The sequence below is a fragment of the Heliomicrobium undosum genome, from assembly GCF_009877425.1.
Lineage (GTDB): Bacteria > Bacillota > Desulfitobacteriia > Heliobacteriales > Heliobacteriaceae > Heliomicrobium > Heliomicrobium undosum.
Genome location: NZ_WXEY01000002.1, coordinates 230,135 through 341,554 on the forward strand (window position 1 = coordinate 230,135; position 111,420 = coordinate 341,554).

The following is a 111,420-nucleotide window of genomic DNA, read 5'->3' on the forward strand; positions in this document are numbered from 1 at the left end:
GGTGACGACATCTATGCCAGAGCGGACCACCTGGGAAACAGTGGGCTCGCCAAAAAAGCATCCGGAACCGTCACCATCCAGCAACGCCCCGCTGCCCAGATCTTCCACAACAGGGACGCCCCGCTCCTGCCCAAGACGGACTAGGTCCTCTCGCGCTGTCGATTCGGTAAAACCGATGATCCGGTAGTTGCTGGGGTGGACTTTCAACAGAAGCGCCGTCTGATCAGTAATGGCGCCTGCATAGTCGGAGATCCGGGTCTTGTTTGTCGTGCCCACCTCGACGAGCCGGGCGCCGCTTTGGAGCATCACGTCAGGGATGCGGAAAGAACCGCCGATCTCGATCATTTCGCCCCGCGAAAGGATGACCTCCCGGTCTCTGGCTAAGGCCGTAAGGACCAAGAGGACCGCAGCGGCGTTATTGTTGACGACAAGGGCCGCTTCGGCGCCGGTCAAGTGGCAGAGCAGGTCCCGCACATGGTCATAGCGCTCCCCCCGCTTGCCTGAGGCCAAATCGAGTTCCAGGTTCGAATAACCCGACGCGGCCCTTTGGATGGCGATCAAGGCCTCGTCGGCCAGGGGCGCGCGGCCGAGGTTCGTATGGAGAATCACGCCGGTGGCGTTGATCACTTGCTGGAGACGCGGTCGCTCCTGCGCCTCCAGCAAGGCCAGCGCCGCTCGACTGACGCGTTGCGGCGTGATATCGATCTGTTTGAGCGCTTCAAGTGATTTGACCCCCTGGATTTGTTGACGCAGATGATCGAGGGCGGTCTGAATGGCCGCTACCAGTCGCGCTTGTCCAATGGCATCCGATCTTTCCCGAAGTTCAGGCTGCGCCGCGACAAGATGGACGGCGGGGAGGCGCCGCAAATAGGCGAAGATTCCTGGTTCCTGGTTCATTGCATCCCTATCCTGTCAACTGACGAGTTCCACATCGATTCGCCTGGCCAGATCTCGCCCGATGGCAATTTCCTGTTTGTTTTTGCGGATGACGATGGGACCGGCGGGGATGATCTCCTGACAAACCACCTCAGCGCCCTCGGCGATGCCGAAGCGGATGGCTTGCGCACGGATCCTCTCGTCAGGAAGGGAACGGATGACGACCTGCTGGCCTCTTTTGACCCGGTCGAGGGAAAGTCGCATGGGATACAGCCCCCTGAATGCAAATGATTGTCAGTCCCATTGTACTCTCCCCTGATCGGCTTGGCAACAGGGTAAAAAACCTTCCCCGCACAGCGGCAGGGAAGGTTTTTGTACAGAACGTTTATTTTTGGTCCCCTTCCGGACGGGGAGCGCCAACGGGGCAGACATCGGCGCAGGCGCCGCAATCGATGCAATTGTCGGCATCAATGATGTACTTGTCAGGGCCTTCGCTGATGGCATTCGTCGGGCATTCGGGGGCGCAGGCGCCGCAGTTGACACAGTCGTCGTTGATGGTATGGGTCATTTAAGGCTCACCTCCATACCATAATTTGTCCAGAGGCGTTCCTTCCCTATACAACCGGTCTTACCCCGCCGCGCGACCACCGCCGGCGCCACCGAGCGGCCGTCCCAACATGGAGAGGATGACCTTCTCCAGTTCTTTGAAGTGTTCCAGCAGGCGGGCATATTCGTGGCGGTCCATTTCCTCTTCGACCAGTTCACGCAACAGCATGCGCAGTTGCAGATAGGCCCGCTCGGCGGCTTCTGGCGTCACCAGATCGCCGACAGAGGGCAGTACAGAGGTCGGAGTCACAGCCGCTGCTGCCGCCGGCGCCTCGGCTGGCTGTTCCGCCAGCAGGGGCACTTCCTCCAGCCAAGCGGGGATATGGGTCTTCCAACCCAACTGTTGCCGGATCAGACCGGAAAAATTTTTCATCGCCTCCGGCTCGCCGTGGGTGATAAAGAGGGTTTTCGGGGGCTTTTGAAAATGCGTTAGCCAGTTGATCAGGCCGCTCCGGTCGGCATGGCCGGAAAAGCCCGGCACATTGCGGATGTTGGCGCGGACGGTGATCTCCTCGCCATGAATGCGGACCTGCTTTTCCCCCTCCAGCAACCGCCGTCCCAGGGTGCCTTCCGCCTGGAAGCCGACAAAGAGCACCGTCGTCTCTTTGCGCCAGAGATTATGCTTGAGGTGGTGCTTGATCCGCCCCGCATCGGCCATCCCCGACCCAGCGATGATGATCGCCCGCCCTGGCAGACTGTTGAGAGCCATAGATTCCTCGGCCCGGCGGGAGTAGTGCAGGTTTGGCAGGGAAAAGACGCCGTTGTTGGCGGTGAAAAAGCCCTTGGCCTCGTCGTCGAAGTAGTACATATTTTTCATAAAGACTTCGGTGGCGGCGATAGCCAGGGGGCTGTCGATGTAGATGTCGATGTCTGGGACGAGCTTTTGCTGGAACAATTGGGCCAGTTCATAGAGTAGGTCCTGGGTGCGTTCGATGGCAAAGGATGGGATGAGCAGCTTGCCGCCCCGGTCATAGGTCTCCTGGATGACCTCCTGGAGCAGATCCAACCGGGACCGGCTCCGGTCGTGGTCGCGGTCGCCGTAGGTGGACTCGACGACGATGTAGTCGGCGTCGGTGATGGTCGTCGGCTCGTTGACGATGGGCAGGTTGGTGTTACCCAGGTCACCGGAAAAGACGATCTTGGCCTCCTTCCCCGCTTCGGTCACCCAGATCTCCAGGGAAGCCGAACCGAGGATATGGCCGGAATCTTGAAAACGCACCCGGATTTCCGGGGTCAACTGGATGGTCTCGCGGTAACCGGCAGGCCGGAAGTACTTCATCGTCTCGGCAGCGTCGCGGACGGTATAGATGGGCTGCAGCAATGCTTTTCCCGAACGGGAGGCTTTGCGGTTTTTCCGCTCCACCTCCATCTCTTGGATGTGGCCTGAATCGGGCAGCATGATGTTACAGAGGTCGATGGTCGGCGTGGTGGCCAGGATCTGGCCCTTAAAGCCCAGGCGGGCCAGTTTGGGCAGCAACCCTGAGTGGTCTGTATGGGCGTGGGTCAGGCAGACGAAGTCGATCTCAGCCGGGTTGAAGGGAAATTCGCCGTAGTTCCGCTCTTTTATCTCCTTGGGGCCCTGGTAGAGTCCGCAATCGACGAGGAGTTTGGTCTTCCCTGTGTCGATGAGGTAGCAGGAACCGGTGACCGTCTGGGCGGCTCCCAAAAAGCGGAGTTTCATCAGGCATCTTCCTTTCAGGACGCCTGCCGTTTCTTGCAGCGTTGGACAAAAGCCTCGATGCGGTCCAAGGCGGCCGTGAGATTGGCCATCGATGAGGCGTAGGAGACGCGAATAAACCCTTCCCCGCTGGCGCCGAAGGCGGTGCCGGGCACGACGGCCACCTTTTCCTCCGCCAGCAGTTGTTCGCAGAAATCATCGCTGGACAGACCGGTGGCGGTGATGCTGGGGAAGGCGTAGAAGGCGCCCCGCGGGTTGAAACAGGTCAACCCCATCTGGTTGAATCTCGCGACGACGAAACGGCGGCGCTGGTCGTATTGGTTGACCATGCGCGACTTTTCCAGATCCCCGTTGCGCAGCGCTTCGAGGGCGGCCATCTGGCCCATGATCGGCGCGCAGAGGATGGTATATTGGTGTATTTTCGTCATCTGGGCGACAAAATCCTTGTTCCCACAAACATATCCGATACGCCAACCCGTCATAGCGTGTGACTTGGACAGGCCGTTGATCAGCACGGTGCGATCGCGCATCCCGGGCAGGCCGGCAAAGCAGACGTGCTGGCCCTCATAGGTCAGTTCGGCGTAGATCTCGTCAGCCAGGACGATCAGGTCCCTCTCTTCAGCAAAGCGGGCGATGGCCTCCAGTTCCGGCCGGGTCATGATCGCGCCTGTCGGATTATTCGGATAACAGAGGATAAGCATCTTGGTGCGCGGCGACACCTTTTTCTCCAGTGCCTCAACGGTCAACTGGAAGTCGTCCTTCACATAGGTGGGGACAGCGACGGCCACGCCACCGGCCATGGTGACGGTTGGCGAGTAGGAGACATAGCTCGGCTCGGGGACGAGCACCTCATCGCCGGGGCAAAGCAGCGTCCGCATGGCCAGGTCGACGGCCTCGGAGGCGCCGACGGTGACCAGAACTTCCGAGAGGGGTTCATAATCGACCCCATAGGAACGCTGGATGAAGCGGGTAATTTCCTTCCGCAACTCCGGCGTGCCAAAGTTGGACGTGTACATGGTGTAACCCCGTTCGAGGGCGTAAAAACAGGATTCGCGCACATGCCAGGGGGTGACGAAGTCCGGTTCGCCCACACCAAGGGAGATAACGCCCTTCGTATTGGCCACCAGATCGAAAAAGCGGCGGATCCCCGAGGGCGGCAGTTCAAGGATTACCGGGTTGATGTAATCATTAAAGGGTTTCATCACGGACTCACCTGCAATCTGTTGTCTTCTGCTTTTTCGTCATAGATGACGCCGTCTTTCTTGTACCGCTTGAGGACGAAATGGGTCGCCGTCGACTGGACATGCTCCAAAACAGCCAATTTCTGGGCCACAAAAAGGGCTACTTCCTTCATCGTCCGCCCTTCAATCACGACAGAGAGGTCATAACCGCCGGACATGAGGAAGACGGACCGCACTTCCGGGTAGCGGTAGATGCGCTCAGCCACCTGGTCAAAGCCCAGATCCCGCTGGGGAACGACCTTCACGTCGATCATGGCGGTGACCGTGTCATCACCCAGTTTTTCCGGGTTGATCAGGGCCGGGTATTTGAGGATGAGGCGTTCATCTTCCATCTCGGCGATAGCGGCTTTTACGGCCTCCGCTTCCAGCCCCAACATGAGGGCGATCTGTTCGGGACTCCTCCGGCAGTCTTCCTGGAGGATGTCAAGGATTTGCTTTTTGGCCCCAGCTTCCATGGTACGTCACTCCTTTTTTCATTCGACAAAAAAAGGCCCTCGTCCACAAAAAGGGACGAAGGCCTGGCCTCGCGGTACCACCCTGGTTACCGGCAATAATACGCCGGTCCACTCAATTTCCCGATAACGGAGGAAGGCCGGCATCCCCTACCCCACCAGCATATTATGCCCGGCGGCTCAGGTTGCAGTTCAGGGGTGGCTTTCACCATTTCCGCCAGCCCGGCTTCCACCAACCCCGGTTCGCTGTCTGTGCGGATGAGACGGTTACTCTTCCCCATCATTACCATTAGAACTGTTATTCCAAATGTATTCGTATTTTACACCGTTCTGGCGACAGGGTCAAGAAAAAATCAGCGGATTCCCGTGCGCAGCAACGCCCGTTTCAACCGGCTGGGGCTGTGCATGTCTGTCGGTGGGATATAGGCCAATTTGAGGCCCAGTTGCCGGCAGACGAATTCAAGGCGGCTCGCCCGTTTCGGCTCGGGGGCGCAGCATACGGCAAGCCCCTTGGCGGGCACGTAGGCGGTGATGCCTGACAGGCCGGGCGGGCTGCCGGCGATCACCTCTATCTGTGGGTATATATCCTGCAAGGCGCGCATAACGATGATTTTACCAGATTCTTTTTCCTCCGGGTCTGTGGCTTTGGCGGCAGCCTTTGGCGACGCGGCGGCGCGCGGTTTCGATGGCGTTTGTCTTAGGGACGCGCCATCGGGCAAAGCTGCCAGGGCCGGGGCGGAGTAATCAACGGATGCGGCTTGCTCAGCTACTGCGCTGCAGAGCGCCGCGTAACTGGGCGTTGTGTCCTCTCCCGGCAACACCGGCGTCTCATCGCTCACGGCAACAGTCCCGCCGTTCCATTCTGTCTGCCGTCGAGCGATGCCGGCTTTCAGGTAGTCTTCGAGGGTGCGCTGGAATTCGCCGAAACTGCGCAAGACGGCCGGATGGGGAAGCTTTTGCTGCAGAAGCTGGCGCATGGTTGGTTCCACATATTCGCGCCTTCCCTCCACCAGCAATTCACAGAGCACCGCCAGTTGCGCCGTTAGCCGTGCGCCCTCCTCAAAGCGCTCCTCCCGGTAAGGGCCCACGAGCATGCTGACCTGGCTCGCTTCATCGATCAACTGGTCGAGCAAGCCGAGGATCTGTTGCTCCAATTTCCGCTGTTCCTGTATTTGCAAGACCGGTTCCTCCTCCCTGTCCAATCGGCCGTTCATATGTAAAATTTATGCAGGGGATATATAGTGTAGAACCGGTTCTACGACTGTCGACCGAGGCATACGATTATAGGGTATAGCTCGAAAGTGAAAGAGGTGGCCGTAATGCGAGAAGATCAAGTTCTGTACCGGATCGACAAGTATTTTCAAAACCGGAACATGTCCTTGGAAGATAAGCTCTTTTATGCGAAGTTGATTGCCACATTAGATCTGGAATCAGGTCATTACAACGCCGAGACGGAGAAACGGCGGTTGGAGCTTTTCTCCGCTCATGTCGATCGGTTGCGGGAAAAGCTGCGCAACCAGGCGGTGTGACCGGCATTACTTTTCAGTGAGAGAGTGAAAAATCAAACCGGGACGACAAAAAAACGATAAAATGCGCATTGAAAAGGGCTGACGTTCCACGTCAGCCCTCGCATTTTTCTCACTTTCGCCTTTTAAGCAGTTCTTCCGTCAATTTCACAGCCGAGACGGCATCCGGCGCATAGCCGTCAGCTCCAGCCGCCGCAGCGTATTCGGCGGTGACAACAGCGCCGCCTGCCATGGTCAGGCATTCGACCCCGCCCGCTTTGAGGGCGGCGATCGTGTGGTCGATCTCGGGCAGGGTCGTCGTCATCAAGGCGCAGAGGCCGACCACGTCGGCTTGTTGCGCCTGCGCCTCGGCGACAATCCGTTCAGCCGGCACGTCCTTGCCGAGGTCGATGACGGTGAAGCCGTTGTTCTCCAGCAGGGCCGCCACGATGTTTTTGCCCAGATCGTGAATGTCGCCTCGCACCGTCGCCAGGAGCACCCGCCCTTTGCTGACCATGTCCTGGCTGGGCAGTTCCGCCTTCAGGGTCTGAAAGGCGGCCCGCATCGTTTCAGCCGCCAGCATGACTTGAGGCAAGAAGCAACGCCCGCTGCCGTAGGCCTCGCCAATCTCGGTCATGGCGGATGTCAGCCCTCCCTCGGTGATGGCGATGGCCGTCAATCCTTCGGCCAATGCCTCACGGACGAGGGGGATTACGCTCTCTTTCTCCCCGGCTATGACAGATTTGCGGATGCGGGTGAGCACATCGCCTTCGGTCGCGGCGTTGCCCGCGACTTTCGCCGGTGAAGGCGCCGCCGCGGACTGGGCGTAACGGGTGCAGAAGCGCTGTCCCTGCTTGTCGTGGCCGAGCAATACTTGGGCGGCGTTCCAACAATCAGAGAGGGTTTCATCAAAGGGGTTCATGATTGGCGCGTCGAGGCCGGCGTCGAGGGCCAAGGCGCAGAAGGCGGCGTTGACGAGATTGCGGCGCGGCAGGCCGAAGGAGACATTGCTAAGGCCCATGACGGTCGGGAACCCGAAGGTTTTCCGGTAGCAGCGGAGCGTCTCCAGCGTTTCCTGAGCGGCGTTCGCGTCAGTGGCCACAGTCATGACGAGGGGATCAAGCAGAAGGTCCTGGCGCCGCAGACCGGCGGCCAGGGCGGCGTCGACGATCTGCTGGGCGATGGCCACGCGCTCCTGCGCCGTCTGGGGAACGCCGCCTGGCGCAATGGGCAGGCAGAGCACGGCGGCGCCGTATTTTTTGGCAAGCGGCAGGAATTCACGGAGCCGGTCCGGCTCGGCGCTCACCGAATTGATCAGAGCGCGGCCGGGATAGGCGCGGAGCCCCGCTTCCAAAGCGGCCCCATCGGTCGTATCAATGGCCAGGGGCGCATCGACGAGCAGGGACAGTTCCGTAATGGCTGTTTCCATCGCCTCGGCTTGGTTGATCCCGGGAACACCCATGTTCACATCGAGGATCCGGGCGCCGGCCCGGACCTGTTCGATGGCGTCCCGTTTCACCGTCAGCCAGCTTCCGCCTTTGATTTCGGCGGCCAGGGCCTTGCGGCCTGTAGGATTGATGCGCTCCCCGATGATCACCGGCGAAAAAGCCGGACCCAGAAAGACGGTGCGGCTGCGGCTCGTCAGCGCCGTCACCGGGACTTTTTCCGGACGGTCAGGGGCGGCGCCGCCGGGATAGGCGGCTTCCAGCGCAGCCTTGGCGGCGGCGATATGCTCCGGCGTGGTGCCGCAGCAACCGCCAAGATAAGTGGCGCCGGCGGCCGCCAGTTTGGGCGCCCAGGAAGCAAACTCTTCCGGGCTCATGGGAAAGACGGTGCACCCGTCGATCAGTTCAGGCATCCCGGCGTTGGGCTGGGCGCTGATGGGGAGGTTTGTGGCGCCGGCGATGGCTTCGATGACCGGCAGCAGTTGGGCCGGTCCCAGAGAGCAGTTGACGCCGATCACGTCAGCCCCCATGGCCTCCAACAGGTAGGCGGCTGTCGCCGGATCGGTGCCGGTGACGGTGCGCCCGTCAGCGCCAAAACTGAGTTGACAGATCACGGGGACCTTGGCCGCGGCTTTCGCCGCCAGCAGCGCGGCCCGCATCTCCTGGATGTCGATGATGGTCTCGATAAGGATATAATCTACGCCAGCCGCTGCGAGGGCGCTGATCTGTTCCGTATATACGTCCACAGCCACATCGAAGGGCAACTCGCCGAGCGGCGCGATCAGTTTTCCCGTCGGTCCCACAGAGCCGGCGACCTTGGTTTGCGGGCCGCAGGCGGCACGGGCGGCCCGGACGGCGGCATAACAGACGGCCTCGACCTGGTCGGCCATCCCGTAGTGGGCCAGTTTGAGCCGGGTGGCGCCGAAGGTGTTCGTTTCGATGATCTCGGCGCCCATCTCCACATAGCGCCGGTGGATGGCAGTCACCCGTTCCGGGTGTTCCAGGTTGAACCGTTCCGGGCAAGCGCCCGGCGGCAGACCTGCCGCTTGCAGCATGGTACCCATGGCGCCGTCAAAAAGCTTTATCATCCTATCACGATTCCTTTCTAGCGAGGCAGTCTTTCTTCGGGCAGGCGGCGCAACCTCTCTGACAGACGACACCGGTTCCCTTATCAGATGCAATCGACCCATTCCTGCGCGGAATCAAGCCGATGATGGCTGTGACTGATTTTTGCGGGTCGAGCATAAGTCCTTCCGTGACCGAGACGGGTAGTTTGCCGGCTTCCACGGCGGCAAGCAGGGCTGGCTGCACGGACAGCGGCCAATCCCCGTAGCCGGGACTGAAGCGCCAGGTGGCGCGGTATCCCCGGCGGGCGCCCTCTTCCTCTATGTAGCGATTCGCCTGATCGGCCACCGCCTCTACTGCGGCTGTGCCGGCAGCGTCGAGGAGCATCCCTTGGACATAGCGTCCGGCGGCAAAATGTTCCTCCACCGCCCGCTCAAGGGATTGGCCGATCGTTGCTGTCATGATGACGACCGATTCGGCGCCGGCGAGATGGGCGACAATATCCCGCCCTTCCAGGACGATGACGGGATCAGCGCCGATGGCGCTACGCTCCGGAACATAAGGAAGTGCTTTCCAGATCGCTTTTCCCTCGGCATAAAGAAGCCCCTCCTGACAGGCAGCGAGGAGCCGTTCTTCGGGAAATTGAGATTCCTCTCCAGACGTTCCGGCCATTCCGGCGTACCGGCGGGCCTCCTCCTTGTTGATAACGGTCAAGGGAAACCGGCAAAGGGACATCCGTCTCCCTCCAGCACTCCTATTCTGACTGCCATTATATCCTGCTTACATGCATTATGCAAAAAAAAATGGCGCTTGTGAGAAACAGTTCTAGTACAACCGTCGGCATCCGTTGATGCTGGATATCCGTAGAAAAAGCAAAAGGACGGGGATGCGCCCGCCCTATCTATGTGGCTTCACCTGTTTTGTTTTTTATATCATGGTTGGCGCTTTTCTACAAAGCGGGATAGCCGCCTCTAACTAAAGAGCAAGAATCGCTTGCGAAGCAGCCAGTACTCGACGATAAAGCCGATGATGGCGAGGACGATGATCGCGCCGATCAGGTAACGCAGCCAGGAGACCTTCTCTTCCAGAGCGGTGATCACCTGTTCCTTCTCTTCGGTAAACGTCTGCATCTGCCGTTTCTGTTCCTGCAGGTTCTCCACACGAGAGTCGATATTCATCTTGTCTTCGGCCAACTGGAAGGCGCTGCGCGACAATTCCAGGTTGCGCTGGCTGAGGTCTTTCACCCGCCTGTCATAAAGCCCTTCTTGGCTCACCTCGGCGCCGGGGAGCATGGCGTTCCATAAGACATCCCCCTCCGCTTGAGCCGGACGGCGGACTCCTGTCAATTGGGCCAAGGTGGTTGCCACGTCGACAGTGCCCGCAGGCGGCAGCGTGACGGCTGTTTTGAGCTTGGGGCCGCGCAGGAGCAGGGGCACCACGAGTTCCCGGTCGACCGATTTGTCGGTGCGATCGCTGCCGCGCGGGGCCAGCCCATGGTCAGCGGTGATGACGATCAGGGTGTCCTCATAGAGTCCGGCCTCTTTAATCGTGCGGATCCAGCGGGCGATCTGCTGATCGACCTCACTGATGGCGCGCAGGTGTCCCTGGCTGTAGGGGCCCTCTTTTTTTGACGCTCGCGCCGGATCGGAGAAGACCACCAGGGTGGCAAAGGGTTTATTGGCTTTCCACTGTTCAACGGCTTGGTCAGTGAGCGCTTTGGCGGCGCCGTCGCGAAGGAATACCTTTTGGCGAAAACCGGGCGCCAGCGGCTTCACATCTTCTTCTGCCGAGGCGACCAGCAAGGTTTGCTGCCCCTGGGCCTGCCAGACCTGAAAAATCGTCTCCGCCTGCAAGGGCTGGAGGGGTTTGAGCATGCCATGGCGAAGGGGCGTGGCGCCGGTGGCCAATGAGGCCAAAGCCGGCGGGTTGGCCGGTGGGTAGACGGCGACCGCCTGCTCTACTTTCACCGCTTCTTTGGACACATCATGAAAAGCTGGCGCATGAGTGTGAAGCAACGCGTCCATCCCCACACCAGACATGACCATGATGAGGACATGTTTGACCGGCCGCTGAGACTTGTCTTCCAGCGGGGGTGTTTCCGGGTCGGCCAAAGCAACGCCGGTATTCTGGAAGAACAGGAGCATGGACAACAACAGCACCATGTGACGCCACCGGTGGAACAGAGGCCTCATCGAACTCCCCCCTCACCCTTGTCCCGATTCTGCTGACATGTATATGGGCGTGGCGGCTGGACTATGAATGAAAAATGCCTGTCCGGAAGAAATCCTCCGGACAGGCATCGGTCGTCTCGGCAGCCTAGCATTGATGGGATGGAATCCCACGCTGACTTCTGGCAGGGTCAGAGGCGTTAAAAAGGACAGCCGCAGCCGCCGCCAGAGCAGGCCCCCGGTGTCGGCATGGGGCATCCGCCCGTTCCGCAGGGGGACGATGAACTGGACTTCCCGACAAAAAAGCCCGTCATCAGCGCTTTGGCGCCTTTTTGTCCGCATTCGGGGCAAGGGACTTCGCTCCGCTTATCGTAGGCCACCAACTCGGAAAACCGGTGACCGCAGTGGGTGCATTCGAAATCGTAGGTCGGCATCGTCTCTCCCTATCTCTCCTTTTTTTCTGGGGACATGTTAGTTTCCGATAAGAAATTACTCTTAAAGAACTACTCTGCCTTTTCCTCCGTCGTTTCAGCGGCCGGAGCCTCAGCAGGGGCCGGCTCGGCGTCGATGACAACCTCCTGTTTCGGTTGGATGCCCAGCTTCTCCTCAATGGCGGCGATGCGCGCCTCGAGGGCGTCAAATTCCTTGCGGGTGACGAAACCGAAGTCGTTGCGGAGACGGCCAAATTCGCTCTTGAACGTGTCGGAGACGACCTCGCGCTGTTCCTTGCTCTTTTCCAGCAGTTCTTCGATGATCTTGCTGGCTTCCTCTTTGCTCATCTCGCCTTTTTTCACCAATTCATCGACGATGACCTCAGCTCGTTCCTTGGTCAAGGTGACGGCGCCGAGGCCGGCCAGCAGTGCTTTGCGTACGATGTCCAACATGGGCAACACTCCTTTTATTCGTATTTTTCCAATGGAGCCATGGCGACACCGACGGTGCCCGGCCCCACATGAACCGCAATGACAGGACCAATGTCGCTGAACGTCGGCTTCGCTTCCGGGACCAGATCGACAATCTGCTCGCAGAATTCCTTGGCCGCCTCCGGGGCGTACACGTGCCCCACATCGAGGCGGAGCGGGCCTTCCTGGCGCCAGCGTTCGGCGATGAATTCAGCGACGCGCTGAAAAGCTTTCCGGCGGGTACGGATCTTCTCAAAGATCTCGATCCGGCCCTCTTGGAGCCAAAGGATCGGCTTGATTTGCAGCAACGATCCGATGAGCGACTGGGCGCCGCCGATGCGCCCGCCCTTATATAAATATTCCAAAGAATCGACGATCAAAAACAGGTTATGACGATCACGGACGCGACAAATCGCTTCGATTACCTTTTCCGGCGGCATTTCGGCGGCGATGGCGGCATGGGCGGCCTCCACCTGCAACTTCAGACCCATGCCTGCCGACAGGGAATCGACCACATGGATCGGAGCGCCCTCCAGACCGGCAGCCACGGCAGAGGCGGCCTGCCAGGTGCCGCTGAGGCCGGAAGAGATGTGCAACGAAATCACCGGCTCTCCTGCGGACGCGAGGACTTCGTACAGTTCAAGAAACCGGGCCGGCGGCGGCTGGGACGTGGTGGGCACTTTCGGCGCCTTGCGCAGGTACCCGGCAAAAGCCTCGCTGTCAATTTCGGTTTCGGGAAAAGAGCGATCTTCGGTGATCACCTGCAGGGATAAGACATGGGCCTGCAAGCGCCGGATCTCCTCGGATGTCAAGTAGGCTGTGCTGTCTGTGACCAGTTGGATGCGGGGCAAGGGGCGAAACACTCCCTCCCAAGAAATGTGACCAGCGCCAAAAGTGGTCGGAAAGTTCTCCAGGGCAAACAGCCATATTAGTCATAAAGGTTTGGTCAAGGGTGTAAGGAGGGATTGGGGTTGACCCTTCATCGATGGACTGCGGGTTTGTTCACCCAATTGATCCCACCGAATATCTCTGTGCTCATGGAGACGCGCACCGATCGTCTCGTCATCCAGGCGCCGACACACCGCATCGCCTTTCAGGAACCGCCGGTCCGTCTGTCAAATCCGGTCATCACCGTGATTCCCCGGGAGCCGGGCGGGCAGCGATTCCGGTATCGTTGCGGCATGTCGCCGGTGGCCGATGTCTCTGCCACTACCATCCATTATACCACTGAAGGGTGCCAATTTAACTTATTTTTGCAACGACCGTTGCATGTGCTGCACGGCCCTACCGTATCGGCCGGGGAATGGCGGACAAGCATTCCGATCCTGGGCAGTGACGCCTTGCAGGGGGCCATCGCCGCATGGACTATGGCGGTGCTGATCGGGCTTCCCCCTGATGAGGCGGCTAAAAAACTGTCCCTCATCAGGCCGCCGGAGGGGGAACGGCAGATGGTTCCCTTAGGCCCCCAGTCGTGCCATCTCCTCTGGGACCGAGGCCGTGACTGCGCAAGCATCAGCGAACTGTTGACAGCTGTCGCCTGCCATGATTTCGGCGCCATCCATGTGATGCTCCTGCCTCCCGACCCGGTAACAGCTGCAGAGTGGCTTGCCCTTCTCTCCGATTGGTATGATGCGCTCGGCGCGCCCGAGGTCCACATCCGTCTCCCCCGCTCGGTCCGCTTCGCCTTGCCCGATTGGACCATCCGGATCGACAACCCGCAGCGCTTCCTCATGGAAACCCTGTCCCGCTTGTCGCCGGAGGACCTGCTCCTCTGGGTAGGCCCGAAACCGCCCATTCCTCTGGGGGACATGGAGCCCCAGCAGACCGACCGGATCTTCGCGGGGTCTCCGACACTGAAGACCCTCGCCGGCGCTTTATCTCCGAATTATGTGTGAATCCTGAATAGGCATTCGCCCTTTGGGCAAACTAGTGATGCTCCGCTTTTTGGTGGATATATCTCTCCCTGCCAGCGCCATGCGCTGGATTTTTTTTAGAAAAAAACCGGGCGAAACCGGCCCGGCGGAATTGTCTGTTGTTTTTAATCAAATAGCTTTATACCGAAAAGGGGACTTTAATGAAACCGGTGCCGCTTTTTCCGGGATGTCAGTACCGAACCGATATACATCATGGTCGGAATCGCGACCGCATGAAAAGCAAACCATCCGGCGTGGCCGAACTCAAATCCGGTATCATGAACCAGCGTCTTATCCCGTTCCCACATGCCGTTCCCCCCCTTTCTCTTCCGCTCTACCTCTTAGTCTGGGACAGGGGGAACGAAATATCCCCGGAGAGGATTGGGAGGGGAACTACGAATAAAATCAAACCCGGAAAAGCAAAAAAGACGGCATAAACCGTCTTTCTCATCAAATGGTGCGGTCGAGAGGACTTGAACCTCCACAGCCTTGCGACCACTAGAACCTGAATCTAGCGCGTCTGCCAATTCCGCCACGACCGCCTATTGGTTCCCTCTCTTTGTTGTCGAGCGAGAACAATACGAATTATACCCAGGGTTGGCTCAGCCGTCAAGCCCCTTCTTTTTCTCCACCTGAAAATCGAGGAGCCGGAGGGTCGCTTCGTCGATGACACCGGTTTCGCTTAACTGGTGCTGTCGTTGGAAGTTGCGGACGGCTTTTTCCATCTCCGCCCCGAAACGCCCATCAGCCAAGCCCGGCGAAAACCCTTTCTCCTGCAGGCGGAATTGAATTCGGGCCACCTCTTGGCCGGTCATGCCGGTTTTATAGGCGCTGTTGGACAATTTGACCTTCTGCGAGTCGATGACACGGACGACGGTCCGCAAGGGGACCCATTCAAAGAGTTCCTCTACGTCGCGGTTGTGCATGCGAAAGCAGCCGCCGCTGACGCCTTTGCCGACCGACCAGGGTTTGTTGGTGCCGTGAATCCCGTAGATGCCCCAAGGGACGTTGAACCCCATCCAGCGGCTGCCGAAACCGTCGCCCCAGTGTTTCTGTTTGTCGACGATCCGCCATTCGCCGACGGGCGACGGGGTGGCCCTTTTTCCTGTCGCCACCGGGTAGGTCTTATAGACGTTCCCGTCGGTGAGAACAGAGAGGGTGTTTTTTTCCAGTTCGACGACAAGAGTGATGGCGCCTGCAGGCGCCGAGGGGGGCTTTTGCGGTTCCACCGGTTGGCTCGTCATCACCGGCGGCGCCAGCGCGAGCCAGGTCGAGGACGAAACGCAGCCGTCGGCCTTCAGCCTTTTTTGCCGCTGCATCTGCGTCACCGCATCCACCGTTTTCGTGTCGTACACGCCGTCGAGCGGTCCACTGTAATAGCCGAGTTCCTTTAACCGCTCCTGCAGTTCGGCCACATCACTGCCTTTCAGCGGCGGCGCCGCCGGGTAGAGCAGCCGGTCGAGGTCGGCACAGGCGGAGCCCAGCGATTCGGACAGGGTTTCCTCCGGTTCGCCCCCCAGCCGGAAGGCCGCCGAAGCCAGCAGGGCCAAGAGCAGCAGCGATAGTCCTCCCGCGATCCACCGCCAGCGGCGGTTTCGCAAATTAATGGTGAAAAACACAAAGCGCCCCCCCTAACACGGCATTATTAGCGCTCCTTCATTCATACTCCACTTTTCGCTACCGTATGATGGTGAGAGGCGATCAAAAAGGAGGAGTCAGCTTGGCCGCGCGGATGGTGGCGTCCAATGTGAAAAGACAGGCCCTATGGGTTGCCGGCTTGTTGCTCCTGCTCGCCTCCCTCGCCTGGGGGTGGCTTTATTGGCAGCAGCGGCAGATCGCCCAACTGCAATTCGTCTTGCAACTCGAAGAGACGCAGAAAACGACCGTCGCCACCGGACCGGAGTATGACAAATTGCGCCAGCGAATCCGCAAGGATATGGCCGAATCAGGCGTCGACTATGCTCTGTTTTTGGAGGACCTGAAGAGCGGCAGACAGTTCACTATCGAACCGGACAAAAACTTCCAGGCTGCCAGCGCCATCAAGGTGCCGCTGGTCCTCTTCCTCTATGCCTTAGCCCTTGACAAACGGATCGACCTGGATGAAACGATGACCCTCACCTCGGGCGACCTGGCGCCCAGTTCGGGTGGGCTCTGGAGCTACCGCCCCGGCCGGCAGTACACCCTTCGGCAACTGGCAAAGCACGTCATCGAGGACAGTGACAACACAGCCACCAACATGCTCATGCGCCGGGTCGGGCGGTCCAACTTCTACCTCTTCCTGCGACTTGCCGGCGCCCACACAGTGCCGGCTGGACCTGGAAAGGGCAATGTCACCTGCGCCCGTGACATGGCCCTCTACCTCAAAGGGATCTGGATTTTCCGGCAACTCAACCCTGACTACGGGGAGGAGATGTTCCAGTACCTGCTCCACAGCAAGATCGATGACCGTATCCCCGCTGGTGTTCCCGATCACATCAAGGTGGCCAACAAGATCGGATCGCAGATCGGCTTTTTCCATGACGCCGCCATCGTGATGCTCCCCAACCGCCCCTATGTGTTGGCCATCCTCTGCCATCATCCCAGCGAGACCGAGGCGAATGCGGCCATTGCCCGGATCTCCCGGATCATTTATGAGTTCCAGCAGTCCCAGCCAAAGGCTGTGCAAGCCATTTCTCCTTATGTTCCTTAGGCGTGTGTATGACTGACCGTAGAGAGAAAAGGGACATATGATGCATCAAAAGAACATTATGGGCAGAGAGGATAAAATTGCTTATGAGCAGGCTAGAGGGGGTGTCTTTATGAGCACCTATGGGCGTCCGTGCGGCGCCTGTTGGGAAAACGGCAGTCTGGTCGTGGCGCTCATCGTCATTGTGGCGCTCTTTGGCAGCCTCTGTTTCTTTACCTCCGGCGATAGGGCGCATTGATTCGGGTAGATGGAACAAACTATCGGCGGGAGGTGAACGCAGCAATGGCCAAGAACGCCGACAAGACCAAAACCAATTTGGGAACCACGGCGCCGCAAACGACCGCTACCACCGCTACCACCGCCGGCGGTATGAACCCTGCAGGGACGACCGCCGCTGGCACCACCGCCATGCCAAGAACGAACAAATAAAAACGTTGTCACCAAAAAAGCCAGCCCGATGGGCTGGCTTTTTCTGCAGATGACCTATTTTTTATTAGGATTCGCAGGTTCCGAGCGGATTTTCTCGGCTTCTCGCTAGCCTCCGAGTCGTACTATTGAACTCGGAGCGGACCGCTTGCTAGGCCGATTGTCTTTGACTAGACCGTTTTGCTTCGATTAGACCTCGGCAATCCAGCCGAAATCGTCGCTGCATTTCCCGTACTGCATGCCGGTGATGGCGTCAAAGAGCCGCGCCGACAGTTCGCCGGTCACGCCGCCGTTGATGGTGACTTCCCTTTCGCCGTGGCGAAGCAGACCGACAGGCGAGATGACGGCAGCCGTGCCGGTGCCGAATACCTCTTCCAGTCGTCCCTCGTCATAGGCCGCAAAGATCTCATCGACGGAGATAGCGCGTTCGGACACGGCGATCCCCCAGGAATTGAGGACCTGCAGCACCGAATCGCGGGTGACGCCGGAGAGGATGCTGCCGGACAGCGCCGGGGTCACCACTTTCCCGCCGATCTTGAAGAAGACGTTCATGGTGCCCACTTCTTCGATGTATTTTTTCTCAATCGGATCCAGCCAGAGCACCTGGGTGAAGCCCATCTTTTTCGCCTGTTCGCCGGCGTACAGACTGGCTGCGTAATTGGCTGGGGTCTTCACGTCGCCAAGCCCTTGTTTGGCCGCCCGGGTAAACTCATCGGTGATGTAAATCTTGACAGGGTTGAAGCCTTCCTTGTAGTAGGCGCCCACCGGAGAGAGGATGACCATGAACTTGTACGTATTCGACGGGCGCACACCCAGGTAGGGGTCGGTGGCGATGATGAAAGGCCGGATGTATAGCGCCGTCCCTTCGGCGCCGTAGACCCAGTCCCGTTCGATATCGACGAGGGTCTTGATGGCGTTGACGACGAAGGCCTCGTCGAAGGCAGGGATGCAGAGCTTCTGGATCGAGTAGGACATGCGGCGGATGTATCGTTCCGGGCGGAAGAGGACCACACGGTCGTCTTTGGTCCGGAAGGCCTTCATGCCTTCAAAGACGGCCTGCCCGTAGTGAAAGACCATGACCGAGGGATCAAAGAGCAGCGGACCATAAGGCATGATCTGGGCGTTGTGCCATCCCTGTTCGACCGAATAGTCCATGACAAACATGTGGTCCGTAAAAATCGTTCCAAAACCGAGCTTATCGGCTGCCGGTTTTTCTTTTCTGGCCGGCGCAAGGTTGATTTGAAGTTCCATCGACATAGCCACCCATCCTTCATTCTTTCCCGGAACAAATCCAGGTTCCATCCAAAGTTTCTTTAAAGAAAATGGTACAGGATCGCCGGGAACAGTGTCAATGTGTTGAGGAGGAATTCACATGGTCCGGTATGGGGTTCTTATCACCGAGGAAAACTTGCTTCGGGAGGTGACCTGATGAGACGGCAGATCACTGCGGCCATCCTGCTCTTTTTATACATGATCGCGTCCGGATGCACGCCGGAACGGCGACCGCCGGAGACGAACCAGACACAGCAGCAGAACAAGGGTGAGCAAGGCGAGAAAAAAGGCATGAATGTGGAAGACAAGGACGAGGAGACGGAGAAAAAGGGCGACGAGGGCGAGCAAGAAGGCGGGAAGAAGAAAAGTAAAGGCGGCGACGAGGAGAGCGAAGAGGGCGGCAGTAAGAAAGGCGGAGAAGAAGACAGCGAAGGCGGTAGCGGCGAGGAAGGCGGAGATGAGGGCGCCACAAAGAAAAAAGATACTGCTGGAAGCGACGAGAAAAAAGGCGGCAGTGACAAGAAAGAGGAAGAATAATCCTGATGCTGGTTACCTGAAAGCCTCTAATTATTTGATATGGAAACTTTTGGGTCAAAATACAGTGACTTGGCGCTCACCCCCTTGTACCTCGTGCTTTCTTTTGATAGGATCAAATTGCCCTTGGGCGCGAGACGGAGGAATCTCTTGGTCGGTTGCATGGCCAGGGGGTTTCTTCGTTTTTAATTCCTCTTTGTCAAAAGGATTTGTTAAAGGGAGGTGTTTCCCATCGGTCACCTAGGGATGAAAAAGGAAGAGGTTCTCCGTGCGCTCGCCAGCCGGTTGGACAAAAACCCCATTGGGGCACCCATGAACGAAACGCTGATGGAGATCCTACACACGATGTACACCCACAAGGAGGCGGAGATCGCCAGCCAGTTTCCGCAAGGCTTTACGACGGCGGAACGACTGGCGGAGCTGACGGGAATTGCACAGCCAGAACTGGTCGCCCATTTGAACAACATGGCCGACAAGGGTCTGGTCATGGACTTCCCCCGCAAAGGCCGGAGCATGTACGTCCTCTCCCCGCTCGTCATCGGATTCTTCGAGTACACCTTCATGCGGGTCACCGACAAACTGCCCCAGAAGGACCTGGCGGAACTCTTCGAACGTTACTTCCACGACAGGCGCGTCGCCGGCGAGTTCTTTGGCGCCGATACGAAGCTTTTTCACACCTGGGCTTATGAGAGTGTCATGCCTGACGAGGTGGAAACAGAGGTCCTCGACTATGAAAAAGCGTCGGCCATGATCCGTGATTCCGGCGGCGGCCTGTCCATGTGCTACTGCCGTCACGAAGCCGATCACCTGGGCAAGGCCTGCGACGCCCCCATCGATGATGTCTGCACGTCCCTGGGCGCTGCGGCCGAGTGGCTGATCCGGCGCGGCTTCGCCCGCCCGGCCAGCACAGACGAACTGCTGCGCGTCCTCGACCATACGGAGTCTCTGGGCCTCGTCCACCTGGCTGACAACGTGCAAAAAAACCCGGCCTACATCTGCCACTGCTGTGGCTGCTGCTGCGGCGTGTTGCGGACGATCAACGAACATAACATCGCCTCGGTCCATCCGAGCAATTTCATCCCCGCCATCGATGAACACCGCTGCACCGGTTGCGGCGCCTGCCTGAAGCGTTGCCATGTGCGGGCACTCTCCCTGATCGATCGTTCCACGGCCGGCGACGGCCGCTCTTGTCGGACCGCTGGTTTCGACGACGCAGGTGCTCTCCTATCGACAAACACAGGCGGTGGAAGGACCGGCGCCGCGATGACCGGAGCAGCCAAGGTTGGAGGCGCGAAGATTGCTTTCGTCTTGACGGACCGTTGCATCGGCTGCGGCGCCTGTGTCAAGGGCTGCCGGCCCCGCGCCATCTCCCTCGTCCGCCGCGGCGAACTGCATATCCCGCCGAAAGACAAAAAAGAGCAGATGCTGCGCATCGCTCAGGAAAAGGGGAAGGTTTAACCTCCTTTTTTTCAATTCCATTTCCTCATTTCACATCCTCATAGTTGTCCCTGTCCTCCCACATCTCATCAAATTGCCGTTTCCAAGCCTGGGCCATGATCGGATCGCGCACGACCAGGAGCACATCGTCATCGACGGCAACGGCTCTCTCGCTGAAGTCCAGCCCTGTCGCGACGGCGGATCCGTCGACAATGACCGTTTTTAGGTTCATGCTCCCCTTGTGCCGGTTCTGTTTGACGGGAATGCCGGCGCGCTTCAAGGTCTTGAGCGCCTCTGCCTCCGCTTTGCTCCGGATCTCCTGGCGGTCGCATAGGACTCTCACGACAGCGCCCCGTTTTTTTGCCTCTGTCAAGGTTTTGACGATTTCCGGCTTGTTGATGCGGGAGACAGGCGCCTCGATGGTCGATTTTGCCGATCCGATCAGGTTCTGCAACAACATCTCCGGGTGCTGCCTGGCGCGGGTGAAGGCCCAATCAACAACCGGCGGGACCGGGTTTTGCGACAGCGATGGCGCCGGGGGGGATGCGGTTTGAACGCCTCCGGCGCCACTGCCGTCTGCCGCCCTTCCATTCGCGACGGTTTGCGAACCGACCATAGCTGGCGCGCTCCGCTGAACCCCTTCATCGGCCTTTGTCCTTCCCCGGTTCTCCACCTCTTTTTCAATCGGCGCCGCGCAGGAAATGATCAGAAAAGCCAGCGCCAGCACAGTCGATAACCAGGTAAGCCGAAGCATGCCCACACCTCCGATGTTTTCCATTACATACCGATTATTCGGTGCGGACCGGCTTTTTCCTTTTTTTGGCAGTATGTTTTTAAGATAACAAAACTCTCCTGAAGGGCAGTCCGCAGGGTATGAGAAAAATAGCGTTTCAAAATAACTTTTTCTTGCCCCGTCGGGTCACAAGCGATGATGAAATGAAAATGGCTTTGGCATAAAAAAAGCCCGCCCCAAGGGCGAGCGTGACTATCTTCAGCGTTTCTTACTGGGGGTTCTACCAGCGCGGGCGCGGTTGGAAACAGTCGCGGCAATAGACAGGCTTATCGAGCCGGGGCTTAAAGGGGACTGTCGTCTCCTTGCCGCAACTGGAGCAGACGACGGGATACATCTCCCGATCAGAGTGATGGCTGCTCCCCTGATAGCCGCCACTGGTTGCCTTGCGAGCGGCGCGGCAGGCGTGGCAACGCCCGGGTTGGTTCGTGAAGCCTTTCTCGGCAAAGAAGGCTTGTTCGGAGGCGGAGAAGATAAACTCGACGCCGCACTCCTTGCAGGTCAAGACCTTGTCTTGATACATGAAAGAACCCTCCTACGCAAAGTTGCCCTGTAGGGATATCCGACCTACCTCCCTGCCAGCGGCATTCGAGAAGGGTCCCGCGATTCCATATCAGGGTCTATTACCAGTATACACTTGATTTTGTAAAAATCAAGTAAAATATGCCATGATAATCCTTGGCTTTTCCGAGAACCCTTTCATCTTTTCGCGCTCTTCCATTGACAGTTTCCGCTGAATCGGTTATATTAAGCGGTGTTTGAGCCGGCGTAGCTCAACCGGTAGAGCAACTGACTTGTAATCAGTAGGTTGCGGGTTCAAGTCCTGTCGCCGGCTCCACAACATATGCGGGTCAGCGGGATCACCAGGTGGAAGAGAGAACCAAAATGTAGTTACCTTTGTAGTTACGGAGGGGCATCTCTGGCGAAGCCATGGGATTGAAATGGTCCGGTACGCAATCGGAACCGACGGAAGCTTTGGGCTGACGGCGGTTTTTTGCGTTTGTGGGGTGATTTGATTTTAGATTTCAGGTCTAACGATTTAGCCTGCATTCCGTAGAAGAATCTAAGAGTCATGTGTCATAATAAAAAATCGCCCTCATAGGCTGTGTTAGTGACCTAAATAATTTACGGGGGCGACAAATTTGAAGAAGTTTTTCTGGCTTTTTATTTACGGACTAGTGGGTTTCCTATCAAGTCTATTGGCACTAGTTCAAATTACAAAATTAACACAAAGCTTTTCTTTTCATACGCTAATGGGCTTGATTGCTATGGTTACTACTGCAATTACGAGTATATCTTATTTTATTTTAACATGGAGAAAACCAAGAAATGAATTTAGTTTGAACAAAGATGATAAGGTTGAAAAAGCTGAAGTACAAAAAGTTGAAACAGAATAAACATTCTAAACTAGCTTCCACTACTTCCTTGGACTTAGCATTCCCTCCAACTTCCCTATCGCCTGTTTTTTGACGTCAGGCAAGACGTCGCTATAAGTATAGCGTAATTCTGATGCTTCCGTGTCCTAGCAGTTCCTGCACCGTCTTTGGATGTACGCCTAACTCCAATAGCCGGGTAGCGTAGGTATGGCGTAGAGAATGCAGGTTGGTCTTCGGCACTCTCGCCTTGTCCAACAGTCGATGAAACACGGTGGACAAATTCCTCTGGCTAATCATCTTACCAAGCCTCGTCGAAATGATGAGGTTTTTCTGATCGTACCTCTCCCCTGCTACTAACCGTTCGATACTTTGGACCGTCTATCCACGTCCGGGAAGTCCTTAATGTCGTTCTTCTGCCGGATCAGACTGGCAACCATTTCTGTGATCACTCGTTGGAGATGCTTGTTCATTGTTGGCTTACGTCCTTTCAGCGTCTATGTGTTTGGGTCGTTGTAACTATATCTCCAGGTGGATTTACTAGCAACTGGAAGTTCTGTCCGTGAGGGGGAAAAGAAAAACAGCCCGTTGGGGGACGGACTGTGTGGATGACGGCCGTACTTCACCCCCACAGAAAGCCCTGTGTGGCCTATAAAGCGTTTAGCTATATCGTTCATACCATAACGGGAATCACCTCGGACGTGGGCCATTACAGCGGCCTTATGTGGGATGTGGGGGTTTTTAGGTGATCATTTCAGTCAATTTATCATTTCCATGGCAATATAAAGGATATTTCTGTCGGGGAAAGAAAACTTCAATAACAACAAATTTGCTACGTCTGGAGATGGAGTACGTGAAAGTAATAGGTATTAACGGAAGTCCCCGGAGAAACGGGAATACGGCCATCTTAATTCAAACAATATTTGACGAACTAAATCAGCAAGGAATCGAAACCGAGCTAATCCAATTAGCCGATCATCCGATAAAAGGCTGTACTGCTTGCGGTGGTTGCATGATTCAAAAAAATAAAAGATGTGTCATGGACGACGACTTCTTCAACGATTGCCTAGAAAAAATGGTTACCGCAGATGGAATTATTCTTGGTTCCCCTGTTTATTCCGCCGGGGTTACGTCTCAAATAAAAGCTTTAATTGACAGAGCCAGCATCGTTTTGGCGAGCAACAGAGGTCTATTGAAATATAAGGTTGGTGCAGGTGTGACCGCTGTCCGACGCGGCGGAGCGATCAGTGCCGTTGATACGCTACATCATTTTCTACACAGCAAAGAGATGTTCCTCGTCGGTTCAACTTACTGGAACATGGTTTATGGGAGAGATATTGGTGACGTCGAGCAAGACCAAGAAGGTATGTCCAATATGAAGAATCTTGGTCGAAACATGGCGTGGCTTTTGAAAAAGATTCATGGCTAGAGGCAAATATCTACCTTTGTTACTGGAAGAAGAGTTCTTCTTTGTTTTCGTTAGGCTTAGGAATAATCAAGGAGGGAACTATGCAAGTTTCAAAACATGTTCACGCATTAAAAATTCCATTTAACATTACAATTGATTCGGGTAAAAAACTTGAACGCTTTGTTTATTGTTTTATTATTTTTGGGTCGAAAATTCACTTAGTAGACTCAGGTGTATCTTCTTCTGAAAAGTTAATTTTTGATTATATTCGTCAAAAGGGAAGAAACCCGGAAGACATAGCATCTTTAACCTTAACACATTCCCACCCAGATCACATTGGTGCAGCTAAATCTATAAGGGACTTTTCAGGATGTACAATCATTGCTCACGAGAATGAAAAGGACTGGATAGAGAACACCGAAAAACAATTTGCGGATCGTCCAGTACCCGGCTTTTCTTCCTTAGTGGGCGGTTCGGTACCCGTTGATAAAACCGTTGAACACGGCGAAGAAATAAATTTAGAAGAAGGGCTAAGATTACATGTTATTCATACACCTGGGCACTCAAGAGGATCAATCTCCATGTCGTTAGACTACGAAGATATCTTATTTTCTGGTGATGTTATACCGTTACCTGGGGATATGCCTATTTATGATGATCCGTTGGTTTTAATCGAATCTATTGAGAAATTACAGCGATTAAAAAATAGAAGTATTTTACTTTCGTCCTGGGATGAACCACGGGTAGGTAATTTAGTTGATACTATAATTTCAGATGGAATCAAGCACCTTCGACAATTACATAATTCAGTTATGGAAGTAGCAACTAATCAAAAGACTGTTGACTCACTTGAAATGTCTAAAATAGTCTTACACAGAGTTGGATTACCCACGGCAATGGCGAGCATTCCTCTTGTGGTTAGATCTTTAAGTTCCAGTATTAAGTATATATAGCTAGGAACTTTTTCACCTACCTCCTCACCCCCTCAACCCCTGTAGCCCACTGTAGTTCCCCCTCTACTACAAACGAAAATCGCCTGGCTACGCTGCCTCCCCCATCCGTGAACCTTGGCGGGAACCGCGTAATCCAGGCGATCTTTCATTACGTCCGGCCGTTCCGGCCGCCGATAATCTTGAACTTAACGTAACTTCACCCATCTCACAAACTTAACTTGACCGCACTTCCGGTATTTAACTGACTTGTAATCAGTAGGTTGCGGGTTCAAGTCCTGTCGCCGGCTCCATAACATATGCGGGTCAGCGGGATCAGACAACTACTTTGTGGTCATTCGTTGTAGAATTTCTTCTGTAGATGCGGGAATTATACCTTTTTCATCTGCATAATTTCGATCAACAATCAACTCCATTTTCGGTCCTATAAAGAGATACCGAACACCTTTGAATTGTGCATTAATTACTTTTGTTTCTTCCAAAAACTTTAGTACGTGGTTTGCAAACGTACGAGAGTCATTAGCCGAAACGGTAAAGCGTGCCATTATATAGTGTTGATTTATATCTTCCTTATAATTGGCGGGATATCGCTTGCTTTTCAAATTGCTTACGAAAGGAGTGATTTCGGGTTGAACCGTTATCATCTCGGCACTTTTAAACAGGTCCGGGTATTCCTTATTGAATTGGGCGGTATACAATTGTTCCAAGAAATTTTCTGTAATGTATGTCTTTTGAGACATATATAGCGTAAACTTAACATGATTTGAATTTTCGCCGACAACATAGAACGGTCCCTTAATATCGTATCCTTTATACTTCACTTGAAAATCACCATTCAGATAGCTGTATCGGTCATGTAAGCAATTTTCAATAACGGACTTGTCTTCTTGTAAATCTACATAATATTTCACCAAAGAAAGTCCGACGATTATCAAAAGAAGAATCACTGGATATAAAAATTTCTTCAAATAATAGCACCTCTTCCCTCTTAGTTATCATTTTAAGCGAATTCCATACATAGTTCTAACAAGGCATCGTTCCTCTTGGGCAAAAAGAGGTTAGTTATTTTCCATAATATAGACTATATCTTTAGTAATTGTTCCGTCTTGTTCGACATAATCGAGGTCATATGAATCTAATAAGGTGAATTCTCGATTATTGAGGATATGTAAGATTTCTTCCTTTGGATGGTAATACAAATATATCGGATTATCTCCACTAAAACTCGTTTTTTCAAAACCTTCTTTATTTCTATCCATAAAACTAATGTAAAATCTACCTTTAGTATTTAAGTGTTTTTTAATGATTGATAACATATCTAGAAAGTCCATTGTACAAATATATGGAAGGCCAAAACCAAAAATAATAACGTCATCATTTTAGTAATACTTAAGTTTTCAACACACGTACTCAATACCCTTTTTCAGCGAGATTGAATTTTCACAAATTTTTTTATTTACTTTTTAACCTCAACACCTCCAAAATAACCCCAAACCCATACCTCGACAGCCCCCACTCCCGACAGATATAGTCATCACCGTACTTCTTTCGCCACTTAGGGAGCAGTTGAACATGCTGTTTGTACTTCATCCGATCAAACACCTCGAAAGGTACTAATTGGCGCCAGTTCTATGCTGCTCGACGGTACGCCACTGGTGTACAGCCATTCGATTACGTTCTTCGGCGTAACTGCTGCCAATAGCTAACCGCCTTAAAATTTGTTATAATATTGAAAAATCGTTAACCGAAAGGCGGATACCCATGGATCCACTTATTGTAACTGTTTTGCTATTCGCAGTGGCCTTACCATTTTTACTTGCGTTCGTCGCATATAAAAGGTTCACTTCTCCTGAACAAGTCGCCAAAAGAAGGTATTCCAAATGGGAAATCTCTTTTCAAGAGTTGCAGCACATCCTGAAGAACTTGGAAGTGACCAAGGCTGTTTCTATGGAATAATCGGCGTCCATACTTATGTAGGTCTAAGATTCCTATGTCCTGCGTAAACTAGAGCATATTGCCCTGATCAGGAAAGACACTTCTTGTCTCTCGTCCGACCTTCATGAGGTTTGACGGATTACCTGAGCAGGCTAATCAACGAGGAGGTTGTGGATGTTTCAGGACAAAACACTAACTTGTAAAGAATGCAGTAGTGAGTTTGACTTTACCGCTTCTGAACAAGAATTTTTCGCAGAAAAGGGCTTCACTAACGAACCGGGACGTTGCCCCAAATGCCGAGCGGCTCGTAAAGCTCAGAACAACAACCGTAGCGATAATCGTGGTGGCTATCGGCAAGAACGAGAAATGTTTCCTGCCACCTGTTCCGGTTGCGGCAAGGAAACCACAGTACCCTTCCAACCGCGTGGCGATAAGCCCGTATACTGCCGGGACTGCTTCCAGCCCCAACCCCGCAATCGCTGGTAGTATTTTAGCTTTTAAGAAAGCTCGCCTCAAAACGGCGGGCTTTCTTGTAGTCCCACTGTCGTTCCCTTCACGACTACAAACGAAATCGCCTGGCCACATTGCACTGGGTAAAAACCTCATTGGAAACCGCGATAGCCAGAAATGCGGCTCGAGAGCGGAAAGTTCCGGCGCCTGTAATTCGTTCTATGAGTAAAAAGTTTCAATCACCTGAAGTAAACGAGGCAATGATTACATTCTAGAGTACGGGGAGATAAACGGTGACAGGTCGGCCTACGCCCGGCGAATCCTAGTCGATACATTCTAAGGAGGCTCTGATATGTTACAAGTCGTTAAGCAACTCAAGGCGATGATAAATGAATTAAAAAACAGTGAAGATGCAAGCAAAGATAATGAAAGAGGAAAAAAGATACGAAAAACCATATCCATATTGGAATCCACTATCGACGAGTTAGAATATCACGTGTAGTTTACCTGCTCCCAACCGGTGTAGTACGGAGGAATGAAAACAGCCCGTCGGGGTGACGGACTGTGTAGATGGCTGGTTTATTCCGCAGCTAGGGCATCTGCTTTTGTTACATGGACTGTGCCATAGGGGTGTTGAGGTGGAGCGTAGATAGAGTACAATTTAAGCGGTATATTTCCTGTGTTAATCAGATTGTGCCATTTGCCAGCAGGTATGATGAATGCGAAATCATCACGAACATATGCTTGAAAATCTAATCTTTCCTTTCTGTCACCCATTTGGATAAGTCCTTGACCTTCTTCAATACGTATGAATTGATCTGTATTGGGGTGAATTTCCAAGCCTATGTCATCGCCGACATTGATACTCATCAAGGTAAGCTGTAAATGGTTTCCTGTCCATAAAGCGATGCGGAAAGTATTGTTTTGCTTCGTCGCTTCTTCGATGTTTACAACAAAGGGTTCTTTTCCGTAGTCCCTTAAATTGATGGGCGGATAAGCTTTCGCTTCTTCAGCATAAGGAAGATACTGGACAGGATGCTGGTTCAGATAATAAGCAGGGTACATAGGTATGTTAGCGAAGTAAGGGCATTGATACGCATTTTTGCCATAATAACACATGTGATTCATTCCCCTCATAACCTTATGATACGATCATATGCTGTACGTTATGAGGATGTGATTCGCCGGACGCCTAAGGTCGTCATGACTTGAACCACGGGAATCATAAACATCAATTTCGTGAGAACCGCATTGTAGTGGCTCAGATACCAGGCCGGCGGCGCCATAAGGACCGCGCTGATAAGGATGATTACCGGACGCTGTTTCACTATCCCGTACCCCCAAAGCCCTAAGGAGCAGATGATGGCCGGCCAACCCAGGAAGATCATGGCGAGATAAGCATACATACTTCCTCTCCCCTTTCCGTCACGAGACTACGACTATTCGAACCGGCAAAAGCTTCGCGCTGACGCCGGTTTTTTACCTTCAAATGCCCATTTCCACTCAATTTGATTCTATCGTATAGTTTTGATACCCGGGTTCAAACGCATAGGAGATAGTAAAAAGGACAGTTTCCCCGGTCGCCTCTCTGACCAACGGGATGGAGAACTTGTTATCCTCTACCCACTGGATAAAGGGGGCCTCCTGAAAACGAAATGTATTATCGACATCCAATCCGACGTAAGAACCTCCGTGGTATTTCGAGAGAACCGTAACATTCGCTCTAGAGCTCTCGTCTGAAAAGGCCAGGATGACATCGCCGTTTTTTACGTTTACCACCCTGTCCACGATTTTGGCATCCGGTTCAGATTGGTACAATTTATTGACGATCTGGATCATTTCGATTTCTCTATCGATATTCGGTTGTAAATCACCGGCCAAGTAGTGGGTATTGTCTGAAATCAACGAGCGGTTGCCGCCCAAACCTACGGTGAGTGAACCATTCTCACCAGCATAGAAAGTAATCGAATAACGGCAACCGGTCGTGTATACAGGGACCCACCCACGCAGGTTATACCGGCGATAGGTCTGTAAGAAGTCGATGATTTCGTCTTGATGGGTAAGATCGGTCCTCGTTAACTCTTGTGAATCAAGAATCAATATCCTGGTGACGTCATGAAAGGGAACAGTACCCTTCTCCATTTGCGCGGCAAGTACCGAGTGATGCCCCGAATGCTCCCCCCATCGATCCCCCGGTTCGCAGCCAACGCTCAGCAAGCTGATCGCGGCAAGGGAAATTGTCAGAAAAGCCTTACGAAGGATGCCCATTACCTCCCCCCTATGAGGTTCTCAACAGGGATAAAGCGTTTACCGTCAAATTGATAAATGGTCAGCGTTGTTTTCGGTGTTTCTATTCGCCTGTCATCTTTCGCGGTAGAGGATGTTTGCCAGTAATACAAATGCCCTGTCATGGGATCCATACGAAAAGCGCCTGTTTTTTCGTAAACGGTGTCATCTGGCGCATAGACTTGTTCTTTCGTAGTACCTGTCCATGCCTCCACGAGCGCATCATTCTCGAAGTACACTAAATGTTCTTCTTCTATAGAAGCTCCTGTGCCGCCGGTTCTCGTTTTGATCCAATACAGCGTTTTGCCGTTACATTGAAGAGAATTCGCCAAATCCAGTCCGCCATCAATCCCTTTGTCAAAGTCCCAGTTTTCTACCTTCCAATCCTTTGCAGCTATCGACTTGAGCTTGTTCTCTTTTGTTTGTTTAAATACAATGAATTTGCCAATGTGGACGCCTCCATGAATCGCCACCAGAAGCTCCGGTCGCTCGTCCGAATCAATATTGAAGATTCGATAGGTTAACGAATAATGATCTTCGAGATATGTTCCATCGATACCCTCGCTTCGCAACAAATCTATTACCTGTTGCCGATCGATGCTATCGCTCTTCCCCGTGATGGCGTCTGCCGAGTCGGTTTGGCCGAATATAAAAAGAAAGGCGACGGTCAGTATTGAAATGATCTTTTTCATACACATAACCTCTTTTCAACAATCGAACACCCATACAGATGAAATACCCTTTGATAACGGTTTTGTCAGGGCAGTTGGGCAATCCTTCACAGTACTGACGCATAGGGTTGTCTCTGGGTTCCACTGAACAGGACGGCGGACATCGCGGTGTCGCTCATTTCCTTATGTTGGAATCAAAGAAAAGATCGCGGCTCTCCTGTCCCCTCCGTATTTCAAAGCCTTTTCGAAAAACGCTGATTCCTATGTCGAAATCCGGGGCAACCTGGACAACCTGAAGGAAACCCAACTAACGATGCATCTTTCCAGTGAGCTTGAAGGCGCCAACGGAATTGTATATTTCGAACTCCGGTACGATCAGACCGGTACCGTCGTCGATCACGTTGACATCCCCAAGCTTACGATCTCTAAGTAGCTTACTTGTGCCTTATCCATGCAGGTTACAATGAAACAGCCCGGCTATTGCCGAGCTGTTTTTTTCATGCCATCCCCTTCGTCACCCCGCCGCTTCCGACAGAATATACTGCTGTGGACCGAGCGCCTGCAGCACAGTAGGCTACGACAAAATCGGGTTGCCTGTCTATGTTCAATCATCAGCACCGTTGAGAGAGGAGGGATAAATGATGAGTCAACAGCTGTTTTCGGCATAATAAAAGTGCATAAAACGGCAACCGAAAAGTGCAGAACCGGGTTGCCGGAATAAAAAGGGCACTTGCCAACATCCAATCAACCCCTTACCTTCGATTTGTGCAGATCGGATGGAGGGGTAGGAAAGGATGTTACAAATGCCGCAGCAACAGTTTATCAAGTTTTTACGCGAACAGGAAGGGTGTTCGATTCAAGAAATCGCGGATCGGGTTCAAGTAAACTGGCGAACGGCAAAGAAATATGCTGACCGGGACAACTGGAACCCAACGATCAAGGCTCCTGTACATAAGCATCCCGTGATGGAACACTATGTGGAGATCATCGATACCTGGCTTATTGAGGACGAGAGACTGACCCGAAAACAACGGCATACCGCCGCCCGGATATACAACCGGCTGAAAAACGAGCACGGATTTACCGGAAGCGATCGCACAGTTCGCAACTATGTCAGCAAGCGCCGCAAGCAACTGCAACTGGAACGAGCGCAACGCTACGAGCGATTGGAGCACCCTGGGGGAGAGGCACAAGTCGATTTTGGAACCATCCAGGTGAGCCAGGACAATCAGTTGAAGGAATACAAGGTCCTCTTCGCCTCGTTCCCATACAGCAACGCCGCCTTTGCCTACCCGGTGCCCAAAGAGAACCAGGAATGCTTCCTCGAAGGCATGAAGCGGCTTTTTGAGCAGATGGGCGGTGTTCCCCGCCGGATTTGGTTCGATAACTTGTCGGCGGCGGTCGTGGCTGTGGAATCCCATGGGAAGCGACAATGCACCAACGCATTCTTGCGGTTCAGCGCCCACTACCGATTCGAGCCCGTGTTTTGCAATCCGGCCAGCGGCAACGAGAAAGGCCACGTAGAAAACAAGGTCGGTTATGGGCGCCGCAACTGGTGCGTCCCGCCGCCCGTCTTCGAGTCCCATGATGGGTTGGTCAAGGAACTGGCCGAACGGGCGCTGGCGGATCGGCAACGGAGTCACTACGCAAAAAGCATCTCTATCGAAAGCCTCTGGGAAGAGGAACAATCGAAGCTGCTTCGTCTGCCAGACGAGCCCTACGAGGTCTTCCGCCTCGAACAAGCCATGGTGAACAACTACGGCGAGGTTCGCTTTGAAGCCGCCACACTCCCGATTCCCCAAAGCCGGCCGGGGGACACCGTATGGCTGAAAATTTCTTGGGACACCATCGATGTGCTGGATTCTCTTCATCGACGGTTGGCGCAGTTTCCGCGCCCGTACATGCAAAAGTCGATAGAGATTGACTGGAAAGCGGTTCTGGATGGATTTAAACGCCGTCCCCGCGCGGTGACCCATTCCTATTTCGCCGGAATGATGCCCCCACCAGTAAGAGCGTTTCTGTCTGCTTCCGATCTCATCGAGCGAAAAAAGCATATCAGCAGCGTGCGCCAGTGGCTGGAGCGCTACACCCTTTGCGATATCGCCGCGGCATTGGGGGCCGAGGCCGCTGACTCCGAATCCCTGGACTCCCTTTCACCGGAACGGATAGAGCACCGACTCTATAAAAACCGACACCCGGAGTTTCGCCCCATCCCCTTTGCGGAGCCCTACACACCGGCAGAAATGATTGGCAGAGCTCCAGACTTGCAGGCCTATAACCGCCTGGCCGCTTTGGGGGGTGAAGCACGATGAACGAAGAACTCCAGCACCTGTGCCGAAGACTCCGGTTGGCTCATATTCCGGAGGCCTTGTCTACCGTTACCCCGAATACTGATTCCATGGACTTTCTCTTACAGATCCTGCGGGCGGAGACCATCGGGAGGTTGGATGCCAAACTCAAACGTCTCATCCACCAAGCTGGGTTCCCCCAACTGAAGACCTTGGAACATTACTCACCTTTCCGGGGAACTGTACGCCCGAAAAGCTGATGGGACTGGACTTTCTCTCCCGGAAAGAAAACGTGTTGATGCTTGGCGCCGTCGGAACCGGCAAAACGCACCTGTCGATCGCGCTGGGCATCGAGGCCTGCCGGCAGGGAAAACCGGTGAGATTTTACCGGGTGGCCGACTTGGTCAGCCTGCTCCAACAGAAGCACGCCGAGGGGCGGCTCCAGCGTTTCCGGCAAGAACTGATGAAGTGCGAATTACTCATTCTTGATGAGTTGGGCTACGTGCCCTTCCATCAAACCGGCGCCGAACTCCTCTTCCATGTCGTGGCCGATTGCTACGAACAGCAGAGCGTGATCGTCACGTCAAACTTGGAGTTTGGTCAATGGAACAGCATCTTTGGGGATACACGACTTACGGCAGCTCTCGTCGACAGGCTAGTCCATCATGCCCACATCCTGACCTTTGCCGGTGAGAGTTACCGCCTACGACATGCCCTAAGCACAAAGAAAAACTAGCCAAGATGTTGGCAAAGTGCCCCTGCACAAATCGGTTGCCGAACTCTGCATTTTTGTCTTGCCAAACACAACAGCAGCCGCCGCGTCGAACCACTGGGTTTTTTCCGCCCTATCCACCCTATTCATACTATCCACCCTATTACCCGCCGTACTACCCATCCTATCCGCCCTATTACCCGCCTTATCCGATTTTTCCGCGTCCGCCGATTTTTTATCCGCCCTATCCTCCCCGGCCGCCCTACCCATGGCCACGCCCCCCCTATGCGCCCTGGCCGCCCTACCGGCCCCGTTGATCGCTTCAGGATTGCTTCATTTTTTCAATATCCGCTTCGAATTCCTTCGCTAGGGCTTTCAATGTGTCGATCTCTTCTTCCAGAAGTTTGTATACCTCTACCGGCGTCTTAATGCCGGCCTCTTTGACCTCGTCGATAAAGTCTTGGATTCGTTTGGCTGTTTTTTCACAGGCGACGAGCGTTCCTGTCAATGCGGCCAGTTGGTCGGCTTCCCGCTCTTTTCGTATCTCCTGCTGACGGTTCAACAAGAATCCTTCACCACTTCCGTTCTTATTTTCCAGGAATATCATTCCCTTTTCTATTCCATTTAACGTATTTGTTCAAAAAAAATTTCATTTAAATCGCTCCAAAGCAAATGAGCCTATAGAAAAACCCAGACCGCCCCGGTCTGGGTATCTTTTTTTTCTTCTGTTATATCAGGGGCCTCATACAGCTGCCTGCTCTTTCTCACCGGCTGCCGATTGAAAAGCCTCGAGAACCGCTTGGGAAAGGATGGCGCGGACTTCCTGGGAAATGGGATGAGCGATGTCACGGTACTTGCCGTCCGGTGTTTTCCGGCTCGGCATGGCGACAAAGATCCCTTTCGGCGTTTCCACAACCTTGATGTCGTGAATGACAAATTCGTCGCCAATGGTGACAGAGACGATGGCTTTCACTGTGTTTTCCAGGTTCACTTTCCGGATCTTGACGTCCGTGATGTTCATCCTCGCACCCCCTAAAGCGTTTGTATAATCACAATTTTACAACATTTTTAGACAGAGTCAACATGCTTATGCTGATTTTTATCAATCTTTGTATAGATTTTGTGTTGGCTCGTCTACTGTTCTAGCGACATTTCTTCATCAGCCAAGGCGCTCTGATAGGTCCGGAGCACGGCCTCGGCAATCGTCGAGTTTGCCTGGGGCGAGACGGGCTGCGCGATGGGGGGCAGAGAGACATAGATCCCCCTCTCCCCTTCAACGACCTTGATGTCATGAATGACAAACATATCATCAATCGTCATGGATGCGACGGCTTTCATTTCGCTGTCATCGAAAAGCTTCCGGATCTGCACATCTGTGATTCTCATCGGCGCACACCTTCCTCTTTGTCTTTCGCCGGACCGGTGGGATGGCGCATTATGCTTGTATGTACTCCATTTTTTGAAAAGCGTTGATGACTGTCCGGGTCACGTACTCCCAGGCTTCTTTGTTGGTCGGATGGGCCGTGTAACGGATCCCCTCCGTGAAGGGCTTGCGTCGAGGCATCTCCACAGCCAGCCCCTCCGGCCCCTCGATTACCTTGATCCCATTGATGATCAATGCATCATCCAGTGTAATCGACGCGATCGCTTTGATTTTATCCAACTGTACTCGCGTGATTTGCACGTCCGTTATCTGCATTCGCTAACCCTCGCACCGTTTCTCCCATACAACAAATTGTAATTTCAATCGCATTTAATGTCAACAATAGGCTTCATTATTTACGGTTCATTGATTGAACAAATATTATACAACGGTGATGTCAGATAAACGAGCAAGGAACTGTTCAAAGTTAACATAACGTTAACGGGACTCTCTTGGAAAGGTTCTGTCATCAAGTTACAATGGTGACAAGATGCGCCAGTTAGACCGTTCCGCCCAAGACAAATCCTGGCGTGAGAGGAGAGTCTATATGGCTTCACGGGATTTGTTCTGGCTTCTCGTTCGCGATTACAGTGAATCAACCGGCTATAAGATCCTCGATTTCGGGTATGTGGAACTGGAAGTGAGACGGACGAGACACGACTACATACGCTTTGGGATGTTTACCGACGACCGGTTGATTGTGGTGAAGGCGGGTTGTTCCAATGAGGCGATGCAAAAGGCGCAAAGGGAACTGGTGATGGTGACGCGGTTCCATTAGTTCCATAGACAAGACCATAAAAAATGATAGATAGCTCTTACGGTTGCGTACTTACTCCCGTATGCCCGAAGCCGCCACCGCCGCGTTCCGTCTCATCCAGGCTTTCTTTCTCTTCCAGTTCCACCTGGTGGAAGACCGGTTGAAAAACCAGTTGGGCCACTCGATCCTTTTTCCGTATATCCACATGCTTGTCGCCAAGATTGATCAGGATGACGCCCACATCGCCGGTATAGTCGGCATCCACGGTGCCGGGGCTGTTCAGCAGGGTGATGCCATGCCGTAAAGCCAGCCCGCTGCGGGGTCGAACCTGGGCCTCCATCCCTTCCCCCATCTGGATGGCGATGCCTGTCCGGACCAGGATGCGCTCCCCAGGGAAGATCCGAATGGCCTCAAAATGATCGTAATAGGGATCGCCGGCGTTTTCCGGGAGAACGGCATCAAGCATATGCAGGTCAAATCCGCTAGCCAGTCTCGTCTGCCTTTCAGGAATCATCGCCTCGGGATGCAGTCGTTTTACTTGCACTTTCATGGAAAACGCCCTTTCTATATGAAAAATGGGAAGCGGTATGTATATAGTATTTTCGATTTCGACGCACTCAACGGTTCTTCCTTCTCGCTCACCCTGTCTTCCTCTTCACTCACGCCGTTCTTTCCTAAAGGCTAAAAAGGGCAACGCCAATTCCTCTTCCAGGATTTTGATCGTTTTGCGGATCGATGGCTGGGAGATATGTATTATGTGAGAGGCATCGATTCAATTCGTAAAAATGTTATTTGCATTTATGATATCATGGACTAGAATGTGATTAAAAGATCATATAACGATGCGACAAGGAATTGCTCAAACCAAGCAACCCATTGACATTACCAAGATAAGGAGCGACGCCGGTTATGAAACAGAAGGTGTTCATCTCGGGAAAAATTCCTGCCATCGCCTACGAAATGCTCTCTCAACCGTTCGATGTAACCATGCATGACGATCTTCGCCTCCTCTCAAAGGAGGAAATCCTTGAGGGGGTGAAAGACAAGGATGCCTTGCTCGCCCTCCTGTCGGATAATATTGACGCCGAAATCATCCGTGCGGCGCCAAACCTGAAGGTCATCGCCAACTACGGGGCCGGTTTCAACAATATTGATGTGGCCGCTGCGACGGCCCGCAGGATTCCCGTCACAAACACGCCTGCCGTCTCCACCGACGCGACGGCTGAACTGACCTGGGGTTTGATCCTGTCGATCGCCCGCCGGATCGTGGAAGGCGACAAAAATACGCGGGCAGGCCGCTTCACCGGCTGGGCGCCCCTCTACCATCTCGGCACGGAAGTGACGGGCAAGACGCTCGGCATCATCGGCATGGGCAACATCGGCAAGGCCGTCGCCAAGCGAGCCAAGGGTTTTGACATGAAGGTGATTTACTACACCAGGAATCGCCTCAGTCCTGAACTGGAAAGGGAATTCAACGCCGAATACCTGCCACTGGAAGATGTCCTCAAACAGTCCGATTTTCTGACCTTCCATGTCAGCTACAATCCCTCGATGCGTCACATGATCGGTGCTAGGGAGCTTCATATGATGAAACCGACGGCGTTCCTGATCAACGCCGCCCGGGGTCCGCTGGTCGAAGAATCTGCCCTGCTCGAAGCGCTTCGCAACAAAACCATCGCCGGTGCGGCCCTCGATGTCTATGAGTTTGAACCAAAAATCACGCCGGGTCTTGAACAATTGGACAATGTGGTGCTTTGCCCCCATCTGGGGAACGCCACCGTAGAAACACGCACCGCGATGGCCGAAATCGCTGCCAAAAACGTCATTGCCGTGTTGAAGGGTGATCGAGCGCTGACCCCTGTGAATCCACAGATCTATCTATAATGCTACACAGTAGAACGATATGCCGTTCCTCGGCTTTCTCTCCCTATCCTTCGTTAAACCTGGAGCATTTTGCCCCGGGTTCTTTTTTTGTTTGAATTTCCATTCGCTGTGTACTGTTGCTTATCCTACGGGAATGACATTATGAAATGACTAGATTCGCCGTGACGCGCCCAAGCCGTAGGACCTCGATAGCAACAGTCCGGCGAGGATCAGGTTAAAGACCGCAATAAACCCGTAATAACCGGGCATGTTCCACCACCAACCGAGGAACATCAGACACAGGCTGACGGTGAGCAGGCGGATGATCAGCCCTTTCAACCGGGGAAGCTCATTTGCGCTCTCACCACTTCCCTCCCCCATGGTCAGGGATGGCGGCGCCGCTTGCTCCACCAATACGTCCGGCTGCTTGAAAAGCGGCCAGATCTGGCGGACGAAAGGCCAGACAAGGATGGCAGCCAGCATGGCCAGCAGATAGGCCTGGCCAGGCCCGCCCGGCCAGATCACGGACAAGAACAGGTAGACGGGAAGTATGACCGCAAAGAGGCGCAAAATAAAGGATTGCATCAAAAAATCCCCTCCTGCCGGTAGCATTGCCTGCGGGAGGGGATTTTAACCAGTATTTACCGCCAGATCAATTCGACGCGGCCGTGGTCTGGAATGGGCGTGGCGTAGTCGGCGGGAAAACCGTTGACACGGATGTCCAGTTTGTTCTTACCCTCCGGAGGCGTAGGATCGAAGTTGATCATCGCCAGCAGTTCCGAGAGGATCAGGTCGGCTGAACGACCGGCCTTGACGACGATGTTATCTCCGTCGTTGACCTGTTCTTCCCCTGTAGCCGGCTGGTTATTGAGGGAGAAGGATGGCGCTTGTCCGGGAAAAGACCACTCGGCATCGTTGACGGTCACATGGATCGGTTGGCCTTCCCACTGCTTCAGGTCCACGATCTCCTTTAATTGCAACCCCGTCACCCTGGATGGGCGGATATCGATGTGATCGCCTGTTTTGACGGGGCTGTCCAGGCTGACCGCCCGTCCGTTTATCCGCGCCTCTGGCAGCGAAACAGGAACGAGTTTTTCGACGCCGTTGAGGACATAACGGATGGAATGGGCTGTCCGCAGCGCCTCCAGATCGCCGACGGCGTCAAGCACTTGGGCCAGCGTATCAAGGTGGAGGTAGCGGATCCGGGCGCCGTCTTCCAACGGGGTGTCCAAGGTGGCTTTTTTTCCATTCATGGTCACAGGGGGATCGATATGGACCGGCTGGCCGTTGATCACCAGATCAAGGGGCGTCAAGGTAGGCGCCAGGTCTCCGATCCGCCCGCCGCCGTCAGCGCCTTTGCGGGCCGCTTCAAAGCGGATCTGATCCCCAGCCCGGACGAAGCGGTCGAGTTTCGACGGTTCACCGTTGACGGTGATCCGGGCCGGTTCGCCAAGGGTTCCCCTGAGGATTTTTACCTGGCCGTTGACCTCCACTGTCATGGCGAGACCCGGCAGACCGTGAATATGCCGGAGGCTGACGCCGGCTGCCAGGAGGGCGTCACCGACGGTGCCCAACTGCATATTGAAGAGCCGCACCGGCTGATCGTTGACGGAGACCTCATAAAAGCCGAGGGTCTGGTGCTTGATCGAGGTGACGGCGATCCCGACAGGAGTGACGAATTCGGGGCCCTTCATGTTTTCCAGGTTGCCTGTCAGATCGCGGAGGCTTTCGCGGCCGCGGACGCCGACACGATCACGGGGCAGGCCGAGGGCCTGGGCCAACCGAGCCGGCAGCAACGGTGTCAGGGAACCGCCGCCAACAAGGATGACCGCTTGGGGCGGTTTGCCGTTGAGGGTGATGATCTTATCGGCGATTTGGCAGGCCAGGTGTTCCACCGTCGGCTCCAGCGAAGCCAGTACGTCACGGACGTTCAACTCCTGTTCGAAGCCGAGGACATCGCAGGCACAGACCTGCTTGCCTTCCAGGTCGGACACCTCCCGTCCCGGCGCGCTCTGCACCAGGGACTGCAGTTCCCGCTTAATCCGCTCGCCTTCTCCAAACTCGAGTAGGTATTTTTGGCAGATCTGTTCCGTGATTTCGTCGCCCGCGACAGGCACCATGTCATAGGCGATTACGGAACCGCCGGATGTGATGGCGATGTCAGAGGTCCCTGCGCCGATATCGACAAGGGTCAGGTTCAATTGGCGCATGTTTGGGGGGATGACCACATTGATGGCGGCGATCGGCTCCAAGGTAAGGCTTTTCATTTCCAGCCCTGCCCGCTGAAGCACGGAAAACATGGAATCGACGACCACCCGGGGCAGGAAGGTGCCGATGACCTCGATTTCCGCCGCTAACCCCCGCTGGCCGACCAGATTGCCGATGGGTTGACCTTCAAGATAATGGTTGACGACGCTGTAGCCGACACAGTGGTAGTCGCGAACGGCGTCGCCGCCGGCGCTCTTTAATTCCTTTTGGGCCTGTTGCAACGCCGCCAGTTCCAATCCGAGGATATCTTCCGGCGTATATTCCTGAAGGGACGTCGATTTGCGCCCGGCCCGGCCCCGCGATGTTTTCAGCGACCGTCCGGCCGCAGCGACAGAGACCTCTCTGAGGGGGTGCTCCAACTGCGATTCCAGGCGTTCCTTAATCCGGCGCACCACCTGGGTCACCTGAACGACATCATGGATCTGACCATCGAGCATGGCCCGCTGGCGATGTTCTTCCATGGCGGTATGTACGATTTCCAATCCATCTTCCGCCTCATGGGCGACGATCCCGACGACACTTCGTGTGCCGATGTCGAGGGCGAAGATAACCTGATCATGATCCGGCATGTCCAGTCCTCCTGCATGCGAAAATGCCGCAGGACCTCTTTCGACCCGGCGGCATGTTTTTCCTGCTGTCCAAAAAGAACCTGCCGCGCCTCCCACTTCCCTGACTGCGGCGTCAATCAGGGGCCGTCAAGCCGAGAGAAGTTCCAGAAACTCGTCTTTGCTGAGGCCGGCTTGTTGCAAGATGCCCATCAGGGTGCCTTTTTTCAGGTCTTTCTGGTTTCCCGGGACGGTAACGGCGAAAAGTTCTCCCGCTCCTGCCTTCACAAGCCGGAGGTGGCTCCCCTTTTGCCGGACCGGCGTGAACCCGTCGCGAGAAAGAACCCTGGCCACATCGAGGCCGGACACCGTAGGTAAGCGGCCGGACATCCCCAAAACAGCGTCACCTCCAGTTTCCCCTGGAGGCGCGGCAGGATTCGTCCTTATTATCTCCATTCGGTTCTTTTTTTAGCGGTTCCTCTTTTCCGCATTTTTCCCTTTTCCCGGATTTGCGTATAAAAGAGCGCCGCGGTGATACCCTAATGATGCAGCTTGCTGAAATACCGGTCAGAGAATCCATTATGTTGCAGGAGATGATGTGTCATTTGTACCCGTTGGTTCCTGCTTTCCCTGCTGGCTGCGGCGATCTTTGTCCACCCCGTTGCGGCGCAAGCCGCCCCAGGAACAGGCGAGAAGGAAGCCCCCTCTTTCGATGAGGTGCCCCTGAGAACGATGGCTCAGTTGGCCATGAACGGATACCGCCTGTCGGCCCCGATGGAGGTCGACGCCTCTGCTTATGACGCCTGTGTCCAATGCTGCGGGAAAAGTGACGGCATCACCAAAACAGGACAGAAAGCGATCCCCTGGTATACAGTGGCCGTCGACCCCGATGTGATCCCTTTGGGGACGAAAATCTATGTGCCCGGTTTTGGTCGGGTCTTTGAGGCCCAGGACATCGGCGGCAAGATCCGGGGGCGGCGCATGGACTTCTTCCTGCCCGACCATGAATCGGCCGTCAGTTTCGGCAGACGCCCCGTGCGCGTTTTTCTCCTGGCCGGTCCTGAGGCAAAACTCCCCGGGACTGCGAACGGGACAATGGTCTGGGCGCCGACGCGCAGCCAGCGCTAGTCTCCCTCTCTAATCTCCCTCTTGCGGGAACAGACTTCCGGGCGGCGTGATCCAATGAAAACCCTGCTTGTATTGTTCCTGCCAAAGGGCAACGTAGCGGCGGGCGTTCCCCTTGAACCGCTCCACCTCCTCGGATGTCAGGGTCCGTGCCACTTTAGCCGGGCTGCCGACGATCAGGCTGTACGGGGGGAACTCTTTGCCCGGCGGCACGAGGGCATGAGCGCCGACGACGGAGTGTTCGCCGATGACGGCGCCGTCGAGGAGAACGGCGCCCATGCCGATGAGGCAGTGATCACCCACGCGGGCGCTGTGTATGATAGCGCCATGACCGATGGTGACCCAATCGCCGATTTCGGTGGGATGAAAGGCGTCGGTGTGCAACACCGTGTTATCCTGGATGTTGGAATTCTCTCCGACGATGATCGGCTGGCCCACATCGCCACGGGCAACCACATGAAACCAGAGACTAGCGCCTTTTTTGACAATGACATCGCCGCCCACGATGGCGCTCGGAGCGATGAAACTGTCCGGGTCGATCTGTGGAACAAGCGAGCCTAGTCGAAAGATGGGCATCAGGTTCGACTCCTTTTTCAAAAAGGTCCGTGATTGGATCATTCCCGGCGGTTCCCTCATTATACCGGTCGTTCATAAGGGGATTTTAGAAAAAGCCCCATCGCCCTCCGGCCCCCCGGACCGTGGACGATGGGGCTTTTTCCTTGCCATTCTCAAGTCACTTGTTGGTGACCTTCGATTTGGCGCCGGCGAGGAGGACACCGATGAGGACAAAGGGCCAACCCATGTAAAATAGACCTTTATAATGCTGTTTCGCTTCTTTCCACTGACGGTCTACCGTTTTGTCGGCGCGCATCCAGTACCAAAAGGCGTACCCGAAACCGAGATAGACACCGACGATAGCGATGGCCGTCCAAATAGTATCAAATATGCTGCTGTCCACGCAAAATGCCCCCTATGCTACAGTTTCTGATAGAAGAAGGTGGCCGCCGTGCCAAAGCCCAGTTCCCTTGCCTGAAAAATCTGCTCTGTCGATCCGGTGAAGAGGATGCCCCCCTTGCGCAGGGCATTGTAAAATCGCTTGTAGAGGAGACTCTTTGTTTCTTCCGTGAAGTAGATGACCACATTGCGGCAGAGGATCAGGTCAAAGCCAGATTCGAAGTTATCCTTCAGCAGGTTCTGCTGCTGGAACCGGATATGGCGTTTCAGATCATCTCTTACCCTGTGGAAGCCGCTGCCCTGGGGCTCGAAGTATCTGGATACCATTTGCGGCGAGACGTTGGCCAGCGATTTGTCTGAATAGATGCCGATCTGGGCTTTGCGGAGCACCTCCGTGTCCAAGTCGCTGGCGAGTACCTTATTGCGCATGTCGCAGCGTGATTCCAGCAACGTCATGGCCAGGCTGTAGGGCTCTTCCCCGGTGGAACAGCCAGCCGACCAAACCTTCAAAACGGGGTTCTCCTTCAGCAGCATGGGTAGGATTTTTGTGGTTAAGATTTCCCACTGGCCGGGGTTGCGTAAAAATTCCGACACATTGATTGTAAGGTGATCGATGAACTTGCGGTACTGCTCGGCGTCGCGGTCGATCAGGGTGAAATAACTGAGCAGGTCATTGGCGCCTTGCGACCGCGCCAATGTCCGGATTCGTCGTTCCATCTGCGGGCGCTTGTAATTGGACAGATCCAATCCGCTTTTGGCATGTACCTTTTTGATAAAAATTTCGTATTCATCCCCAACAACGGTCACGGATTTGCCTCCTTATGAGAGTATCGTGCAAACCGTCTTATCACTTCGTTATACAACGGGAAGATTCCTGCTTTGTTGTAGATAAAGGGTCTGGGTCATGTATGAGCCATCGCTTCAACCTAGTCAGTTGGAGGAAAGCATAATACATAAAACGGGGGTTGTGTTTCAGATACCGCTTCCACAGACGCGTGGGCTCCATCAGCAGGCGAAAAAACCACTCCATTCCGAGCTGCTGCACCCATGGCGGCGCTTGGCGGAGTGTGCCGGCATGGAAATCAAAAGCGGCGCCTACCCCCACCATCACCGCAGGCAAGTGTCCTTTGCGACGCGCCATCCAGCGTTCCTGCTTAGGACACCCGAGGCCGACGAATAAAATGCGGGCGCCGGAAGCCGCTAATTCGGGAACATCAGAGAGATCCTGATCAAGGGTCGGCGAAAAAGGCGGCGAACTGGCATGGGCGATCAGCAACGAAGGGAATCGGCGGCGCATGTTCTCCATCAGGCGCTGAAGCGTTTCGGGAGAACTGCCGTAAAAGGCGACAGGGATCCGCTCTTGCTCGGCTGCCTGGCAAAGCGCTACGGTAAGATCGGGGCCATAGACCCGGCGCTGTCGGGAAAGCCCTTCCGCTTTCAGCATCCAGGCGAGTGGCATCCCATCAGGAACGACCAGATCGGCGCCGTGTAAGACATCCCGGTATGCCTTGTCATCAAAGGCTTCCATGATCATATGGACGGTGGCGGCGCATACATAGCGGGATTCCCCTTTTTCCGCCCAGTCGAGGATCTTCCGGACAGCCGGTTCAGCGTTGATACCATCGACGCGAATGCCTAGGATCGATCGCCACGGCGTAGCCAAGATTTTCAGCCTAGCCAGCGCATCCTGATAAATCGCCATCAAGGCGTGGTAATTCTTTTCTGCAGTAAACCGCTGCCGGTACTCATTATGGGCGGCGCTGCCCATCCGGCGAGCCAGTGCGCTGTCTTCAAGCAGGCGCTTCGTTTTTTCCGCCAGATCAGCCGCGTTCTCCGGCTCAACCAGAAATCCGGTAATGCCGTCGGCGACGATGTCAGGCAAATTCCCCAGGCGGGTCGCCACCACCGGCCTCCCGCAGGCGTAGGCTTCTACAACCGTCCGACCAAAGGTCTCGTGGCAGGTGGAAGGTACGATAACGAGCCGGCTTTTCTTCATCCTCTCCATCACCTGATCCAATGGCAAGACGCCGGTAAAGATGACGGGCAATCCGCGCGCAGCCTGTTCTAACGCAGTCCGGAGCGGACCGTCGCCGATGACGGTCAACGAGTGGTCGCCGCCGCGCCAGCCATCGAAATGACGCCAGGCTTCAATCAATATGCCCACGCCTTTTTCTTCCGACAGCCGTCCGACATACAGCGCCCCTTCCCCTTCTGTGATATCAGCCTCTTCCTGATCGCGTTTATCGACAAAATTCGGTTTCACATAGAGACGATCGGCCGGGATACCGCCGGCGACGAAGATTTGTCGCGAATGCTCTCCCATGACGATAAAGGCATCCACTGCCTCGCGCCAGAGGCGGCGACACCGGTGGACCTGCAGCATATGGGCCACTGCAGCGGATGCGAGGAAGGAATGGCGGTAACAGCGATGGATGACCCCCCTTACAGGCGACTTCCCAAGGCATCGCTCACAGCGTGCTCCCTTGCAGCGCAACACACCGTTGATACAAATAAGACGAAAGTTACGGAGGTGCTGCACCGTCGCCGCTCCAGCCTGCTGCGCGCCGATATGGATCGCCGGTGAAAAGAGGGGGAAAAAATTATGAACATGGACAATATCTGCCTTCCAGTCTTGAACGGCCTGCCGCACTTCCTGCACTGCATCTTCGTTCCAGGCAGACCGATAGAAGAGCCGGATCATTTGCCACCAACCATAGCCGTCGATCTCCCGGTTAGAACGTTCGAGCAACCGGACCTCATGACCGAATCGCCGCAGCAGTTCCACTTCGGCCCGGGTCGACTGATCCTCTCCTCCCGCTTCACGGTACTGATTGTGAATGACGAGAATGCGCATTCGTCGATGCCCCCCGTGAACAGAGGATACTCTCGAATGTCCTGTGGAACCGTTTGTGGGAAAAGGATTCGATGACGCGCCGGTATCCCTTTTCTCCCATCTGCAACCGTTTCTCAGGATCCTGCAAGAGTTCAATGATGGTATTCGCGATCGCTGGAACATCATCGGGATCGACGAGCAGTCCTGTCTCACCGTCCACAACAGCCTCCACACTTCCATCTACATTTCCTGCCACTGATGGTAACCGGTGAGCGGCGGCCTCTAGGTAGACGATGCCGAACCCTTCCCCTTTTGACGGCATAACAAAAATGTCGCAGGCGGCGTAGATTTTCGCCAGTTCCTCATCGGTCACAGCGCCGAGAAAGTGAACATGCTCCGCCACAGACACCTGCCTGGTCAGATCACCGAGGGGGTCGGCCAGAGGACCATTGCCAACGATGTAATAATGGGTGTCGGGAAAAAGACGCAGGATCGCCGGCAACGCCATGATCGTCTCCCTTTCTCCCTTATATCGACCAGACAGCCGTGTCACTGTCAGAAGGCGATGCTTCACTGCCGATTGGTTCACCTGGAACAGTTGGGGAAACCTTTCCCGGAGATCAAGTGGCTTGTCTGTAGGGAACTCCCGGAGTTCAAAGACGTTTTGCAACAGCGCGAAGCGGGACTCCGGGATGTCGTAGGCATCGACCATCTTTTCCGTGGTAAATCGGCTGACAGAGACAACCCGATCAACCAGCGCCACCAGCCGGCGAAACAGTGGCGATGGTCTCTGCCAGACCTCGGTCCCGTGAACAAAGAGCAGGATCTCCGCGTTCGGACAGAGGAGGCGGATCAAGGGATGCAACCAAGCGAAGAGGACATGCTGGACAAGGACCGCATCAGGTCGAAAAGACAGCAACGCGCCGGCAAAGCGCAGGAGAAACCGCAATTTATCAGAACGAAATCCCGCGTAGGTTACATGCCCGCCCAGGTCTGACGAGCAGTTGTCATCCCAGAGGGAGAACACCTGCGCCTGCACACCGTCCATCTCCGAGAGGGAACGGATGATCCGCTGATTGAACCGCTCCATACCACCCGTTCGGGAGTAGGCGCATAGGGTGATCATCAGCGCTTTCACAGCCGGTCCTCCCCAGATGTTTCTTCCGTCAGCGGTGTAGCCCTTACCAGAAGGTTCCGTGTCGGTATCTTCGGAGTCGCCTGCCCATCGGCTAAATAGATTAGGCGGTGCAGGGCAGTCAGGTACATCTCTCGCAATCTGCCCTGCCATGTGGCGGCGCTCCATGCAGGCCTCACTTCGATGGATTCCGGAGGGAAACCGGACGCGATCAACAGATCACAGACGCTTTTTTCGGTAAAACCCACCTCATGGGTCAAGTCATTGTAGCGGTGGTAGAGCCCTACCACGGAAGCCATGTTCGGTGTCTGAAAAATGACGCTCCCCGAGGGACGCAACCTATGCCGGACGGCCGTGATAAACCGGCAGAGTTCACTCTTTGGCAGGTGCTCCAACAGGTCGATACACACAATCATCTCCCAGCCCTGTTCCGGACCGGGATAATCAAACACTTGCAAAGCGTCATGACGGCAGACATGTCTGAGTCCCCGCTGGTGACAGATGTGCACGTTTTCGGACGACAGGTCAAAGGCGTACAGGTTCCGATACCCCTTGGATTGCAGGTATCTTTGGAATGTGCCTTCTCCGCATCCAATCTCCAGGATGGGGGCTCCTTTGTCTTGGGGAAGCCAACCCTCGACAGTCCTTGCAAAGGTTTTAAATATGAAAACTTCCGCATTCGGATCCAGCGTCTGTTCCCGCCTGAGCGTGCTGTGGTATTTGGCGATCACCTGTTCCGCCGTCGTCGGCAAGTGCTCTTTTTGCAACAGTGTTTACCCCCCGTCCCCTTCTCCCTTTCGATGCAATGCAAACTGTAAGGCCGACCAGATTCCTTGCACATTGGCTTCAAGGGAATAGCCGGCGACAATCCGTCGTGATCGCTCTTCCATAGCGAACCGTCTCGCATCATCGACAAACAACTCGTGGATGCGCGCAGCAAGGGCCTGCCAGTCACCGACCGGGTAAACGTAACCGTTCTCCCCCAGCCTCACCAGATCGGGGGCACAGCCCACACCGTCACTGGCGATGATCGGGAGGCCGAGATTCATAGCCTCGTTCACGACTAGTCCCCATGTTTCGCTGCTTGACGGCAATACGAGACAATCGCCGGCGGCGTATAAGGCCGGCAAATCACTCTGGTTCTTAAAGCCGGCAAAGCGCACACCTTCGAGCCGCTCACGGTGAACCATCTCCTCGCACTCAGATCGCAGAGGACCGTCCCCGATGACGAGCACCCCATACTGTTCCCGATCGGGAAGCCTGGAAAAAGCCTGGAGCAGATCACCTAACCGCTTGAGGGGAATCAACTTCCCGCAAAAAACGAGAATCCGTTGCGACGGCGAGAATCCCATTTGCGCTCGGATCTGTTCTCGCCCCGCCCTTGGATCCGGCAGGGTAAAGAAGCGGTTATCGACACAGTACGGGGTCCAAAACAGTCGCTCCCTAGGAATTCCATAGGCCTCGTAATAGCCGTATTGGGTTACTCCCACACAGCCAAAGGCGGCGATGTTCCGGTAGAAGGAATACCGGTGCCTGTCGGCGATCCACCGTTTTACTCCGCTTTTTTGAGGCGGTGTGTCGGCACGGTAGATGACAGGGATGCCGGCCCCGACAGCTGCGTCGAAGGCGTCGAGATATACCTTAAACTCCTTGCCAAGGAGCAGCAATGCATCGAATCCTCCACGCCGTATGGCCTCCTTTACGTCGGGACAACGGTACCGGAAACGCCAGTTCAGCCACGTCAAAGGCCGGTTTTTAAGAAAATGGTGGCGATAGCCCGATAACAAGTCCACATCCCATTGAACAGGCATATTAAAGCCCTTGTCAAAAACAGCCTCGGATGCGCCGCCTTTTGACGCGTAAAAGACCTCCACTTCCAACTGAGGGTGATCATTCAGCGCCCTCCATAGGGGCGCCAGGTATTGAATGGGATGGGAACTGACGATGCAAAGTCGAATCACGGCCATCGATACCCCTTATCCGTTCCGAAGCGGCCCCTTCCGTGAAGGGATGGCAGGCGAAACCGCACCAAGCGAGGAAAAACGCGTTGAAAAAAGTGGGTCCGGCAGTCACGCCAGCCAGAAAGAGACCGATCAACACCGCCGGCAACCAGGAACGATCCTGTCCTAACAGGAGGGCCTTTTTCAGACAGAGGAAGTAGAAAACCAAAAAAGCGCCTAAACCGGGAACGCCGCCGGCAAATAACAAATGAACGAGAAAATTGTGGCCATCATCGGTTTGCGCGTTTTCTATCTCTTGTTCCAGGCTGCCGGATATTTTTGCGCTCAAGACATACAGGCCTGATGTGGGTCCCTCGCCGAAAACAAGGTGTTCTGGCAAGGATTTAATAAATATTTTGGCAGCGTCCTTGCGCGCGCTCAATGAGCCAAGGCTGAAGACTTTGTTTTCCAGGGGATTGTCATAGGCTTCCGCTGAAAAAAAATTGTCATAGGTCCATCCGCTCAACAGGGTTAACGCCATGTAGACAGGGATGACCAGCATAACGACTCTGCCTCGCAGGGATCCTTTGGTCCACCGGAGGATCAAATAGATGGAAAAGGATAGCAGCAAAGAAATCCAAGGGGTTCGGGTCATCGCCAGCGCCAGTGAGAAAAGCAAAAACAGGCCGACAAGGCTGCGCAACCAGATTTGCTTGGGCCAATCAGTGATCATGAGAGAGATGATCGCCGCGACAAGGAAGTAGCCGTAGGAAAAATGATCGGCAAAAAAGGAATAGGGCCGCATGATTTCATTTGCAATATGGGCTCTCCACACATTGCCGGCTTGGATGGAAAAGGAATGAGAGTATTCCGCCCAAGCCAGGTCAATGGGACTTGGCCCGTAAAAAAACTGGTAGGCGCCGTAGGCGCCGGCGACAACACCGAGGCCTGTGATCATCTTCACAACCTGCTGCGCCGAAGTCCCGGCGGATCGGTAGGCGAAAAATAGCAATTGGGGTGGAAGAAAATAGAGAATGACGATAACCGCAAAGGCAGGGCGGTTGAATTCGTGAACGAGAACTCCGGCGATGTAGGTGAACAGGTAAAACAGAAAGGCTTTGTCTATCCGGTCAAGCTCTCCCCCGGCGATCCGTTCGGCCAACCCCCGCAAGCCCAGCACCAGAGTGGCCCCATGCCCAAAGGCCAAGGGAAGGTACTGGGCAAAACTGTCAGCAGGGTCGAATAAAAAAATCATTCGTTTCAATGTCTCAACGAAGACGAACATGACCAGGTATACAGGAAGCGCCGACCCAATGGGGCGAGTCAAAGCAACCCACAGCGCCACCAACGGCAGCACAGAGACGACGATGGCGCCCCCCCAACCGCTGGCAACAAATCCTGTCAATATGAGGCTGGCGAATAGGGTTGGCAGAAAGAGCCGGTAGTTGTTCATTCCGTTCGCTCCGCAACCTTTTCTTCGTTCAGAACCAGCAAAGCCTTGCGATAAAGTATGTACGTCATAAAAGCGGCTGTCAGGTATGTCATAACGATGCTGTAGGCCGCGCCTGCAACACCCCAGCGGGAAATCAAAAAGAGCGACGTCAACAACCCGGCCGCTGCCTGAAAGGCATTGGTGACAAAATGCAATTCCGGACGATGGATGGCGCGGAGGATTATCGAATAGGCGGCCGCTGCAGCCGTAATCACCGGAACGAAACCGACAACAGGGACCAGCCGGACGTATTCGGCGTAACGCCCTCTGTAGACGAGTCCCACCAGAAAGTCGCTGAAAGTCCATAAGAGTAACATATAGGCGATGCCTGCGGCGGTGAGCAGGAGCATCATTGAAAGGCCCTTGCTTCGCAGTTGCGCAAGCTTCCCTTCGCCAAAATCGCGAGATAAAGCAGGCAGCATCAGGGTGCTTGCGGCCGTGACCGTCTGCATCATGGGAAGGATGAAGTTCATCATGGCCTGCAGGGCGCCTGCCGCTTCGGCGCCTGCCCAAAATCCCAGCATCATCGTCTGCGCCTGCGATGAGCCGAAGGAAAGCAGTGAAGAACCAAGGATCCACCGGCCAAATATCCAGTTTTCTCGGAGAGTCGAATGCAAATCCGCCCATCCGATCATCCCCGTCGCCCGTCGCCGGCGATCCTTTTTCACGAGCAACAAGGACCCCGCTATCACCCCTGCGATCCCCATGATCAGGAAAGCCAAAGCCGGGGAAAGCAATTCGCACTCATGAAGGATGGTGACGGCTGTCAGAGAAAAGCCGGCGTACAGCATATTGCCGGCTACGGCATAGGCGATCTGCCCCGATATATACATTTGCCTGCGGTAAGTCCAGTAGTATAAGGTCATGGGCAGGGTAAGCCCAGCGGTGATGATTACCGGCAAGAGCGTATTCCCAGGCAAGGCGCGGTGAAAGAGAAAACCAATCGTCGCGACAAAAAAAGCGATGATCAGGGTGATCAGAAAATGCGCCCGCAACTGGAGGGAAAAATACTCGCCCAGGTGTTCCCTATGCCGGGATGGGCCGATGACACTCATCGGTTCGAGGATAAGCGCATTGTGGATGCCTGCCAAGAAAAGAAAAAGCGCAGAAGCCAACACGAAAGCGCCATAAAGGTCGGCGCTCAACCAACGAGCCAACAGGATGCCGAATAGAAAATTGCTCCCTGAAAATAACGCCTGCTCCAAAAGGGCCAAGGCGGCCCCTTTTGCCCACTCTCGTTTCACCGCGTTATCTTTCCATACTCCTCCTTTACGTGTTGGCTTCGAAAAAATTCGATGGTTGACCGCAACCCCTCATCGAGGCTAGTCTTCGGAGTCCAGTTGAGCCGTTCTTTCGCCAATTTGATGTCGGGTCGGCGTCTTTTCGGATCATCCTCCGGTCGTGGCTGGAACACGAAGCGGGAAGCGCTGCCGGTTAGCGCGCGAACCTGGGAAGCAAGTTCCAGGATGGTTGTTTCCGCCGGATTCCCCAGGTTGACGGGACCGGGAAAATCATCGGCGCCGTTCATCATCCGAACCATGCCTTCAATAAGGTCATCAATATAACAAAAGGAACGGGTCTGACTTCCGTCTCCATAGATCGTCATATCCCCGCCCGCGAGGGCTTGCACAATTAAATTGCTGATCACCCGTCCATCATCATTGTTCATCCGGGGGCCATAGGTGTTGAATATCCTCACTACCCGAATATTTACTCCCTTCTCTCGGCGGTAATCGAAAAACAGCGTCTCGGCGCAACGCTTACCTTCGTCATAGCAGGCCCGCCGTCCAATGGGATTGACGTTGCCGAGATAATCTTCTCTCTGAGGATGAACCTCTGGATCGCCATAAACCTCGCTTGTCGAGGCCAGCAAAATTTTCGCCTGCTTCCTGTTTGCCAGTTCCAAAAGATTCAATGCGCCAAGCACATTGGTTCGCAGTGTTTGGATCGGTCTGCGGCTGTAGTGCACCGGAGAGGCTGGACAAGCAAGGTCGTAAATTTCTTCCGCATCCAGTTCGAGGGGGAGTTCCACGTCGTGCTCGACGAGCGAAAACCGTGGATGGTTTAAGAGATGGTATACATTTTCCTTTCTGCCCGTATAGTAGTTGTCCAGACAAATCACGTCGTGCCCATCTCGAATCAAGGCATCACAGAGATGAGATCCGATGAATCCGGCGCCTCCGGCCACTAAGATTCGTTTTCTTCGCAAATTACCCATCCTTCCAAACCCGAGGAAGTCGGCAGTCGCTCCTTATCAGTACGCTCCATCTCCTTTAATCACAACAACTGCTGTTTTCAACAGAATCATCAAATCCAACCGGAGGGACCGATTTTGGACATACCATGCTTCCAGTTCAATCCGCTGAGTGAAATTGAGCTTGCTTCTTCCTGAGACCTGCCATAAACCAGTCATCCCCGGTTTCACTGTCAGCCCAAGTTGAAATAGTGAATTATCCTCCTGCCCCTCCCCCTCATACAGGGGGCGCGCTCTTGGTCCGACAAGGCTCATCTCACCTTTGAGCACATTGATAATCTGCGGGAGTTCATCAAGACTCGTTGTCCGCAAAAACCGACCTAATGGGGTTATTCGCGGATCACTTTTTAACTTAAAATGATTCTCCCACTCCGCCTTCATACGCGCATCATTGCTTAAGGCTTCCCTTAACACCTCTTCCGCGTTATGAACCATGGTGCGAAATTTAAAACACGGAAAGGTCCTTCCCCCTTGGGAGAGGCGTTTTTGAACGAAAAACACAGGTCCTGGAGAGGATATTCTTATCGCCACTGCAATCATCAGCATGATGGGAAGCACGATAATAAATATCACAGCGCCAACGATAAGGTCCAAGCAACGCACCATGAATTGCTCCCGATAAAAAATGGTATTTTTGCCGAGGGGGCTGCCGTTCACCCTTTATCCAATCACTCCTCGTAACCTCTTTTGGGGATGATTATTTGGACATAACCTACCCTATAGAATATATGCGCGGGTAAATGAATTTAGGAATAATTATGATATTCATTTGCGCTCATTTTTGGTGTAATTAGGACATAAAGAGCAAGCTTTCGACTTTTTTCTTAGAAAGGCTAGGTTTCTTTCTCTTTTTTCTTCATGATTTCCCCGGGAAATTCCAGCATGATGGCAAGAACTGAAGATAGGATCATGCCTATCAAAAAACCGAGCAACATGTTCTTCTTTTTGTTCGGTTTGAAGGGGGTTGTGGGAGTGATGGCAGGAGACGCCACCTTAACTGTTGTTTCTCCCTGATTGATGAAACGGGCGATCCGGATCTCCGTCACCTTCTCCATGAGCAGATTGCGCGTATTTGTGTGCCGTTCCACTTCCCGCTTTAAACGTTCATACTCCGTCTGCTTCGGCGCCATTTCTTCTTGGATGGTTGCCCATTTTTTTTCGATCTCTCCGATCGACGCAACCAGCGTTCTCAGTTCTGCCTTTTTTCCTGCCAGTTGGGACGCCTTTTGGGTCAATTCCGTTTTCAACATCGTGTACACCGGGTTGATTTCTTCCGTTACCCTGGGGACAACGGGATGATCGGTGCTTTGAAGGCTTCTGTGATCAGCACACTGGATCTTCTGTGGCGTTTCCTCAAGTTGCCTCTCCAATTCGATGATTTGCGCGCCAATTTGCTGCACTTCAATTTCCGCCTGTATTTTCGCATTTCCATATCGGGTCAGCAAATCGGTCAGGTTTTTTGCCTCCTGATCGAGCACATTCGAGTTTCTTGGCTGAGCGAGAAAATTGTTCAGGTCCTCCATGGCTTTCTGCAGCATTTTTTCCTCTTCATTGGCCTGCTGCTCCAACAGGTATCCCGATTTTGTCAGCTTCTGCAGGTTCATTTCTGTCATATATTCGGCAAATTCATTTCCGAGCGTATTGGCCAAGTCCCTGGCAAACTCCGGATCGGCGTCGACAGCCTTCACTTCTATCAGGTTGGTGTCCTTGATCATGGAAGCGGTCACCTGACTTTTCAGCCGCGTTGTGTCATGTTCTTTCAGTCGCATGCTGTCGATCACCCGTTGCAGCACCGTATCGGTTTGCACCTGGGCGACGTAGGATTGCATGGTAAACTCAGGCATCTTCGATGCCGAAGAGATGACCTCTTCCAGATTGAAATTAGCGGAAGATCCGATTTGCTTCGTATCGCCCGCCCTTAAGATGAGCAATACCAGTTTGGCCTCGTAGGCCGGAGAAAGAACAAAGAAACTAACCAGCGTCGTTATCACAAAGGACAAGGATGTGGTAAAAACGATCATCCACCTGTGCTTTTTTAAGGCCTCAAAGTATTGCCATAAGAAAAAACCCTCGTTGCGTGCCATGGAAGTTCCTCTTTCTTATGTACGCGAATTCTATTAATGACATTATATCGTCGCTGTCACAACAATTTCAATTAAATACAATCATTTCCCACGTCGAGATAAAAAAAAATCCTTGGCTATTGCCAAGGAAAGAACGCAGTGGCTCCGCTGCCGCACCTGCGTTGGAAAGATCATCCATTATAGTTTATGCAGGAGGGACGGCGGATTATGTCTCTTCTTTTGTTGTTTTTCCCGAGGTTCTCTCCCGGTGGCTGTGGGAATCCGTTCGCCGGGCAGTTCGGCTTGAAAGAGGTCATCTTCATATACTTCGATCATGTTCCTAGTATGCCCGGAGATCAGTCTTCCTATCGTTATCCGTTCCGGACGGCCGCTTGAGCCGCCGCCAGGCGGGCGATGGGCACCCGGTAGGGCGAGCAGGAGACGAAGTTGAGGCCGATGAGGTGGCAAAACTCAATGGATGACGGCTCACCGCCATGTTCGCCGCAGATGCCGACGAGCAGGTCGGGACGGGTGGCGCGTCCTTTTTCTACGGCAATCTTCATCAGACCGCCAACACCTTCCCGGTCAAGAACGACAAAGGGATTGTCGGCCAGGAGCTTCCGGTCCGTATAGATGCCGAGGAACTTCGATTCGGCGTCGTCGCGGGAAAAGCCGAAGGTGGTCTGGGTCAGGTCGTTGGTGCCGAAGGAGAAGAACTGGGCTTCTTTCGCAATCTGGTCGGCTGTCAGGGCTGCCCGGGGCACCTCGATCATGGTGCCGACGGTGTAGTGGAACTTGGTCCCCGTCTCAGTCATGACGGCAGCGGCTGTCTCTTCGACAACCTTGCGCAGGTAGGCCAGTTCTTTGACCTCGGCCACCAGCGGGATCTCGACCTCAGGCTCCACGTCAAACCCTTCATTGACCAGTTGAACCACGGCCTGGAAGATGGCTCGCGCCTGCATGGCGTAGATTTCGGGATAGGTGATCCCCAGGCGGCAGCCGCGATGGCCGAGCATGGGGTTGAACTCGTGGAGAGCCCTGACTTTCTTCATCAGTTGTTCTTTTTCATTGAGTTCGTCGAGCAGGGACTCTTTACTGTCTCCATCAGCTGTCTCGATGGCGCAGTTCAGGCGGGTCGTGTCGACAAGCAGGTCTTCTAGGTTCGGCAGGAACTCATGGAGGGGCGGGTCGAGCAGGCGGATGCAGACAGGGAAGCCGGCCATGGCCTTGAGGATGCCGTAGAAATCGCCCTGCTGCATCGGCAACAGCTTCGCCAGCGCCGCTTCGCGCTCATCGAGAGACTGGGCGAGGATCATCTCCTGCACGATGGGCAGCCGCTCCTGGGCCATGAACATGTGTTCCGTCCGGGTGAGGCCGATGCCGGCGGCGCCGAAGTTACGGGCCATTTCCGCTTCCTCCGGCTTGTCGGCGTTGGCGCGGACGCCGAGGGTGCGGAGCTCGTCGGCCCAGTCGAGAAGGACGCGGAACTCCTTCGTCAATTCCGGTTCGAGCATGGGAACGACCCCTTCGATGACGCGTCCAGTGGCGCCGTCGATGGAGATGATGTCGCCCTTGCGGTAGGTCTTGATCCCGCCGGCGGCGGTGGCGACGGCAAAGTCGCCGCGGTTGTAGTCGATGCGCAGGGCCTCGCAACCGCAGACACAGGGTTTGCCCATCTGGCGGGCTACGACGGCGGCGTGGGAGGTCATCCCGCCGCGGCTGGTCAGGATCCCCTGGGCCTGGACGATGCCATGGATGTCATCCGGTGTCGTCTCCATCCGGACCAGGATCACCTTTTCCCCCGCCTTACCGAGGGCTTCCGCCTCATCGGCGTCAAAGACGACCTTGCCCGAGGCAGCGCCGGGAGAGGCCGGCAAGCCGGTGGCAATCACGGTCAGTTTGGCTGACGGGTCGATGCGGCGGTGGAGCAGTTGGTCCAGGTGTTCCGGTTCGACGCGCAGGATCGCTTCTTCCTTGCTGATCAGGCCTTCCTGTACCATGTCAACGGCGATTTTGACGGCGGCGGCGGCGGTCCGTTTGCCGTTGCGGGTCTGCAGCATCCAGAGCTTGCCCCGTTCGATGGTGAACTCGATGTCCTGCATGTTGCGGTAGTGCCGCTCCAGGATCCCACAGATCTCGACGAACTGATCAAAACATTCGGGCAGTTCTTCCTGCATGCGCGAGATATGTAGCGGCGTGCGGATACCGGCAACGACGTCTTCGCCCTGGGCGTTGATCAGGTACTCGCCGTAAAGCGCCCTTTCCCCTGTCGAAGGGTTGCGGGTGAAAGCCACGCCGGTGCCACAGTCGTTGCCCATGTTGCCGAAGACCATGGCCTGCACGTTGACGGCTGTGCCGAGGTTGTCGGGGATCCGGTTGATCTGGCGGTAGACGCAGGCGCGGTCATTGTTCCAGGAGGAGAAGACGGCGCGGACAGCCCCTTCCAGTTGAGCCATGGGATCCTGCGGGAAGGTCTGGCCGGTTGTGCGCCGGACCATGGTCTTGTAGTCTTCGATCAGGGCGCTCAAGCTATCCACCGACAGTTCGTTGTCGAAGCGAACGCCTTGGCGTTCCCGGTAGTCTTCCAGGATATGTTCAAAATCGGCGTGTGAGGCGCCGAGAACGACGTCAGAGTACATCTGGATGAAGCGGCGATAGCAGTCGAGGGCGAAACGGTCGTTCTGGGTCTCCTGGGCAAGGCCTTTGACAGTCACATCATTGAGGCCCAGGTTCAGGATCGTGTCCATCATCCCGGGCATGGAGAAAACGGCGCCGGAACGGACGGAAACAAGCAGGGGGTTTTCGGCGTCGCCGAATTTCTTGTCCAGTTTGGCCTCCACTTCGGCCAGGGCGGACTTGACTTGTTCCATCAACCCTTCAGGAAAGTCTTTGCCAGCGTCGTAGTAGGCGTTGCAAGCCTCAGTGGTGATGGTGAGGCCCGGCGGAACAGGCAGACCGATGTTGGTCATCTCGGCCAGGTTGGCGCCTTTGCCGCCCAACAAGGATTTCATTTCCGCTTTGCCTTCCTCAAAGAGGTAGACCCATTTTTTAGACATTCCGTTCCCCCCGGTAATAATATTCCAACACGCGTGCGGCAGTCTCTTCCACCGCTTTGTTGGTGACGTTAATAATTGGACAGCCGACGCGTTTCATGATGCTTTCGGCGTAGTCCAGTTCCTGCAGGATCCGCTGGTGGCTCGCGTAGTCGGCATTGCCGGCCAGTCCAAGGGCGCGTAGCCGTTCTGTGCGGATGCCATTGAGCAGTTGCGGTGAGATCGTCAGGCCCACCACCTTGCGTCGCGGCAGTTGAAAGAGTTCTTCCGGCGGCGCCACCTCAGGAACGAGAGGCACGTTGGCCGCCTTGATCCGTTTATGGGCCAGATACATGCAGACAGGCGTCTTGGATGTGCGTGACACGCCAATCAGGATCATATCGGCGTGCAGGATGCCGCGGGGATCCTTGCCATCGTCATATTTCACGGCAAACTCGATAGCCTCGACTTTGCGGAAATACTGTTCATCCAGTTGGTGCAGCAATCCCGGTTTTTGGGCCGGTTTCAAATTGGTCAATTTCTGGAGCCGCTCGATCGTCGGCCCAAGCACATCGATCGTCGGGATCTGGCGCTCTTGGGCAAGGCGCAACAGCGTCTCGCGCTGTTCATCGATGACCAGCGTGTAGGCGATGATGCTGCGATGCCTGGCCGCCTCCTCGATGATTTCTTGGATGTGGCTCCGATCCAGCACGTAGGGCACTCGCTTGATCTCGAACCCCTGACCGTCAAACTGGCTGGCGGCGGCGCGAACGACAAATTCGGCAGTTTCACCGATGGAATCGGAGACTACGTAGATGACTGGTTTTCCACCATCCGCGCTAGCGATATGCTTCCCCTCCTCGCTTCCGAAGCGACGATCATCTGCTCCGGTTTACAATTCGTCGTTCCCAAGTTCTACAAAGAAGCGGGTGATGTTCGTTTTGGTCAGCCGTCCCACCACTTCCAACCGTTCCTGTCCATTGGGCTGGACAAAGGTGCGAACGACAGGCAGCGCGTCAATTTGATGGGTGATCAGCCGCTTGGCCGCGAGGTAGACAGTGTCATCGGGTGTCACAGTGATGATGTTCGGCATGCGGGTCATCACCATCCCGACAGGCATCTTGTGAACATCGCCGCCGCTAATGGCGATCTTGAGGAGGTCTTTGCGGGAGACGACGCCGGAAAGATAACCATCGCCATCGACGACAGAAAGGGTCCCCACATCCTCGGTGAACATGGTGACAACAGCGTCATAGACGCTGGCCGTCTCCCGCGCCACCACCGGCAGGGATTTGATGTCCTTGACACGGAGCTTGCTGATGGCGCGAGCCACAAGCGTGTTCCCTGACCTGCCGTTATAATAGTAGCCTACCCGGGGACGGGCTTCCAGAATTCCCGACATGGTAAGGATTGCGAGATCGGGCCGTAAGGTCGCGCGGGTCAACTCCAAAAGATCGGCGATCTGCTCCCCTGTGATCGGCCCTTTCTCCTTCACGATCTGTACGATTTTGACCTGGCGTTCAGAGAGTTCGATACATCGTCACCACCTTGCCGTCCTCACCCACTGTTCAGAATTATGTCATACTATATGGTTTCATGACCAAAATGATCTATACTATATTGGCCGCCCTTTTTCCTGCTTAAGAGACAGATTTTTTGTTCTACGCGCGTACATTAATCAAAAATTGCTTCCTGTAAAAAGAAAAGGCCGCTGACCTAGTCAGCAGCCCGAGAACGCACTCACTGGCGCGTAGTGTTTATGATTAATCGACGAGCTTGCTCAGATCAGCCACTCCCCGGGTCAGTCCGATAACACCGTTGAGGAGGGCGAGACGGTTTTCTCGGATGGCCGGATCGTCGGCCATAACCATGACGGCGTTGAAGAAAGCGTCCACAGCCGGACGCAGGGCGGCTACAGCCGCCAGGATAGCGCCGTAGTCGCCGCCAGCCTGCCGGACTTGCTCTTCCGCCGCCTGCAAGGCCTTGTAGAGTTCACCTTCTGTCGCCTGTTCAAAGAGGTCAGGCTGGATGGATTTATCGCCGCCCTTCTTGGCCAGGTTGGCAGCCCGCGTGTAGGCGGTGATCAGCGCCGAGAAGGCCTCAGCCCGGCGGAAGTCGGACAAGGCTTTGGCCCGTTTCAGCACCTCGGCCGGTTGATCGAAGCCCTCGGCCAGCACGGCGTCGATGGTGTCGTAACGGATCCCCTCTTCCCCGAGGAGAAAGCGCAAGCGCTGGCGGAAAAATTCGGACAGGTCTCTTTGTGTCTGTTCCAGACTGCGCGTCGGCCGGCCCGCTGCGGCGTAGAGGTTGTAGGACTTCTCGATCACTGCTGCCAGGGACAAGGGCAGGTTGCCTCGCATGATGATCTGGCAGATGCCCTGGGCCTGCCGGCGCAACGCGTAGGGATCCTGGGAGCCCGTCGGAATGATGCCGATAGAGAAGCAGCCGACGATGGCGTCGATCTTATCGGCTAGAGCAACCAGGGTCCCTTCCATGGCGCCGGGGACGGCATCGCCGGAGAAGCGGGGCTGGTAGTGCTCACGGATAGCATGGGCGACTTCAGGCGCCTCTCCCGATAATAGGGCGTACCGTTCCCCCATGATCCCTTGCAGTTCCGGAAACTCGTAGACCATATGGGTGACCAGATCGGCCTTGGCCAGTTCAGCAGCACGCAGGGCACGCTCCCGCAACGCCGCCGGGACGTTCATGCTGTCAGCCAGGAAAGCGGTGAGCGCCTGTTCCCGTTCGACCCGCTCATAGACGGTGCCTAGGCTTTCCTGAAAGACGATCTTTTTCAGTTTCTCCTTCTGGGCGTCCAAGGGGGTCTTTTGGTCTTCCGCATAGAAGAAAGCGGCGTCGGCTAAACGCGCCCGCAACACCTTTTCGTTGCCGGCCCGGACGACCGGGAGATGCTCAGATGTGCCGTTGCGGACGGTGATGAATTTGGGCAGCAGGCCGCCGGAGGGACTTTTCACAGGGAAGTAGCGCTGGTGCTCCTTCATCGGCGTGATCAGCACCGCTTCGGGCAGGTGCATGTAATCAGCGTCCACCTCGCCGCAAAGTGCTGTGGGATACTCGACCAGGTAGTTGATCTCATCGAGCAGCCCTTCGTCCTCGGCGACCTGACCGCCTACGGCGGCGGCAAGCTCGGTGATTTGCTTCCAGATCAATGCCTTGCGTTTTTGCGGATCGGCGATAACGTAAGCCTCTTCCAGGCGTTCCAGGTATTCCGACGGTTGGGTCAGTTCGATCGGACCGCCGCCGAGAAAGCGGTGACCGCAGGTCGTCCGGCCCGCTTGCACCCCTTCAACCTCAACAGGGGCGACTTCCTCGCCATAGAGGGCAACGATCCAGCGGATAGGCCGGGCGAACCGCGTCTCACCCCAGGCCCAGCGCATCGGTTTCGGGAATGAAAGACCGCTGATCCAACCTTTCAGCAGTTGCGGCAGCACCTCCCGGGCGGGTCGTCCGCTTTCGGTGCGGAGGGCATAGAGGTAGGGCACGCCGACCAGATCACGGGTCACCAGGGCCGAAACATCAACGCCCTGAGAGCGGGCAAAACCCTGGGCGGCCTTCGTCGGGTTGCCCTCTTTGTCAAAGCCGGCCTTGACGGCCGGGCCTTTCACTTCCAGCCGCAGGTCTTCCTGTTGCGCCGCCACTTGCCTGACATAGAGGGTGAGGCGCCGCGGGGTACCGTAGGTTTCAACGGCGCCGTAGGCCAGGCGGGCCTCCTGAAGCCCCTTTTCGGCCAACTCGCGCAGTTGGGCCAGGGCGGGAGGCATGAATTTCGCCGGGATTTCTTCTGTTCCGATTTCCAATAACAGATCGCGAGTGTTCACGCGTCAACCTCCTCAATTTCCGGGGGATCAAGAGATCCCTGCACAGCAGTTGTCTACTCCCCTGCGTTCTCCTGATCAAGACCGAGCCGCTGGCGCTGCGCCGGATCCTTGATCAAGGGATAACGGAGACGTTCCCGCTGTTTTACATAAGCCTGGGCGCATACTCGGGCCAAGTGGCGAACACGGGTGATGAAGCCGGTTCGTTCCGTCACCGAGATGGCGCCCCTGGCATCAAGGAGGTTGAAGGTGTGGGAACACTTGAGCACATAGTCGTAGGCCGGTTGCACCAGCTCTTTTTCGATCACCCGCAGCGCCTCTTTTTCATACATGTCGAAGAAGTTGAACAGCGCTGCCGTATCGGCCACTTCAAAGTTGTAATGGGAGTAATCGACCTCACCCTGGTGATGGACATCGCCGTAGGTGATGCCTTCGACCCATTCGATGTCGTATACGGAATCCTTCTGTTGGATGAACATAGCGATCCGTTCGATGCCATAGGTGATCTCGGCGCAAACGGGACGGCAGTCGATGCCCCCGCACTGCTGGAAGTAGGTGAACTGGGTCACCTCCATGCCGTCAAGCCAAACCTCCCAACCAAGACCCCAAGCGCCAAGGGTGGGCGATTCCCAGTTGTCTTCGACGAAACGGATGTCATGCTTGAGCGGGTCGATGCCCAGGCGGCGCAGGCTGTCCAGGTACATCTCCAGCACATCGTCGGGAGAGGGCTTGAGGATGACCTGATACTGGTAGTAGTGCTGCAACCGGTTGGGGTTTTCGCCATAGCGCCCATCGGTGGGACGGCGAGAGGGTTCCACATAGGCCACATTCCAGGGCTCTGGTCCCAGGGCGCGCAGGAAGGTGGCCGGGTTCATCGTGCCGGCGCCTTTCTCCACGTCATAGGGCTGCTGAATGATGCATCCCTGTTCCCCCCAGAACTGGTTGAGCGCCAGAATGATCTCTTGAAAATTCACGGTCAAGCGTCCTCCTTATCTTGGTAACGTCTATTTATCGCCGCTTTCATGTCACAACTATCGAGCCATTGCCGCCCCCATTCCGAGTAATCAAACACAATTTTAACACAAAAAGACCAAAAATACGAAACCGCAGGGGAATCCGGTGGTTGATTTTATCGCCCAGCAGGAATTTTTAACAAACAGCAGAAAGTGAATAATGATCGATGCGCATTGAATAAAAAGTTCCTCTCCGGTATAATCATTTAGTGCCAATAAATGCCATGGGCGGATTGTCAACAAGGGGGAAAGGAGCGTATTTTATGTCAGTAGCCGTCTTTCTGGCGCCGACAGCCTTTGACGCTTTTCAGATCGTTGAAGAAATGTTCCAGGCCGGGCTCCCCGTGGCGACGGTAAAAGCAGAGTATGGTTCTACCGTTGTCGAGGGCAGAGACGCGCCTACCCTTGCCACCCGGACGGGCGCCTATGCGGGGCGTCCCACGCCATGCATCGCCGAACTGACCCCTCTGGAAAAAGGAACCATCGTTGTCTCTCGTCTGGACTTAGATACGATCGGCGCCTGCCTCGCTTTGATGGGGCAAAAACCGGAAGATGATAACTTCTGGGCAGGCGCTGCCTATCTTCAGGTGCGCGGACCCCACCGGTCCGGTGATCTTCCTGAGTATGTGCGGGAGCAGTTGGACGCATGGTCTTCCTGGTCTGAATCTCGTCTTCCCCTCGGCCCTTTCCGGCGCACGATCGATGTGACCGCTCATGTCGTCAAGGCCGGTGAGGCCATCCGGGCGATTCTAAGCGGTGATTGGGACCTGCTCACAGCTGGACGGCAGTGGGCAGCGGGTCATGATGCTGTTTCCGAGGCACGGCTGGTCGACGAGAGTCCCCTGGTCCGCGTTTTTGTCACCGAAGGCCCCCGTTGCTCCGCCGCCTATTACTCCCCCCGGCTGGGCCGGATCGTGCCAGCCACGGTCGTCCTTGACTCCCGGCAGGGGACGATCACCATCGCCTGCGAAGGCGGCCAATTCGACGCCCGGTTGATTGTGCGCGAACTCTGGGGTTCCGGCGCCGGCGGCCGTCCCGGCATCGCCGAAAGCCCGCGCGATCGCCGGATGGGTTTGCCTGACCTGATCATGGCCGTCAATGTCGTGGGCAGGGCTGTTGAAGCCAGTTGGGCCGACAACGACCCGCCAACGGTCGATCCCGACGCTCCGCCCGAACTGACTTTTATCGCTATAGATTCTGTGGGCGGTTTGAAAATCGGGGAACCGGTGATCGCCACCTTTCCCTTCTGGAAAGACGGCGCCGTCACGGTGCGCTCCCTCTGGGGCGGTTCGCCTGTTCTCGTCCCCGGCGGCGCTCTTTTTCCGGCCTATCCGGGGTTCTGGCTCCGTATCGAGGAGCGGGCCGAGGAGCCAGGCGCGGCGGTGATCCGGGGGCGCGTCTTCGGCCCCAATGACGCAGAAGACGCCCTGGCGCCCTTGATGGAAGGGGAAGCGATTACGTACAAGGGGATGGAACTTTACCCTGATCCGCAGCGTCCTTTCGTCTACTGCTCTCCCTGGATGACGGCGGAAGACAGCGACTGCGTCATTCGCTGCACAGCCGTGCAACTGCTGCCGACAGAAGCGTATCTGAAGGCATGCCATAAACCGGTGCAAGAAAAACTGGTTCAGTGAGAGCCGGCTCAAGAAAATCGCTTCCGAATTCGATTTGTAGGCCTGTTCAAAATGAAAAGAGCCCCGGAGAACCTTCAGCGAGGTCTCTGGGGCTCTTTTTCCGCTTCCGGTTGATCTGCCTTGGGTTCTGGTTCATCGGCCAGGGAGCGTCCGACTGATTCCATAACCGCCCAGGAACGCATATTCCCTTCAGAACGACAGCGGATGGTATCCTTGAGCACCGCGGAAACGTGGCGCAGCAACTTGGGACCGACTCGCAAACGTCCGAGATCGCGCGGATCCATCTGCAACAGATGGCGCAGCAGCGCGAGTGCCCCGGGGGCGATCAGACCTATATTACCGTGGCGATGGCGGCAACAGTTTCCGACCAACCCGCCCATCTCCGGCGAATAGGCCGGCCAGGGACCCGAATCGGCGATTTCAACCTGTTCGCCGCAGTCCAGGCAGAGAAATAGCTCTGGGCAGTAGCCCAACCGGTCGAGCAGGCGCAGTTGGAACAGACAGGCAACCAGGTCGCCTGGAAAGACGGAGAGCAGATGCCACCCCGTCAGGAGCAACGGGAAAAGGTCAGCCCCGCCGTGATCGGGGCTGAGCCGGTCGACCAGTTCGGCCATAGAGGAGGCATGGCTAAAACGATCCACATCACCATGGAGGGCGGCGAAGGATTCGACCGGTTCCGCCTGGGTCACCGTCTGCAGGTTCTTGCCCTCATAGAGGACGAGTTGGCTATGGGTCAGCGGCTGCGTGCCGGCGCGGAGGCGGCTCGTCGGTTTGCGCACCCCTTTGGCGATGGCGGACACCTTTCCCCGTTCACGGGTGAGCAGTGTAAGCAGCCGGTCCGCTTCGCCATAACTCCGGCTGCGCAGGACCAGCGCCTGGGCACGGTAGACGCGCATATCCGCCCTCCTACCTCGATGCGGAGACCCCGGCGAAGCCGGGGAGGCCGTCAAGGATGACCAGTGAGGCGCTGGTCCCCAGGCGATCGGCGCCGGCTTCGAGCATGCGCACAGCCGTTTCTGCCGTCCGGATGCCCCCGGAGGCCTTAACACGGGCGCGCTTCTCCACTGTTTCCGCCATGAGTGACACATGAGCGGCTGTGGCGCCTCCGGGCCCAAAGCCCGTCGACGTTTTCACGTAATCGGCGCCTGCGTCCAAGGCGCGATGACAGGCGGCTGTGATCTCCTCGTCAGTGAGCAACGCCGTCTCCAGGATCACCTTGACGATGGCCCCAGGCTTTCGGCGGGCTTCTTCAACGACAGCCGCGATATCCGTCTCTATGGCGTTCCAACGTCCCATCTTGGCCCAGCCCACATTCATCACCATATCCAATTCGAGCGCGCCGCCCCGCAATGCTTCTCGCGCCTCCAGGGCTTTCACGCGACTCAGGGAGGCGCCAAGGGGAAAGCCGATGACAGTGGCCACCTTGACCGGGCTGCCCTGCAACAGGGTGGCGCAGGTTTCCACCCAGACGGGGTTGACACAGACAGCGGCAAAACCGTAGGCTGCTGCCTCGCGGCAGAGGACTTCGATCTGCGCCTCCTCCGCATCCGGTTTCAACAGCGTATGGTCGATGAGTGGCGCGACCCTCTCACGGGTCCACCTATCCCCTGTTGGCAAGCTCACGGCTATCACTCCATTTTTTCGTCGAAACCGAAGGATCGCAACACATCAGGGCGCTGGCGCCAGTCTTTCTTCACCTTCACCCAGAGTTCAAGATAGATCGAAGTTCCCAGCAGCGCCTCGATCTCCTGTCTTGCCTTCTGACCAACCTCTTTGAGCAGAGAGCCGCCCTTGCCGATGAGGATCCCCTTTTGAGAATCCCGTTCAGTAAAGATGGTGGCATGGACGACCATGCCACCCTTGGGCGTCTCTTGTAGGTGTTCAATGATGACGGCCACCGAGTGGGGGATCTCCTCCCGGGTGGCATGGAGAACCTTCTCCCGGATCATTTCCGCCATCAACTGTCGTTCCGGCTGATCAGTGAAGGAGCCTGCCGGGTAGTAAAGAGGGCCTTCCGGCAGTTTGGCGAAGATCAGGTCCTTGAGCCGGTCCAGGTTAGTTTTTTCCTTCGCCGAGACAGGGATCAGTTCCTGCCATGCCACCATTTGGCTATACTGGCTGATTTTCTTCAATCCCTCTTCCCGGTTGACGGCGTCCAGCTTGTTGACAACGAGAAAGACGGGCGTTTTGATGTCTTTGAGCATTTGGCTGATGAACTGTTCTCCCCCGCCCGGTTCCTCCGACGCGTCGACGACATAGAGGATCAGGTCCACCTCGTTCAAGGTCTTGCGGGCTGTCGTGACCATGATCTCGCCCAGTTTGTGCTTGGGCTTGTGAATGCCGGGGGTGTCCAGAAAGATGGCCTGTCCGCCTGGCGCGTTGAGCACCCCGACGATGCGGTTGCGCGTTGTCTGGGGCTTGTCAGACATGATGGCCACTTTTTTGCCGATCATTTGGTTCATCAGTGTCGACTTGCCCACGTTTGGACGGCCGATGATGCTGATAAAACCGGAGCGGAGTTTCTCCGCGTTTCTTTCAGCGAGATCCGGCGCGGAAACCTTAGCGACTGCCTTCTCCGGCTGGGGTGCCGCTTTATCCCGCTGGTACCGCCGGACAAACCGATATTTTTCCGCCAAAAAGGTCACCTCAGTCTTTCGATGATTCCGGTTGTGTCGGTTTGATGACTTCGGAAAGCCGGAAGATGCCTGGAAGCAAGTCACTTACCCTACTGACCTCCCGGCGTCCCTGGTCATCGACCATATAGACAGGCATTTGGGGAGCAAACTCGCCTAAGACCTGGCGGCAGGCGCCACAGGGCGTAACCGGCGACGGCGCGTCAGAGGTCAGGACAAGGGCATTGAATCGGTGACAGCCTTCCGATACGGCTTTGAATAGCGCTGTCCGTTCGGCGCAGTTGGTCAAGCCATAGGCGCTGTTTTCGATGTTGCAGCCACTGTAGATGGCCCCGTCTTCCCCCAGCAGCGCCGCGCCGACGCGAAAGCGCGAATAGGGCGCATAGGCGCGCTCGCGGGCTTGACGGGCCGCTTTGATCAAATTGTTCAGCGTTGCATCCGATAGAACCGGATTTTGATCGGTCGTTGATACCATGGCGTCCTCCCTTCGTTCCTGTCAGGTCATTCATAGGATTTCCGCTCAGAGAGATTTTGGCGCAGCGCACAGGCAGCGTGTTACACCAATGATAGACAGTGCGCGTCCGGCAACGCGGCGGTGAAAGCGGACCGGAGAAGGCCGGCGAGGCGTGGACCGAAGATGATGATGCCGGCGATCAGCGCGTGCAGCGCCAGCAGGAGAACGGCACCGGCGGCGGCGTCCTTGGCGGCGCCGGACAGGGGGTGTCGTTCTGGGCCGATGCGATCGATTGCCGCTTCAATGGCGGAATTGAAGGATTCGCCGGCCAGGACCAGAAAAACAGCGGTGACCACCCAGGCCAGTTCCCATCCGCCCAGTCGAAACCAGGCGGCCATGGCCAGAGCGGTCACAGCGGCGATAAGATGGATCCGCATGTTCTGTTGCGTCTTGATCACCCAGATGATGCCGCGCCAGGCGTAGCAGAAAGAACGGAGGAGTTTTCTCAGGTCCATTCCCGCTGCAATCCCTGGCTTTTCAGGATCTTTTCCTCCTGAGCCCGCATGCGGCTGGTCTGCTCCTCGTCACAGTGGTCATAGCCTAAGAGATGCAGCATGCCATGGACAAAGAGGAACCCCATTTCCCGTTCGAGGGAATGTCCATACTCCTGGGCCTGTCTCTCCGCTGTCTCGACAGAGATGATGATGTCACCCAGCACCTTGCCGGCTGTGGGATCGTCAAAGTCAAAGTCCGCCTCGTCGTCACCCTCCTCCTCCATGGCGAAGGAAAGCACGTCTGTCGGCTGATCGATGTTCCGATACTCGGCGTTCAAACGGCGGATTTTTTCATCGTTCGTCAGGACCAGGCTGATCTCCGTTTCCTCCAGCGGATGACCAACCTCTTCCAGACAAGCTAGGGCCAACTGCTCCAGCATCAGTTGCCACGACTCTTCCACTTCCGGCGCCTGGGTTACGCCTTCCCGTTCATCCACTATATACAGTTCCACTGCGCTTCCTCCCGTCTAGTTCTTTGGAGACACCCTCCGGATACTCAATCCGCGTATGGTAGATCCCGTTGAAGACGCGGCAGAAGGCCTGGGCGATGCGATCAAGGTCCTTAAAGGTGAGATCGCATTCCTCCAACTGCCCATCGTTCAGCTTCTCCCTGATCAGTTTGCGCACCAGCCCCTCGATCTTGCCCGATGTGGGTTGGGGCAGCGAACGGACGGCCGCTTCCACCGTGTCGGCCAGCATGACCAAGGCAGCTTCCTTGCTCTGGGGCTTCGGCCCATCGTAACGGAAATCACCTTCCTGCACCGATTCGGTGCGGTCCGCCTCCCGCGCGCGGTGATAAAAGTAAGAAACGAGGGTGTTCCCATGGTGCTGTTCCACCAGATCGATCACCTGAGACGGCAAGCCCGCCTCACGGCACAGTTCAGCGCCGTCTTTGACATGGGAGGTGATGATCAGGGTGCTCAAAGAAGGGGCGATCTTATCATGGGGATTTTGCCCCTGTGCCTGGTTTTCGATGAAAAATGCCGGTCGGCGGATTTTCCCCACATCGTGGTAATAGGCGCCCAGACGGACCAGCAGGGCGTCGGCGCCGATCATCTCAGCGGCTGCTTCGCCCAAGTTGCCCACAAGCAGACTGTGGTGGTAGGTGCCCGGCGCCTCCATGAGCAACCGCCGCAGCAGGGGGTGGTTCGGGTTGGCCAGTTCGAGCAGTTTGACCGAAGTGGTGAGCTTAAAAGCAGACTCCAGGTAAGGCAGTGAACCGATCATGAACACCGATGACAGGATCCCGTTAACAAGGGCCACGGGCAACCCATAGGTGGCGATGACGGGGATCTTGACACCTGTGGCCAAACCGAGGGCAAAGACAGTGAGCGCATTGGCCACAGCCATCGTCAGACCGGCCCTGGCAAAGTCCATCCGCTGACTGAAGCGGGAAACACTGTAGACGCCGACAAGGGATCCGATCCAGGCCACGATGGCATGGGGGATCGAGCCGTCGGCGATGACGCCGATAAAGATGCTGAGCACAAAGGACATGAAGATGGCCACGCGAGTGTCTAGCAAGATGGCGATCAGCATGGGGCCTGTCGCCGCCGGGATCATGTAAAGCAGTTGGTTGTAGATCTCCCTCTGTTCGTGGAGGTTGATGGAAGCGATGCTCCGCGCCGTCAGCAATGATAACATGGACATCAGTGCCAGCAGCAGAAGCATGCGTTCATCCAGGTAGAGATCGCGCCGGTAGGTGCGCAGGTACCAGAGCACGATCATCATGTTCAGGAGGACCATCAGCGCCGTTCCAGCCGGCTTCAGCCATGCGGATCCTGTCCGCAACAACTCCAACTGGGACAAGAGTTGGATCTGTTCATCCGTCACGATATCGCCGGCGCGCACGATCACGTCATCCTTGCGGACAAGGAAGGTGATCGGGGCGACGCTCTGGCGCACCTCGTTGCGCAACCGCTTGGTGGCGTCCACATCGAGGGTCGAGTTGGGCCGCAAAAAAAGCGGGATCAGGTTGCGCAGGATTTCCTTCGATTCCTGTGTGAGGACCGACCCGTCGATCCGTTCAAGGACGATGGCCCGCGCCTCCTGCAAGCTGTAGGGCAGCACCCTGCCGGCAGTCCGCGTGAGCGGCATCCCTTCCGGCATCTCATCGAGGGTATCGGTCAAGCCGGGCATGCCAGACAGATCGGCAATTTGGTTCTGCGTCTCTGTCTGAATGAAAGCGAGCGATTCCGGCCGCATGGAAACGAGTTTGCGCAACAGGTTGTCCGGAATCGGGACATTCATCTGCACTTTTAACTGATCCCACCGGCGTTGTTCCGCCGGGGCGCCAGAAGACGCCTGTTCGGATGGGCTGGCCGGTTCGCCACCCGTCCGCTGGTAGTCGGCGACGGCTTTAAACAACTGGTCGATATCCCGCTGGCTTCGTCCGGCCACGTTGGGATCATGGGTGTAGACGGGGGGTGTGGCGTTCAACTTCTGTTCGCGAGCTAGCCGTGTCCGTTCCTCGTCAACGATCTCCTTCGTAATCGGTGATTTGATGTCTTTCTGGCTTTTCTGCCCCACTTCCAACGTCTCAAGAGAAGACAGGTGGGGCAACGCCAGGATCACCGTATAGATCAGAAAAAAAGTGAAGCCGAATACGACTCGGCGTGTTGTCCGATATTGCCAAACCTTACGCAGCGCCAACGTCAACAGGGCCGTCATTTGGCTGTAGGCCACCCGATTTCACCTCATTTATTTCCCTGTCCCAAGCGGCCTTCATAGTCTTCATAGGCGCGAATGATCCGGCCGACGAGCGGGTTGCGCACCACATCTTCCGTGGTGAAGAAATGAAAAGCGAGTCCTTCGATACCCTGCAGAATCTTCTGCACAGTCACAAGCCCCGAGTTCGCACCCCGGGGCAAATCCACCTGTGTGATGTCGCCGGTTACAAGGGCCTTTGATCCGAAACCGATACGTGTCAAAAACATCTTCATCTGTTCCGGTGTCGTGTTTTGGGCCTCGTCAAGGATAATGAAGGAATCGTCAAGGGTGCGTCCACGCATGTAAGCCAGCGGCGCAATCTCGATGATTCCCCGCTCCATGTATTTTTGGGTCGGTTCTGCGCCCATGGTGTCAAAAAGTCCGTCATACAATGGGCGAAGGTAGGGATCCACCTTCTCCTGCAGGTCTCCCGGAAGAAAGCCAAGCTTTTCCCCCGCCTCGACAGCCGGGCGGGTCAAGATGATCCGGTTCACTTCCTTGTTCTTCAGCGCCTGAACGGCCATGACGACGGCCAAGTAGGTCTTGCCGGTTCCTGCTGGTCCGATGCCGAAGATGATCTGGTTTTGGCGGATGAGTTGCAGGTATTTCCGTTGCCCCAAGGTTTTCGCCTTGATCTGCTTTCCCCGCGGCGTCGTCATGACCACATCGCCAAGCGCCTCGGCGATCAGCGGTTGATGGCCTTCATTGACCAGCCGGAAGGCATACTCAATCTCGCCCTGTCCCACTTCCCGTCCGGACCGGACCAAGGCGATCGCTTGTTCGATCAGCCGGGTCGATGCCTCGACGGCAGACCGGTTGCCTGTGACAATGATCTCGGCGCCGCGAGCCACAATTTTAGCTCCGCACAGGCGCTCGATCAACCGCAGATTCTCATCACGCTGGCCGAAAAGCTCGACCGCTTCCCAGTTGTCTTTTAGATGGATTCTTTGCTCTTGGCCGGATGACGACAGGTTCGTCCAACCTCCTGTGACGCCTCGCGCCTGTTATGTGCCCGTTTCGATCGGCTGGGGATGGGCAATGTCTTCCAGCGTTTCCACCGATACCTTCACCTTGACCATTCCCGGGGGCGCCGGTTGGGGGAGGACCATCTCCCTCAGCACCCGGGCGCCCGGCGGCAACAGACCGCTGACGGCCTGCCTGGCTTTTTCCTGCGCCGCTGTCATCGCTTCCTGAGCGGTGCGTTCATGCCGGAAGGCCCGCAATTCATGATACTCTGTTTTTATTATTTCGACGGGTAAGCCTAGATTCCTCCATAATGAAGGAGTTCTCATGGAAACCTCTTCAACGCCGGCAGGATAAGGGCTGCTACGCGGACCTTTTATGATGATTTCCTGATTTCCCCATTTTATGCGCCATTGTTCACTCACAGCCCCTGTCGGAACCGTCCCTTCCAGCACAACAGGTTCTTCGATCCATTGATCGTAGGACACCTTTGCCCAGGCTTCCCCTCGGGCTTGCACCTTGTCTAGCAGTTTAGGAGGTTCCGGCTTCTCTTCTGCCTGTGATCGAATTGCTGGCTTATGCTGGAAGATGAGCCCCGAGATCAACACCTGATCCTTGGCGACGCGCTCACCCTCAGCGACTTTTCCCTCCCCCACAAGCACCATCAGGCGCTGGATGACGCCGCCCTTCGTTGCGACGATATTGCAAGGTCCGTCTACAGCCGGTTTTTTCGGCAACACCTTTTCCTGTACTTCTATGACGACACGGGTTCCTTTCGCCTTGATGCCCACCCATTCCAGCCCGGGAACGGCGCCCATGATCGTTTGTTCCGCCTCCCGCACATCGATCAGGGGTCGCCAGCGTCCCACACGGATCCCCTTCTCGGCAGCTGCCTGCAAAAGCTGCTGCTTGTCCACCCGGTCGTTGCCGTTGACTTCCACATCCCAGACAAAAGTGGACATAATCAAAATCGTCAACACGAAGGAAATGACGCCGATGACGAGAGATCGCTGCCGTTTCAACGATGACGCGTAAAAAGGCAAGCCGTAGCGCGACTCAATGCGCATGCGGCTGCCTGACTTGCGGGCCACATGACGGAGGGATCGGAAGCCATCCATCCGCACCTTCGCCGACATGCGGCCTGACGGTTCCCGCCGCAGGTCGTACAAGGGGATACCTCGGCTTGCCGCCATGTTAATGAACTTTTCCAATTGCGATCCTTCTATTCTGATACCCAAAAAGCCGATCCAAAAGGACCACCAACGGCGCAGCATGGTCTTCCCCCCCGGATCATTTTGAATAGTTCAGTTGACGAATGCGTCCCTCCACAACCAGTTCCTCGGGAAGGATCGTTCGAAGCACCAGTTGTTCCCCGATAATCTCTAGTTGACCTCCGGTGATGCCGATGCGGATGCGTTCGTCGGCATACTCGACAATGCCCCGGTGGTTTTCCAGCACCAGTTGCACATTCCCGATCATGGTGATCTTCGGGTAATCCAAGAGCACATCTTTCGGCATTTCCAGGAATCCGGCCAATGCCTTCTGCAGTCGCTGCTTGCCCCGTTCCCAGGCCATGCTCCGCACTCCTTTCCATCCTTGTCCATACCTATGCCGAAAGGATCAAGAACATGACCTGGCGGTTCAAAGGAGAGAGGAACAAGCTTACATCCAATGTCGCTTGGGGTACGCGCGCAAAAAAAGAACCCCTGCGGTTAGTACCCGCAAGGGTTCTTGATCCGTTTCCGGGGTTGTACAATCAGGGGTTAGCCAAGGAACTCCTTGACGACCTGGTTGACCAGTTTACCGTCGGCGCGACCTTTGACCTTCGGCATCAGAATTCCCATGACCTTGCCCATGTCTTTAGGGCTCTGAGCGCCTGTCGCCGTCACAGCCTCCCGCACCAGCGCGCGGACCTCTTCTTCGGAAAGTTGTTGGGGAAGATACGCGGTCAGAAGCGCGATTTCTTCTTTCAGCGCTTCCACGGCATCGGAGCGGCCCGCTTTTTCATACTCGGCGATGGAATCGCGGCGCTGTTTCACTTCCCGGGCAAGCACATCGATAGTCTCTTCTTCCGTGAGATCGCGCCGTTTATCGATTTCCACTTTCTGAATGGCGGACCGAGCCATGCGAATGACAGAGAGGCGGAACTTGCCGGCCTCTTTGTCCTTCATCGCCTGCTTCATGTCCTCCATCAAACGTTCCTTCAGCGACATAACGTCACCATTCCTCAGGTGGACTTCCGTTTCCGGGCTGCCTCTGATTTTTTCTTCCGTTTCACACTGGGTTTAAGATAGTGTTCACGCTTGCGGCATTCCGATAAAACGCCCGCTTTCTGGCAGGAGCGCTTAAAACGCCGCAGGGCGCTATCTAAAGTCTCATTTTTACCAACTCGTACTTCGCTCATTCCGCTTCCCTCCCCCCGCTGGTATCTATGATGCCGGGTCCAGGCTGTGCTTGGTGCGGCGAACGGTTGTGTGTAACAAACAAGATACACACAGTCTACATTATACTTCCAGGGAGTGAAAGCGTCAACAGGAGATTCGTTGCCGTTTTATCCCGGAGGCCAAGCCAAAGGCCTTCCGGCCAGGAGATGGACGTGGATGTGAAAGACGGTCTGACCGGCGTCAGCGCCGGTGTTGATGACAAGCCGGAAATTATCCCTCTCAATGCCGATTTTCTCTGCGATCCTAGGGGCTGCCAGGAGGAGTTGACCCAAGAGCGCCTGGTGTTCGGGGGTGGCCTCTGCCACAGAAGCGATGTGTTCCCGGGGGATGATCAGGATATGGGTCGGGGCCACCGGGTTGATGTCACGGAAGGCGACGACCTGCTCATCTTCGTAGACAATTTGGGCCGGGATTTCCCGCCGGATGATCCTGCAAAAGATACATTCGCTCAACAGATTCACCCCCTTTGCCGGGTTTCGCTCCATCAAGCCGGCTCGATAGGAAGCCCATCGAGGGCGCCGTCAGGCCGGATGTGGAGCAAGCGAACGCGAACCAGGTCCTCCCGTTCGATCACCGGCGCCATCTCCCCTGGCGAACTTTCAACTGGCTTTGTGAAAAAGACCTTCAGATAGTTGTTCGTATGTCCAGTCCAAGCGCCGTCGACCTTTTCCTCCGCCAGCACCTCCCGGATTTGGCCGACAAAGCCCCTGGCGTAATCATCGGCCAGTTCGCGGGCCAGTTTGCCGAGACGCTGCGCCCGCTCCTGTTTAACAGCCGAAGGGATCTGATCGGGGAAGGTCGCCGCCGGCGTTCCGCGACGCGGTGAATAGGGAAAGACATGGAGCCCGGCAAGTCCGGCGGCGCGGCAGATTTCCTCCGACAACCGGTAATCGGCTTCTCGTTCACCGGGAAAACCGACGATGACATCGCTGGTGATCGCCACGCCAGGGATCATTTGTTGGATCTTTCGTGTCACATCGAGAAAATCCTGCCGCCGGTAACGCCGTCCCATCCGTTCTAACACCGCATCCGATCCTGACTGCAGAGGGATGTGGAAGTGGGGACAGACACGGGGATGGACGATGGCCTCGAGCAGCTCCGGCGTAAACTCCTGGGGTTCCACAGAACCGACACGGATGCGCCGCAGGCCGGGGATGCGGCAGAGTTCTATAATCAGCTTCGCCAGGTCTGCGTCGAAATCACTCCCGTAGGCGCCCAGATGGATCCCGGAAAGGACGATCTCCTTGAACCCCTCGTCGGCGAGGCGCCCCGCCTCCTCCACGACACTCTCGATCCTGCGACTGCGCACGGGACCGCGTGCATAAGGGATGATGCAGTATGTGCAGTAGAGGTCGCAGCCGTCCTGGATCTTCATCGTCGCCCGGGCCCGTGAGCGTTCTGCTGCAGCGGGAAGTTCCTCAAAGCGCTCGATCCGGCCTGAGTCATAAACGGTGTTCACCGTCTCCCCGCTCCGCCGGTGCTCCTCCACCAAATCAACGATGGCGCTGCGCCGGTCGGTGCCAACGACGATATCGACACCCTCGATGGCCTGAACCTCGTCAGCGGCTGTCTGGGCGTAGCAACCGGTCACGACGACGACGGCGTCAGGGTTCAGCCGGTTCGCCCTGCGGATGGCCTGGCGGGATTTGCGATCACTCAGGTGGGTGACGGTGCAGGTGTTGACCACATAGACATCAGCCGGTGCGTCGAAAGGCACGATGGCGTAGCCGCGGGCTTTAAACATGCCGGCGATGGCGTCTGTCTCGCCCTGGTTGACCTTGCAGCCAAGGGTGTGAAATGCGGCAGTGGGTTCTCCGGGATTCATCCCCAATCCCCCAGTTCGTACATGATGGCGGCCAGGGCGGCGATGCCGGCCGTCTCGGTCCGTAAAATCCGGGGACCGAGGCCGACGGTCTGAGCGCCTCGATCTCGCGCGAGAGCCGCCTCTGCCGCCGTTAATCCTCCCTCAGGGCCAATGGCTAGGCCGATGACCTGAGAGGGGCTACCGTGAAGGAGCCCATCCTCTCGCAGGACAGAGAGCACCTGCTTCAGCCCCATTCCCCGCTCTTCCTCCCAGGGGATCAAGAGGGGCGTCGTCATATCCCATCCGGTGATGACCTCTGACCAGGCTACCGGGAGCTGCACCTCAGGAATGACCGTGCGCTGGCACTGTTTTGCCGCTTCACGGGCGATCTTCTGCCAGCGGTCGCGCCGTTCCTTCGCTTTCGCGGCGTCGAGACGCACGACAGACCGTTCGGTCAGAACGGGAAGGATTTTTTCCACACCAAGTTCGGTAGCCTTTTGGATCACCAGATCCATCTTTTCTCCCTTGGCGACACCCTGGAGCAACCAGAGGCGGATCGGCGCCTCCCGAGAAGCGCCGGTTGGGCGCAGGCTTTCGAGACAAACCTTATCGCCGGTGATCTCGGCGACGACGGCTTCATACTCATTCCCCTGCCCGTCAAAGGCAAGTACAGTATCGCCGGCGCGCAGGCGCAGCACCTTGGAGAGATGCTGACTCTCCTCTCGATCGAGGTAGACGCGATCGCCGGTCAGATTCCTTGGTTCAAAGAGAAATCGATGCATCGGTCACGCCCCGGTTCAGCCTTCTGCTGATGCGCCGGCCCTGCGGGCGACGACGGCGGCCCATTCGCCGTGGCTGATCAATTCTTCAATGGTGAATCCCTTTTCCGTCATCGCCTCAACGACATCATCGAGACGGTTCTGGATGATCCCTGAAGCGATCATAATTCCCTCAGGGGTGAGCAAGGCTTCCGCCTGAGGGGCCAGGCGGATGATCACATCGGCGATGATGTTGGCCACCAAAATGTCAGCCTGTTCCTCCAACCCGGACAGCAGGTCATTGCGGCGGACTTCCACAACATCATCGACCTGGTTCAAGGTCACATTCTCCTGGGCCGTGGCGACGGCCACAGGGTCGTTGTCGACAGCCAGGACTTTTTTGGCGCCCAGTAATGCAGCGGCAATGGAGAGCACGCCAGAGCCAGTGCCCACATCGAGGACACGAGCCTCGGGGTGGACATAATCCTCCAGCGCTCGGATGCACATGACTGTCGTGGGATGGGTTCCGGTGCCAAAGGCCATCCCCGGATCGATGGAAATGACCAGGTCATCCTCTACAGCGACATATTCTTCCCAGGTCGGCCGGATGACCACACGACGGCCAACTTTTTCCGGTTTAAAAAAGGCTTTCCAGGCATGGGCCCAGTCGTCCTCATGGAGGTCCGTCATTGTCCAGGCATGGGCGGGCCATTCTTCGGAGCGTTCCCGGGCAGACAGTTCTTCCTGCAACGCCGCAAGTCGCTCTTCCAGGGCATCGTCGATGGCCAAGTACGTCTTCACCCGGATCATGCCTTCCGGCACATCGGGGATTTCCACGTCATGGTGGTCCCAAACATTGCTTTCGATGTAGCTGGCAATCAGTTGGGGATCCTCGATAACCATCCCCATAGCCCCGACTGTTTCAAAAATCTCGGCCATCGCGTCGGCATTTTCCTGCCGGGTGGTGATGGCGATCTCACGCCATTTCAACAGCGATACACCCTTCCCCGCCGGTTAAGCCGGTCCTCACATGAAGGCGTCTTTCATCTTCTCAAAGAAAGACTTCTCTTTCTCCGATTCGATGTTTTCCGCCTTCAGGGTGCGCCCGAACTCCCGCAGCAATTCCTTTTGTTTTTCACTCAACCGGGTTGGCACGGTGACCTTGACCTCGATCCGCTGATCGCCCCGTCCGGTGCCCCGGAGCCGTTTGATGCCCTTGCCGCGGATGCGGAAGACGGCGCCTGTCTGGGTTCCTTCCGGGATTTTCAGGGATACCTTGCCATCGAGGGTCGGCACCTCGATCTCGGCGCCCAGGGCCGCCTGGACGAAGTTGATGGGAACCTGGCAGATGACATCGTCGTTGTCGCGTTCAAAGAAGGAGTGGGACTGCACCTCGATAAAGACGTAGAGGTCGCCTGGCGGACCGCCCTTGTCGCCGGCTTCGCCTTCGCCAGAGACGCGGATCCGCGTCCCCGTATCGACACCGCCGGGCACCTTGACTTTGATGCGCTTCCGCTTGCGGACCTTCCCCTGACCGCCGCAGTGGAGGCAGGGTTTGCTGATGATCTTCCCGTCGCCGCCGCAGGTGGGACAGGTGCGAACCGTCTGCATGTTGCCGAGCATCGTCTTGGCGACGGTGGTCACCCGCCCAGAACCGTGGCAGGTGGAACAGGTCGTCGCCGAAGTGCCCGGCTCAGCGCCGCTGCCGCCGCAGACATCACAAGCTTCCAGACGCGGGATGTCGACTTCCTTCTCGACTCCAAAGGCGGCCTCTTCAAAGGTGATGGACAAGTTGAACCGCAGGTCGGCCCCCTTCTGGGGACCGCGCCGCTGGCCGCCGCCACCGAAGCCGCCGCCAAAAAACATGTCGAAGATGTCGCCGAAACCGCCCATATCCGGTCCGCCTTCGCCGAATCCGCCGAACCCGCCGGGACCGGCGTGGCCGAACTGGTCATAGCGGGCGCGCTTTTCCGGATCAGAGAGCACCTCATAGGCCTCATTGATCTCTTTGGTCTTTTCTTCAGCGAATGCTTTGTCGGGGTGGACATCGGGGTGGAATTCCTTGATCAACCGGCGGTAGGCCTTTTTGATCTCCGTCTCCCCGGCGTCCCGCCCAATGCCTAACACCTCATAGTAATCCCGTTTGCTCATCCTTGTCCCCTCCCCCCGGTAAAAGCATCGACAGGGGGGCTAAGCCCCCCGGTCGCCTGAATCAGGATTTTTTCTTATCGTCGTCGATGACAGTATAATCGGCGTCGACCACATTGTCATCTTTTTTCTCTTCTCCGCCAAAGCCGCCGGGGGCGCCTTCCGGTCCCGCGCCAGGCGCGCCGGCAGCGCCGGCTTGCTGGTAGAGCTTGGTGGACAGTTCATAGACGACGGTCGTCAGGGCTTCTGTTTTTTTCTTGATCTCTTCCAGGTCCGTGCCTTCGAGGGCTTTTTTCAGTTCTTCCTTGGCGGCCTCGATCTTCGCTTTATCGGCGGCCTCCACCTTATCGCCCAGGTCCTTCAGGGTCTTTTCCGCCTGGTAGGCCATGGAGTCGGCCTGGTTGCGGATCTCGACCTCTTCCTGGCGCTTGCGGTCTTCTTCGGCGTGCAGTTCTGCGTCTTTGACCATCTGGTCGATCTCTTCCTTGGAGAGACCCGTCGAAGCGGTGATGGTGATCTTCTGCTCGTTGCCGGTGGCCTTGTCTTTGGCGCCGACGTGGACGATGCCGTTGGCGTCGATGTCGAACTTGACCTCGATCTGAGGGATGCCGCGCGGCGCCGGGGCGATGCCGCTCAGGTGGAAGCGGCCCAGGGTCTTGTTCTGGGAGGCCAGCTTGCGCTCGCCCTGGAGGACGTGCACCTCAACAGAGGTCTGGTTGTCAGCGGCCGTGGTGAAGGTCTCGCTCTTGCTGGAGGGGATGGTCGTGTTGCGGGGGATGAGGACGGTGCAGATGCCGCCCAGGGTCTCGATGCCCAGGGAGAGGGGCGTCACGTCGGCCAGGACGATGCCCTTGACCTCGCCGCCGAGCACGCCGGCCTGGATGGCGGCGCCCATGGCGACGACCTCGTCAGGGTTGATGCCTTTGAAGGGCTCTTTGCCCAGGTATTTGCGGATGGCTTCCTGGACGGCGGGGATCCGGCTGGAGCCGCCGACAAGGATGACCTTGTCGATGTCTTTGGGATCCAACTTGGCGTCTTGCAAGGCTTGACGGGTGGGGCCCATGGTCATCTCCACCAGATCAGCCGTCAGCTCGTCAAACTTGGCCCGGGTCAGGGTCATGTCCAGGTGCTGGGGGCCGTCGGCGGTGGCGGTGATGAAGGGCAGGTTGATGTTCGTCGACATGACGCCAGACAGCTCGATCTTCGCTTTTTCAGCGGCTTCCTTGAGGCGCTGCATGGCCATCTTGTCGCCGCGCAGGTCGACGCCGCTCTCCTTCTTGAATTCGGCGACCATCCAGTTGATGACCTTTTCATCGAAGTCGTCGCCGCCGAGGCGGTTGTTGCCGGAGGTGGCTTTCACCTCGAAGAGGCCGTCGCCCAGTTCGAGGATGGACACGTCGAAGGTGCCGCCGCCCAGGTCGTAGACGAGGATGGTGTGGTCTTCACCCTTGTCGACGCCATAGGCAAGGGCGGCCGCTGTCGGTTCGTTGATGATGCGCATGACTTCCAGGCCGGCGACAGCGCCGGCGTCTTTGGTGGCTTGGCGCTGGGAATCGGTGAAATAGGCCGGGACGGTAATGACGGCCTGAGTGACCGTCTCACCCAGGTAGGCTTCAGCGTCAGCCTTCAGCTTCTGGAGGATCATCGCCGAGATCTCTTGGGGGGTGTAGTTTTTGTCATCGATTTTTACTTTATGATCAGTGCCCATGTGCCGTTTGATCGAGATAACCGTCCGGTCAGGGTTGGTGATGGCCTGCCGTTTGGCCACCTGGCCGACGAGGCGTTCCCCTGTTTTAGAAAAACCGACGACCGAGGGGGTGGTCCGGGCGCCTTCTTTGTTGGGGATGACGACCGATTCGCCGCCTTCCAGCACGGCGACACAGGAGTTGGTTGTGCCCAGGTCGATGCCGATGATTTTGCCCATGTGTGCAACCTCCTATTTACTTTGCCATTTCATCATTCTAGGGATGTGCTCTAAATAATCAACCGCCCTTGGCCACCTTGACCATGGCCGGCCGGATCACCTTCGACTTAAAGAGGTAGCCTTTTTGCATCTCTTCCATGACGATCCCGTCGGGATAGACCTCATCGGCTTCGCCGAACAGGACGGCCTCATGGGACTGCGGATCGAATTCCTTGCCGACAGCCTCAAGGGGTTGTAGACCTTCCTTGGTCAGGATATCGGAAAACTGTCGCTCGATCATGGCGACGCCGGAGAGCAAATTGTCGGCAGCGCCGGCCTTTGCCATCGCCCCCAGGGCGCGCTGAAAGTTGTCCAGGACAGGCAGGAGCTTCTTGACGAGCCCCTCATTGGCGTAAGTCCCCAGTTCCTCTTTTTCCTGACGCGTCCGACGGCGGAAATTGTCGAAGTCGGCCTGCAAGCGGAGATAGCGGTTTTCCCAGTCCTGCAGATCCTGCTTGGCTTTATCCAACTCTTCTTTGGTTTTCGCCACCTCGGAAAGGAATCGTCCCAACTCCTCCGCCGCATGGGCTGCCTGATCCTCATCGGTCAGGGTGGCGGTATCGCCTTCTCCGCCGGTCGACGGGTTTACCGTAACGGCCTCTTCATACATCGCAGCCTCACCGGTCATCCCGGCGGCTTCAGTTCCCGTCATTTCGCTAATTTCGCTCTTCTTGCTCTCTCTCTCTTCGATGGTCACCAGTCTCCCTCCCCGCGGTTGTTGCCTCCATCGGGACGTTCCTCCCGTTTTTTGATGATCGTGTCGATACGCAGGATGGCTTCGGCCACCTCGCCGGCCGCCTTCAAAGCATGCATCTTCACCTGCGCCGGATCGATAACCCCCATGGCCCACATATCGGCCAACTCGCCGTTGTCACAGTTGATCGAGAGTGTATCGCTGTTCTGCTCCATCTGGGCGGCGATCACATCGCCCAGTTTTTCGAGGGGGTTGAAGCCGGCGTTGGTGATGATCTGAGCGAAAGGCTTCTTCAAAGCGGCTACGACACAGTCGAGGCCATAGGCGGCCATGCCCCGCGTCTCCCGGCGCACTTCCTCCATCTGGCGGGCCACAGCCAGTTCGACAGCGCCACCGCCGGGGACGAGTCCACCCTTGATGGCTGCCTGGACGGCCGAGGCAGCGTCCCTAGCGATGCGCTCTCGCTCGCCGACAACCTCCTCGGTGGCGGCGCCGACGAGCACCGTAGCCACCGGTTTGCCGCTCCCTTGCAGGATGCAGATGTGCTCCAGTTTCTCATCGACAGTGATCGAGCCTGCCTTGCCCAAGTAACGCGTCAAGTCGGCAGGGTCGCGCTTCAGCCCCGTGCGCTTAATCGCCCGGGCGCCTGTATGTTCGGCTGCCTTTTTCAATTCCCGGCTGGCGACGCGCTGGATGACAAGCACACCGGCGTCGGTGAGGATCTCTTCAGCGATATCTTCCACGCCCCGATCGACGAGGACGGCTTTTACGCCGAGGGCGACGATTTTGCGGACGTTTTCTAAAAACTCCTGCTGCTTCTGGCGATACCAGTTGAAGCCGGCCTCGGTGCTGAGGGCCTCCTCTTCCAGTTCCTCCGGTTCGAGGGCATCGTCGATGACGAGGACGAGCGCGTCTTCCAGCTTTTTAGGCATGTCCTCATTCATGGGCGTCTTGTTGATGATCACGCCGGAGAGCACCTGGTTATCGGCGCCCTCACGGGCGCGAATCGTCTCGGAGAGCTTGAAGCCGGACTCGCGCAGTTTCTCTTCCCCGACGAGTCGGGCCGCTTCGATGACGAGCCCGGCGATGTCCTGGTGTTCCCGTCCGGCTACCAGGGCCACCTTCTCTAGCATGGGGTCCATTACCCCCTGGACGGGACGGGCATGGCGCTGGAACATCTCAACAGCGTTTTTGACGCCTGCCTTCAAACCCTCGATGACCCGGGAGACGGGAACGCCCTTGGTCACCTGGTTGACGCCTTCGCTGATCAGGCTGCCGGCGAGGACGGTCGCAGTTGTCGTCCCGTCGCCGATTTCAGACTGCTGGGCCTTGGCCATCTTGATCAGCATGCGCGCAGCTGGGTGGTTGACCTCCATCAATTGGAGGATCGTGACGCCGTCATTGGTGATGACCACATCGCCAAACTTGTCGACGAGCATCGTGTCGAGCCCCTTCGGACCGAGGGTGCCTTCGACGGCGCTGGCGATGGCGCGGATGGCGTTGGCGTTGGTCATCAATGCTGCTAATCGTTCATCCACTTCGGTGTTGTTGCTCACTTGCTTGACACTCAACGCTGATTCCTCCAAGTCTTCCGAAAAGGCAGGGAAATAGGGACTTTTTGCGGACAAAAAGCCCCTACCCTTTTAGATGCCTCTAGCGATTAAACATTTTTTTCAGGACCGCCGAAAGTTGTCCCGTCAACCCTTCCACGACGGCGACGGCTTTGGAATACTCCATCCGGGTCGGCCCGATCAGGCCGATGACGCCGAGGACTTCGCCGTCCAACTGGTAAGAGGCTGTCACCATGGAACAGTTGCGGACACCTTCGTGCCGGTTTTCCGTGCCGATCTTGATGTGGATACCTGGTTCAGGATGGTCATGCATCAGTTCGCGCACGGTATGGTGTTGTTCTAGTATGCCCAAAAGGTTCTGGAGTTTTTCCACATCTTTGAACTCAGGCTGTTTGAAGATGTTCATGGTGCCGGCCAGAAAAACCCGTTCGTCGCTGTCTCCATGCAATGCTTCATCGATGAGTTCCAACGAACGGGAGAGCACCTGCTTCTGTTTTTTCAATGCCTCGTTCAGTTCCATGCAGAGAGAGGCCCGGACCTGGGCCATCGTCAATCCTTGCAAGCGTTCATTGATCATCACCGACACCTTCTGCAGGTCTTCCGGCGTCATCGACTCCGGGATGTCGAGGAGCTTGTTCTCCATGACACCGGCCGAGGTGACGACAACCGCGACCGCCTTCGTCGGCATGACAGGAAAAAAGTGAATCTGCTGAAAGGTCGTCTTCCCTACCTGGGGACCCAGCACGACAGCGGTGTAGTTGGTCAACTTGGCCAGCAGGTTGGTCGTCTGCTGCATGATGCTGTTGACTTCCTGCAGACGCTCCGACATGGCGCGTTGAACCCTCCGGAGTTCCTCCGGGTTGAGGGTCTCCCGCTCCATCAGACAGTCGACAAAGTACCTGTACCCGTAGTCGGAAGGGATACGCCCGGAGGATGTGTAGGGTTGTTCGATCAAGCCCAGTTCCTCCAGGTCGGACATCTCGTTGCGGATGGTGGCGGGACTGACGCCGAGGTCATACTTGCGGGCAATGGTGCGGGAGCCGACAGGTTCCGCCGTGGATACGTAGTCTTGAATAATAGCCCAGAGAACCTTCTGCTTGCGATCATTCATTTGCATCCCGGAACACCTCCCGTTGTTAGCACTCGATGAAGACGAGTGCTAACCTCTACCGTAAAAAATACCACCGGAAAAATCGCTTGTCAATACTTGGGGAAGCCCGCCGCCCCTCAATCCAGGTAGCGGGCCATGATCTCATTGGCGATCAGATAGGCTCGCGACACAAGGGAGATATTTGTCCCATCATAGTGTATCCATCCCTGCCGCGAGAGCTCTGCTGACAGTCTATGCCATTTTTCCAACGTTGCGTCGCCAAGGCCGTACTCGCCGGCCACCAACGACAGATTGACACCAGCCGTTGTGCGCAGACCGAGGATGATCGCCTCCTGGGCGGCCACCTCCGGAGAAAGGCCTTCCTCCTCGACAGGCTGTATGTCTTCACCTTTTTCAAAAGATAGTACGAAGGCGCCGCTGTCGGCTGGCCAGGACCAGCGCCGCAAGCCTGCTGCTGAGACGGCGCCGCTGCCAAAACCGAGGTAGTCTCCCCGTCGCCAGTAGTTTTGGTTGTGGCGGCACTCCCTTCCGGGCAGAGCGAAGTTGGACAGTTCATACTGGAGAAAGCCGGCCGACTGCAAGGTTTGCTGGGCTGCCTCGTACATTTCCACCTCAAGATCTTCTACACAAGGTTCAGCCAGGCCGCGCATCATCCATTCCGCCAAAGGGGTTCCCTGTTCGGCTTTTAAGTTATAGAGAGAAAGGTGAGCAGGTGAAAAGTTCAAGGCCAGTTCGAGGGAAAGGCGCCAGTCATCGAGGCTCTGCCCAGGGATGCCGTAGATCAGGTCGATGCTGATGTTGTCGATACCGGCCTTGCGGGCTGCCGCGAAAGCCTCGGTCACATCGTGGAGACGCTGGCAACGCCCCAGAAAGGTCAGCAAGCGCGGTTGGAAGGCTTGCACCCCCAGGGAAAGGCGGTTGCAACCAGCCTCAGCCCAGACAGCCAGTTCGCGCTCATCGACGGTCCCGGGGTTGGCTTCGATGGTGATTTCCATCGGAACGCCGGATCGTTCCCATCCATAACAGCGCCGCAGGGTGTCCAGGATCCGCGCTCCGGCGGCAGCCGGGAGCAGCGTGGGCGTTCCGCCGCCAAAAAAAACCGTCGCCGGCCCGGAGGGAAGGCGGCGCCGCCATTGGTCCGCCTCCCTTTCCATCTGGCCGATGACGGCGTTTGCATAGGCCATCCGGAATTCGCTGTCGGCCGGATGGGAATAGAAGTCACAGTAGGCGCATTTGCTGCGGCAGAAAGGGACGTGGACATAGACGCCCCAATCCGCTTTTAACCTTGGCGCTGCAGAGGGTTCCTGGCGCCATTCTCGAATGTTCATCATTCCAATCGGCCCTACTTGTCAATGCTAAGAACAGCCATAAAAGCTTCCTGCGGGATTTCGACGCTTCCCACCTGTTTCATCCGCTTCTTGCCCTCTTTTTGCTTCTCCAGGAGCTTGCGTTTCCGCGAGATGTCGCCGCCGTAGCACTTGGCGAGCACGTTTTTGCGGATGGCCTTGATCGTCTCGCGGGCGATGACCTTGTTGCCGATGACGGCCTGGATGGGCACCTCGAACATCTGCCGGGGGATGAGGTCTTTGAGCCTGTCAGCCAGCGCCCGACCGCGGTTGTAGGCGCGGTCGCGGTGGACGATGATGGAGAAGGCGTCGATGAGATCCCCATTGAGCAGGATGTCCAGCTTGACCAGTTCGGAGACGCGATAGCCGATCAGTTCATAGTCCAAGGAGGCGTAACCCTTGGTGCGGGACTTCAACTGGTCAAAGAAGTCGAAGATGATTTCCGCCAGGGGCAGTTCATAGATCAGCATCACCCGCTGGCCGGCAATGTAGTCCATATTGATGAAGGCGCCCCGTTTTTCCTGGCAAAGCTCCATGACGGCGCCGACGAAGTCGGAAGGCACCATGACAGAGGCCTTGACATAAGGCTCTTCGATGGTCTCAATCTTCTGGTTCGGAGGGAGTTTGGTCGGGTTGTCGACGAGGACCACCTGGCCGTCTGTCTGGTTGACCTTGTAGATGACGTTCGGCGCCGTCGTGATCAGGTCAAGGTCAAACTCCCGTTCCAGCCGCTCCTGAACAATCTCCATGTGCAGCAACCCAAGGAAGCCGCAGCGGAAGCCAAAACCGAGGGCCACCGACGTTTCCGGTTCATAGATGAGGGCTGCATCGTTGAGACGCAGTTTGTCCAGGGCGTCGCGCAGGTCTTCATAATCGGCGCCTTCCACAGGATAGAGGCCGCAGTAGACCATGGGCGTCACCTGGCGGTAGCCGGGCAGCGGCTCTTTGGCCGGATGGTCGGCGTCGGTGATCGTGTCGCCCACCTGGGTGTCCTTGACGTTTTTGATGGAGGCGACGATGAAGCCGACCTCGCCGGAAGAGAGCTTCTCCACCTGCCGGGGCGCTGGGGTGAAAACGCCCACCTCGGTCACCTCAAAGGTCTTGCCGGTGGACATCATTTTGATTTTCGTGCCTTTTTTCACGCTGCCTTCGACGACACGGACATAGGAAATAGCGCCCTTATAGGCGTCGTAAAAGGAATCGAAAATCATGCACTGCAGCGGCGCTGTCGGGTCGCCCTCCGGCGGCGGGATCTTGGCCACAATCGCCTCCAGTGTCTCTTCGATGCCGATGCCGGCTTTTGCAGAAGCCAGGATGGCGTCAGAGGCGTCCAAACCGATAACATCCTCGATCTCCTGCTTGACTCGGTCAGGCTCGGCACTAGGCAGGTCGATCTTGTTGACGACGGGGATGATCTCCAAATCATTCTCCAATGCCAGGTAGACGTTGGCCAGCGTCTGGGCCTCGATGCCCTGTGCGGCGTCAACGACCAGCAAGGCCCCCTCGCAGGCCGCGAGGGAACGGGAAACCTCATATGTGAAATCCACGTGGCCCGGGGTGTCGATCAGGTTCAGCGTGTAGACCTGGCCGTCCTTCGCCTTGTATTGGAGACGAACGGCTTGCAGCTTGATCGTGATGCCCCGTTCCCGCTCCAGGTCCATCGAGTCGAGGACCTGGTCCTCCATCTCACGCTCCGTCAGCGCCCCGGTAAACTCCAGGATGCGGTCGGCAAGGGTCGATTTGCCGTGGTCAATATGGGCGATAATGCAAAAATTTCGAATGTTGGCTTGCGCCTTTCCCATAATTCTATAAGTCCTCCCTTGCCAATTGCACAGACATATGCAATATATTATAACTCATTTTATTGAGAGCAAACAACGTTAATCGGGAAGCCAATCCTTGCATTTTTTAAAAAGAGAAGACCCGCACGAATAAGCGTGCAGGCCCCTAACGCCGCATAAACCGGCTGAGGAAGGTGCGGGCGACCATGTCCGCCTCCTCCATCTTCATTACGTAGGTTGCCAGCGCGTAGACGCCGGCGCCGGCTGATACGGTAACCGTCAACAGGATCAATTGACCTGTCAGGACGGTCATATCCACCATGACGACGATGAACTCCTGCAAGGCCATGATCGCGCCTCCCATGATCGCCGAGGCCATGAGAGTTTTCAACAGCGACGCCAATAGCCGACCACCGTCGATCGACCGCAGCGCCCGCCGCGCCAGGAGCAAGAACATGGCAAAGGCGACGACAGCGCTAAGGGAGAAGGCCATGGCCAACCCTTCTGCCCCCCAGTAGCGGATCATGACCAGGCTGAGCGCCGTGTTGAGGACGAGGATGATCAGGCTGATACGGACTGGGATGGAAGGCCGCTGCAAGGCGTAGAAGACACGGGGCAGCAACTGGTTGGCGCCCTGGGCAAAAAGGCCGATGAGGAAGAACAGCAATACTGACGCCGTCGCCAAGGTGGCCCCATGATCGAATTTATCACGCTCAAAGAGGACCTGCACGATGGGAACGCGCAGGATGGCCATGCCGACGGCGGCAGGGACGGTGATGTAGATGACGGTCCGCAACCCCAGCGACAGGTTGCGACGAAAATCGGTCCATTCCCGGCGGGCGGCGGCGCTCGTCAAGCTAGGAAAAACGGCCACCGAGATGGCGATGGCGAAGACCCCGAGCGGGAGTTGCATCAAACGGTTGGCGAAGCGGAGGGCCGTGATCGATCCCGGTTCCAAGGCGGATGCCAGGTTCTGGTTGATGATGTCCTGGACCTGACCGATCGACAGGCCGAGGAGGGCCGGACCCATTAACTTGGCTATCTGGCGAACACCGGGATGGTCAAGGCGCATCACCAACTGGTAGCGCAGGCCGACGCGCAGAAGCATGGGCACCTGCACCAGGAAATTGACAAAGGCGCCGAGGACGACGCCGATGGAAAAGGCGGCGATGCCGAAGGTGTCAGACAAGAAATAGCCGCAGAGGATGATGACCACGTTGTAGAGGATCGCCCCGACAGAAGGCATCAGGAAGTGCTGGAAGGAGTTCAGTACCCCCATGGCCAACCCGGCCAGGCCGGTGAACAAGACGGAGGGAAACATGATCCGCGTCAGGAAGATCGTCCGTTCCAGCGTCTCTCCCTCGAAGTCATAGGCAACCAGGGGGATCAACTGGGGGGTGAAAATCTCGCCGATGATGATGCCGATCGTAAGCAGCAAGAGCATGGCATTGATAAAGGTGGACGCCACGATCCAGCCGTCATTCTCCTTGTCGGTGGCGACGTAAGAGGAAAAGACCGGGATAAAGGCCGTCGAGAGGGCGCCTCCGACGAGCAAGAAATAGAGAAAATCAGGCAGCGCGAAGGCGGCGATGTATGAATCGGTAACGGCATTCTGTCCAAATTTGGCCCCGATCACCGCTTCCCGGACAAAACCGAGGAGGCGGGAGATCAACATGGCCAGCATGATCGAGCCGGCCGCCTTGGCGATGCGTTGACCGCCCCGGGAAGGCGGCGATCCGTCGTTGTCGATGTGGTTCACTGTCCGACTCCCTTTCCTGGCTGGCTCCCTCCCTAATTGTAGTAACTTTTTTTGCTTTGACAACCGTATTTCCGTCATATCTCCGGCGAGAAGTCAAAAAAACGCCTATACCGGCTATTCTTTCAGACGGTGAAGTCGTCATCCTCCTTTTTTCGCATCCCGGAGCAAACCCTTCTCCTGGAACACCTTCGCCAGGGCGTCAGCGAAAATCTCCGCCGCCGCCTGGGCCTCGGCCACACTGTTGCGGTCTCCGCCGATTTCCACGAGCAGCGCCCTGGGATGCAGCTGCTGGTGGTAGCGCCCGGCCTTGGTGATGACCCCCTTGCACAGTCCCGGCGCTTTTTCATCCAGTTTTGCCGCCACAGCTTCGGCAAACCGGAGGTTATCCCTCCAGCGTGGATGCGCCGCCCGGGCGTCGGTCCCCACGACGATCAGGATCCGCGCCGCCTTCCGACCACCCACCGTCACCGTTTCCCGCAGGGGCACAGCGTCACGATGCAAATCGATGATCGCCAGAGGATTGGGGTAGCGTTGCAGCAACGCCAGGAGGGTCTTTCGCGATTGGACATAGGCCAGATCATAGGATGGGTAGTCATGAATGGCATCGGAATGGACAACCGTTAGTCTCTGCTTCTCCTGAAGCCGCGTTCCCAGGCGCTTGCCGGCCGTGAAGACGCCGGCGTTGCGCCCGTCGAGCCGGGACGAGCCGCCATCAGCGCCGTAATTTTCAGCATTGTGGGTGTGATAGAGCAAGACAAAGGGATTTGGCTCCCCTGACGGCGGCTGGGGAGGAACATCGGAAGCCGGCTGGTTAGGGGAGCTTTTCTCTGTTTTTTCGCCAGAATCGGTGCTGCGCTCTCCGCGAGGATCCTCGCGGAGGATATCCAGCTCGGGGTAATCATCCCCCTCTTGTTCCACGGCCCGCCTCAGATTGGCGCCGCTGCCGGGGCTGTTTTTTTCGCCGGAAGCCACTGTGTTTTTCTGGCCGGACACTGGGTTGGCCTGCTGCAGCGTTGTTCCCAGCAGGGGGATTTGCCCTTCGATCAGACGATTGAGTTGATCGGCCGTAAAGCCCCTCGGACTGGAGGCCGTCAGTGTTTTTTCTTTATCATCCATGTCCGCGCCGTCGCGCTGATCCGTCGGGGCCGCCGGGGATGGCGATGAAAGGACAGGCACGGCCAGCCGGAGAATGTCAAAAGGCGGGAACCATGTCCAAAAAGCCGGCATGGCCCGCCACATCCATCCAAACAGTACGAACGAGGCGAGCAAGACGACCACCCAGAGGCGACTCGGGCCTGTGCGCCCCCATGGGTTTGTCCGGCGAATGAACAAAATAAAAACCCCCTCCCCACCCAATATATGGGTATGAAGGGGGTTAGCAAGCTATGACGGGAATCTCGCCGCCTTACCTTTTTCCTCCGCCGGGAAGCGCTTTTGGCGTCAGCGGCGTCGGCAGCACGGCGTCAATGGCGCCGATGATCAACGCTGCGATCAAAGCGCCGATGACACTGGTTTGGATCGCGTTCGGCACCAACAGTTGGCTCAGCCAGATGACGGCTGCGGAAACGAGAAACCCGACGATGCCGCGATGCATGCTGGTGATCCGGTCTCCGAATAGGGCTTCCGCTGCGTAACCCAGCAGGGCGATAACCAGGGCGGCCACGACGGCTCCCATAATGCCGTTGATGACGAAGAAAGGGATGAACCAACTGGCCACCAAGAGGACAACGGCGGAGACGAGAAAGCGGACGACCATTGAAAACATGATGGGCTGTTTCCTCCTTTTGGAACATTTCGCCCATAGTTTCTCCTCTCCTTCCCGATTCATACATCATCGAAACCCCTTTTTTGGCAATAAAACCTTACCCCCACGCAAAACCCGTCATATTCTGGCTGGAGCGCAAAGTCTTTCTTGCATCTCACTCTGTCACATGGTAAAATGACTTTTGTTGAGTGGCAAGGAGGTGAGGAGTGTGCCCAATATCAAATCAGCGATCAAGCGGGTCAAGATCGCCCGTGAGCGGACGTTGAAGAACGCCTCTGCCCGTTCGGCGCTGCGGACGACGCTGAAGCGTTTCGAAGCCGCCCTGGCCTCCGCCGACGTGGACAATGCTCGCGCCGCCCTTGCCAAGGCTGTCCGGGCTCTCGATAAAGCCGCCGCCAAAGGTTTGATCCACAAGAATACGGCGTCTCGCAAAAAGTCCCGTATCACGAAGCGTTTCAACAAGGCTGCGGTGTAACGGCCACTGTCCGCTAGGCAGTTTTTACGGCGCCTAATAGGGTAATGAAAAGGGAGATCGGAACATCCGGTCTCCCTTTTGTCATGCCTTTTTTGTGGCGAAGGCGAGCAGGCAGAGCTCCAGCGTCTGCTGAGCCTCGCCGGCGCCCGTCTTGATGGCTACGTCGGCTGCCGTCAGGCGATGGTAGAGGCGGCGCAATTCCTCCCTGGGAAAGCGGTCGGACTGGCTCTCCAGTTTCCGCACAACCCCTGCGGGCAGCTTCATCTCCCTGGCCCAGTCGGTCTTGCGCACGCCGGAGGCGGCCAGTTCCTTGAGGCGCAATAACTGCCGCACATGGCGGATGATCAGGAAGAGCAGCGGTATGGGATGCTGGCCGTTGCGGACGAGATCGCGGGTGATGCGCAGGGCGTCGTCGACCCGTCCGTCGCCTAGGGCGTCGGCGATGGCGAAGACATTGTCTTCCGGTGTGGCCGGGACAAGGCGGCGGACTCGTTCCGGCGTCACCCGCCGGGTCGGTGACGGCTCACCGAGAAAGTTGCGCAGCTTTTCCAACTCCAATACCAGCCGGCCCAGATCGTCGCCGACGCGGTCGATGAGCAGGTTCAGCGCCTCGGCTTCAAAAGGCAATTTCATCGCCTTGGCCCGCTGAGCCGCCCAGTTCCGCACGTCGGATTCGGACAGTTTTTTGATCTCGACGGCATGGCCGGCCTTTTCAATCGCTTTGTATAGGCGTTTTCGCTTGTCAACCCCTGAAGGGGAGAAAAAGACGAGGCATGTTGTCGGCGACGGATCAGAGAGGTATTTGAGCAGCGGCGCCTCCGGTTCCATCGTCTTGGAACGGCTCGCCCCCTTTCCTTTTCCCGACGAGGCCCCCTCCCCATCGGCCCCATCAGAACCGCGAGCGGCGCGCAACAGGGGTGCGTCTCGCACGATGACGAGGCGCCGTTCCGCCATGAAGGGCGGTGTCTGGGCCGCTTCGGCGATCGTCTCGGCCGTCACATCCCCCTCCAGTCGGTCCATGTTGAATTCCCCTCCCGGTTGTCCGGCAAAGCGCCCCGTCAATTCTTCCAAGACCTCGCTCATCAGGAAGGGTTCGTCGCCGTAGATCAGGTAGACAGAGGCGTAAACATCCCGCTGGAGCGTTGCCTTCATGCCGGCATAATCCATGACCAACCCGCCTTTCTGCAGACCCCTTGGGGACTGCTCTTCATATATTGTAAAACGAAATCGAGCAAAGGCAAGAGCAGTCGGCAAGGTGGTTGCAGTCTTTGGCAGAGACGGCGGAACAACTGGTCGAACTGATCCGGCGGGAGTATGGCCTGCATGTCCGGTCGATCCAGCGGCTGGCGCCGGTCTGGCGGCTGGAGACTGATATGGGGCCCCTCTGTTTAAAAAGAGTGGGCTATGATGAAGGGAAACTGCGCTTCATCTGTGCGGCCATGGAGCATCTGCGCAGGCAGGGCTTTACCCGTTCACCTGTCTTGCTGCCTTCGCGGGAAGGGCGGTTGTGGATCCCGAACCCGGACATGTGTGGAGATAGCAGGGATTCTGGCGGAGATGGTTGGTTGTTCCTGACCAATTGGGTTGCTGACCGGCCCTGCGATTTTTTTGTGGAAGCGCACATCATCGCCGCAACGGCGACCTTGGCCGAGTTCCACCAGTACGCAAAGGGACTCGAATCACCCGGCTTGTCCCGGCGGCGCTCCCATTGGTTGCGCTGGCCCCGACTGCTGGCGGGGCGGACCGCCGATTTGCACCGCTATGAGGCGCTGGGCGCAGGGGCGCCCGGTGAGCGGGATCTGCTGAAAACACAGATCCGGCAAGCCCAAAGGGCTCTGGCAGTGCTGGAAAAATCGGAGTTTGGGCGCATCGCCGCCGAATCGCGGAAGGAGAACACCTTCGTCCATCGTGATATCGCCGCCCGCAACTTTGTCCTCAATTACCGCGATGAGGCGCACCTGATCGACTTCGACTACTGCCGTTGGGACCTGCGCCTTGTCGATATGGCCCGCCTCCTTGACCGGGTGTTGCGGAGCCACCGCTGGTCCTTTTCGCTCGGGCAGAAGATCCTCTCTGTCTATGAGGAGATCTCTCCCCTACAGCCGGGCGAATACCCTGTGCTCCTCGCCTTCCTCCTCTTTCCGCAGCGCTTCTGGCGCCTCTGCCGCCGCCGTTACGACGGTTTTTTATCGGATACCTCCGAATTCAGCCGCGACCTGCGACAACAGCAAGCGGAACAGAGACAAAAGGGCATCTTCCTTCGCCGTTTTGCCGAGGAATACTGCTGGGGTTTTTTGCACCGTCATGGTTTCGGCTGTATCCTGGAAGGTGAAACCTTTTCGAGTGAACAGGAAAAAGATACGGTCATGTCAGGAGATGTTGGGAAGGCCCGGGATATACCGGCGGGTTCTCTGGGTCTCGCCTATCGAATTGAGTTATACCAGCGTTACTTCCTGCAGTCTTGATTTTTCTTTTTCTGGATGAAAAGGAATTTACTGTGCATATGTAGAAAAAGCCACCGGGGGTGTCGCTATGAAGCGTCCTTTGGTGGTTTTTGTTTGTCTCTATGCTGCCGGCATCGCGCTGGGACTGCTCGGCCATGAAATCAGAACCTATCCCGTCTCCGCTGAAACGGTCCAAATGGGCCTGGCGCTGGCCGTTAGCGGGGTGGCGATGCTGATCTGGGGAGACCGGCATCTGTTCGCCGCGTCGACGGCTCAAGTCCCGCCGAACCTCTGGAAGCGGTCCGCCTTGTACACCGCCGTCATCGCCGCCGGGGCCGCCTACGCTTTTTTGGGAGCAGAGCCCCGTTCCGGACTGTACCCGTCACTGGAGCGAACGGTCACACTCGTTGGCAGGGTGGAACAGATCGCCTCGAAAGATGCCCCCCTGCTCATGGATCTGCGGACCATTGAGGGAGAACAAATCCGCGTGAGGTCCCAGCGGGCGCCGTCAGGGCTTGCGCTTCACCCTTTTGAATGGGTAGAGGTGACAGGGCAGTTGCGTCTCCCGACAGAACGGCGCAATCCCGGAGATTTTGACTACCGATCCTACTTGTGGCGACAAGGCATCGCCGTAGAACTCCACTGCCGCAGCGGCGATGCGATCGGGCGCCTCCGCTCCCTCATCACCGATGCAGAAGGAGAGATTGTTGTCGATGAGGAGGCTGGCTTTTCCGGAAAAAGCGTCACCAACCGGATCGCTGGCGCTGCCTACAGCCTGCGCGGGCAGATGGAGGCTTTTCTCTTTGCGCAACTGCCTCGGGAAACGGCGGGTATCATCAATGGGATCCTCTTCGGCGGTCAGGGCGATCTATCGGAGGAGGATCGCCAAGTCTACCGCGTCACCGGTGTCGCCCATGCCTTCGCTGTCTCCGGCTCCAACATCGGGGTGATCGCCGGGACGGTGTTGACACTCCTGCGCGGCGGCCGGCGCTGGCGGGCGCCCCTCTGGCCGAGCATCGCCGTGACGGCCGCCGCCATCGTATTTTACGGTTTCATGACCGGTTTTCCCGCCTCGGTGCAGCGTGCGCTATTGATGGCGCTGGGCGGACTCCTGGCCTACGGATTCCAGCGCCGAGCCGATCCGCCGACACTCCTGGCTACGGCCGCGCTGCCCATCCTCCTCGTCAACCCCCTGATGCTCGCCGACCCCGGTTTTCAATTATCCTTTTCAGCCACCTGGGGCATCCTGTACCTCTTCCCCACGCTGCATCAGGCGCTTCAACCCGCCAATGAGCGTCTCGCGCTGTCACTGGAGCGACGATTGGCAAGCCCTTTTGCCAGCGTGGGCAGCGTTGCGAGCAAAGGGGCAACCCTGATCATCGATGCCCTGCTTGTCTCACTGGCGGCTCAACTGGCTGTATCGCCCCTCGGCCTCTACTACTTCAACCTGTTTTCGATCTCCGGCCTTCTGGCCAACCTTGCCGGCGGGGTGATCATCGCCCTGGTGACGATCCTGGGTTTCATCTCGTTCCTGCTGTTGCCCATCTGGTCCACAGGCGCGCTGAGTTTCACCCTCGTATCAGCAGCCGCTGTCAGTCTCCTGAATACAGTCCTTCACAGCCTGGCCGGCCTGCCGGGGGCCGCATTGACAGTAGCCACACCCTCTCCCTTGCTCCTGGCCGCCTACTACCTGGTCCTCGTCTTATTCCGGGAGGGTCTCGCCGGCCATCTCCGTCCGAAAACGGCTGCCTACATCCAGGATTGGTCTGTACGAGCAGCCCCGGTCCTGATCATCCTCTTTTTCGCCTTCCGTCTCCTGGCTCCGGAAGAGCTGCGGATCACCTTCATGGATGTGGGGCAGGGGGACGGCATCCTGATTGAGACACCAGGCGGCAAGAAGGTGCTGGTCGATACGCCCGGGCCGCCGCTCTTCACCCTCGGGAACGCAGAGGCGCCATCCAAAAAGAGCTTCGACCCCGGCGAACAGGTCGTATCCCCCTTTTTTCACCGCCAGGGGATCACCCGGTTGGATTTGATCGTCAATACCCATGCTGATCAGGATCACATCGGCGGCCTTCCCTATCTGTTGAACGAGTTCCCGGTGCGCCGACTGGTGCTTTCCACCCCTCCCGGTCCTGCGCCACCGGTTTACCTGGCACTGAGGGACCTGGCCGCTCAACGAGCTGTTCCCGTTCTGGAAGCGCCGGAACCGGGCATCGACATCAGCCCTGATCCGGCTGTCCGGATGACGGTCCTTTACCCGACGCCTGACGCTCCGCCCCAGACAGTCAACGACTCTTCCCTGGCGCTGCTGGTCGAACACGGCCGTTGCCGCCTGCTGCTGACGGGTGACCTGGAGCGGGAAGGACAGGCCTATCTCATTTCCCATTTCGGAGGCGATCTTTTTCCCATGACAGCGGGGGTGGTCAAGATCCCCCACCATGGCAGCAAGCACAACCTGGAACCATCATTCATGGGCGCGCTCGGCGAACCGGCCCTGGCTGTCGTCTCCGTCGGTCGGAACACCTTCGGCCACCCCGCGCCGGAAGTCTTGCAGCGTTGGGGAGAACAGTGCGCCGAGGTCTTGCGCACCGACACCTGCGGCGCCGTCATCGTGACAAGTGACGGCGATCAGTGGCGATGGAATACCACCCGCCGGCAAAGGCAGGCGGAACACCCCCTAACCCCTTAGGGATTCACCAGACGAACCCACATGGCGTCGTTGGTCATGCCGCCCTCGGTGCGCCTGCCAAAGAGGGGTGACACGGCGTTGAGCAGGGGAACAGAGCCATAGAGCCTGCCGTTGACGAGCGTGATGGCGTCGACGCCGTCCTCTGGATTGGTGGGCAGGTAGTTGCTGATCCAACCGTAGCCGTCGCCGGCGTAGAAATAGACAAAACCTGCGCCATAGGGCTCTCCCGGTTTGTTTTCTCTCGCGATTCCCCGGACGGCGAGACTTCCCTGCACCGGGTCATAGAGGATAGCCGAATCCGGAATCCCCCATGCTTTCAGGTACTCAAGGATATCAAAGCGCGTCCTGTGATCGACAGGATCGACGACAAGGGGAACGCTCGCCGCCTGCAAGGTTTTTTCCACGCCGTTGATGTCTAAAGACTTCATCTGCCGCTGGCCCTGGAGCAGAGAGACCTTTTGGACAAGAGGCTTTTGCGGAGCGGGCACAGCCTTCCAGGTTTTGACGATGATCGCTTTTTCTCCGGCGTCCCAGGCGACCATCGCCCCTAACGCCTGGGCCGCCGCCCGGTAGGGGACCATCAGCCGGTTGTTGACGATGCGCGGCGCTACGTCCAGGGCGCCTGTCTGTCCCCCGTTTACCAGGATATTGGGACTATCCACGGTGATCTGCAAGGTGTCTTTGAAACCGCCGGCAGAGGGTCGACGGATGATCACCTGATCGACCCAACCGGATGCATTTTTCGTAAACTGGATATCCCCTTCGGCGATGCCAAGACTGTAGGCCAGATACCTGAGCGGCATCAACACCCGTCCCGCCTTCGCATCGACGAAGGGCGACGAATCCATGCCGTTGCGTTTACCGTTGACATCGTAGTAATTGCGGTTCATCCAAAACTTGGCCGTCAGCAGTTCATTGGGGCTCGTCACCGTGGTCTGCGTGGTCACCGCCGCCGCAGGCGTTGGGCCGGCGGTTAGCGAAACGCCGGCTGCCAGAGCCGTTGTCGGCAAGCTCGCTATTGCAGCAGCGGCGGTGATGGTCGCCACCGCGATGATTCGTCTCCATCTTCTTCTCCAAATGGGTCGTTGCATAGGTTATTCCATTCCTTCCTGTAGAAACAAGGCCCTGACACACAAACTTATTTGAGTCAGCGATTGATGTTTCCGTTGTCGATAGCGCCATGCTTCCATAAAAAATGAAGCCTTTAAGGCAGTATCTTTTAAACCTTACCGCACTTATGGACTATCCGTAAACAAATAAAAAATGGAAGCTCGCTGGGTGAGCGAAAACTTCCACATTTAACAACCGTCGGGCGCGATCCCTATCCGCGTTATGTATGTGTACAACTCTTTCCGTTCCGCGTTGGCAAGGATATGCCAGATCAAGAGGTCCCTTCTCCCTTTTGGCAATCGCGGCAGTAGCCGAATACCTCGAAGGTATGACCAAGGACTTGAAAATGCTCTCGCCGGGCCAGTTCCTCCGCCCTCTCCTCCATGGGGCAATAGGGCAGGCAGACTGACTTGCCACAAGACACACACACCAGGTGGTGGTGGTGGGGCCTCCCATCCAGTTCATACCGGGCGCCCTCCTTCCCCTGCTGGCTGATCAGGCTGACCACCCCCAGGTCGCAAAGCACCTTCAGGTTGCGGTAGACCGTGTCGGCGCTCATATCAGGGTAGTCCTCGCGAAGGCGATCGACCATCTCCTTGACGGAAAGTGGTTCTTTTGCATCAATCAGAGCGCCAATCACCGCCCGCCGCTGGGGTGTGAACTTGTACCCCTTTTCCTTGAGCAGGTCAAGCACATCCTCTGTCTGCGTCTGTTTCGTCTCCTCTATCCCCATGACGCCTCCTGTCCGTTCGAATGTCTTTTCGTTTTTTCCCTATCGTAGCAAGCTTCTGCCTTTTTTCAAATCTTGGTCAGTGATTCGCCAGCCCACGCAGCGTGGCCTCTTCTCTGGACCGGCGGCGGAGAAAGCGATCAGCGGCGGCGCGAAACGCGATGGTCGCCACCAGCAGCACGACTGCCAGCAAGACGATGGTTCCGCCCGGGGCGAGATCGAGATAATAAGAAGCCGTCAGCCCGACGCTGACTTCCGCCAAGGCATAGAGCAGCGCCAGCCAGAGGGCCTTCCGGAAGCTGTTCGCCACCTGCAGGCTGGCGGCGACAGGCAGAACAAGCATGGACGATACGAGCAGGATGCCGACGATCCGCATGGAAGCGGCTACAACAAGGGCTGTCAACACCATGATCAACAGGTTGAGGGCATTAACCGGCAGCCCGCTCAACCTCGCCTTTTCCTCGTTTAAGGTGATATAAAAAAAGCGATGGTAAAAGAGACCGACCATCAGCAACACAGCCATACTGACAACGGCCAGAATGGTCAGATCGCGGTCATTGACGGCAACAATGCTGCCAAAGAGATAGCTCAAGATATCGGAAGAGGCCGATTTTTTCATGCTCAACAGGATGACCGCCAGGGCGACGCCTCCGGACAAAAAAACGGCGATGGAGATCTCGGCGTAGTTTTGAAAGCGGCGGCGCAACCGCTCCAAACCGAGAACGGCGACGATGGAAAAACCTAGGGCCATCAAGGGCGGATAGACACCGAGCAACATCCCCCCGGCGACGCCGGCGAGGGAAATGTGGGAAATCGTATCACCGATCAGGGAAAGCCGGCGCAGAACCAAAAATAGTCCGATGGCCGGACAGATGACGGCGACCATGACGCCGGCCAAAAGCGCCCGGACCATGAAATCGTGTTGGAGCATTTCGGGCATGAGGCTCCCCCTCCTAATGGCCGTGCCGGATCATCTGAACAGGGTGACCGTAGAGCAGCGAGAGGATTTCCGACTGGCGCGCCTTAAAGCCGCTCACCTCGCCATGGAAAAAAAGGCGGCGGTTCAAGCAGACGAGCTTGTTGACCCGCTCTGTCACAGCGCCGATGTCATGGGAGACGATGACGATCGTCATGGCTGATTCGCTGTTCAATCGTTCCAGGAGGCCGTAAAACTGCTCTTCCTGCTCCGCGTCGACGCCGACAGTGGGCTCGTCCAAAAAAAGGATTTCCGGTTCTCCGGCGAGCGCCTGGGCGATAAAAACCCGCTGCTGCTGTCCGCCCGACAGGTGACCGATCAGCCGGTCGGCGAAGGCGTCCATCCCCACCGTGGCCAGGGACTGGTCGATGATCTCCCGGTCAGCACTGTTCAGGCGCCCAAAGAGTCCCTTGCGCCCCAGCCTTCCAGCGGCGACGACCTCGCGGACAGTGGCGGGAAAAGCGGCGTTGAAGGCCGTCGCCTTCTGCGGAACATAGCCGATCCGGCTCCACTGGCGAAACTGCGCCAAAGGTTCTCCCCAAAGCAGCACCTGTCCCTGTTCGGGCGACAACAAACCGAGGAGCAGCCGCAAGAGCGTTGACTTGCCCGAACCGTTCGGGCCGATGATGCCGAGAAAATCTCCCCGGTAGATGTTCAATTGGATGTCGCTCAGGGTTTCCTGGTGACCGTATCGAAAAGAGAGATTCCGGGCCTCAACGAGCAGATTTTTATCGGACTGCCAGAGATCCGGCGGTGCTTGCACAGTCCCCTTCCTGCGAATGGACACGGCCCATCCCCCTTTCAAAAACTCGATGTAACGGCAAGAGGCTTTTTTCCAACCAGCGGTTCTGCTTAAATAAGATTATTCCTATTTGCGATTTCAGCTTACACCGATTTCGCTGCCCAGACAAGTCTCAATTCACCAATAGGTCAATTTCATCCACACAAAAAAAGCGAGTTTCCCTCAATGGATAATCCTTCCCATTTTACCCCTATCGGGAGACAGCTAAACAGAACCGGAGGCCGCAAACCAAGCGCTAGTCGTTGGTCGCGGCCTCCGGGTTTTCATGTTAAGATGTTCCTCTTTATTGCTTGGTGATCAACTTCAGCGCGACAGGGATTTTCGCTTCCACTTTTTCTTTCTTGACCACTTTTTCAGCAGTCTGCACGCCCATTTCGCCGATCAACTTGGGCTGTTGGGCGACGGTGGCCGACATCTTGCCTTCTTGAACGGCCTTGACCGCGTCAGCGCCGCCGTCGAAGCCGACGAGAATCACGTTCTTTTTGGCTGCTTGCAGGGCTTGCAGGGCGCCGAGAGCCATCTCGTCGTTATGACAGAAGACGGCTTGGATGTCGGGCTGACTCTGGAGGATGTTCTCCATGACGGTCATCCCTTTGGAGCGGTTAAAATCGGCAGGCTGCTTGGCTACGACCTTGATTTCTTTTTCGCTATCGATGAGGCTGTGGAAGCCCTGTCCGCGATCACGGGCGGCAGAGGTGCCGGCAATGCCTTCCAGTTCAGCCACTTTGCCTTTGCCGTTCAGGGACTTGACGACAAAATCGGCAGCGAGTTTTCCGCCGGACACGTTGTCGGAGGCGATGTGGGAGACGACATCACCGCCGCTGACGCTGCGGTCGAGGGTGATGACCGGTATGTTCGCTTTGTTGGCGTCTTTGACGGCTGTGACGAGACCATCGCTGTCGGTGGGGTTCAGCAGGATGATGTCCACTTTCTGCTGGATCAGGTTCTCTACCTGGGAGACCTGCTTGGAGGCGTCGTCCTGGGCGTCCATGACCACCAGCTTGGCGCCCATTTTATCGGCGGCAGCTTGGGCGCCGTCGCGCATATCGACAAAGAAGGGGTTGTTCAGCGTCGAGAGGGCGATCCCGACGGTCATCTTCTTGGCGGTGTCGGCCGGTTTATCGGCTGGTTTAGGGGCTTCTTTGGAACCGCCGCAGCCGGCGAGGACGCCGAGCATAAAGAGGGAACCTACGACGAGGGATGCTGCTTTTAAATACCGTTTCATGCGATTTCCTCCTACTTGTTTTCAATCTTTCAATGTTACGCGTCTCTTTCGTGACTCTTTCGCAACTCGTTTAAGGATACGTTCACAAACAACCCCTTCTCCGCTCACCCCCTTGCGGCATTGCGCCGATCTAACAGCACCGCGATCAGGATCACGATGCCTTTTACCGCCTGCTGGTAGAAAGAAGAAACATTGAGTATGTTCAGGCCGTTGTCGAGCACCCCGATGATCAAGGCGCCCACAAGGGTCCCAAGCACGCCGCCCTGGCCGCCGGAGAGGCTGGTTCCTCCGAGGACGACGGCTGCAATGGCGTCCAGTTCATAGCCTGCGCCGGCTGTCGGCTGGGCTGACATAAGCCTTGAGGTGAGGATGGCCCCGGCAAGGCCGCACATGAGGCCGCTGACGGCGTAGACGAAAACCTTGCTGTAGGTCGCCTTGATGCCGCTGAGCACGGCTGCTTCCTCATTGCCGCCGACGGCGAAGACACGACGGCCCACCGTCATCCGGTTTAAAACGAACCAGGCCAGAAGTACCATGACAGCGGTGATGACGACCGGCGTCGGGATAGGTCCCAGGTAACCGCCGCCAAGGGCATTGAAGCCTTCCTCGACGGCGCGGATGGGGCGTCCCTCCGTGTAAATCAGCGTGGCGCCCCGGAAGAGGGTCATGGTGCCAAGAGTAGCCACAAAAGGCGCGATGCGTCCATAGGCGATCAACAACCCGTTCAGTGTGCCGCCGGCGAGGCCGATCAAGCAGGCGTAGAGCAATACCAACCCCGTATCCATGCCGCTGGCCAGCGCCCCCGCAGCCAATGCGCCGGCGAAGGCCAGGATGGAGCCGACAGAAAGGTCGATCCCGCCGGAGATGATCACGAAGGTCATGCCCACAGCGAGCAGGGTGTTGATAGACACCTGCCTGGCGATGTTCAGGATGTTAGAGGGCGTAAAAAAGCGATCTGACATGAGGGTCAGGGCGATGCAGATCAGGACCAGCCCGATCAGCGGCCCCATCCGGTAGCGGCGGAGTTTGTCCAGCAGGTCTTTCATGGTCTACCTCCCGTGGCGCAACGCATAAAGGATTCTTCCGTCACCGTCTCACGGGTGAAATGGCCGGTGACGCTGCCCTCGTACATAACATAGATGCGATCACTCATGCCCATCAGTTCCGGCAGATCGGACGAGATGAGCAGGATGCCGATGCCGCTGGCGGCCATTTGGTTGATCAACTGGTAGATCTCCACCTTGGCGCCTACATCGACGCCGCGCGTCGGCTCATCGAGGATCAGCAGGCGCGGTTTTGTCTCGAGGCATTTGCCGAAGACGACCTTTTGCTGGTTGCCGCCGCTCAGGTTGCGCACCGGCTGGTCCGTCCCAGCCGTCTTGACGCGCAGGGTCTTGACATAGCCGTCCACCATGCGGCGTTCCTCGGCGCCATCGATGACGCCCAAGCGCGCCCGTTTGTCCAGCGTCGGCAGGGCCATGTTGTCCTTCACGCTGGCGATCAGCACCAGACCTTCGTCCTTGCGATCCTCCGGCACCATGGCGATGCCCTGGGCGATGGCTTCAGCAGGATGGCGAAAGAGCCCGGTGAAGGATTCGCCGCTTCTTGTTTTCAGGCGCAGGCTGCCTTTGACCGGATCGAGGCCGTAGATGGCCCGGGCCACCTCTGTCCGGCCGGCGCCCATCAGGCCGCCGATGCCGACCACTTCGCCGGCGCGCACCGTCAGGTTGACCGCTTTCAGCCGGTCGTTTTGCAAGCCTTCCACTTCCAGGATCGTGTCGCCCGGTTTTACGGGTACTTTGGGAAAGCGATCCTCAACCTGCCGGCCGACCATGAGGGAGACCAGTTCATCGATGGTCGTCTCCTTTATGGTCCGAGTGGCGATATATTCGCCGTCACGGAGGACGGTGACGCGGTCACAGATCGCAAACAGTTCCTCCATACGGTGAGAGATGAAGATGATGGACACGCCCTGCGCGGCGAGGGTGGTCATGATGGAGAAGAGCTTTTCTTTTTCCGTCTCCGTCAGGGCGGCGGTTGGCTCGTCCATGATCAGCAGTTTCGCTTCCTTGGAAAGCGCTTTCGCCACTTCGACCAGTTGCTTTTCGCCGACACTCAACGAATCTACAGTTCGCGTCGGAGCCACCGACAATCCCACCTGGTCGAGGAATCGGCGTGACGCCTCCACCAGCGCCGGCCAACGGATGGTTCCCCAACGAGTGAAGGGGCCTTCGTTGCCCAGAAAGATGTTTTCGGCAATGCTCAACTGGGGAACGAGGTTGAATTCCTGGTGGATCATGACGATTCCCAGGGCTTCCGCTTCGCGAGGCCCTTGCACCGCCAATGGACTGCCGTCAAAGTGGATCTCTCCGCTGTCTTTGCCGTAAATGCCGGTCAGGATCTTCATCAGCGTAGACTTGCCGGCGCCATTTTCGCCTAGCAGGGCGTGGATCTCCCCTTTTTCCACACAGAAGTCGACATCCTTAAGCACCCTGGCGCCTGGAAAGCTTTTGTGGATCGCCCGCATCTCCAAAAGGGGCATGCTCTTATCCCTCCCAGCCGTCAAAAGGCGACGCCGGCATAGAGGAGGATGTTGGCGTAGGGCGTCCACTCCCCTGTCCGGATGACGGCCCGGGCCTGACGGCAACGCGTCTTCAGCGATTCGTGGTTGACGAAGTGCAGTTCCACCGGCTTCAAGCGCCCGGCAATGGCCTCGACGATTTGTTCATTCGGTTTTAACTCTTCGGCAACCGTTGCGTTTTCCACGACCATCTCCGAGAGGATGGCGTCGAGGACCGGCAAAAAGGGCGGCACCCCTTTGGTCACAGCCAAGTCGATACAGGGGACGCCGGGCGGAACCGGCAGACCGCTGTCGGCCACCACCACCAGGTCGCCGTGGCCAAGGCTAGCGATCAGGGCGGCCAGATCGTGATGCAAGATGCCCTGTTTTTTCATGTAAGACCCTCCAAAAAACGATTGACTTCTTCCCTGAGCGGCAGCGATGTCTGGGCGCCCGCCTTCGTCACCGACAAGGCGGCGACGGCGCTGGCGAAGCGAAGGGCTTCCTTCAACGGCTGACCCTCGGCCAGGGCGACGGCGAATCCGGCGACGAAGGCGTCCCCAGCAGCTGTTGTATCGACGACGGGGACGGAGAAGGCGGGGATGCGGCGCATCTCTCTCTCGCCGCTGCTATCACCGCTATCGTTAAGGCCGCTGTCTTTAAATAAGACACCTTTCTCGCCCATGGTCACGATCAGCGTTCCCGTCATTTTCTCCTGCAGGTCGACGAAGTCGCGCGCTGGATCGCCGCCAAGCAGGGCTGCTTCGTGCTCATTCGGCACTAGGTAGGTGACGCTGCGGAGCCAATCCTCAGGCAGTTTTTGCGCTGGCGCAGGATTGAGGATTAAGGGTTTTTTCACAAAGGCTGCCAGTTCAATCGCTTTTCCCACCGTCTCCAGGGGCGTTTCCAGTTGGATCACCACTACGTCGGCGGCGGAGAAATCGTCGGCGCAAGCCTCCAGATCGGCTGGTTTCAGTTGATCGTTGGCGCCGGGGACGACGACGATCTGGTTATTCCCAGCGTCGTCGACGGCGATCAGGGCTACACCGGTGGAACCGGAAACCTGCTTGACCCGCGAGGGTTCCAACCCGTTTTCGCGGAAATACCGCAGCATATCGTTTCCGTAACTATCATCGCCGACAGCGCCCAAAAAGGTCACCTCAGCACCGAGACGGTTGGCCGCCATGGCCTGGTTGGCGCCCTTGCCGCCAGGGATGGTGGTAAACTGTTTTCCCTTGACCGTCTCCCCGGCATGAGGAATCCGCTCGGCATAGGCCACGAGATCTACGTTGATGCTGCCGATGACGAGCAGGCGCGGCTTTATCATGGTTCACCCCTCCTGAAAGAAGACTCCCTGATGTCCAACCGGGGCTCCAGTTCAATGTGTTGATAGTTCTCATTGCCCTTGATTGTCTCCAGCAACAGTTGCACGGCCCGCTCCCCCATCTGGTAGGTGGGTTGGATAACCGTCGTCAGCCGCGGATGGATGTACCGCGTGAGGGCGATGCCGTCATAGCCGACGACAGCTATATCAGCGGGGACGCGCAGACCGGCCTCGTTTAACTGTTCCAACGCCCCGATGGCCATCATGTCATTGGCGCAAAAGAGCGCCTCCGGCTGCGGCGTCATTGCCAGCAACCGGGCCATAGCCCGCTTTCCCCCGTCGAGGCGGTAATCACCCTCGACGACAAGGGCCGGTTCCACCGGAAGATCGGCTTTGGTCATGGCCTGGCGAAAGCCCTCCAGTCGCTGCTGCGCCGAGATGGAGGAAGAGGGTCCGCCGATATGGGCGATGCGGCGGTAACCCTGGGATAATAAATGCTCTGTCGCCAGGACGGCGCCACCGACATTGTTGGAACTGATGGAGTGGATATCTAGCGTGATGGTGCGATCGATCACGACCAAGGACGGCAAAGAGCGGCATTCCTCGGCCAGGCGCTCCTCCGTCAACTTCGTGCTGACCAGGATGATTCCGTCAACACACTGCTGGCGCAGGATGCCCAGGTAGAGGATTTCCTTCTCCAGTTCCCAATCGGAGTTGCAGAGGATCAGGTTGTAGCCGTGACGGTAGGCTTCATCCTCTGCGCCCCGGGCCACCTCAGGGAAAAAGGGGTTGGTGATGTCAGGCAGAATCAGGCCGATCGTCCCCGATCTGCGCGTTACCAGAGTGCGGGCAACGCGGCTGGGGCGGTAATCAAGGGTCTGGATGGCGGCCAACACCCGCTCTTCCGTCTTGTTGTCCACATAGCCGCTGGCATTGATGACCCGCGATACCGTCGATACGGATACGCCCGCAAGGGCGGCGACATCTTTGATCGTGGCCATGGCGCACCTCCGATCTTGACGGTTTCGGTTATGTAGCCACATTCTTATGTAGTCGCGCACGTTTGTGGTAACGTTTCCACATGTTAATTCGGCGTTAATTTCTGAATTCCTCTCCGAGAAAGCCTTTCTAAGAAAAAAATATCACGACCACAGCGATCCCCTTTCGCCCTTTATTTTCACGGACCCTTGACATATCTCCGGCAACCCGTTACGATTTAACATGGCGATATTTGCGGATGTCGAAAAAGGGCATCCTTTTTTTATGAGATTTAGGAGGAATAATTGTTTGAAACGGACAGATCTGCGGAACATTGCCATCATCGCCCACGTCGACCACGGCAAGACGACCCTCGTCGACGGACTCCTGCGCCAGTCAGGCGTCTTCCGGGCCAATGAAGAAGTCCAGGACTGTGTCATGGACTCGAACGACCTGGAGCGGGAACGGGGCATCACTATCCTGGCCAAAAACACGGCCGTCTCCTACCAGGGCATCAAGATCAACATCGTCGACACGCCCGGCCACGCCGACTTTTCCGGTGAGGTGGAGCGCATCCTCTCCATGGTCGACGGCGCCATCCTGCTCGTCGACAGCGCCGAAGGCGTCATGGCCCAAACCAAGTTCGTCCTGCGCAAAGCCTTGGAAGCCGGCCTCTGCCCCATCGTCGTCATCAACAAGATGGACCGCAATGACGCCCGCCCCGAGGAAGTGCTCGACGAGATCCTGGAACTGTTCATCGAACTGGGCGCCGATGACGACCAACTGGAATTCCCTGTCCTCTACGCCGTCGGGCGCGCCGGATGGGCCAGTCTGAAAGCGGACGAGCCGGGAGCCACCCTGGAGCCGTTATTTAAAACGATCGTCGAAAAGGTCCCCTGTCCCGAGGGCGACGAGGACGCCCCTGTGCAGTTGCTCGTAGCCGCCCTCGACTATGACAGCTATGTGGGGCGCGTCGCCATCGGCCGCATCCGCCAGGGCCAGTTGCGGGCCGGTCAGCAGGTCTCTGTCTGCAAGCGCGACGGCGCCATCGTCAAAGGCAAACTGCTCAATGTCTACACCTACCAGGGCCTCAAGCGGGTCGCCACGGAAGAAGCGACCGTCGGCGACATCATCTGTGTCACCGGCATCGAGAACGTTCATATCGGCGAGACCGTCTCTGACCCGGACAACCCCGCCCCCCTGCCGATCATCAACGTGGACGAGCCCACCCTGCAAATGACCTTCCAGACGAACACGAGCCCCTTTGCCGGCAAGGAGGGCGAATACGTCACCTCCCGCCACCTGCGGGCGCGCCTTTATAAGGAACTGGAGAAAAACGTGGCCCTTCGCGTCCAGGACACGGAAGACCCCGATGTCTTCCTCGTCTCCGGCCGGGGCGAACTGCACCTGTCCATCCTGATCGAAACAATGCGCCGCGAAGGCTACGAACTGGCCGTCTCGAAGCCCCAGGTCATCCTGCGCAAGGATGAGGACGGCGTCCTCCTGGAGCCGCTGGAGCACCTGACCATTGACGTGCCCGAAGAGTACATGGGCGTCGTCATGGAGAAACTGGGCACCCGCCGCGCCGAGATGACCAACATGGTCAACAGCGGCAACGGCCAAGTCCGCCTGGAGTTCGTCATCCCTGCTCGTGGCCTGATCGGCTACCGGACCGAGTTCCTCACCGACACACGCGGCTTCGGCATCATGCACCACCTCTTCCACGGCTACGGCGAGTACCGTGGCGAGATCCCGGGCCGCAGCCGCGGTGCCGCCGTCGCCCTCGAAGCCGGCAGCACCACCGCCTACGCCCTGGGCTACCTGCAGGAGCGGATTCGCTTCTTCATCTCCCCCGGCGCCGATGTCTACCAAGGCATGATCGTCGGCGAAAACTCGCGGGAACAGGACATGGACATCAACGTCTGCAAGGCCAAGCACCTGACCAACATGCGCGCCTCTGGCTCCGACGGCACCATCCGCCTCGAACCGCCGCGCGTCCTCTCGCTGGAAGACGCCCTGGAGTGGATCGACGACGATGAACTCGTCGAAGTGACGCCGAAAAACATCCGCCTGCGCAAGCGTATCATGGACATCAACCAGCGGGAGCGGGCGAAGAAGAATAAGGCGTTGGGGATCAACTAAGGGATTAACTTAAGCGCCAGCAGCTAAGGGTTTAGCTAAAGAAGCAACTATTAGGAGCCATTTCGTGTAGGAGCCATTCATGACTTAGGCAAAACATGAAATAAGTGAGAACGGATCAAGCCCTTGGGTCTGACTGACGACCCAAGGGCTTGTTGTTTTTCCGGCTTGGGAAAAGCAGGCGAAACGGTTACAATAGAGATATAGAACATATGTTGCCTAACTCTTTTCGTAACCCTTCTGCCTACATTCCTCACTCGCTTGCATATCTCTCCCTTCGCTTCCTCTCCTCCCCATCATGCTTCTTACCTGACCGCATTCTCTAAATCCGTTAGGAGTTGTTCCTATGGACCTTTTTTCCTATCAAAGTGAAGCTTTAAAAAGCAAAGAAGGCCCCTTGGCCTTTCGCATGCGCCCGCGCAGCCTCGACGAGGTGTCTGGGCAGTCGCATCTGTTAAAAAAAGGCTCCCTCTTTCGTCGCATGATCGATGAGGACAAGCTACAGTCCTTTATCCTCTACGGGCCGCCGGGAACGGGCAAGACGACCATCGCCCGATTGATCGCCCAGACGACCGAAAGCAGCTTTGTCACCCTCTCCGCCGTCACGGCCAACACGAGTGACATCAAAAAGGTGGCCAAAGAGGCCGAAGAGCGCCTTTCCTTCAACCAGAAGCGAACGATCCTTTTCATCGACGAGATCCACCGCTTCAACAAGGCCCAGCAGGACGTGTTGCTGCCGATCGTGGAAGACGGCACCCTGATCCTGATCGGCGCCACAACGGAAAACCCGCTTTATGAACTGAACGCCGCCCTCCTCTCCCGGTTGCGCGTCTACATTCTGCAACCGTTAAAAGAGGAGGAACTGGTGTCGCTCCTGAAGCGGGCGCTTACCGACACCGAACGAGGCCTCGGCCTACAGGAGAACGTCCTTACGGAAGAAGCTCTTGATATGGTCGTGCGCGCCGCCAAGGGAGATGCCCGGGCTGCTTTGACGATCCTGGACATGGTCGCAGGAGTTCACGGTGATGCCGAGCAACCGATTGAAGCTTCTGAAGTCACAGAGGTGACGGGCCGGGTCGCTGTCTACTACGACAAAAAAGGCGACCGTCACTACGACACGATCTCCGCCTTCATAAAAAGCATCCGCGGCTCCGACCCTGACGCAGCCCTCTACTGGCTGGCGGTCATGTTGGAAGCCGGCGAAGATCCTCTCTTCATTGCCCGCCGCATTGTTATCCATGCTGCCGAAGACATCGGCATGGCCGACCCGATGGCCCTCGTTGTCGCTCAGGCGGCTGCCGAGGCCGTCAAATTCGTCGGCCTGCCAGAGGGGCGCATCCCCCTGGCCGAAGCGACTATATACCTAGCCTGTGCTCCTAAGAGTAATGGTGCCAAAGATTCTATCGACAAGGCGTTACGAGCCGTGCGGGAGGCGAAACGCATTGAGGTCCCCCGCCACCTGGCAGACACGTCCCACTCTAAAGCTGGCGATCTGCTGGGCAACGGTGTCGGCTACAAGTACCCACATAATTACGGGGGTTATGTCCGGCAAAACTACCTGCCACCGGAAATGGAGAACGCCCGGTTCTATACCCCCTCGGAGAATGGTCGGGAGAAGCAGATCGGGCGTTGGTTGGAGGAATTGCGGGGCGGTTTGAGGGCACCTTCGTTATAATCTCATCAATTTCTTTACGAAGAGTAGTAAATAAAAGTAGACAGAAAAGGAATTCCGAATGCGATTAGTATGAATTTTATATTCTTAATCTGTTCTAGCACTTATTTGGTTAAACAATTAATGCAAATCTAGAGAGCCAAGCTGAGTACGCATCAAGACCGTTACCTATTTGGCTTTAAACTTTATCTTTCGACAGTGGTTCTTTTCATCGTGTCCAACTAATTACTTCACTCTTTTTGCCATAGTCTTCTTTTCAGCAATTAGCTTTTCAATGCTATCATATAGTTTAATTGTCCTTTTATTTGAACCTGGCAAACGTTCTGCTTCATTAATTAAATTAATAGCTCGTTCAAGGTTTTCTCCCCATTGGTAAATATTTTGAGCCATTGCAGTTAAAGTTAATTTTCTTTGTCTAGGGTTGGAATCGCCGATTATTTGTAGTGCTTTACTGTACGTTCGATCGGCACCGGAGTATTGACCAATTTTACTCTGACAAAAGGCCATCATGTGAAGTATGTACGGATCGTTTTCGTTTAACGACAATGCTATACTCAACTTTTCAATTGCTCTTTGCCAATCACCTTCTTGTTTAAGAGCCTGTCCCCACATTTTCCATACTACTGCATCTTTTGCAGTAGGTTTCAGTATTAATTTTGTCGCCCTTTCAAAGTACACATACGCTTGAGCTGAATTCCCCGCGTTTAGTTCAGATGTTGCTCTGGTGTAAAAAACATAAGGACTTTTATCATAATAACTTTCTGCTTGGTCAAAAAGAGATCTTCCTTTATCATAGTTACCAGCAGAGTATTCCTCAGCAGCAGCCTTCGCTAATCCAACAGCCAATTGTTCTGCTTCATCCTTACCGTGAAATAAACTTTGTAAATAATCTACTATTGCTTTAGCGTCCTGCTGTCTAAATTGCATTTCTCTATATCGTGCTCTCACCGCACTTTCATAGTCACGGTTTTTAACAAGCTCAGAAAAAGCGAAAGATGCAGTTATCGGAAGAACAGAATAGGTGATTCCACTTGAAGTAGCATTTGTTAAAAATAAAGAACTTTGGATTAACCCGTTAAGAGCTTTATTCGTTCTATCACGATCCCATTCGGCGAGATGCATATAGTGTTCAATACTTAATGGTTCTTGAGGTGATAATGCAGAGAGCTTAAGAATCAATTTTTGATCTTCCGACAATAGATTGAACATATTTCTAAAACTAAATTCTAATATTTGCTCCGGAACGATCGGAACCTCTTTGTTCAATTGACTTATAAAAGACGTAGATTGCTGAAGTCTCACTTGTCCGACCAACCACAGTATTGCTAATGGCAATCCACCGGAAGTTCTGACTATGCTATTAATACTTTCTTCATCTGCTAACTGCAGCAAATTCCATGTTTCTAACAAACGATGCACTAATTTAACGGAGTCAGTCTGTGCTAAACCCGTTAAACGAATTCTATCTTCTCCTGTCTCTGGCTGCCGTCTCGAAGTGACTAACGCTCTTGTAGGCTGGGGGAGATTTTTTAGAAAGTCGAAGACCCTTGGATCATCGACTGTTTCCAAGTTATCCAAAAAAAGAAGGGATTCTGTTGATTCTAAAAGCTGCTTTGCCATTTCAATCCTGACCTGAATTGGACTGCACAAGTCCTCTTTGAAGCCAGTAGCTTCTAGTATAGCATCTACCACAGAATCAATCCCAATAAGTTCTGGTTTCAATGGTAGTATTCGGTTTTCACTAAGCTCACGATTTTTTGCTGAAACAGAAATGATTGTTTCAAAACGTTTTTCCCGATATAGTTCCCAGACAATTTCCGAAGCTAGGGCAGTTTTTCCGACACCCCCCAGCCCCTCAATTGACGATATCCACCACCTGTTTCTAGAATCTAAACTTTGAAAAACAGTTTCTCGATCTCGGTCACGCCCAATTAAAGGTTCTGGCTTCGGAGGAAGGCGAAAACCATACTCTACTACATTCCAATTTGACGGTTCTACCTTTGGGAGAGAAACTGCTGTTTCACCCCATATAGCTTCAATATGACTGTCCGTTGTTGCGCGACATGTCGAATCTGCCGATCTAATAAAAATGTCTCCCTGTCTAAACATTATATCTCGACCTATTTGCGGCCCATTTTTCTTCATTATTACCGGGCGTCCCGTACGTGGTGGAACATATATCAAGCCTAGTGGTTTTCTACACAATGGAATTCTACAGACCCTGTAAATGATTCCAAAGCGTTCCCCTATATAAGAACGAATAATGTCATTTATATGTGTTTGTGTGATCGACGTTAATATAGTCTCATCAACACCAGTAATGTCCCATGTTTTATCTTTAACCCCTATTAATATATATCCACCTTCTTTGTTATGGAACGCCGCACAATCACGAGCAATCTCTGCTTTTGCCTCACTTGAAGTTAGGTCTATTTTTTCTTTGTAATCCCATAGCTCGCACTCAAATTTTCTTGTCGCTAACTCATTAGCTAAAGAATCATCTACGCGTCCGTTTCTTATTGCTTGTCTAATGATCTCCATACCTTTTCTCCCTTCCTTACAAAGGTTGTATTTCTTTATTCTACATATTTTTCATATCT

The 111,420-nt window shown here is 56.2% G+C and carries 111 protein-coding genes, 2 tRNA genes and 1 other annotated feature (1 of these 114 running past the window's edge); of the genes, 26 read left to right on the forward strand and 87 right to left on the reverse strand.

The genetic code is table 11. The annotated features are described in order from the left end of the window. The 7 genes from selA to GTO91_RS03275 form a co-directional block, all read right to left on the reverse strand. On the reverse strand, positions 1 to 897 hold the 5' portion of the coding sequence (gene selA, locus GTO91_RS03245) for an L-seryl-tRNA(Sec) selenium transferase (protein WP_161254751.1). 657 nt of this gene lie to the left of the window's left edge; 897 of the gene's 1,554 nt are visible here — the first part of the coding sequence; the start codon lies at positions 895 to 897; the stop codon falls past the left edge of the window. Between the two features lie 15 nt (positions 898 to 912). Beyond that, positions 913 to 1,140, reverse strand: coding sequence for a FeoA family protein (locus GTO91_RS03250; RefSeq protein ID WP_161254754.1), 228 nt, complete (start codon positions 1,138 to 1,140; stop codon positions 913 to 915). Between the two features lie 121 nt (positions 1,141 to 1,261). Further along, complete coding sequence (locus GTO91_RS03255) at positions 1,262 to 1,444, reverse strand: DUF362 domain-containing protein (protein WP_161254757.1); 183 nt, start codon at positions 1,442 to 1,444, stop codon at positions 1,262 to 1,264. A 60-nt stretch (positions 1,445 to 1,504) separates the two neighbouring features. Then, positions 1,505 to 3,163 (reverse strand): MBL fold metallo-hydrolase RNA specificity domain-containing protein, encoded by a 1,659-nt coding sequence (locus GTO91_RS03260; protein ID WP_161254760.1) that lies wholly within the window; start codon positions 3,161 to 3,163, stop codon positions 1,505 to 1,507. A gap of 14 nt (positions 3,164 to 3,177) precedes the next feature. Further along, positions 3,178 to 4,362 carry an aminotransferase class I/II-fold pyridoxal phosphate-dependent enzyme gene (locus tag GTO91_RS03265; protein WP_161254763.1) on the reverse strand — a complete coding sequence of 395 codons (1,185 nt, stop codon included), beginning with the start codon at positions 4,360 to 4,362 and terminating at the stop codon, positions 3,178 to 3,180. Then, entirely contained in the window at positions 4,362 to 4,856 is a 495-nt protein-coding gene (locus GTO91_RS03270; RefSeq protein WP_161254766.1) for an Lrp/AsnC family transcriptional regulator, read from the reverse strand. The genes GTO91_RS03265 and GTO91_RS03270 overlap by 1 nt, the downstream gene beginning before the upstream one ends. Positions 4,857 to 4,904: 48 nt before the next feature. Next, positions 4,905 to 5,146, reverse strand: a binding site (T-box leader). A gap of 60 nt (positions 5,147 to 5,206) precedes the next feature. Then, a complete protein-coding gene (locus GTO91_RS03275) occupies positions 5,207 to 6,031 on the reverse strand; it encodes a hypothetical protein (RefSeq protein WP_161254770.1) in 825 nt (274 codons plus the stop codon). A gap of 141 nt (positions 6,032 to 6,172) precedes the next feature. Between GTO91_RS03275 and GTO91_RS03280 the strand changes: the two genes are divergently transcribed. Continuing rightward, the gene (locus tag GTO91_RS03280; RefSeq protein ID WP_161254773.1) at positions 6,173 to 6,382 is read left to right on the forward strand and encodes a hypothetical protein; all 210 of its coding nucleotides are present in this window, start codon (positions 6,173 to 6,175) and stop codon (positions 6,380 to 6,382) included. 109 nt (positions 6,383 to 6,491) lie between these two features. Here GTO91_RS03280 and GTO91_RS03285 read toward each other — a convergent pair whose 3' ends face one another. The 6 genes from GTO91_RS03285 to GTO91_RS03310 form a co-directional block, all read right to left on the reverse strand. Further along, positions 6,492 to 8,891 carry a homocysteine S-methyltransferase family protein gene (locus GTO91_RS03285; RefSeq protein WP_161254776.1) on the reverse strand — a complete coding sequence of 800 codons (2,400 nt, stop codon included), beginning with the start codon at positions 8,889 to 8,891 and terminating at the stop codon, positions 6,492 to 6,494. A gap of 4 nt (positions 8,892 to 8,895) precedes the next feature. After that, complete coding sequence (locus GTO91_RS03290) at positions 8,896 to 9,603, reverse strand: methionine synthase (RefSeq protein WP_161254779.1); 708 nt, start codon at positions 9,601 to 9,603, stop codon at positions 8,896 to 8,898. A 236-nt stretch (positions 9,604 to 9,839) separates the two neighbouring features. Continuing rightward, on the reverse strand, positions 9,840 to 11,060 hold the full coding sequence (locus tag GTO91_RS03295; RefSeq protein ID WP_161254784.1) for an alkaline phosphatase family protein: 1,221 nt from the start codon (positions 11,058 to 11,060) through the stop codon (positions 9,840 to 9,842). 176 nt (positions 11,061 to 11,236) lie between these two features. After that, a complete protein-coding gene (locus tag GTO91_RS03300) occupies positions 11,237 to 11,470 on the reverse strand; it encodes an FmdB family zinc ribbon protein (protein WP_161254787.1) in 234 nt (77 codons plus the stop codon). 69 nt (positions 11,471 to 11,539) lie between these two features. Next, positions 11,540 to 11,920: a phasin family protein gene (locus GTO91_RS03305; RefSeq protein WP_161254790.1), complete on the reverse strand. Its 381-nt coding sequence runs from the start codon at positions 11,918 to 11,920 to the stop codon at positions 11,540 to 11,542. Positions 11,921 to 11,934: 14 nt separating this feature from the next. Beyond that, on the reverse strand, positions 11,935 to 12,801 hold the full coding sequence (locus tag GTO91_RS03310) for a DegV family protein (RefSeq protein ID WP_161254792.1): 867 nt from the start codon (positions 12,799 to 12,801) through the stop codon (positions 11,935 to 11,937). 108 nt (positions 12,802 to 12,909) lie between these two features. On the opposite strand from GTO91_RS03310, the gene GTO91_RS03315 reads away from it, so the two are divergent. Next, positions 12,910 to 13,833, forward strand: coding sequence for a hypothetical protein (locus tag GTO91_RS03315; RefSeq protein ID WP_161254795.1), 924 nt, complete (start codon positions 12,910 to 12,912; stop codon positions 13,831 to 13,833). A 176-nt stretch (positions 13,834 to 14,009) separates the two neighbouring features. Here the strand turns inward: GTO91_RS03315 and GTO91_RS03320 are convergent, their stop codons facing one another. The 3 genes from GTO91_RS03320 to GTO91_RS03330 form a co-directional block, all read right to left on the reverse strand. After that, positions 14,010 to 14,159, reverse strand: coding sequence for a hypothetical protein (locus GTO91_RS03320; protein ID WP_161254798.1), 150 nt, complete (start codon positions 14,157 to 14,159; stop codon positions 14,010 to 14,012). A 147-nt stretch (positions 14,160 to 14,306) separates the two neighbouring features. Further along, a tRNA-Leu gene (locus GTO91_RS03325) sits at positions 14,307 to 14,393 on the reverse strand. Between the two features lie 60 nt (positions 14,394 to 14,453). Then, a complete protein-coding gene (locus GTO91_RS03330; RefSeq protein ID WP_161254801.1) occupies positions 14,454 to 15,470 on the reverse strand; it encodes a L,D-transpeptidase family protein in 1,017 nt (338 codons plus the stop codon). Between the two features lie 101 nt (positions 15,471 to 15,571). On the opposite strand from GTO91_RS03330, the gene GTO91_RS03335 reads away from it, so the two are divergent. The 3 genes from GTO91_RS03335 (at position 15,572) to GTO91_RS03340 (ending at position 16,966) form a co-directional block, all read left to right on the forward strand. Next, the gene (locus GTO91_RS03335; RefSeq protein WP_161254804.1) at positions 15,572 to 16,540 is read left to right on the forward strand and encodes a serine hydrolase; all 969 of its coding nucleotides are present in this window, start codon (positions 15,572 to 15,574) and stop codon (positions 16,538 to 16,540) included. Between the two features lie 109 nt (positions 16,541 to 16,649). Beyond that, the gene (locus GTO91_RS18335) at positions 16,650 to 16,775 is read left to right on the forward strand and encodes a hypothetical protein (protein ID WP_268894798.1); all 126 of its coding nucleotides are present in this window, start codon (positions 16,650 to 16,652) and stop codon (positions 16,773 to 16,775) included. A 44-nt stretch (positions 16,776 to 16,819) separates the two neighbouring features. Next, positions 16,820 to 16,966 carry a hypothetical protein gene (locus GTO91_RS03340; protein ID WP_161254808.1) on the forward strand — a complete coding sequence of 49 codons (147 nt, stop codon included), beginning with the start codon at positions 16,820 to 16,822 and terminating at the stop codon, positions 16,964 to 16,966. A 186-nt stretch (positions 16,967 to 17,152) separates the two neighbouring features. Here GTO91_RS03340 and GTO91_RS03345 read toward each other — a convergent pair whose 3' ends face one another. Continuing rightward, positions 17,153 to 18,214: a branched-chain amino acid aminotransferase gene (locus GTO91_RS03345; protein WP_456318572.1), complete on the reverse strand. Its 1,062-nt coding sequence runs from the start codon at positions 18,212 to 18,214 to the stop codon at positions 17,153 to 17,155. Between the two features lie 177 nt (positions 18,215 to 18,391). On the opposite strand from GTO91_RS03345, the gene GTO91_RS03350 reads away from it, so the two are divergent. Both GTO91_RS03350 and GTO91_RS03355 read left to right on the forward strand, forming a co-directional pair. Beyond that, positions 18,392 to 18,772 (forward strand): hypothetical protein, encoded by a 381-nt coding sequence (locus GTO91_RS03350; protein WP_161254813.1) that lies wholly within the window; start codon positions 18,392 to 18,394, stop codon positions 18,770 to 18,772. Between the two features lie 219 nt (positions 18,773 to 18,991). Then, positions 18,992 to 20,227 (forward strand): 4Fe-4S dicluster domain-containing protein, encoded by a 1,236-nt coding sequence (locus tag GTO91_RS03355; protein WP_161254816.1) that lies wholly within the window; start codon positions 18,992 to 18,994, stop codon positions 20,225 to 20,227. Positions 20,228 to 20,252: 25 nt separating this feature from the next. Here GTO91_RS03355 and GTO91_RS03360 read toward each other — a convergent pair whose 3' ends face one another. Continuing rightward, positions 20,253 to 20,960 carry a phospholipase D-like domain-containing protein gene (locus GTO91_RS03360; protein ID WP_161254819.1) on the reverse strand — a complete coding sequence of 236 codons (708 nt, stop codon included), beginning with the start codon at positions 20,958 to 20,960 and terminating at the stop codon, positions 20,253 to 20,255. Between the two features lie 259 nt (positions 20,961 to 21,219). Continuing rightward, positions 21,220 to 21,519, reverse strand: a complete 300-nt coding sequence (locus GTO91_RS03365; RefSeq protein ID WP_161254822.1) for a zinc-ribbon domain containing protein — start codon at positions 21,517 to 21,519, stop codon at positions 21,220 to 21,222. A 239-nt stretch (positions 21,520 to 21,758) separates the two neighbouring features. Here GTO91_RS03365 and GTO91_RS03370 point away from each other — a divergent pair. Continuing rightward, positions 21,759 to 21,834, forward strand: a tRNA-Thr gene (locus GTO91_RS03370). A 304-nt stretch (positions 21,835 to 22,138) separates the two neighbouring features. Next, a complete protein-coding gene (locus GTO91_RS03375) occupies positions 22,139 to 22,393 on the forward strand; it encodes a hypothetical protein (RefSeq protein WP_161254825.1) in 255 nt (84 codons plus the stop codon). A gap of 90 nt (positions 22,394 to 22,483) precedes the next feature. Here GTO91_RS03375 and GTO91_RS18765 read toward each other — a convergent pair whose 3' ends face one another. Continuing rightward, positions 22,484 to 22,669 (reverse strand): tyrosine-type recombinase/integrase, encoded by a 186-nt coding sequence (locus tag GTO91_RS18765; protein ID WP_407929513.1) that lies wholly within the window; start codon positions 22,667 to 22,669, stop codon positions 22,484 to 22,486. Between the two features lie 553 nt (positions 22,670 to 23,222). Here GTO91_RS18765 and GTO91_RS03385 point away from each other — a divergent pair. Continuing rightward, positions 23,223 to 23,798 carry a flavodoxin family protein gene (locus tag GTO91_RS03385; protein ID WP_161255090.1) on the forward strand — a complete coding sequence of 192 codons (576 nt, stop codon included), beginning with the start codon at positions 23,223 to 23,225 and terminating at the stop codon, positions 23,796 to 23,798. An 80-nt stretch (positions 23,799 to 23,878) separates the two neighbouring features. Then, entirely contained in the window at positions 23,879 to 24,730 is an 852-nt protein-coding gene (locus GTO91_RS03390) for an MBL fold metallo-hydrolase (RefSeq protein WP_161254827.1), read from the forward strand. A gap of 320 nt (positions 24,731 to 25,050) precedes the next feature. Here GTO91_RS03390 and GTO91_RS03395 read toward each other — a convergent pair whose 3' ends face one another. Then, the gene (locus GTO91_RS03395) at positions 25,051 to 25,695 is read right to left on the reverse strand and encodes a hypothetical protein (RefSeq protein ID WP_161254830.1); all 645 of its coding nucleotides are present in this window, start codon (positions 25,693 to 25,695) and stop codon (positions 25,051 to 25,053) included. 793 nt (positions 25,696 to 26,488) lie between these two features. Between GTO91_RS03395 and GTO91_RS03400 the strand changes: the two genes are divergently transcribed. From GTO91_RS03400 to GTO91_RS03410, 3 genes are all read left to right on the forward strand, one after another. Further along, positions 26,489 to 26,683, forward strand: coding sequence for a hypothetical protein (locus tag GTO91_RS03400; protein ID WP_161254833.1), 195 nt, complete (start codon positions 26,489 to 26,491; stop codon positions 26,681 to 26,683). A gap of 153 nt (positions 26,684 to 26,836) precedes the next feature. Further along, complete coding sequence (locus tag GTO91_RS03405) at positions 26,837 to 27,148, forward strand: zinc-ribbon domain containing protein (protein WP_161254836.1); 312 nt, start codon at positions 26,837 to 26,839, stop codon at positions 27,146 to 27,148. A gap of 316 nt (positions 27,149 to 27,464) precedes the next feature. Further along, positions 27,465 to 27,614, forward strand: a complete 150-nt coding sequence (locus tag GTO91_RS03410; protein WP_161254838.1) for a hypothetical protein — start codon at positions 27,465 to 27,467, stop codon at positions 27,612 to 27,614. 77 nt (positions 27,615 to 27,691) lie between these two features. Here the strand turns inward: GTO91_RS03410 and GTO91_RS03415 are convergent, their stop codons facing one another. From GTO91_RS03415 to GTO91_RS03425, 3 genes are all read right to left on the reverse strand, one after another. Further along, positions 27,692 to 28,231: a cupin domain-containing protein gene (locus GTO91_RS03415; protein ID WP_235918964.1), complete on the reverse strand. Its 540-nt coding sequence runs from the start codon at positions 28,229 to 28,231 to the stop codon at positions 27,692 to 27,694. Positions 28,232 to 28,615: 384 nt separating this feature from the next. Then, a complete protein-coding gene (locus GTO91_RS03420) occupies positions 28,616 to 29,380 on the reverse strand; it encodes a hypothetical protein (protein ID WP_161254844.1) in 765 nt (254 codons plus the stop codon). After that, positions 29,380 to 30,090, reverse strand: a complete 711-nt coding sequence (locus tag GTO91_RS03425; RefSeq protein ID WP_161254847.1) for a hypothetical protein — start codon at positions 30,088 to 30,090, stop codon at positions 29,380 to 29,382. The genes GTO91_RS03420 and GTO91_RS03425 overlap by 1 nt, the downstream gene beginning before the upstream one ends. A 773-nt stretch (positions 30,091 to 30,863) precedes the next feature. Here GTO91_RS03425 and istA point away from each other — a divergent pair. From istA to istB, 3 genes are read left to right on the forward strand one after another with little or no spacing between them, the layout of a single operon-like run. Beyond that, complete coding sequence (gene istA / locus GTO91_RS03430) at positions 30,864 to 32,381, forward strand: IS21 family transposase (RefSeq protein ID WP_161254850.1); 1,518 nt, start codon at positions 30,864 to 30,866, stop codon at positions 32,379 to 32,381. Beyond that, entirely contained in the window at positions 32,378 to 32,617 is a 240-nt protein-coding gene (locus tag GTO91_RS17955; RefSeq protein ID WP_235918966.1) for a P-loop NTPase family protein, read from the forward strand. Before istA ends, GTO91_RS17955 begins: the two co-directional genes overlap by 4 nt. Further along, a complete protein-coding gene (istB, locus tag GTO91_RS03435) occupies positions 32,617 to 33,093 on the forward strand; it encodes an IS21-like element helper ATPase IstB (protein ID WP_235918968.1) in 477 nt (158 codons plus the stop codon). Before GTO91_RS17955 ends, istB begins: the two co-directional genes overlap by 1 nt. A gap of 298 nt (positions 33,094 to 33,391) precedes the next feature. On the opposite strand, the gene GTO91_RS03440 is transcribed toward istB, so the two are convergent. The 4 genes from GTO91_RS03440 to GTO91_RS03455 all read right to left on the reverse strand — a co-directional run bounded on the left by GTO91_RS03440 (position 33,392) and on the right by GTO91_RS03455 (position 34,768). Further along, positions 33,392 to 33,631: a hypothetical protein gene (locus tag GTO91_RS03440; protein ID WP_161254853.1), complete on the reverse strand. Its 240-nt coding sequence runs from the start codon at positions 33,629 to 33,631 to the stop codon at positions 33,392 to 33,394. Positions 33,632 to 33,811: 180 nt separating this feature from the next. After that, positions 33,812 to 34,090: a septation regulator SpoVG gene (gene spoVG, locus GTO91_RS03445; RefSeq protein WP_161254856.1), complete on the reverse strand. Its 279-nt coding sequence runs from the start codon at positions 34,088 to 34,090 to the stop codon at positions 33,812 to 33,814. 113 nt (positions 34,091 to 34,203) lie between these two features. After that, positions 34,204 to 34,455: a SpoVG family protein gene (locus tag GTO91_RS03450; RefSeq protein WP_161254860.1), complete on the reverse strand. Its 252-nt coding sequence runs from the start codon at positions 34,453 to 34,455 to the stop codon at positions 34,204 to 34,206. A gap of 49 nt (positions 34,456 to 34,504) precedes the next feature. After that, on the reverse strand, positions 34,505 to 34,768 hold the full coding sequence (locus GTO91_RS03455; RefSeq protein WP_161254863.1) for a SpoVG family protein: 264 nt from the start codon (positions 34,766 to 34,768) through the stop codon (positions 34,505 to 34,507). A gap of 271 nt (positions 34,769 to 35,039) precedes the next feature. On the opposite strand from GTO91_RS03455, the gene GTO91_RS03460 reads away from it, so the two are divergent. Continuing rightward, positions 35,040 to 35,270 carry a hypothetical protein gene (locus GTO91_RS03460; protein WP_161254866.1) on the forward strand — a complete coding sequence of 77 codons (231 nt, stop codon included), beginning with the start codon at positions 35,040 to 35,042 and terminating at the stop codon, positions 35,268 to 35,270. Positions 35,271 to 35,307: 37 nt separating this feature from the next. On the opposite strand, the gene dut is transcribed toward GTO91_RS03460, so the two are convergent. Next, the gene (dut, locus tag GTO91_RS03465; RefSeq protein WP_161254869.1) at positions 35,308 to 35,799 is read right to left on the reverse strand and encodes a dUTP diphosphatase; all 492 of its coding nucleotides are present in this window, start codon (positions 35,797 to 35,799) and stop codon (positions 35,308 to 35,310) included. A gap of 359 nt (positions 35,800 to 36,158) precedes the next feature. On the opposite strand from dut, the gene GTO91_RS03470 reads away from it, so the two are divergent. Beyond that, positions 36,159 to 37,133, forward strand: a complete 975-nt coding sequence (locus GTO91_RS03470; protein WP_161254872.1) for a 2-hydroxyacid dehydrogenase family protein — start codon at positions 36,159 to 36,161, stop codon at positions 37,131 to 37,133. A gap of 150 nt (positions 37,134 to 37,283) precedes the next feature. Here the strand turns inward: GTO91_RS03470 and GTO91_RS03475 are convergent, their stop codons facing one another. From GTO91_RS03475 to GTO91_RS03485, 3 genes are all read right to left on the reverse strand, one after another. Then, positions 37,284 to 37,697 carry a hypothetical protein gene (locus tag GTO91_RS03475; protein WP_161254875.1) on the reverse strand — a complete coding sequence of 138 codons (414 nt, stop codon included), beginning with the start codon at positions 37,695 to 37,697 and terminating at the stop codon, positions 37,284 to 37,286. 56 nt (positions 37,698 to 37,753) lie between these two features. After that, on the reverse strand, positions 37,754 to 39,949 hold the full coding sequence (locus GTO91_RS03480; protein WP_161254879.1) for a cell division protein FtsA: 2,196 nt from the start codon (positions 39,947 to 39,949) through the stop codon (positions 37,754 to 37,756). A gap of 126 nt (positions 39,950 to 40,075) precedes the next feature. Then, positions 40,076 to 40,315 carry a type II toxin-antitoxin system HicA family toxin gene (locus GTO91_RS03485; RefSeq protein WP_161255094.1) on the reverse strand — a complete coding sequence of 80 codons (240 nt, stop codon included), beginning with the start codon at positions 40,313 to 40,315 and terminating at the stop codon, positions 40,076 to 40,078. Positions 40,316 to 40,657: 342 nt separating this feature from the next. On the opposite strand from GTO91_RS03485, the gene GTO91_RS03490 reads away from it, so the two are divergent. Beyond that, positions 40,658 to 41,053: a 3D domain-containing protein gene (locus GTO91_RS03490; protein ID WP_161254881.1), complete on the forward strand. Its 396-nt coding sequence runs from the start codon at positions 40,658 to 40,660 to the stop codon at positions 41,051 to 41,053. 9 nt (positions 41,054 to 41,062) lie between these two features. On the opposite strand, the gene GTO91_RS03495 is transcribed toward GTO91_RS03490, so the two are convergent. The 17 genes from GTO91_RS03495 to glyQ all read right to left on the reverse strand — a co-directional run bounded on the left by GTO91_RS03495 (position 41,063) and on the right by glyQ (position 61,563). Further along, the gene (locus GTO91_RS03495; RefSeq protein WP_161254883.1) at positions 41,063 to 41,626 is read right to left on the reverse strand and encodes a gamma carbonic anhydrase family protein; all 564 of its coding nucleotides are present in this window, start codon (positions 41,624 to 41,626) and stop codon (positions 41,063 to 41,065) included. Between the two features lie 157 nt (positions 41,627 to 41,783). Continuing rightward, positions 41,784 to 42,008, reverse strand: a complete 225-nt coding sequence (locus GTO91_RS03500) for a hypothetical protein (RefSeq protein WP_161254886.1) — start codon at positions 42,006 to 42,008, stop codon at positions 41,784 to 41,786. Between the two features lie 17 nt (positions 42,009 to 42,025). Continuing rightward, positions 42,026 to 42,811 (reverse strand): CheR family methyltransferase, encoded by a 786-nt coding sequence (locus tag GTO91_RS03505; RefSeq protein ID WP_161254889.1) that lies wholly within the window; start codon positions 42,809 to 42,811, stop codon positions 42,026 to 42,028. A 40-nt stretch (positions 42,812 to 42,851) separates the two neighbouring features. Then, positions 42,852 to 44,858, reverse strand: a complete 2,007-nt coding sequence (locus GTO91_RS03510; protein WP_161254892.1) for a WecB/TagA/CpsF family glycosyltransferase — start codon at positions 44,856 to 44,858, stop codon at positions 42,852 to 42,854. Further along, on the reverse strand, positions 44,824 to 45,975 hold the full coding sequence (locus GTO91_RS03515) for a glycosyltransferase family 4 protein (protein ID WP_161254895.1): 1,152 nt from the start codon (positions 45,973 to 45,975) through the stop codon (positions 44,824 to 44,826). Before GTO91_RS03515 ends, GTO91_RS03510 begins: the two co-directional genes overlap by 35 nt. Continuing rightward, positions 45,972 to 46,739 (reverse strand): class I SAM-dependent methyltransferase, encoded by a 768-nt coding sequence (locus GTO91_RS03520; RefSeq protein WP_161254897.1) that lies wholly within the window; start codon positions 46,737 to 46,739, stop codon positions 45,972 to 45,974. Before GTO91_RS03520 ends, GTO91_RS03515 begins: the two co-directional genes overlap by 4 nt. Before the next feature lie 6 nt (positions 46,740 to 46,745). Continuing rightward, positions 46,746 to 47,939, reverse strand: a complete 1,194-nt coding sequence (locus GTO91_RS03525; RefSeq protein WP_161254899.1) for a glycosyltransferase family 4 protein — start codon at positions 47,937 to 47,939, stop codon at positions 46,746 to 46,748. Next, a complete protein-coding gene (locus GTO91_RS03530; protein WP_161254901.1) occupies positions 47,863 to 49,365 on the reverse strand; it encodes an O-antigen ligase family protein in 1,503 nt (500 codons plus the stop codon). Before GTO91_RS03530 ends, GTO91_RS03525 begins: the two co-directional genes overlap by 77 nt. Further along, on the reverse strand, positions 49,362 to 50,648 hold the full coding sequence (locus GTO91_RS03535; RefSeq protein WP_161254903.1) for a lipopolysaccharide biosynthesis protein: 1,287 nt from the start codon (positions 50,646 to 50,648) through the stop codon (positions 49,362 to 49,364). The genes GTO91_RS03530 and GTO91_RS03535 overlap by 4 nt, the downstream gene beginning before the upstream one ends. Continuing rightward, positions 50,645 to 51,622 (reverse strand): UDP-glucuronic acid decarboxylase family protein, encoded by a 978-nt coding sequence (locus GTO91_RS03540; RefSeq protein WP_161254905.1) that lies wholly within the window; start codon positions 51,620 to 51,622, stop codon positions 50,645 to 50,647. The genes GTO91_RS03535 and GTO91_RS03540 overlap by 4 nt, the downstream gene beginning before the upstream one ends. A gap of 36 nt (positions 51,623 to 51,658) precedes the next feature. After that, a complete protein-coding gene (locus GTO91_RS03545) occupies positions 51,659 to 52,315 on the reverse strand; it encodes a sugar transferase (protein ID WP_328793717.1) in 657 nt (218 codons plus the stop codon). A gap of 176 nt (positions 52,316 to 52,491) precedes the next feature. After that, on the reverse strand, positions 52,492 to 53,742 hold the full coding sequence (locus GTO91_RS03550) for a GumC family protein (protein ID WP_161254907.1): 1,251 nt from the start codon (positions 53,740 to 53,742) through the stop codon (positions 52,492 to 52,494). A gap of 350 nt (positions 53,743 to 54,092) precedes the next feature. Next, positions 54,093 to 56,777 carry a pyruvate, phosphate dikinase gene (ppdK, locus tag GTO91_RS03555; RefSeq protein WP_161254909.1) on the reverse strand — a complete coding sequence of 895 codons (2,685 nt, stop codon included), beginning with the start codon at positions 56,775 to 56,777 and terminating at the stop codon, positions 54,093 to 54,095. Further along, the gene (locus tag GTO91_RS03560; RefSeq protein WP_161255100.1) at positions 56,770 to 57,600 is read right to left on the reverse strand and encodes a pyruvate, water dikinase regulatory protein; all 831 of its coding nucleotides are present in this window, start codon (positions 57,598 to 57,600) and stop codon (positions 56,770 to 56,772) included. Before GTO91_RS03560 ends, ppdK begins: the two co-directional genes overlap by 8 nt. Positions 57,601 to 57,645: 45 nt before the next feature. Continuing rightward, a complete protein-coding gene (locus GTO91_RS03565; RefSeq protein ID WP_161255103.1) occupies positions 57,646 to 58,287 on the reverse strand; it encodes a helix-turn-helix transcriptional regulator in 642 nt (213 codons plus the stop codon). A 229-nt stretch (positions 58,288 to 58,516) separates the two neighbouring features. Then, positions 58,517 to 60,592, reverse strand: a complete 2,076-nt coding sequence (gene glyS, locus GTO91_RS03570) for a glycine--tRNA ligase subunit beta (RefSeq protein WP_161254912.1) — start codon at positions 60,590 to 60,592, stop codon at positions 58,517 to 58,519. Between the two features lie 53 nt (positions 60,593 to 60,645). Beyond that, positions 60,646 to 61,563, reverse strand: a complete 918-nt coding sequence (glyQ, locus tag GTO91_RS03575; protein ID WP_161254914.1) for a glycine--tRNA ligase subunit alpha — start codon at positions 61,561 to 61,563, stop codon at positions 60,646 to 60,648. Between the two features lie 302 nt (positions 61,564 to 61,865). Between glyQ and GTO91_RS03580 the strand changes: the two genes are divergently transcribed. Then, a complete protein-coding gene (locus GTO91_RS03580) occupies positions 61,866 to 63,236 on the forward strand; it encodes a hypothetical protein (protein WP_161254917.1) in 1,371 nt (456 codons plus the stop codon). 74 nt (positions 63,237 to 63,310) lie between these two features. Here the strand turns inward: GTO91_RS03580 and recO are convergent, their stop codons facing one another. The 26 genes from recO to GTO91_RS03710 all read right to left on the reverse strand — a co-directional run bounded on the left by recO (position 63,311) and on the right by GTO91_RS03710 (position 89,693). After that, positions 63,311 to 64,132 (reverse strand): DNA repair protein RecO, encoded by an 822-nt coding sequence (recO, locus tag GTO91_RS03585; RefSeq protein ID WP_161254920.1) that lies wholly within the window; start codon positions 64,130 to 64,132, stop codon positions 63,311 to 63,313. Positions 64,133 to 64,142: 10 nt separating this feature from the next. Further along, positions 64,143 to 64,868 carry a deoxyribose-phosphate aldolase gene (gene deoC / locus GTO91_RS03590; protein WP_161254924.1) on the reverse strand — a complete coding sequence of 242 codons (726 nt, stop codon included), beginning with the start codon at positions 64,866 to 64,868 and terminating at the stop codon, positions 64,143 to 64,145. Continuing rightward, a complete protein-coding gene (gene era / locus GTO91_RS03595; RefSeq protein WP_161255106.1) occupies positions 64,865 to 65,740 on the reverse strand; it encodes a GTPase Era in 876 nt (291 codons plus the stop codon). The genes deoC and era overlap by 4 nt, the downstream gene beginning before the upstream one ends. Before the next feature lie 142 nt (positions 65,741 to 65,882). Then, entirely contained in the window at positions 65,883 to 66,344 is a 462-nt protein-coding gene (gene cdd / locus GTO91_RS03600; RefSeq protein ID WP_161254927.1) for a cytidine deaminase, read from the reverse strand. Between the two features lie 80 nt (positions 66,345 to 66,424). Next, positions 66,425 to 66,838 carry a diacylglycerol kinase gene (locus GTO91_RS03605; protein WP_161254930.1) on the reverse strand — a complete coding sequence of 138 codons (414 nt, stop codon included), beginning with the start codon at positions 66,836 to 66,838 and terminating at the stop codon, positions 66,425 to 66,427. Continuing rightward, a complete protein-coding gene (gene ybeY, locus GTO91_RS03610) occupies positions 66,829 to 67,257 on the reverse strand; it encodes an rRNA maturation RNase YbeY (RefSeq protein ID WP_407929515.1) in 429 nt (142 codons plus the stop codon). The genes GTO91_RS03605 and ybeY overlap by 10 nt, the downstream gene beginning before the upstream one ends. 49 nt (positions 67,258 to 67,306) lie before the next feature. Beyond that, positions 67,307 to 69,562 carry an HD family phosphohydrolase gene (locus GTO91_RS03615; RefSeq protein ID WP_161254936.1) on the reverse strand — a complete coding sequence of 752 codons (2,256 nt, stop codon included), beginning with the start codon at positions 69,560 to 69,562 and terminating at the stop codon, positions 67,307 to 67,309. Between the two features lie 11 nt (positions 69,563 to 69,573). Beyond that, complete coding sequence (locus tag GTO91_RS03620) at positions 69,574 to 70,557, reverse strand: PhoH family protein (protein ID WP_161255109.1); 984 nt, start codon at positions 70,555 to 70,557, stop codon at positions 69,574 to 69,576. A gap of 33 nt (positions 70,558 to 70,590) precedes the next feature. Next, a complete protein-coding gene (gene yqfD / locus GTO91_RS03625; RefSeq protein ID WP_161254938.1) occupies positions 70,591 to 71,823 on the reverse strand; it encodes a sporulation protein YqfD in 1,233 nt (410 codons plus the stop codon). A 16-nt stretch (positions 71,824 to 71,839) separates the two neighbouring features. Continuing rightward, on the reverse strand, positions 71,840 to 72,124 hold the full coding sequence (gene yqfC / locus GTO91_RS03630; protein ID WP_161254942.1) for a sporulation protein YqfC: 285 nt from the start codon (positions 72,122 to 72,124) through the stop codon (positions 71,840 to 71,842). A gap of 188 nt (positions 72,125 to 72,312) precedes the next feature. Then, positions 72,313 to 72,762: a GatB/YqeY domain-containing protein gene (locus tag GTO91_RS03635; protein WP_161254946.1), complete on the reverse strand. Its 450-nt coding sequence runs from the start codon at positions 72,760 to 72,762 to the stop codon at positions 72,313 to 72,315. 14 nt (positions 72,763 to 72,776) lie between these two features. Next, positions 72,777 to 72,953: a 30S ribosomal protein S21 gene (rpsU, locus tag GTO91_RS03640; RefSeq protein ID WP_161254949.1), complete on the reverse strand. Its 177-nt coding sequence runs from the start codon at positions 72,951 to 72,953 to the stop codon at positions 72,777 to 72,779. A 147-nt stretch (positions 72,954 to 73,100) separates the two neighbouring features. After that, entirely contained in the window at positions 73,101 to 73,445 is a 345-nt protein-coding gene (locus tag GTO91_RS03645) for a histidine triad nucleotide-binding protein (protein ID WP_207708965.1), read from the reverse strand. A gap of 32 nt (positions 73,446 to 73,477) precedes the next feature. Further along, positions 73,478 to 74,818, reverse strand: coding sequence for a tRNA (N(6)-L-threonylcarbamoyladenosine(37)-C(2))-methylthiotransferase MtaB (gene mtaB / locus GTO91_RS03650; RefSeq protein WP_161254955.1), 1,341 nt, complete (start codon positions 74,816 to 74,818; stop codon positions 73,478 to 73,480). Then, positions 74,815 to 75,579 carry a 16S rRNA (uracil(1498)-N(3))-methyltransferase gene (locus tag GTO91_RS03655; RefSeq protein WP_161254958.1) on the reverse strand — a complete coding sequence of 255 codons (765 nt, stop codon included), beginning with the start codon at positions 75,577 to 75,579 and terminating at the stop codon, positions 74,815 to 74,817. The genes mtaB and GTO91_RS03655 overlap by 4 nt, the downstream gene beginning before the upstream one ends. Positions 75,580 to 75,594: 15 nt before the next feature. Further along, entirely contained in the window at positions 75,595 to 76,545 is a 951-nt protein-coding gene (gene prmA / locus GTO91_RS03660) for a 50S ribosomal protein L11 methyltransferase (protein ID WP_161254962.1), read from the reverse strand. 36 nt (positions 76,546 to 76,581) lie between these two features. Further along, the gene (dnaJ, locus tag GTO91_RS03665; RefSeq protein ID WP_161254964.1) at positions 76,582 to 77,706 is read right to left on the reverse strand and encodes a molecular chaperone DnaJ; all 1,125 of its coding nucleotides are present in this window, start codon (positions 77,704 to 77,706) and stop codon (positions 76,582 to 76,584) included. A gap of 61 nt (positions 77,707 to 77,767) precedes the next feature. Then, the gene (gene dnaK, locus GTO91_RS03670) at positions 77,768 to 79,627 is read right to left on the reverse strand and encodes a molecular chaperone DnaK (RefSeq protein WP_161254967.1); all 1,860 of its coding nucleotides are present in this window, start codon (positions 79,625 to 79,627) and stop codon (positions 77,768 to 77,770) included. A gap of 58 nt (positions 79,628 to 79,685) precedes the next feature. Continuing rightward, entirely contained in the window at positions 79,686 to 80,363 is a 678-nt protein-coding gene (gene grpE, locus GTO91_RS03675; RefSeq protein ID WP_161254970.1) for a nucleotide exchange factor GrpE, read from the reverse strand. Beyond that, on the reverse strand, positions 80,360 to 81,931 hold the full coding sequence (locus tag GTO91_RS03680; RefSeq protein ID WP_161254972.1) for a TCP-1/cpn60 chaperonin family protein: 1,572 nt from the start codon (positions 81,929 to 81,931) through the stop codon (positions 80,360 to 80,362). Before GTO91_RS03680 ends, grpE begins: the two co-directional genes overlap by 4 nt. An 82-nt stretch (positions 81,932 to 82,013) precedes the next feature. Beyond that, on the reverse strand, positions 82,014 to 83,048 hold the full coding sequence (gene hrcA, locus GTO91_RS03685; protein ID WP_235918981.1) for a heat-inducible transcriptional repressor HrcA: 1,035 nt from the start codon (positions 83,046 to 83,048) through the stop codon (positions 82,014 to 82,016). Positions 83,049 to 83,158: 110 nt separating this feature from the next. Next, positions 83,159 to 84,373, reverse strand: a complete 1,215-nt coding sequence (hemW, locus tag GTO91_RS03690) for a radical SAM family heme chaperone HemW (protein WP_161254975.1) — start codon at positions 84,371 to 84,373, stop codon at positions 83,159 to 83,161. An 11-nt stretch (positions 84,374 to 84,384) separates the two neighbouring features. Next, a complete protein-coding gene (lepA, locus tag GTO91_RS03695; protein WP_161254978.1) occupies positions 84,385 to 86,190 on the reverse strand; it encodes a translation elongation factor 4 in 1,806 nt (601 codons plus the stop codon). Positions 86,191 to 86,335: 145 nt separating this feature from the next. Beyond that, on the reverse strand, positions 86,336 to 87,928 hold the full coding sequence (murJ, locus tag GTO91_RS03700; RefSeq protein WP_161254981.1) for a murein biosynthesis integral membrane protein MurJ: 1,593 nt from the start codon (positions 87,926 to 87,928) through the stop codon (positions 86,336 to 86,338). A 138-nt stretch (positions 87,929 to 88,066) separates the two neighbouring features. Continuing rightward, positions 88,067 to 89,260, reverse strand: a complete 1,194-nt coding sequence (gene spoIIP / locus GTO91_RS03705) for a stage II sporulation protein P (protein WP_161254984.1) — start codon at positions 89,258 to 89,260, stop codon at positions 88,067 to 88,069. Positions 89,261 to 89,333: 73 nt separating this feature from the next. Further along, positions 89,334 to 89,693 (reverse strand): phage holin family protein, encoded by a 360-nt coding sequence (locus GTO91_RS03710; protein ID WP_161254987.1) that lies wholly within the window; start codon positions 89,691 to 89,693, stop codon positions 89,334 to 89,336. Between the two features lie 208 nt (positions 89,694 to 89,901). On the opposite strand from GTO91_RS03710, the gene rpsT reads away from it, so the two are divergent. Further along, positions 89,902 to 90,168: a 30S ribosomal protein S20 gene (rpsT, locus tag GTO91_RS03715; RefSeq protein WP_161254990.1), complete on the forward strand. Its 267-nt coding sequence runs from the start codon at positions 89,902 to 89,904 to the stop codon at positions 90,166 to 90,168. Positions 90,169 to 90,249: 81 nt separating this feature from the next. Here rpsT and holA read toward each other — a convergent pair whose 3' ends face one another. Then, positions 90,250 to 91,335: a DNA polymerase III subunit delta gene (gene holA / locus GTO91_RS03720; protein ID WP_161254993.1), complete on the reverse strand. Its 1,086-nt coding sequence runs from the start codon at positions 91,333 to 91,335 to the stop codon at positions 90,250 to 90,252. Between the two features lie 101 nt (positions 91,336 to 91,436). Here holA and GTO91_RS03725 point away from each other — a divergent pair, with 101 nt between their 5' ends. Next, positions 91,437 to 92,633 (forward strand): CotS family spore coat protein, encoded by a 1,197-nt coding sequence (locus GTO91_RS03725; RefSeq protein ID WP_161254996.1) that lies wholly within the window; start codon positions 91,437 to 91,439, stop codon positions 92,631 to 92,633. 67 nt (positions 92,634 to 92,700) lie between these two features. Then, positions 92,701 to 95,304 carry a DNA internalization-related competence protein ComEC/Rec2 gene (locus tag GTO91_RS03730; protein WP_161254999.1) on the forward strand — a complete coding sequence of 868 codons (2,604 nt, stop codon included), beginning with the start codon at positions 92,701 to 92,703 and terminating at the stop codon, positions 95,302 to 95,304. Here the strand turns inward: GTO91_RS03730 and GTO91_RS03735 are convergent. From GTO91_RS03735 to GTO91_RS03780, 10 genes are all read right to left on the reverse strand, one after another. Next, complete coding sequence (locus GTO91_RS03735) at positions 95,301 to 96,350, reverse strand: stalk domain-containing protein (RefSeq protein WP_161255002.1); 1,050 nt, start codon at positions 96,348 to 96,350, stop codon at positions 95,301 to 95,303. The genes GTO91_RS03730 and GTO91_RS03735 overlap by 4 nt on opposite strands. A 335-nt stretch (positions 96,351 to 96,685) precedes the next feature. Then, a complete protein-coding gene (locus tag GTO91_RS03740) occupies positions 96,686 to 97,147 on the reverse strand; it encodes a Fur family transcriptional regulator (RefSeq protein WP_161255005.1) in 462 nt (153 codons plus the stop codon). Between the two features lie 76 nt (positions 97,148 to 97,223). Continuing rightward, the gene (locus GTO91_RS03745) at positions 97,224 to 98,084 is read right to left on the reverse strand and encodes a metal ABC transporter permease (protein WP_161255008.1); all 861 of its coding nucleotides are present in this window, start codon (positions 98,082 to 98,084) and stop codon (positions 97,224 to 97,226) included. A 13-nt stretch (positions 98,085 to 98,097) separates the two neighbouring features. Further along, complete coding sequence (locus tag GTO91_RS03750; RefSeq protein WP_328793718.1) at positions 98,098 to 98,907, reverse strand: metal ABC transporter ATP-binding protein; 810 nt, start codon at positions 98,905 to 98,907, stop codon at positions 98,098 to 98,100. A 298-nt stretch (positions 98,908 to 99,205) separates the two neighbouring features. Beyond that, positions 99,206 to 100,147, reverse strand: coding sequence for a ribose ABC transporter substrate-binding protein RbsB (gene rbsB / locus GTO91_RS03755; protein ID WP_161255011.1), 942 nt, complete (start codon positions 100,145 to 100,147; stop codon positions 99,206 to 99,208). A gap of 104 nt (positions 100,148 to 100,251) precedes the next feature. Next, positions 100,252 to 101,193, reverse strand: a complete 942-nt coding sequence (locus GTO91_RS03760) for an ABC transporter permease (RefSeq protein ID WP_161255013.1) — start codon at positions 101,191 to 101,193, stop codon at positions 100,252 to 100,254. Beyond that, positions 101,190 to 102,689, reverse strand: coding sequence for a sugar ABC transporter ATP-binding protein (locus tag GTO91_RS03765; RefSeq protein WP_161255015.1), 1,500 nt, complete (start codon positions 102,687 to 102,689; stop codon positions 101,190 to 101,192). The genes GTO91_RS03760 and GTO91_RS03765 overlap by 4 nt, the downstream gene beginning before the upstream one ends. Before the next feature lie 20 nt (positions 102,690 to 102,709). Beyond that, complete coding sequence (gene rbsD, locus GTO91_RS03770) at positions 102,710 to 103,102, reverse strand: D-ribose pyranase (protein ID WP_161255017.1); 393 nt, start codon at positions 103,100 to 103,102, stop codon at positions 102,710 to 102,712. Next, positions 103,099 to 104,034 (reverse strand): ribokinase, encoded by a 936-nt coding sequence (rbsK, locus tag GTO91_RS03775; RefSeq protein ID WP_161255019.1) that lies wholly within the window; start codon positions 104,032 to 104,034, stop codon positions 103,099 to 103,101. Before rbsK ends, rbsD begins: the two co-directional genes overlap by 4 nt. Beyond that, a complete protein-coding gene (locus GTO91_RS03780) occupies positions 104,031 to 105,032 on the reverse strand; it encodes a LacI family DNA-binding transcriptional regulator (RefSeq protein WP_161255021.1) in 1,002 nt (333 codons plus the stop codon). Before GTO91_RS03780 ends, rbsK begins: the two co-directional genes overlap by 4 nt. Positions 105,033 to 105,294: 262 nt before the next feature. Between GTO91_RS03780 and typA the strand changes: the two genes are divergently transcribed. Together typA and GTO91_RS03790 are read left to right on the forward strand one after the other, a co-directional pair. Beyond that, positions 105,295 to 107,151 (forward strand): translational GTPase TypA, encoded by a 1,857-nt coding sequence (gene typA / locus GTO91_RS03785; protein ID WP_161255023.1) that lies wholly within the window; start codon positions 105,295 to 105,297, stop codon positions 107,149 to 107,151. Positions 107,152 to 107,494: 343 nt separating this feature from the next. Beyond that, complete coding sequence (locus tag GTO91_RS03790; protein WP_161255030.1) at positions 107,495 to 108,823, forward strand: replication-associated recombination protein A; 1,329 nt, start codon at positions 107,495 to 107,497, stop codon at positions 108,821 to 108,823. Positions 108,824 to 109,045: 222 nt separating this feature from the next. Here the strand turns inward: GTO91_RS03790 and GTO91_RS03795 are convergent, their stop codons facing one another. Then, positions 109,046 to 111,361 (reverse strand): RNA-binding domain-containing protein, encoded by a 2,316-nt coding sequence (locus GTO91_RS03795; RefSeq protein ID WP_161255033.1) that lies wholly within the window; start codon positions 111,359 to 111,361, stop codon positions 109,046 to 109,048. Between the last annotated feature and the right edge of the window lie 59 nt (positions 111,362 to 111,420).

What these genes read in the sequence shown, in the direction of transcription:
- istB (WP_235918968.1), top strand. Translation starts at nt 32,617, where the DNA reads ATGGGACTGGACTTTCTCTCCCGGAAAGAAAACGTGTTGATGCTTGGC.
- GTO91_RS03485 (WP_161255094.1), bottom strand. Translation starts at nt 40,315, where the DNA reads ATGTCCGGCCGCTTACCTACGGTGTCCGGCCTCGATGTGGCCAGGGTT.
- GTO91_RS03285 (WP_161254776.1), bottom strand. Translation starts at nt 8,891, where the DNA reads ATGATAAAGCTTTTTGACGGCGCCATGGGTACCATGCTGCAAGCGGCA.
- GTO91_RS03510 (WP_161254892.1), bottom strand. Translation starts at nt 44,858, where the DNA reads ATGCGCATTCTCGTCATTCACAATCAGTACCGTGAAGCGGGAGGAGAG.
- GTO91_RS18765 (WP_407929513.1), bottom strand. Translation starts at nt 22,669, where the DNA reads ATGATTAGCCAGAGGAATTTGTCCACCGTGTTTCATCGACTGTTGGAC.
- GTO91_RS03780 (WP_161255021.1), bottom strand. Translation starts at nt 105,032, where the DNA reads ATGGCCACGATCAAAGATGTCGCCGCCCTTGCGGGCGTATCCGTATCG.
- GTO91_RS03420 (WP_161254844.1), bottom strand. Translation starts at nt 29,380, where the DNA reads ATGGGCATCCTTCGTAAGGCTTTTCTGACAATTTCCCTTGCCGCGATC.
- GTO91_RS03415 (WP_235918964.1), bottom strand. Translation starts at nt 28,231, where the DNA reads ATGTGTTATTATGGCAAAAATGCGTATCAATGCCCTTACTTCGCTAAC.
- GTO91_RS03260 (WP_161254760.1), bottom strand. Translation starts at nt 3,163, where the DNA reads ATGAAACTCCGCTTTTTGGGAGCCGCCCAGACGGTCACCGGTTCCTGC.
- GTO91_RS03320 (WP_161254798.1), bottom strand. Translation starts at nt 14,159, where the DNA reads ATGTGGGAACGGGATAAGACGCTGGTTCATGATACCGGATTTGAGTTC.
- GTO91_RS03795 (WP_161255033.1), bottom strand. Translation starts at nt 111,361, where the DNA reads ATGGAGATCATTAGACAAGCAATAAGAAACGGACGCGTAGATGATTCT.
- holA (WP_161254993.1), bottom strand. Translation starts at nt 91,335, where the DNA reads ATGGATTATGCCGGCATGAAGGCAACGCTCCAGCGGGATGTTTACGCC.
- ybeY (WP_407929515.1), bottom strand. Translation starts at nt 67,257, where the DNA reads ATGCTGGAGCAGTTGGCCCTAGCTTGTCTGGAAGAGGTTGGTCATCCG.
- GTO91_RS03605 (WP_161254930.1), bottom strand. Translation starts at nt 66,838, where the DNA reads ATGGACCTGAGAAAACTCCTCCGTTCTTTCTGCTACGCCTGGCGCGGC.
- GTO91_RS03480 (WP_161254879.1), bottom strand. Translation starts at nt 39,949, where the DNA reads ATGCCGGATCATGATCAGGTTATCTTCGCCCTCGACATCGGCACACGA.
- GTO91_RS03635 (WP_161254946.1), bottom strand. Translation starts at nt 72,762, where the DNA reads ATGTCGCTGAAGGAACGTTTGATGGAGGACATGAAGCAGGCGATGAAG.
- GTO91_RS03425 (WP_161254847.1), bottom strand. Translation starts at nt 30,090, where the DNA reads ATGAAAAAGATCATTTCAATACTGACCGTCGCCTTTCTTTTTATATTC.
- GTO91_RS03710 (WP_161254987.1), bottom strand. Translation starts at nt 89,693, where the DNA reads ATGTTTTCAATGGTCGTCCGCTTTCTCGTCTCCGCCGTTGTCCTCTTG.
- GTO91_RS03530 (WP_161254901.1), bottom strand. Translation starts at nt 49,365, where the DNA reads ATGAACAACTACCGGCTCTTTCTGCCAACCCTATTCGCCAGCCTCATA.
- dnaJ (WP_161254964.1), bottom strand. Translation starts at nt 77,706, where the DNA reads ATGAGCAAACGGGATTACTATGAGGTGTTAGGCATTGGGCGGGACGCC.
- hrcA (WP_235918981.1), bottom strand. Translation starts at nt 83,048, where the DNA reads ATGCAAATGAATGATCGCAAGCAGAAGGTTCTCTGGGCTATTATTCAA.
- yqfC (WP_161254942.1), bottom strand. Translation starts at nt 72,124, where the DNA reads ATGGCCTGGGAACGGGGCAAGCAGCGACTGCAGAAGGCATTGGCCGGA.
- typA (WP_161255023.1), top strand. Translation starts at nt 105,295, where the DNA reads ATGAGATTTAGGAGGAATAATTGTTTGAAACGGACAGATCTGCGGAAC.
- GTO91_RS03580 (WP_161254917.1), top strand. Translation starts at nt 61,866, where the DNA reads ATGTCAGTAGCCGTCTTTCTGGCGCCGACAGCCTTTGACGCTTTTCAG.
- GTO91_RS03255 (WP_161254757.1), bottom strand. Translation starts at nt 1,444, where the DNA reads ATGACCCATACCATCAACGACGACTGTGTCAACTGCGGCGCCTGCGCC.
- rbsD (WP_161255017.1), bottom strand. Translation starts at nt 103,102, where the DNA reads ATGAAAAAACAGGGCATCTTGCATCACGATCTGGCCGCCCTGATCGCT.
- spoVG (WP_161254856.1), bottom strand. Translation starts at nt 34,090, where the DNA reads ATGAACATCACGGACGTCAAGATCCGGAAAGTGAACCTGGAAAACACA.
- GTO91_RS03460 (WP_161254866.1), top strand. Translation starts at nt 35,040, where the DNA reads ATGGCTTCACGGGATTTGTTCTGGCTTCTCGTTCGCGATTACAGTGAA.
- rbsB (WP_161255011.1), bottom strand. Translation starts at nt 100,147, where the DNA reads ATGAAACGGTATTTAAAAGCAGCATCCCTCGTCGTAGGTTCCCTCTTT.
- GTO91_RS03540 (WP_161254905.1), bottom strand. Translation starts at nt 51,622, where the DNA reads ATGGGTAATTTGCGAAGAAAACGAATCTTAGTGGCCGGAGGCGCCGGA.
- GTO91_RS03250 (WP_161254754.1), bottom strand. Translation starts at nt 1,140, where the DNA reads ATGCGACTTTCCCTCGACCGGGTCAAAAGAGGCCAGCAGGTCGTCATC.
- GTO91_RS03365 (WP_161254822.1), bottom strand. Translation starts at nt 21,519, where the DNA reads ATGTATCAAGACAAGGTCTTGACCTGCAAGGAGTGCGGCGTCGAGTTT.
- rbsK (WP_161255019.1), bottom strand. Translation starts at nt 104,034, where the DNA reads ATGATAAAGCCGCGCCTGCTCGTCATCGGCAGCATCAACGTAGATCTC.
- GTO91_RS03350 (WP_161254813.1), top strand. Translation starts at nt 18,392, where the DNA reads ATGAGACGGCAGATCACTGCGGCCATCCTGCTCTTTTTATACATGATC.
- rpsU (WP_161254949.1), bottom strand. Translation starts at nt 72,953, where the DNA reads ATGAGCGAAGTACGAGTTGGTAAAAATGAGACTTTAGATAGCGCCCTG.
- GTO91_RS03265 (WP_161254763.1), bottom strand. Translation starts at nt 4,362, where the DNA reads ATGAAACCCTTTAATGATTACATCAACCCGGTAATCCTTGAACTGCCG.
- GTO91_RS03295 (WP_161254784.1), bottom strand. Translation starts at nt 11,060, where the DNA reads ATGAGGCCTCTGTTCCACCGGTGGCGTCACATGGTGCTGTTGTTGTCC.
- cdd (WP_161254927.1), bottom strand. Translation starts at nt 66,344, where the DNA reads ATGGTATCAACGACCGATCAAAATCCGGTTCTATCGGATGCAACGCTG.
- GTO91_RS03765 (WP_161255015.1), bottom strand. Translation starts at nt 102,689, where the DNA reads ATGCCCCTTTTGGAGATGCGGGCGATCCACAAAAGCTTTCCAGGCGCC.
- GTO91_RS03410 (WP_161254838.1), top strand. Translation starts at nt 27,465, where the DNA reads ATGTTACAAGTCGTTAAGCAACTCAAGGCGATGATAAATGAATTAAAA.
- recO (WP_161254920.1), bottom strand. Translation starts at nt 64,132, where the DNA reads ATGCGCGTCTACCGTGCCCAGGCGCTGGTCCTGCGCAGCCGGAGTTAT.
- GTO91_RS03390 (WP_161254827.1), top strand. Translation starts at nt 23,879, where the DNA reads ATGCAAGTTTCAAAACATGTTCACGCATTAAAAATTCCATTTAACATT.
- GTO91_RS03790 (WP_161255030.1), top strand. Translation starts at nt 107,495, where the DNA reads ATGGACCTTTTTTCCTATCAAAGTGAAGCTTTAAAAAGCAAAGAAGGC.
- GTO91_RS03495 (WP_161254883.1), bottom strand. Translation starts at nt 41,626, where the DNA reads ATGCCCATCTTTCGACTAGGCTCGCTTGTTCCACAGATCGACCCGGAC.
- GTO91_RS03290 (WP_161254779.1), bottom strand. Translation starts at nt 9,603, where the DNA reads ATGTCCCTTTGCCGGTTTCCCTTGACCGTTATCAACAAGGAGGAGGCC.
- GTO91_RS03455 (WP_161254863.1), bottom strand. Translation starts at nt 34,768, where the DNA reads ATGCAGATAACGGACGTGCAAATCACGCGAGTACAGTTGGATAAAATC.
- GTO91_RS03740 (WP_161255005.1), bottom strand. Translation starts at nt 97,147, where the DNA reads ATGGGGATAGAGGAGACGAAACAGACGCAGACAGAGGATGTGCTTGAC.
- GTO91_RS18335 (WP_268894798.1), top strand. Translation starts at nt 16,650, where the DNA reads ATGAGCACCTATGGGCGTCCGTGCGGCGCCTGTTGGGAAAACGGCAGT.
- GTO91_RS03305 (WP_161254790.1), bottom strand. Translation starts at nt 11,920, where the DNA reads ATGTTGGACATCGTACGCAAAGCACTGCTGGCCGGCCTCGGCGCCGTC.
- GTO91_RS03450 (WP_161254860.1), bottom strand. Translation starts at nt 34,455, where the DNA reads ATGAGAATCACAGATGTGCAGATCCGGAAGCTTTTCGATGACAGCGAA.
- GTO91_RS03525 (WP_161254899.1), bottom strand. Translation starts at nt 47,939, where the DNA reads ATGGCCGTGATTCGACTTTGCATCGTCAGTTCCCATCCCATTCAATAC.
- GTO91_RS03655 (WP_161254958.1), bottom strand. Translation starts at nt 75,579, where the DNA reads ATGCATCGATTTCTCTTTGAACCAAGGAATCTGACCGGCGATCGCGTC.
- dnaK (WP_161254967.1), bottom strand. Translation starts at nt 79,627, where the DNA reads ATGGGCAAAATCATCGGCATCGACCTGGGCACAACCAACTCCTGTGTC.
- GTO91_RS03270 (WP_161254766.1), bottom strand. Translation starts at nt 4,856, where the DNA reads ATGGAAGCTGGGGCCAAAAAGCAAATCCTTGACATCCTCCAGGAAGAC.
- yqfD (WP_161254938.1), bottom strand. Translation starts at nt 71,823, where the DNA reads ATGCTGCGCCGTTGGTGGTCCTTTTGGATCGGCTTTTTGGGTATCAGA.
- GTO91_RS17955 (WP_235918966.1), top strand. Translation starts at nt 32,378, where the DNA reads ATGAACGAAGAACTCCAGCACCTGTGCCGAAGACTCCGGTTGGCTCAT.
- dut (WP_161254869.1), bottom strand. Translation starts at nt 35,799, where the DNA reads ATGAAAGTGCAAGTAAAACGACTGCATCCCGAGGCGATGATTCCTGAA.
- GTO91_RS03400 (WP_161254833.1), top strand. Translation starts at nt 26,489, where the DNA reads ATGGATCCACTTATTGTAACTGTTTTGCTATTCGCAGTGGCCTTACCA.
- GTO91_RS03340 (WP_161254808.1), top strand. Translation starts at nt 16,820, where the DNA reads ATGGCCAAGAACGCCGACAAGACCAAAACCAATTTGGGAACCACGGCG.
- GTO91_RS03550 (WP_161254907.1), bottom strand. Translation starts at nt 53,742, where the DNA reads ATGGCACGCAACGAGGGTTTTTTCTTATGGCAATACTTTGAGGCCTTA.
- GTO91_RS03300 (WP_161254787.1), bottom strand. Translation starts at nt 11,470, where the DNA reads ATGCCGACCTACGATTTCGAATGCACCCACTGCGGTCACCGGTTTTCC.
- lepA (WP_161254978.1), bottom strand. Translation starts at nt 86,190, where the DNA reads ATGGGAAAGGCGCAAGCCAACATTCGAAATTTTTGCATTATCGCCCAT.
- GTO91_RS03280 (WP_161254773.1), top strand. Translation starts at nt 6,173, where the DNA reads ATGCGAGAAGATCAAGTTCTGTACCGGATCGACAAGTATTTTCAAAAC.
- GTO91_RS03490 (WP_161254881.1), top strand. Translation starts at nt 40,658, where the DNA reads ATGGCTCAGTTGGCCATGAACGGATACCGCCTGTCGGCCCCGATGGAG.
- ppdK (WP_161254909.1), bottom strand. Translation starts at nt 56,777, where the DNA reads ATGTCTAAAAAATGGGTCTACCTCTTTGAGGAAGGCAAAGCGGAAATG.
- GTO91_RS03345 (WP_456318572.1), bottom strand. Translation starts at nt 18,214, where the DNA reads ATGGAACTTCAAATCAACCTTGCGCCGGCCAGAAAAGAAAAACCGGCA.
- GTO91_RS03730 (WP_161254999.1), top strand. Translation starts at nt 92,701, where the DNA reads ATGAAGCGTCCTTTGGTGGTTTTTGTTTGTCTCTATGCTGCCGGCATC.
- mtaB (WP_161254955.1), bottom strand. Translation starts at nt 74,818, where the DNA reads ATGAATCCCGGAGAACCCACTGCCGCATTTCACACCCTTGGCTGCAAG.
- GTO91_RS03360 (WP_161254819.1), bottom strand. Translation starts at nt 20,960, where the DNA reads ATGCTTCGGCTTACCTGGTTATCGACTGTGCTGGCGCTGGCTTTTCTG.
- GTO91_RS03760 (WP_161255013.1), bottom strand. Translation starts at nt 101,193, where the DNA reads ATGAAAGACCTGCTGGACAAACTCCGCCGCTACCGGATGGGGCCGCTG.
- GTO91_RS03745 (WP_161255008.1), bottom strand. Translation starts at nt 98,084, where the DNA reads ATGCCCGAAATGCTCCAACACGATTTCATGGTCCGGGCGCTTTTGGCC.
- GTO91_RS03405 (WP_161254836.1), top strand. Translation starts at nt 26,837, where the DNA reads ATGTTTCAGGACAAAACACTAACTTGTAAAGAATGCAGTAGTGAGTTT.
- hemW (WP_161254975.1), bottom strand. Translation starts at nt 84,373, where the DNA reads ATGATGAACATTCGAGAATGGCGCCAGGAACCCTCTGCAGCGCCAAGG.
- istA (WP_161254850.1), top strand. Translation starts at nt 30,864, where the DNA reads ATGTTACAAATGCCGCAGCAACAGTTTATCAAGTTTTTACGCGAACAG.
- GTO91_RS03475 (WP_161254875.1), bottom strand. Translation starts at nt 37,697, where the DNA reads ATGCAATCCTTTATTTTGCGCCTCTTTGCGGTCATACTTCCCGTCTAC.
- GTO91_RS03470 (WP_161254872.1), top strand. Translation starts at nt 36,159, where the DNA reads ATGAAACAGAAGGTGTTCATCTCGGGAAAAATTCCTGCCATCGCCTAC.